The organism is Rhodococcus sp. ACS1, assembly GCF_002300155.1.
GTDB classification, from domain to species: Bacteria; Actinomycetota; Actinomycetes; order Mycobacteriales; family Mycobacteriaceae; genus Rhodococcus_F; species Rhodococcus_F koreensis.
The window spans coordinates 690,415-804,241 of record NZ_NSDZ01000001.1 but is presented as its reverse complement, the minus strand read 5'-3'; the positions used below and the strand labels follow the sequence as shown (position 1 = coordinate 804,241).

At 67.9% G+C, this 113,827-nt stretch carries 115 protein-coding genes and 1 pseudogene (2 of these 116 running past the window's edge); 75 read left to right on the top strand and 41 right to left on the bottom strand.

From position 1 onward, the window contains the following. From CJ179_RS03810 to CJ179_RS03795, 4 genes are all read left to right on the top strand, one after another. Positions 1–951, top strand: partial view of a transposase gene (locus CJ179_RS03810; RefSeq protein WP_257015303.1) — the 3' portion only. 927 nt of this gene lie to the left of the window's left edge; only the last 951 of its 1,878 coding nucleotides appear in the window; the start codon falls outside the window, past its left edge; it ends in the stop codon at positions 949–951. A gap of 8 nt (positions 952–959) precedes the next feature. After that, positions 960–1,151: a hypothetical protein gene (locus tag CJ179_RS03805; protein ID WP_072937899.1), complete on the top strand. Its 192-nt coding sequence runs from the start codon at positions 960–962 to the stop codon at positions 1,149–1,151. A gap of 448 nt (positions 1,152–1,599) precedes the next feature. Beyond that, positions 1,600–1,848 (top strand): hypothetical protein, encoded by a 249-nt coding sequence (locus CJ179_RS03800; RefSeq protein ID WP_244163579.1) that lies wholly within the window; start codon positions 1,600–1,602, stop codon positions 1,846–1,848. A 253-nt stretch (positions 1,849–2,101) separates the two neighbouring features. Further along, positions 2,102–3,442 (top strand): alpha/beta fold hydrolase, encoded by a 1,341-nt coding sequence (locus tag CJ179_RS03795; protein ID WP_244163578.1) that lies wholly within the window; start codon positions 2,102–2,104, stop codon positions 3,440–3,442. Positions 3,443–3,464: 22 nt separating this feature from the next. Here CJ179_RS03795 and CJ179_RS03790 read toward each other — a convergent pair whose 3' ends face one another. Both CJ179_RS03790 and CJ179_RS03785 read right to left on the bottom strand, forming a co-directional pair. Continuing rightward, entirely contained in the window at positions 3,465–3,917 is a 453-nt protein-coding gene (locus CJ179_RS03790) for a histidine phosphatase family protein (protein WP_095860722.1), read from the bottom strand. A gap of 114 nt (positions 3,918–4,031) precedes the next feature. Then, on the bottom strand, positions 4,032–4,355 hold the full coding sequence (locus CJ179_RS03785; RefSeq protein ID WP_241031558.1) for an ANTAR domain-containing protein: 324 nt from the start codon (positions 4,353–4,355) through the stop codon (positions 4,032–4,034). A 180-nt stretch (positions 4,356–4,535) separates the two neighbouring features. Between CJ179_RS03785 and CJ179_RS03780 the strand changes: the two genes are divergently transcribed. The 3 genes from CJ179_RS03780 to CJ179_RS03765 all read left to right on the top strand — a co-directional run bounded on the left by CJ179_RS03780 (position 4,536) and on the right by CJ179_RS03765 (position 7,302). Beyond that, entirely contained in the window at positions 4,536–5,048 is a 513-nt protein-coding gene (locus tag CJ179_RS03780) for a DUF6328 family protein (protein ID WP_072937902.1), read from the top strand. A 743-nt stretch (positions 5,049–5,791) separates the two neighbouring features. Further along, on the top strand, positions 5,792–6,493 hold the full coding sequence (locus tag CJ179_RS03770; protein ID WP_095861050.1) for an MspA family porin: 702 nt from the start codon (positions 5,792–5,794) through the stop codon (positions 6,491–6,493). Between the two features lie 158 nt (positions 6,494–6,651). After that, positions 6,652–7,302 (top strand): CPBP family intramembrane glutamic endopeptidase, encoded by a 651-nt coding sequence (locus CJ179_RS03765; protein ID WP_095860720.1) that lies wholly within the window; start codon positions 6,652–6,654, stop codon positions 7,300–7,302. A 42-nt stretch (positions 7,303–7,344) separates the two neighbouring features. On the opposite strand, the gene CJ179_RS03760 is transcribed toward CJ179_RS03765, so the two are convergent. Then, positions 7,345–7,785, bottom strand: coding sequence for a nuclear transport factor 2 family protein (locus CJ179_RS03760; protein WP_095860719.1), 441 nt, complete (start codon positions 7,783–7,785; stop codon positions 7,345–7,347). A gap of 105 nt (positions 7,786–7,890) precedes the next feature. On the opposite strand from CJ179_RS03760, the gene CJ179_RS03755 reads away from it, so the two are divergent. Continuing rightward, the gene (locus CJ179_RS03755) at positions 7,891–8,856 is read left to right on the top strand and encodes an NAD(P)-dependent alcohol dehydrogenase (protein ID WP_095861049.1); all 966 of its coding nucleotides are present in this window, start codon (positions 7,891–7,893) and stop codon (positions 8,854–8,856) included. 203 nt (positions 8,857–9,059) lie between these two features. Here CJ179_RS03755 and CJ179_RS03750 read toward each other — a convergent pair whose 3' ends face one another. Beyond that, positions 9,060–9,824 (bottom strand): 2-phosphosulfolactate phosphatase, encoded by a 765-nt coding sequence (locus CJ179_RS03750; protein WP_072937910.1) that lies wholly within the window; start codon positions 9,822–9,824, stop codon positions 9,060–9,062. Further along, positions 9,821–10,759 carry a LysR family transcriptional regulator gene (locus CJ179_RS03745; protein ID WP_072937912.1) on the bottom strand — a complete coding sequence of 313 codons (939 nt, stop codon included), beginning with the start codon at positions 10,757–10,759 and terminating at the stop codon, positions 9,821–9,823. Before CJ179_RS03745 ends, CJ179_RS03750 begins: the two co-directional genes overlap by 4 nt. Before the next feature lie 71 nt (positions 10,760–10,830). Here CJ179_RS03745 and CJ179_RS03740 point away from each other — a divergent pair, with 71 nt between their 5' ends. The 3 genes from CJ179_RS03740 to CJ179_RS03735 all read left to right on the top strand — a co-directional run bounded on the left by CJ179_RS03740 (position 10,831) and on the right by CJ179_RS03735 (position 13,093). Next, entirely contained in the window at positions 10,831–12,051 is a 1,221-nt protein-coding gene (locus CJ179_RS03740) for an MFS transporter (RefSeq protein ID WP_257015289.1), read from the top strand. Positions 12,052–12,131: 80 nt separating this feature from the next. Next, entirely contained in the window at positions 12,132–12,284 is a 153-nt protein-coding gene (locus CJ179_RS51275) for a hypothetical protein (protein WP_179377523.1), read from the top strand. A gap of 185 nt (positions 12,285–12,469) precedes the next feature. Next, complete coding sequence (locus CJ179_RS03735; RefSeq protein WP_095860717.1) at positions 12,470–13,093, top strand: maleylpyruvate isomerase family mycothiol-dependent enzyme; 624 nt, start codon at positions 12,470–12,472, stop codon at positions 13,091–13,093. Positions 13,094–13,136: 43 nt separating this feature from the next. On the opposite strand, the gene CJ179_RS03730 is transcribed toward CJ179_RS03735, so the two are convergent. Next, positions 13,137–14,492, bottom strand: a complete 1,356-nt coding sequence (locus CJ179_RS03730; protein WP_095860716.1) for an MCE family protein — start codon at positions 14,490–14,492, stop codon at positions 13,137–13,139. A gap of 309 nt (positions 14,493–14,801) precedes the next feature. Here CJ179_RS03730 and CJ179_RS03725 point away from each other — a divergent pair, with 309 nt between their 5' ends. Continuing rightward, positions 14,802–17,015, top strand: coding sequence for a serine/threonine-protein kinase (locus CJ179_RS03725; protein WP_095860715.1), 2,214 nt, complete (start codon positions 14,802–14,804; stop codon positions 17,013–17,015). Between the two features lie 84 nt (positions 17,016–17,099). After that, positions 17,100–17,306 carry a hypothetical protein gene (locus CJ179_RS03720; RefSeq protein ID WP_072938005.1) on the top strand — a complete coding sequence of 69 codons (207 nt, stop codon included), beginning with the start codon at positions 17,100–17,102 and terminating at the stop codon, positions 17,304–17,306. A gap of 279 nt (positions 17,307–17,585) precedes the next feature. Here CJ179_RS03720 and CJ179_RS52580 read toward each other — a convergent pair. Together CJ179_RS52580 and CJ179_RS03710 are read right to left on the bottom strand one after the other, a co-directional pair. Further along, positions 17,586–18,053: pseudogene (locus tag CJ179_RS52580) on the bottom strand (class I SAM-dependent methyltransferase); the annotation flags it as partial. Positions 18,054–18,139: 86 nt separating this feature from the next. Beyond that, positions 18,140–18,553 (bottom strand): cupin domain-containing protein, encoded by a 414-nt coding sequence (locus CJ179_RS03710; RefSeq protein ID WP_095860714.1) that lies wholly within the window; start codon positions 18,551–18,553, stop codon positions 18,140–18,142. Between the two features lie 320 nt (positions 18,554–18,873). Here CJ179_RS03710 and CJ179_RS03705 point away from each other — a divergent pair, with 320 nt between their 5' ends. Continuing rightward, positions 18,874–19,770, top strand: a complete 897-nt coding sequence (locus CJ179_RS03705; protein ID WP_095861048.1) for an alpha/beta fold hydrolase — start codon at positions 18,874–18,876, stop codon at positions 19,768–19,770. Between the two features lie 219 nt (positions 19,771–19,989). On the opposite strand, the gene CJ179_RS03700 is transcribed toward CJ179_RS03705, so the two are convergent. The 3 genes from CJ179_RS03700 to CJ179_RS03695 all read right to left on the bottom strand — a co-directional run bounded on the left by CJ179_RS03700 (position 19,990) and on the right by CJ179_RS03695 (position 22,704). After that, positions 19,990–21,333: an NAD-dependent succinate-semialdehyde dehydrogenase gene (locus CJ179_RS03700; RefSeq protein ID WP_095860713.1), complete on the bottom strand. Its 1,344-nt coding sequence runs from the start codon at positions 21,331–21,333 to the stop codon at positions 19,990–19,992. 184 nt (positions 21,334–21,517) lie between these two features. Then, the gene (locus CJ179_RS52575; RefSeq protein WP_179377521.1) at positions 21,518–21,838 is read right to left on the bottom strand and encodes a hypothetical protein; all 321 of its coding nucleotides are present in this window, start codon (positions 21,836–21,838) and stop codon (positions 21,518–21,520) included. An 11-nt stretch (positions 21,839–21,849) separates the two neighbouring features. After that, complete coding sequence (locus CJ179_RS03695) at positions 21,850–22,704, bottom strand: hypothetical protein (protein ID WP_179377520.1); 855 nt, start codon at positions 22,702–22,704, stop codon at positions 21,850–21,852. A gap of 294 nt (positions 22,705–22,998) precedes the next feature. Between CJ179_RS03695 and CJ179_RS03690 the strand changes: the two genes are divergently transcribed. From CJ179_RS03690 to CJ179_RS03680, 3 genes are all read left to right on the top strand, one after another. Beyond that, a complete protein-coding gene (locus tag CJ179_RS03690) occupies positions 22,999–24,900 on the top strand; it encodes a potassium transporter Kup (protein WP_179377533.1) in 1,902 nt (633 codons plus the stop codon). A 153-nt stretch (positions 24,901–25,053) separates the two neighbouring features. Then, positions 25,054–25,959, top strand: coding sequence for a 4-hydroxy-tetrahydrodipicolinate synthase (dapA, locus tag CJ179_RS03685; RefSeq protein ID WP_072937929.1), 906 nt, complete (start codon positions 25,054–25,056; stop codon positions 25,957–25,959). Positions 25,960–26,288: 329 nt separating this feature from the next. Then, positions 26,289–26,567, top strand: a complete 279-nt coding sequence (locus CJ179_RS03680) for a hypothetical protein (protein ID WP_072938009.1) — start codon at positions 26,289–26,291, stop codon at positions 26,565–26,567. 259 nt (positions 26,568–26,826) lie between these two features. Here CJ179_RS03680 and CJ179_RS03675 read toward each other — a convergent pair whose 3' ends face one another. Continuing rightward, the gene (locus CJ179_RS03675) at positions 26,827–28,995 is read right to left on the bottom strand and encodes an RNA degradosome polyphosphate kinase (RefSeq protein ID WP_373560131.1); all 2,169 of its coding nucleotides are present in this window, start codon (positions 28,993–28,995) and stop codon (positions 26,827–26,829) included. A gap of 346 nt (positions 28,996–29,341) precedes the next feature. Here CJ179_RS03675 and CJ179_RS51265 point away from each other — a divergent pair, with 346 nt between their 5' ends. Next, positions 29,342–29,527: a hypothetical protein gene (locus CJ179_RS51265; RefSeq protein WP_179377519.1), complete on the top strand. Its 186-nt coding sequence runs from the start codon at positions 29,342–29,344 to the stop codon at positions 29,525–29,527. A 778-nt stretch (positions 29,528–30,305) separates the two neighbouring features. Here the strand turns inward: CJ179_RS51265 and CJ179_RS03665 are convergent. The 6 genes from CJ179_RS03665 to CJ179_RS03640 all read right to left on the bottom strand — a co-directional run bounded on the left by CJ179_RS03665 (position 30,306) and on the right by CJ179_RS03640 (position 34,616). Continuing rightward, positions 30,306–30,674 (bottom strand): Lsr2 family protein, encoded by a 369-nt coding sequence (locus tag CJ179_RS03665; protein ID WP_072937937.1) that lies wholly within the window; start codon positions 30,672–30,674, stop codon positions 30,306–30,308. A gap of 537 nt (positions 30,675–31,211) precedes the next feature. After that, positions 31,212–32,624, bottom strand: coding sequence for a wax ester/triacylglycerol synthase family O-acyltransferase (locus CJ179_RS03655; RefSeq protein WP_072937939.1), 1,413 nt, complete (start codon positions 32,622–32,624; stop codon positions 31,212–31,214). A 478-nt stretch (positions 32,625–33,102) separates the two neighbouring features. Next, positions 33,103–33,297, bottom strand: a complete 195-nt coding sequence (locus tag CJ179_RS52110) for a hypothetical protein (protein WP_208613703.1) — start codon at positions 33,295–33,297, stop codon at positions 33,103–33,105. Beyond that, positions 33,261–33,509: a hypothetical protein gene (locus CJ179_RS52105; RefSeq protein WP_208613702.1), complete on the bottom strand. Its 249-nt coding sequence runs from the start codon at positions 33,507–33,509 to the stop codon at positions 33,261–33,263. The genes CJ179_RS52110 and CJ179_RS52105 overlap by 37 nt, the downstream gene beginning before the upstream one ends. Before the next feature lie 97 nt (positions 33,510–33,606). After that, positions 33,607–33,804, bottom strand: coding sequence for an FAD-dependent monooxygenase (locus tag CJ179_RS03645; RefSeq protein ID WP_095860710.1), 198 nt, complete (start codon positions 33,802–33,804; stop codon positions 33,607–33,609). Further along, entirely contained in the window at positions 33,801–34,616 is an 816-nt protein-coding gene (locus CJ179_RS03640) for an NAD(P)/FAD-dependent oxidoreductase (protein WP_095860709.1), read from the bottom strand. The genes CJ179_RS03645 and CJ179_RS03640 overlap by 4 nt, the downstream gene beginning before the upstream one ends. Before the next feature lie 109 nt (positions 34,617–34,725). On the opposite strand from CJ179_RS03640, the gene CJ179_RS03635 reads away from it, so the two are divergent. From CJ179_RS03635 to CJ179_RS03615, 5 genes are read left to right on the top strand one after another with little or no spacing between them, the layout of a single operon-like run. Next, complete coding sequence (locus CJ179_RS03635) at positions 34,726–35,385, top strand: TetR/AcrR family transcriptional regulator (RefSeq protein WP_095860708.1); 660 nt, start codon at positions 34,726–34,728, stop codon at positions 35,383–35,385. A gap of 29 nt (positions 35,386–35,414) precedes the next feature. Continuing rightward, positions 35,415–36,605, top strand: coding sequence for a hemerythrin domain-containing protein (locus tag CJ179_RS03630; RefSeq protein WP_095860707.1), 1,191 nt, complete (start codon positions 35,415–35,417; stop codon positions 36,603–36,605). Between the two features lie 57 nt (positions 36,606–36,662). Continuing rightward, positions 36,663–36,959 (top strand): MTH1187 family thiamine-binding protein, encoded by a 297-nt coding sequence (locus CJ179_RS03625; RefSeq protein WP_072937944.1) that lies wholly within the window; start codon positions 36,663–36,665, stop codon positions 36,957–36,959. A 24-nt stretch (positions 36,960–36,983) separates the two neighbouring features. Continuing rightward, positions 36,984–37,130 (top strand): hypothetical protein, encoded by a 147-nt coding sequence (locus CJ179_RS51260; RefSeq protein WP_167372116.1) that lies wholly within the window; start codon positions 36,984–36,986, stop codon positions 37,128–37,130. Between the two features lie 53 nt (positions 37,131–37,183). After that, on the top strand, positions 37,184–37,738 hold the full coding sequence (locus CJ179_RS03615) for a DinB family protein (RefSeq protein ID WP_072937945.1): 555 nt from the start codon (positions 37,184–37,186) through the stop codon (positions 37,736–37,738). Here the strand turns inward: CJ179_RS03615 and CJ179_RS03610 are convergent. Next, complete coding sequence (locus tag CJ179_RS03610; RefSeq protein ID WP_095860706.1) at positions 37,735–38,130, bottom strand: SRPBCC family protein; 396 nt, start codon at positions 38,128–38,130, stop codon at positions 37,735–37,737. The genes CJ179_RS03615 and CJ179_RS03610 overlap by 4 nt on opposite strands. Before the next feature lie 142 nt (positions 38,131–38,272). Between CJ179_RS03610 and CJ179_RS03605 the strand changes: the two genes are divergently transcribed. The 7 genes from CJ179_RS03605 to CJ179_RS03575 all read left to right on the top strand — a co-directional run bounded on the left by CJ179_RS03605 (position 38,273) and on the right by CJ179_RS03575 (position 48,397). Then, complete coding sequence (locus CJ179_RS03605) at positions 38,273–38,944, top strand: HemK2/MTQ2 family protein methyltransferase (RefSeq protein ID WP_072937947.1); 672 nt, start codon at positions 38,273–38,275, stop codon at positions 38,942–38,944. 162 nt (positions 38,945–39,106) lie between these two features. Beyond that, the gene (locus tag CJ179_RS03600) at positions 39,107–42,793 is read left to right on the top strand and encodes a nitrate reductase subunit alpha (protein ID WP_095860705.1); all 3,687 of its coding nucleotides are present in this window, start codon (positions 39,107–39,109) and stop codon (positions 42,791–42,793) included. Next, entirely contained in the window at positions 42,793–44,451 is a 1,659-nt protein-coding gene (gene narH / locus CJ179_RS03595) for a nitrate reductase subunit beta (protein ID WP_095860704.1), read from the top strand. Before CJ179_RS03600 ends, narH begins: the two co-directional genes overlap by 1 nt. Continuing rightward, the gene (narJ, locus tag CJ179_RS03590; protein WP_072937950.1) at positions 44,448–45,101 is read left to right on the top strand and encodes a nitrate reductase molybdenum cofactor assembly chaperone; all 654 of its coding nucleotides are present in this window, start codon (positions 44,448–44,450) and stop codon (positions 45,099–45,101) included. The genes narH and narJ overlap by 4 nt, the downstream gene beginning before the upstream one ends. A 1-nt stretch (position 45,102) precedes the next feature. Continuing rightward, positions 45,103–45,834, top strand: a complete 732-nt coding sequence (narI, locus tag CJ179_RS03585; RefSeq protein ID WP_072937951.1) for a respiratory nitrate reductase subunit gamma — start codon at positions 45,103–45,105, stop codon at positions 45,832–45,834. A gap of 73 nt (positions 45,835–45,907) precedes the next feature. Further along, positions 45,908–47,254 carry a pitrilysin family protein gene (locus CJ179_RS03580; protein WP_072937953.1) on the top strand — a complete coding sequence of 449 codons (1,347 nt, stop codon included), beginning with the start codon at positions 45,908–45,910 and terminating at the stop codon, positions 47,252–47,254. Positions 47,255–47,290: 36 nt separating this feature from the next. Next, positions 47,291–48,397, top strand: a complete 1,107-nt coding sequence (locus tag CJ179_RS03575; RefSeq protein ID WP_095860703.1) for an alcohol dehydrogenase catalytic domain-containing protein — start codon at positions 47,291–47,293, stop codon at positions 48,395–48,397. 15 nt (positions 48,398–48,412) lie between these two features. On the opposite strand, the gene CJ179_RS03570 is transcribed toward CJ179_RS03575, so the two are convergent. Then, complete coding sequence (locus tag CJ179_RS03570; protein WP_095860702.1) at positions 48,413–48,898, bottom strand: MarR family winged helix-turn-helix transcriptional regulator; 486 nt, start codon at positions 48,896–48,898, stop codon at positions 48,413–48,415. A gap of 90 nt (positions 48,899–48,988) precedes the next feature. Between CJ179_RS03570 and CJ179_RS03565 the strand changes: the two genes are divergently transcribed. The 5 genes from CJ179_RS03565 to CJ179_RS03545 all read left to right on the top strand — a co-directional run bounded on the left by CJ179_RS03565 (position 48,989) and on the right by CJ179_RS03545 (position 52,711). After that, entirely contained in the window at positions 48,989–49,606 is a 618-nt protein-coding gene (locus tag CJ179_RS03565) for a TIGR03086 family metal-binding protein (RefSeq protein WP_095860701.1), read from the top strand. A gap of 103 nt (positions 49,607–49,709) precedes the next feature. Next, positions 49,710–50,468: a 4-hydroxy-tetrahydrodipicolinate reductase gene (gene dapB, locus CJ179_RS03560; RefSeq protein WP_095860700.1), complete on the top strand. Its 759-nt coding sequence runs from the start codon at positions 49,710–49,712 to the stop codon at positions 50,466–50,468. Further along, the gene (locus tag CJ179_RS03555) at positions 50,465–50,944 is read left to right on the top strand and encodes a hypothetical protein (RefSeq protein ID WP_072937963.1); all 480 of its coding nucleotides are present in this window, start codon (positions 50,465–50,467) and stop codon (positions 50,942–50,944) included. The genes dapB and CJ179_RS03555 overlap by 4 nt, the downstream gene beginning before the upstream one ends. 29 nt (positions 50,945–50,973) lie before the next feature. Further along, complete coding sequence (locus CJ179_RS03550) at positions 50,974–51,432, top strand: flavodoxin family protein (protein ID WP_072937964.1); 459 nt, start codon at positions 50,974–50,976, stop codon at positions 51,430–51,432. A 46-nt stretch (positions 51,433–51,478) separates the two neighbouring features. After that, entirely contained in the window at positions 51,479–52,711 is a 1,233-nt protein-coding gene (locus tag CJ179_RS03545) for a winged helix-turn-helix domain-containing protein (protein WP_095860699.1), read from the top strand. A 22-nt stretch (positions 52,712–52,733) separates the two neighbouring features. Here CJ179_RS03545 and CJ179_RS03540 read toward each other — a convergent pair whose 3' ends face one another. Then, the gene (locus tag CJ179_RS03540; RefSeq protein WP_015890414.1) at positions 52,734–53,168 is read right to left on the bottom strand and encodes an SRPBCC family protein; all 435 of its coding nucleotides are present in this window, start codon (positions 53,166–53,168) and stop codon (positions 52,734–52,736) included. Positions 53,169–53,270: 102 nt separating this feature from the next. Continuing rightward, positions 53,271–53,747: a toxin-antitoxin system HicB family antitoxin gene (locus CJ179_RS03535; RefSeq protein WP_072937968.1), complete on the bottom strand. Its 477-nt coding sequence runs from the start codon at positions 53,745–53,747 to the stop codon at positions 53,271–53,273. Positions 53,748–53,902: 155 nt separating this feature from the next. On the opposite strand from CJ179_RS03535, the gene thyX reads away from it, so the two are divergent. The 6 genes from thyX to CJ179_RS03505 all read left to right on the top strand — a co-directional run bounded on the left by thyX (position 53,903) and on the right by CJ179_RS03505 (position 62,097). Next, the gene (gene thyX, locus CJ179_RS03530; RefSeq protein ID WP_072937969.1) at positions 53,903–54,655 is read left to right on the top strand and encodes an FAD-dependent thymidylate synthase; all 753 of its coding nucleotides are present in this window, start codon (positions 53,903–53,905) and stop codon (positions 54,653–54,655) included. Between the two features lie 43 nt (positions 54,656–54,698). After that, a complete protein-coding gene (gene dapA, locus CJ179_RS03525) occupies positions 54,699–55,607 on the top strand; it encodes a 4-hydroxy-tetrahydrodipicolinate synthase (RefSeq protein ID WP_015890417.1) in 909 nt (302 codons plus the stop codon). Beyond that, complete coding sequence (locus CJ179_RS03520) at positions 55,604–57,601, top strand: ribonuclease J (RefSeq protein WP_095860698.1); 1,998 nt, start codon at positions 55,604–55,606, stop codon at positions 57,599–57,601. The genes dapA (CJ179_RS03525) and CJ179_RS03520 overlap by 4 nt, the downstream gene beginning before the upstream one ends. A gap of 25 nt (positions 57,602–57,626) precedes the next feature. Beyond that, complete coding sequence (locus CJ179_RS03515; RefSeq protein WP_095860697.1) at positions 57,627–58,250, top strand: TIGR03085 family metal-binding protein; 624 nt, start codon at positions 57,627–57,629, stop codon at positions 58,248–58,250. Between the two features lie 80 nt (positions 58,251–58,330). Further along, complete coding sequence (locus CJ179_RS03510; RefSeq protein WP_095860696.1) at positions 58,331–60,904, top strand: DNA translocase FtsK; 2,574 nt, start codon at positions 58,331–58,333, stop codon at positions 60,902–60,904. A 209-nt stretch (positions 60,905–61,113) separates the two neighbouring features. After that, complete coding sequence (locus tag CJ179_RS03505; protein WP_072942466.1) at positions 61,114–62,097, top strand: TerC family protein; 984 nt, start codon at positions 61,114–61,116, stop codon at positions 62,095–62,097. A gap of 42 nt (positions 62,098–62,139) precedes the next feature. On the opposite strand, the gene CJ179_RS03500 is transcribed toward CJ179_RS03505, so the two are convergent. Continuing rightward, complete coding sequence (locus tag CJ179_RS03500; RefSeq protein WP_072942431.1) at positions 62,140–62,424, bottom strand: YciI family protein; 285 nt, start codon at positions 62,422–62,424, stop codon at positions 62,140–62,142. 73 nt (positions 62,425–62,497) lie between these two features. Continuing rightward, entirely contained in the window at positions 62,498–63,022 is a 525-nt protein-coding gene (locus tag CJ179_RS03495; protein ID WP_072942430.1) for an amino-acid N-acetyltransferase, read from the bottom strand. A gap of 117 nt (positions 63,023–63,139) precedes the next feature. Between CJ179_RS03495 and pgsA the strand changes: the two genes are divergently transcribed. The 13 genes from pgsA (at position 63,140) to recX (ending at position 73,255) form a co-directional block, all read left to right on the top strand. Beyond that, positions 63,140–63,802 (top strand): CDP-diacylglycerol--glycerol-3-phosphate 3-phosphatidyltransferase, encoded by a 663-nt coding sequence (gene pgsA / locus CJ179_RS03490; protein WP_072942429.1) that lies wholly within the window; start codon positions 63,140–63,142, stop codon positions 63,800–63,802. Then, a complete protein-coding gene (locus CJ179_RS03485; RefSeq protein ID WP_072942428.1) occupies positions 63,799–64,299 on the top strand; it encodes a CinA family protein in 501 nt (166 codons plus the stop codon). Before pgsA ends, CJ179_RS03485 begins: the two co-directional genes overlap by 4 nt. 71 nt (positions 64,300–64,370) lie before the next feature. Beyond that, the gene (locus CJ179_RS03480; protein ID WP_072942427.1) at positions 64,371–64,757 is read left to right on the top strand and encodes a helix-turn-helix domain-containing protein; all 387 of its coding nucleotides are present in this window, start codon (positions 64,371–64,373) and stop codon (positions 64,755–64,757) included. A gap of 154 nt (positions 64,758–64,911) precedes the next feature. Then, entirely contained in the window at positions 64,912–65,742 is an 831-nt protein-coding gene (locus CJ179_RS03475; protein ID WP_072942426.1) for a PspA/IM30 family protein, read from the top strand. A gap of 17 nt (positions 65,743–65,759) precedes the next feature. After that, positions 65,760–66,590 (top strand): hypothetical protein, encoded by an 831-nt coding sequence (locus CJ179_RS03470; protein WP_257015278.1) that lies wholly within the window; start codon positions 65,760–65,762, stop codon positions 66,588–66,590. A gap of 187 nt (positions 66,591–66,777) precedes the next feature. Further along, the gene (locus CJ179_RS51255; protein WP_007296377.1) at positions 66,778–66,954 is read left to right on the top strand and encodes a hypothetical protein; all 177 of its coding nucleotides are present in this window, start codon (positions 66,778–66,780) and stop codon (positions 66,952–66,954) included. 16 nt (positions 66,955–66,970) lie between these two features. After that, entirely contained in the window at positions 66,971–67,687 is a 717-nt protein-coding gene (locus CJ179_RS03460; RefSeq protein WP_072942424.1) for a PIG-L deacetylase family protein, read from the top strand. Positions 67,688–67,964: 277 nt separating this feature from the next. Continuing rightward, entirely contained in the window at positions 67,965–68,597 is a 633-nt protein-coding gene (locus CJ179_RS03455) for a TetR/AcrR family transcriptional regulator (RefSeq protein WP_095860694.1), read from the top strand. Next, positions 68,594–70,138 carry a glycerol-3-phosphate dehydrogenase/oxidase gene (locus CJ179_RS03450; RefSeq protein WP_095860693.1) on the top strand — a complete coding sequence of 515 codons (1,545 nt, stop codon included), beginning with the start codon at positions 68,594–68,596 and terminating at the stop codon, positions 70,136–70,138. Before CJ179_RS03455 ends, CJ179_RS03450 begins: the two co-directional genes overlap by 4 nt. A 27-nt stretch (positions 70,139–70,165) precedes the next feature. Then, entirely contained in the window at positions 70,166–71,314 is a 1,149-nt protein-coding gene (locus tag CJ179_RS03445; protein ID WP_072942421.1) for a glycosyltransferase, read from the top strand. Positions 71,315–71,347: 33 nt separating this feature from the next. Continuing rightward, positions 71,348–71,542 (top strand): DUF3046 domain-containing protein, encoded by a 195-nt coding sequence (locus tag CJ179_RS03440; RefSeq protein WP_015890433.1) that lies wholly within the window; start codon positions 71,348–71,350, stop codon positions 71,540–71,542. 144 nt (positions 71,543–71,686) lie between these two features. Continuing rightward, positions 71,687–72,730, top strand: a complete 1,044-nt coding sequence (recA, locus tag CJ179_RS03435) for a recombinase RecA (protein WP_005240749.1) — start codon at positions 71,687–71,689, stop codon at positions 72,728–72,730. Positions 72,731–72,739: 9 nt separating this feature from the next. Beyond that, entirely contained in the window at positions 72,740–73,255 is a 516-nt protein-coding gene (gene recX / locus CJ179_RS03430) for a recombination regulator RecX (RefSeq protein ID WP_072942419.1), read from the top strand. Between the two features lie 115 nt (positions 73,256–73,370). On the opposite strand, the gene CJ179_RS03425 is transcribed toward recX, so the two are convergent. The 4 genes from CJ179_RS03425 to gluA form a co-directional block, all read right to left on the bottom strand. Next, positions 73,371–74,270: an amino acid ABC transporter permease gene (locus CJ179_RS03425; RefSeq protein WP_072942418.1), complete on the bottom strand. Its 900-nt coding sequence runs from the start codon at positions 74,268–74,270 to the stop codon at positions 73,371–73,373. After that, positions 74,267–74,947, bottom strand: coding sequence for an amino acid ABC transporter permease (locus CJ179_RS03420; RefSeq protein ID WP_072942416.1), 681 nt, complete (start codon positions 74,945–74,947; stop codon positions 74,267–74,269). Before CJ179_RS03420 ends, CJ179_RS03425 begins: the two co-directional genes overlap by 4 nt. A 92-nt stretch (positions 74,948–75,039) precedes the next feature. Next, entirely contained in the window at positions 75,040–75,873 is an 834-nt protein-coding gene (locus CJ179_RS03415; protein ID WP_072942415.1) for a glutamate ABC transporter substrate-binding protein, read from the bottom strand. A gap of 81 nt (positions 75,874–75,954) precedes the next feature. After that, positions 75,955–76,683: a glutamate ABC transporter ATP-binding protein GluA gene (gene gluA / locus CJ179_RS03410; protein WP_083395905.1), complete on the bottom strand. Its 729-nt coding sequence runs from the start codon at positions 76,681–76,683 to the stop codon at positions 75,955–75,957. Positions 76,684–76,892: 209 nt separating this feature from the next. Here gluA and miaB point away from each other — a divergent pair, with 209 nt between their 5' ends. Both miaB and CJ179_RS03400 read left to right on the top strand, forming a co-directional pair. Beyond that, positions 76,893–78,410: a tRNA (N6-isopentenyl adenosine(37)-C2)-methylthiotransferase MiaB gene (gene miaB, locus CJ179_RS03405; protein WP_072942411.1), complete on the top strand. Its 1,518-nt coding sequence runs from the start codon at positions 76,893–76,895 to the stop codon at positions 78,408–78,410. Continuing rightward, on the top strand, positions 78,407–79,006 hold the full coding sequence (locus tag CJ179_RS03400; protein WP_095860692.1) for a hypothetical protein: 600 nt from the start codon (positions 78,407–78,409) through the stop codon (positions 79,004–79,006). Before miaB ends, CJ179_RS03400 begins: the two co-directional genes overlap by 4 nt. Before the next feature lie 6 nt (positions 79,007–79,012). Here CJ179_RS03400 and CJ179_RS03395 read toward each other — a convergent pair whose 3' ends face one another. Beyond that, positions 79,013–80,398, bottom strand: coding sequence for a DUF349 domain-containing protein (locus CJ179_RS03395; RefSeq protein WP_072942408.1), 1,386 nt, complete (start codon positions 80,396–80,398; stop codon positions 79,013–79,015). Between the two features lie 203 nt (positions 80,399–80,601). On the opposite strand from CJ179_RS03395, the gene CJ179_RS03390 reads away from it, so the two are divergent. The 7 genes from CJ179_RS03390 to CJ179_RS03360 all read left to right on the top strand — a co-directional run bounded on the left by CJ179_RS03390 (position 80,602) and on the right by CJ179_RS03360 (position 88,080). Next, positions 80,602–81,318 (top strand): class III extradiol dioxygenase subunit B-like domain-containing protein, encoded by a 717-nt coding sequence (locus tag CJ179_RS03390; protein ID WP_095860691.1) that lies wholly within the window; start codon positions 80,602–80,604, stop codon positions 81,316–81,318. After that, entirely contained in the window at positions 81,315–82,244 is a 930-nt protein-coding gene (miaA, locus tag CJ179_RS03385; RefSeq protein ID WP_174705495.1) for a tRNA (adenosine(37)-N6)-dimethylallyltransferase MiaA, read from the top strand. The genes CJ179_RS03390 and miaA overlap by 4 nt, the downstream gene beginning before the upstream one ends. After that, positions 82,241–83,089 carry an RNA methyltransferase gene (locus CJ179_RS03380; protein ID WP_072942402.1) on the top strand — a complete coding sequence of 283 codons (849 nt, stop codon included), beginning with the start codon at positions 82,241–82,243 and terminating at the stop codon, positions 83,087–83,089. The genes miaA and CJ179_RS03380 overlap by 4 nt, the downstream gene beginning before the upstream one ends. 108 nt (positions 83,090–83,197) lie before the next feature. Further along, positions 83,198–84,067 (top strand): diaminopimelate epimerase, encoded by an 870-nt coding sequence (dapF, locus tag CJ179_RS03375; RefSeq protein WP_095861047.1) that lies wholly within the window; start codon positions 83,198–83,200, stop codon positions 84,065–84,067. Between the two features lie 58 nt (positions 84,068–84,125). After that, positions 84,126–85,580 (top strand): GTPase HflX, encoded by a 1,455-nt coding sequence (gene hflX, locus CJ179_RS03370; RefSeq protein WP_072942400.1) that lies wholly within the window; start codon positions 84,126–84,128, stop codon positions 85,578–85,580. Beyond that, complete coding sequence (locus tag CJ179_RS03365) at positions 85,573–86,688, top strand: hypothetical protein (RefSeq protein WP_072942398.1); 1,116 nt, start codon at positions 85,573–85,575, stop codon at positions 86,686–86,688. Before hflX ends, CJ179_RS03365 begins: the two co-directional genes overlap by 8 nt. 69 nt (positions 86,689–86,757) lie before the next feature. Continuing rightward, a complete protein-coding gene (locus CJ179_RS03360) occupies positions 86,758–88,080 on the top strand; it encodes an esterase family protein (RefSeq protein WP_095860690.1) in 1,323 nt (440 codons plus the stop codon). 15 nt (positions 88,081–88,095) lie between these two features. Here the strand turns inward: CJ179_RS03360 and CJ179_RS03355 are convergent, their stop codons facing one another. The 4 genes from CJ179_RS03355 to CJ179_RS03340 are packed head-to-tail and all read right to left on the bottom strand — an operon-like array spanning position 88,096 to position 92,277. Further along, positions 88,096–88,353, bottom strand: coding sequence for an HPr family phosphocarrier protein (locus tag CJ179_RS03355; RefSeq protein WP_005240765.1), 258 nt, complete (start codon positions 88,351–88,353; stop codon positions 88,096–88,098). Positions 88,354–88,410: 57 nt separating this feature from the next. Next, complete coding sequence (locus CJ179_RS03350) at positions 88,411–90,516, bottom strand: fructose-specific PTS transporter subunit EIIC (protein WP_072942395.1); 2,106 nt, start codon at positions 90,514–90,516, stop codon at positions 88,411–88,413. A gap of 16 nt (positions 90,517–90,532) precedes the next feature. Then, a complete protein-coding gene (pfkB, locus tag CJ179_RS03345) occupies positions 90,533–91,513 on the bottom strand; it encodes a 1-phosphofructokinase (RefSeq protein WP_095860689.1) in 981 nt (326 codons plus the stop codon). Next, positions 91,510–92,277, bottom strand: a complete 768-nt coding sequence (locus CJ179_RS03340) for a DeoR/GlpR family DNA-binding transcription regulator (RefSeq protein ID WP_072942464.1) — start codon at positions 92,275–92,277, stop codon at positions 91,510–91,512. The genes pfkB and CJ179_RS03340 overlap by 4 nt, the downstream gene beginning before the upstream one ends. A gap of 197 nt (positions 92,278–92,474) precedes the next feature. Between CJ179_RS03340 and ptsP the strand changes: the two genes are divergently transcribed. Continuing rightward, entirely contained in the window at positions 92,475–94,145 is a 1,671-nt protein-coding gene (ptsP, locus tag CJ179_RS03335) for a phosphoenolpyruvate--protein phosphotransferase (RefSeq protein WP_095860688.1), read from the top strand. Between the two features lie 67 nt (positions 94,146–94,212). On the opposite strand, the gene CJ179_RS03330 is transcribed toward ptsP, so the two are convergent. Next, positions 94,213–95,469 carry an acyl-CoA dehydrogenase family protein gene (locus CJ179_RS03330; RefSeq protein ID WP_095861046.1) on the bottom strand — a complete coding sequence of 419 codons (1,257 nt, stop codon included), beginning with the start codon at positions 95,467–95,469 and terminating at the stop codon, positions 94,213–94,215. 273 nt (positions 95,470–95,742) lie between these two features. Between CJ179_RS03330 and CJ179_RS03325 the strand changes: the two genes are divergently transcribed. Further along, positions 95,743–97,071 carry a uracil-xanthine permease family protein gene (locus CJ179_RS03325; protein WP_241031563.1) on the top strand — a complete coding sequence of 443 codons (1,329 nt, stop codon included), beginning with the start codon at positions 95,743–95,745 and terminating at the stop codon, positions 97,069–97,071. 127 nt (positions 97,072–97,198) lie between these two features. Beyond that, the gene (locus CJ179_RS03320; RefSeq protein WP_095860687.1) at positions 97,199–98,341 is read left to right on the top strand and encodes an acyl-CoA dehydrogenase family protein; all 1,143 of its coding nucleotides are present in this window, start codon (positions 97,199–97,201) and stop codon (positions 98,339–98,341) included. A 116-nt stretch (positions 98,342–98,457) separates the two neighbouring features. On the opposite strand, the gene lexA is transcribed toward CJ179_RS03320, so the two are convergent. After that, a complete protein-coding gene (gene lexA, locus CJ179_RS03315) occupies positions 98,458–99,189 on the bottom strand; it encodes a transcriptional repressor LexA (protein ID WP_072942388.1) in 732 nt (243 codons plus the stop codon). 373 nt (positions 99,190–99,562) lie between these two features. On the opposite strand from lexA, the gene CJ179_RS03310 reads away from it, so the two are divergent. Both CJ179_RS03310 and nrdR read left to right on the top strand, forming a co-directional pair. Continuing rightward, the gene (locus CJ179_RS03310) at positions 99,563–100,060 is read left to right on the top strand and encodes a LysM peptidoglycan-binding domain-containing protein (protein ID WP_095860686.1); all 498 of its coding nucleotides are present in this window, start codon (positions 99,563–99,565) and stop codon (positions 100,058–100,060) included. Between the two features lie 180 nt (positions 100,061–100,240). Next, on the top strand, positions 100,241–100,705 hold the full coding sequence (gene nrdR, locus CJ179_RS03305) for a transcriptional regulator NrdR (RefSeq protein WP_015890458.1): 465 nt from the start codon (positions 100,241–100,243) through the stop codon (positions 100,703–100,705). Positions 100,706–100,743: 38 nt separating this feature from the next. On the opposite strand, the gene hrpA is transcribed toward nrdR, so the two are convergent. Further along, positions 100,744–104,631 (bottom strand): ATP-dependent RNA helicase HrpA, encoded by a 3,888-nt coding sequence (hrpA, locus tag CJ179_RS03300; RefSeq protein WP_072942384.1) that lies wholly within the window; start codon positions 104,629–104,631, stop codon positions 100,744–100,746. A 70-nt stretch (positions 104,632–104,701) separates the two neighbouring features. Between hrpA and CJ179_RS03295 the strand changes: the two genes are divergently transcribed. Continuing rightward, a complete protein-coding gene (locus CJ179_RS03295; protein WP_072942382.1) occupies positions 104,702–105,346 on the top strand; it encodes a Pr6Pr family membrane protein in 645 nt (214 codons plus the stop codon). Positions 105,347–105,443: 97 nt separating this feature from the next. Continuing rightward, positions 105,444–106,523 (top strand): alpha/beta fold hydrolase, encoded by a 1,080-nt coding sequence (locus CJ179_RS03290; protein WP_072942461.1) that lies wholly within the window; start codon positions 105,444–105,446, stop codon positions 106,521–106,523. On the opposite strand, the gene CJ179_RS03285 is transcribed toward CJ179_RS03290, so the two are convergent. Then, positions 106,485–106,868 (bottom strand): VOC family protein, encoded by a 384-nt coding sequence (locus tag CJ179_RS03285; protein WP_072942381.1) that lies wholly within the window; start codon positions 106,866–106,868, stop codon positions 106,485–106,487. The two genes, CJ179_RS03290 and CJ179_RS03285, sit on opposite strands and share 39 nt — an antisense overlap. Before the next feature lie 143 nt (positions 106,869–107,011). On the opposite strand from CJ179_RS03285, the gene CJ179_RS03280 reads away from it, so the two are divergent. Both CJ179_RS03280 and CJ179_RS03275 read left to right on the top strand, forming a co-directional pair. Continuing rightward, complete coding sequence (locus CJ179_RS03280; RefSeq protein WP_095860685.1) at positions 107,012–108,376, top strand: MFS transporter; 1,365 nt, start codon at positions 107,012–107,014, stop codon at positions 108,374–108,376. A gap of 62 nt (positions 108,377–108,438) precedes the next feature. After that, entirely contained in the window at positions 108,439–109,671 is a 1,233-nt protein-coding gene (locus CJ179_RS03275; protein WP_072942378.1) for an aspartate aminotransferase family protein, read from the top strand. Here CJ179_RS03275 and CJ179_RS03270 read toward each other — a convergent pair. Next, positions 109,635–109,937: a hypothetical protein gene (locus CJ179_RS03270; protein WP_095860684.1), complete on the bottom strand. Its 303-nt coding sequence runs from the start codon at positions 109,935–109,937 to the stop codon at positions 109,635–109,637. The genes CJ179_RS03275 and CJ179_RS03270 overlap by 37 nt on opposite strands. A gap of 18 nt (positions 109,938–109,955) precedes the next feature. Between CJ179_RS03270 and CJ179_RS03265 the strand changes: the two genes are divergently transcribed. Continuing rightward, positions 109,956–110,672: a hypothetical protein gene (locus tag CJ179_RS03265; RefSeq protein ID WP_095860683.1), complete on the top strand. Its 717-nt coding sequence runs from the start codon at positions 109,956–109,958 to the stop codon at positions 110,670–110,672. Here CJ179_RS03265 and CJ179_RS03260 read toward each other — a convergent pair. Next, positions 110,658–111,338 carry a PhzF family phenazine biosynthesis protein gene (locus CJ179_RS03260; RefSeq protein WP_072942372.1) on the bottom strand — a complete coding sequence of 227 codons (681 nt, stop codon included), beginning with the start codon at positions 111,336–111,338 and terminating at the stop codon, positions 110,658–110,660. The genes CJ179_RS03265 and CJ179_RS03260 overlap by 15 nt on opposite strands. Positions 111,339–111,426: 88 nt before the next feature. Between CJ179_RS03260 and CJ179_RS03255 the strand changes: the two genes are divergently transcribed. Then, positions 111,427–112,350, top strand: a complete 924-nt coding sequence (locus CJ179_RS03255) for a hydrogen peroxide-inducible genes activator (protein WP_095860682.1) — start codon at positions 111,427–111,429, stop codon at positions 112,348–112,350. 13 nt (positions 112,351–112,363) lie between these two features. Here the strand turns inward: CJ179_RS03255 and CJ179_RS03250 are convergent, their stop codons facing one another. After that, complete coding sequence (locus tag CJ179_RS03250; RefSeq protein WP_095860681.1) at positions 112,364–113,128, bottom strand: LysR family substrate-binding domain-containing protein; 765 nt, start codon at positions 113,126–113,128, stop codon at positions 112,364–112,366. Positions 113,129–113,186: 58 nt separating this feature from the next. On the opposite strand from CJ179_RS03250, the gene CJ179_RS03245 reads away from it, so the two are divergent. After that, a complete protein-coding gene (locus CJ179_RS03245; protein ID WP_072942367.1) occupies positions 113,187–113,591 on the top strand; it encodes a DUF5997 family protein in 405 nt (134 codons plus the stop codon). Between the two features lie 3 nt (positions 113,592–113,594). On the opposite strand, the gene CJ179_RS03240 is transcribed toward CJ179_RS03245, so the two are convergent. After that, positions 113,595–113,827, bottom strand: partial view of an RNA helicase gene (locus CJ179_RS03240; protein WP_095860680.1) — the 3' end only. Its footprint extends 2,272 nt past the window's final position; the window shows 233 of its 2,505 coding nt (coding positions 2,273–2,505); its start codon lies off the right edge, out of view; its stop codon occupies positions 113,595–113,597.

The window sequence follows — 113,827 nt, the reverse complement described above, 5'->3', positions numbered from 1 at the left end:
GTCGATTGGTCCCCGTCCACGCTCGGTGCCGCCGCCATCACCACCGAGAACTCGGACGGGTTGTCCTCGGATTACCGGGGCTTCGCCTACGACGACCGCGGCCTCGGGACCAAACTCGCACGCCTGCAGACCGAGGGGCAGATGCTGCACCGTAAGGCGGCGCGGTTGGAGAAACTGGCTGCCACCGCCCCACCCGAGGTCCGTACCCGGCTGGAGGCGAAGATCGCCGTCCTCGACGCCCACCGCGAGGCGGTGGGCGTCAAGCGGGGAAAGATCAACCGGGAACTCGCGTTTCATTTCGGCCGCCAGGTCACCGAGTACGCCGAGGCGGCGGGCGCGGAGATGATCGCGGTGGAGGATCTGACGACCCTCGAGACCCGCGGGCACGGTCGGGTCAACAACAATCGGGCCGCGCAGTCGGCCCGCCGTAAAGCGGTCGCCGCCCTCGCGCACACCGCCGCCGGTGTCGGTGTCGCGGTGGTCTCGGTGCCGGCCCGGGGATCGTCCGCATTGTGTCCGGGCTGCGACGCACCGCTTGTACGCCCCGGCGGCTATCACACCGCATGGTGTCCCCGCTGCCGGGTCGGCGGCAACCGCGACCACGTTGCCGGCGTGAACCTGGCCAAACGTGCGCTCCTCGGCAGAAACAAAGTCGCCCGCCGGCGTGGGCAGCTGCCCACGATCCGGGTCGCCGAGCACGCACCGGTCCGCAAGTCCCGGGACAAGACCAGCCCGACCCCGAGCAGGCCGCGGCATCGCCGGGTCCGCCACAGCCTGCCCACCACACCACAGCAGGTGGGGGTGACTCCGAAACATCATGTTCCTGCACCTCAAGCGTCGGTGTGGGACACGGTCAAACCCGCACCGCCGCACGGTGATGCGGGTAGCCGTGACACACGTACATCTCCCACGCCCGCCACGCCAGTGGCAGAGAGTATGAGATCTACGTAGACGCTCAGGTGTTTCGGGACCTGCTGCACGAGGAGATCGCGGCGCTCACCGCCCGCATCGAGTCCACCCCGCGATACACCGGTGCCGAAGACTCCGAAGGCATACGTCTGCGCGGGCAACGCGGCGAGGCGTGTCAGTTGTTGGCCCGTCTGACCGCCCGGTACCCCGAGCTGGACGGCCCCGGACCCGCCCGAGGATGATCGCCGCCCCGGATCAGGCGTGACGCTGCGAAGGTGGCTTCGGATATTCTCACGCGATGAAATCGGCGGCGTCACCGTTGCGTTCGTCAGTTTTGTCGGTGACGGCGCTGTGCGTGGCGTTGTGTGTCACAAGTTGTGTCGGCGCTGTTGATCGAGCGGATTTCGATGCTGCGATGCGGACACGTGGTGGGGGTATGACGGGCGCACTCGTCCGTGACGGGTTGGCGGAGCTTGGCACCCGGTACGGCGTTGCAGACGTGGAGGTGACGAGTGTCGATGTGGCGCCGGTCGAGCCGCTGGATGTGACGGTCGGGAACCCTTGCGAAGCCGGATCAGCTCGACCGGTACACCTTTGACGGCGAGTGGTTGAGCGACGCCAGTCCGGTGATGGTCTCCGCTGTGGAGGATCTCGGGTGTGGAGCCCGCGCCGCGGCGGCGACGGAGGGTGATGCCGGCATTGTGGTGGGTGATCGGCGTTGTGGCGGCCGTCGGCATGTTCACGTTGGTTGCGTCGGTGATCTGGCCGGGCCAGGCGGTCTACCTTGCCCCGGTGTTCTGTGAACAGCCGATGGACGAGGGGATGGTCGTGTCGGATACCTATTCCGACGGCGACGGGACTTCCACCAACTTTGCGTTGTATTGCGTCGGGGACCGGGGGAAACGGTCGACGAGGGATGGCTGCGTCCGTTCCTGCTGATCTGGGCGGCGTATCTGGCGGTCGTGGCAATCGTGTTCGCGGTCGGACGCATGTCGCGGGTGCCGCAGCCGGCAGGCCCCGGAGCCGAAATACGGGATCAGGCGGATTAGTCGGTGCCTCGCCGGTGTTGAAACTAGGACGGAACGGCAAACATCGTTCCCGAGGAGCAACGCACCGATGCACTCCTCACGAGGGAGTGCATCCTCAGCGATCCGACCTGGACCGGTGGGTATCGGAGCGGTAAGGAGTGGTCATGACCATGGCACGCTCACCCGTGAGCTGTGATCCGGAAATCTGTCTCGCCAAGCATCTGCCACGCGATGTCACCCGCAGCGCGCTCGGCCACCGGCGGGTCACGATGAACCTCGACATCACCGACCACGGCAAATGGACCGTCCGCATCGACGAAGGCACCGTCACGTACCGACGCGGCGGGGTTGCGCACCCGACAAGCACCGTCCGCACCGACGCGGCCACTCTCGGCGACCTGCTCGCCGGCCGCATCAGCGTGGCCGACGCTTTCCTGTCCGGTGCACTCGAGATCCGCGGCAGCATGACAACGGTCCTCGCGATCGGCGGTACCTTCGCGCCCGACGTCGAATTGCCGACACGGGCACGTGCCCGCGAGACCAGCGCCTACGGGGTGCACACGGGATACCTCGAAGCGGGTGACCCGGACAAACGGCCGGTGGTGCTGCTGCACGGTCTCGGTGCCAACAACTCCTCCATGCTGCCGGTGCTGGCAGACCTGGCATCGGACCATCGGGTGATCTGCCCCGATCTTCCTGGGTTCGGATCCTCGGCGGCCCCGGCCTGGCGTTACACCCCCGAACAGTTGCATCGCTGGTTACGGGCCTTCCTCGATGCGGTCGACGCCCGCGGCGCCGCGCTGATCGGACATTCTCTCGGCGGCCGCGTCGCTCTCGAACTCGCGCTGCGCGACCCGGATGCTGTTACCGGGTTGGTGCTGGTGTGCCCGGCGATGGCCTTCCGTCGCCGGCGCCGACTGACCTCACTGGCCCGGTTGCTTCCGCTGGATGTGGCGCGGCTTCCCCTCGCCGTGCCGCCGCGGCTCCTCCACGCGGGGGCCCGTGCCGGGCTGCGGGCCCTGCTGGCGGATCCGGGCGTGGTGCCGCGGCACTGGTACGAGGCCGCAGCTGACGAATGGGAGCTGTCGTTGCGGCATGCCTCCCGCCGCCGGGCGCTGTGGTCGGCGCTGCTCGGCCTGTATCTCGACGAGCCGTTCGGGGAGACAGGCCTCTGGGACCGGATCGCGGGCCTCGAGGTGCCCGCGCTATTCCTGTGGGGCGACCGCGACACACTCGTTCCGGCCCGATTCGCCCGGCACGTCACGAGCGCCGTTCCCACCGCCAGGTCGGTGACGCTGCACGCCTGCGGGCACGTACCCCAGTTCGAGCGGCCCGAGATCACGCTCCGTCTGATCCGCGAGCAGCTCGCCACCACAGCCCAGCGGGGTGCGGTCAGGCAGCGACAATCGATGAGCGCACGACGCGGCGCGAGGCGATCCCTCCACTCTGCCGGAGCCCGTGGCCGACGTGAGTCGACCCGCTCGAACACTGGGCGCATCGCCTGAGGTCCGAAACCATGACCTGGCTCTACTGCGGTGGCACGGGGTCGATATAGCGCAGTGGGGCATGTGCATTCAGCAGCCAGGCTCCGCCCTTCGCAGTCTGCCCGATGGGGTACATGCGTGTTCCGTCATCGCGCGTGCAAGCGGCCAGCCCGGTGAGGACTTCGCCGTGGGTGCACCACAGGGTGCCGGCGAGTTCGATGGTGTCCAGCGCGGCACACAGGTCGTCGGGAGCCGCATCCGGGGCGAGCAGCGGATGTTCGTGGATGGGCAGGCGGTGGGCAGCGGCCAAGGGGACGAGGGTGTCGAGGCAGCGGGTCGTCGGGCTGCAGTACAGGACGCGCAGCTCGACTCCGGCGAGTGTGCCGACGAGGCCGGTGGCCTGGTCACGTCCCAGGGCGCTGAGGGGCCGGTCGGCGTCGGGCCCGCCCCAGTTCTGCTTTCCTATCGCATGGGCGTGCCGAAGCAGGACGAACATCCCAGGGCCTCCCTCGGCGAGAGCGTGCGTGTGCGGGTCAGCATAGGCGTCGGAGTCGAACGGATCGTGCAGATTCGCGCAGCACGGAACGTGGGTGCGAGAGGGCGTCCGGCATTACCGAGAGGACCCTGGCCGATACGCGAGGCGTGACTCCCACTCGGCCAGTGATGCGGTGGCGTCAGCGTGCCGTTCGGGGGATCCCAGAGGGGGACATGCGTCCATCGCGAGATCTACCAGAGCATGGGCGACGGTCAGCACACTGAGGTGATGACGGTGCGCGACGCGGAGCAATTCTTCGAAGGCATCGGTTTGGCTGCAACGGCGTAGTGCGATCACGATGCCTTCCGCCACCGACAGCGTTTGCCGTCCATCCATCGCATGATCGACGCCGACCCCATCACGTTCGGTGATCGAGTTGGATTCGGGCACAGTCGTCATGGGCATCATCTCCGCGATGTGCCTTCAGTGTACGACCGCGGATCGGGCCTGCGACTCGACTTTGCCCGCCTGCGCATGCCGGCGTTTCCGCCCCAGGTGGGGCTGTAAACCTGCGTATGTCGGAATCGACCATGCCTATCTGCGGGTTCCATCGGCCCGGAAATCGGGTACCAACTGGACATGGACAGCACAGAGGGCCGGCGCGACGCCGCATGGAACCGCCGGGTCCGCGACGAAACCGAGGTCCAGCGACTCGACCGCAATTGGAGCAACCTGCTGCAGGAACTGCGCGTCGTGCAGACGGGTGTCCAACTCTTGACCGGCTTCTTGCTGACCCTGCCGTTCCAACAGCGGTTCGAGGAAGTGTCGGATGCGCAGGAGGTGATCTACCTCGTGACTGTCGCCCTCTCGGTCACCGCGACGATGATGTTGGTCGCGCCGGTCGGCATTCACCGACTGCTGTTCCGTCAGCATGCCTTGCCCACCCTCGTGGCGACCGGACAACGACTTGCGATCGGCGGCATCGCCGTCCTGGGTGTCGCCCTCGTCGGCGTGGTTCTGCTGATCTTCAGCTTCGTGGTCGACATGGCCGCCGGGATCATCGCGGCCGCGGTGGCGCTGTTGATGTTCTTCGGGTCCTGGATTCTGCCGGCGCTGTCGCACCGTCGCTCCATCGACGACGCCGAGCGGTGAGGTGCAGGCCGAACTTATGGTGTCGACACAGCGCGAGCGGGAACACAAGTACGACGTGGACCGAGATTTCACCCCAGCGGGCGCGAGCAGACGCGGCGCGTCTCGCCTGCTGATCTCCCTCCGGATCGGCTGACGGGGTTCGTTCGAGGTCCGCATGATGGCAATCAGAGCGAACGCGGTCAGAATCCGATGGCTTCGCGGATGAGAACGACGGTTCCGCGGCCCGGGACCACTTCGCGTCCGTTGATAAGGATTTTCGAGATAGTGCTGCGGACGCCGTAGGCATGGTGGGCACGGACGTCTTCCTTTGGATAGGAATAGGTTTCGATGCGGTGTAGTGCATATCGCAGTGGGGCGACGTACGGGACCCCGCCGGGCCATGGGTGTTGGGTCGGCACCACGGTGGCGGGGCGGGGTCGAGGTGCCGCATCCTGACGGGTCGAAATCGGTTGCCGCGACACCTTCTCAGCGTAAGCGCGACCGAGATGTGTCCGAGACCAAGTGCCCGGGAAGTCTGGGTGAACGTTCTCGGGAGACCTCGGGTGGTCGACCCCCAGCGACGCGAAGTCGAATCTGCTCCTGCGGCGGGGCCGCTATCAACGGCGAACCTCCTGGTCAGCGGCGACTGATCACACGAAACGCTCGTGAACTTCTGAACAACACAAAGACGTCGCAAGGCCCGAATGGTTACGCTCTGCATGCTTTTTCGTATCGGTTGCAGTACGTACTGAATGGGGATCGGCATGACGAACATCAGCGCAGCTCGACCCGGACGCACACCCTTCACCCGCCTGGCGGCAGTCGCAGGCATCGCCCTACTCGGCATGGTCATCGGTAACGGCACCGCTTCGGCAGGTGTCGACAACTCCAGTTCGGTCATCGACGCGGCCGGCAACCGCATCGAGGTCCTGCAGGGCGACACGCAGTATCAGGTCGTTCCGCCGCTCGACGGCGTACCGACCAGCGTCGAGTTCTTCCACAACGGCTACGCCGGGGTGAACATCAGTGGTCCCGATGCGGCGGAGTTCGAGGGCACGCAGCTCACCGTCGGGTACCAGATCGGCTATCCGGTCGCGTTGGCCGGTGCGACGATCGTCCTCAACTCGCCGGGCCTCGGATTCGCGATCGGGTCGGACACCGGAATCGACCTGGGGCTCGTCCCCGACTTCACCCTGGACCTGAGTGCGGGGACCAGCGCCGAGCTGGCCGGTGACATCATCCCGTCGCAGGAGCTGGACATCGATTTGGAGCCGGGCGGTATCACCACGGTTCCGCTGCTCGAGGGCCAGGAATTCGACGGACCGGAGGCGCTGGTGCGAATGCAGGGCGTTCACGGTTCGATTTCCGGCGCGATCGGCCCGGTGACGATCCGGCCGTATGCGATGGCAGTGACGGAAAATGGGGACACGGTCATGACCTACGGTGTGCCCCAGAAGCTCAACTGAGTGAACTCCGAACGGGTTTCGGTGACGCCGCCGGGTCGCGATCTCGATCGTGATCCGGCGGCGTCGGGTTCCGCCTCGATGAGCGTCTCGCCGACGAGATGAGCAACATTAGATCCGGCGACCACCGGAATCGCCCCAGCCGGCACGATGGTGACCCGGTGACGATCCGGCGGTGTCGACGGGCGTACCTCGCGGGGGAGTACGTGCTGCTGTTCTTCGGGCTGGCGAGCATCTACGCCGTCCTGTTTCGCGGCACCAGCCCGATCCCGTTCCTTCTGGTTCTCGGCCTGGCGGTCGTCGTCTATCTACGTCGGTCGTCCGGCTTTGATCGGGCGTCGCTGTGGCGTCCGGGAACCTTTCGGTCTCAGGCGCGATCGATCGCGGCGCTCTGGTGTCTCGCCGCGGTGTGCCTCAGCGTCACGGTGGCACTCCTGCGCCCTGGTTTACTGTTCGCATTTCCTCGCGAGGACCCGCTGATCTGGGCGCTCGTGATGGTGTTGTACCCCTTGCTCAGTGTGTATCCCCAGGAGCTGATCTTCCGTTGGTTCGTGTTCCACAGGTACGCAACGGTTTTCGGCGAGGGCGCTCGGATGGTCGCTGCGAGTTCCGTGGCATTCGGCTTTGTACACATTGCGTTCGGCAGCTGGATAACGGTCGTGATGACGATCGTCGGCGGGTGGATATTCGCTTCGAGATATCGTCGCACTCGATCGCTGTTCACGGTCTCTGTCGAACACGCGTTGTACGGCATGCTCGTCTTCACGGTGGGTCTCGGCCAATACTTCTATCACGGAGCGGCGGGCGCCTAGCTTTGCCCGGCCGTATCGGTTGCCCCGCTCGCGGGTGGACCGTCAGCGTGGTGGCCAACCCACGGCGTCGAACACCGCGATCGGGTCGAGGTAGTCCCGCCAGTGCGAGATCTCGCCGTCACGGAGTGTGAGCACGGAGATGTACCGGTTGGAGTATCGCTGTCCCGTTCCCACCACGTGGCCCTCGGACGCGTACTCGAGCACCACAATTCCTGTGGTCGGGTCGTGGTGGACGGCCAGGTCGAAGCAGCGGTCGAGAACGATGGTGGTGCCGTAGGGGCGGTAAAGCTCGGCGACCGCGGAACGGCCCTCGACGTGCCGGGGGTACCCGGGAACGGTGATCACGTAGTCGACGGTGATGTCTTCTGCGAGGAGGTCGAAGAAGTGACCGGGCTGGACCAGTCCGTCCACACCTTGTTCGATGATTCGAAAGAACGGTTCGAGCGCGGCGAAGTCCGTAAGGTCGGCAATGGGCGCCTTCACAATGTCACCCTACTTCCACATCCCGTCCGTTCGGCGTCAGATTGAGCGATGATGGGATCAATCGCGGCGACGATCTCGGAGAGCACGCGGGAGGAGGAGCTACCGGTGAAGGCAGTCACGTACTCCGAGTTCGGGCCGCCGGAAGTCCTCAGCGTCCGTGAGGTTGCGCGACCCACACCGAAGCCGGACGAGGTGCTGGTGCGAGTGCACGCGACGACGGTGACGAGGGCCGAGACCCTCATGCGCAGGGGTTCGCCCCGCTGGGGACGTCTCGTCCTCGGCGTCACTCGGCCGCGGAAGAATCGGCGGATTCCCGGGCTCGAATTTGCCGGAGAGATCGAAGCGGCGGGCGCGGACGTGCGCCGATTCGCTGCCGGCGACCAGGTTTTCGGATTCGCCGGATTCCATCTGGGTGCGTGCGCCGAATACGTCTGCTTGCCCGAGTCCGCGTCGCTCGAACGGAAGCCCGCCGGTATCGGCTTCGAAGAGGCGGCCGCCGCAGTCGACGGACCCTCGACGGCACTGTACTTCCTTCGCGACAAGGCACACGTCCGCAGCGGCAGGCACGTTCTGGTCAACGGCGCCTCCGGGAGCATCGGTACCGCAGCGGTGCAACTTGCCAAACACCTCGGCGCCGAGGTCACCGCGGTGTGCAGCCCCCGTAATGCCGATCTGGTCACCGACCTGGGCGCCGACCACGTCGTCGACTACCACACGGAAGACTTCACCGCCCACCACGAGACCTACGACGTCATATTCGACACCGTCACCGCGACCTCCTTCGCGCGATGCCGACGGGCGCTCACCCCGCGCGGCTGTTATGTCCCCACGACCGGCCTGATCAATTGGCCGCTCGGTGCGTGGACTGCGCTGCGCGGCGGGCGCACCGTGCGGCCGGGGATGTCCGTTGAGAAGCAGGGAGCACTTGCCTATGTGAAGGAACTGATCGAATCCGACGGATTCCGCATAGTCGTCGACCGCAATTTCCCGCTGGATCGGATCGTCGACGCGCACCGATACGTCGACCTGGGCCACAAGGTCGGCAACGTGACGGTCACCGTCAACGGTTGACGTGTCCGGTCAGGACGAGTGTCTCGTCGTACCCCAGTGGTCGACCTCGGCCGTCAGCCTCCAGATCGAGGCGGCACCGCTTCGTCACTCCATCTTCGGCGGAACGCGGAATGTTGCCCATTCCCGTCTGGTCATCACTTGTACAACCGCTGTTTACCGAGACGGATTCGATCCCCGCCGAGACGAGGCAGTCGCTCCGGCGGTCAACCGACTGCGCGTCCTCGGAAGACCCGGCTCTCGAGGACGGGGACGGCGGTGCTCCGGTCGACTTCGGCGGCGATGGCGACGTCCTCCGGGTATCCCGATGCGCGCAATTCTCGTCCTGACGCGGACTCCGCGAGGGACTGCGGGAGGGTGTCCGCGACGGCGCGCCAGGCGGTGATGGCCATCAGGGCTTCCGGCGACACCTCGGCGTCCCAGCCGGTCGCGGTCAGTGCGCACATCACGGCGCCGGCACCCCACAGGTCTTCGATCGCCGGCCGGAGTTCGCCGCCCGGCCACTTCTCACCGGCGGCGATCACCGACACCACCGACCTCGGTGTGTAGTGCCGGGCGATCCAGCCGGCGACCGCGGTCGCATTCCGTAGCGAGGCTCCGACGCACACCCCGGATCCGGCGCCGAGTTCGAAGCAGATGCTCGATCCGTTCGGTGAGGGGAGGACCAGGCGGCGCGGCGCGGTGGTGCATCGAATCGTGTTCGGCGACAAGCTGATCTGACCGTGCGCCACGCGGCTGCGCCTGACGGCGAGAACCGCGTCCGCCTCACTGGCGTAGCGTTCGGCGGACTCGTCGTTCCATCGGTACGGCAGCACGTCGATGCCGGCATCGACCGCCACGGTCAGGGTGGTGGTGAACGAGAGGACGTCCACCACGACCGCGACGTCGGCGACGGCCCCGACGGCTTTCGCCCCCGGTAGGCCCCAGTCGAACCGCAGTCCGTACTCCAGTTGGAGATGTTCGCGATTCACGGCGACTCCCTCGGATTCGGTTGCTCGTCGTGACGGTTCCCCGTCGAGGTGAGCGCGACGAGGGCGGTGAGCACCGTGGTGACCGCGGCTCGCGGGGCGCCGGGCAGCAGCGCTGCGCCGATGTCTCGGGTCGCCCGGGGATCGTCGAGGCGTATCTGCGCGCAGCCGGGTGGGGGAATGTCGGCGGCAGGCATGATGCCGACGCCCAAGCCGGATGCCACCAGGCCGGACACGGTCCGCAGGTCCTCGCCTTCGAACGCGATCGTGGGGAGGGCGCCGGCTCGCGCGAACAGGTCGTCGACGGATCCGCGGAGGCCGTAGCCCGGCTTGAGCGTGATGATCGGTTCGGATGCGAGGTCGCGGATCGTCGTCGATGTCGAGGCGGCCTGCGGGTGCTCGGCGGGCACCAGGACGACGAGTGGCTGTTCGAACAGCGGCGTGACCGTCAGTCCGTCCGGCGGAGGGTTGAGACGAGAGACGAGAGCGATATCGGCCTCCCCGTTGACGAGGGTGTTCAGGCACGTGCGCCGCGCGCCCTGGCTGAGGACGAACCGGATCGCCGGATCCTCCGTGCGGACGATCCGAATCAACTCGGGCACGAGGTGCTCGCCGAGCGACGTCTGAAAAGCGATGCGAACGGTTGCTCGCGTTCTTCGGTCCTGGGACCGGACGGCGTCGAGGCCGTCCACCACCGCTTCGAGTGCGCGTTGCGCGTACGGCACCAGTGTCCGGCCTGCATCCGTCAACCGGACGCCACGCCCGTCCGGTTCCAGGAGTGGTGTGCCGAGTTGCTTCTCCAGGCGGCGGACTATCCGGCTGACCGTGGGCTGGGGCATTCCGAGCATCGCGGCGGCAACGGTCACGTGTTCGACCTCGCCGAGGGCGACGAGGACGGGAAGGTGCGGCAGCAGGGCCTTGACTGCCTCGCTATTCATGACTCAACTGTATGAGTTCTGCGCCCAACATGTATTGGATTCATCGGTCGTGTCGCTTTAACGTCGACGACATGTCCGCCACGCATTTCACCGAGAAGGACACCCGCGAGCCGGTCGCCTCGCCGGACCTGCCGACGGAGGCGAATCGGGACCGCCGGCTCTCGGCGGCCCTGTGGTGTGCGGGCCTGGCGACCTTCGCGTTGATGTATGCGCCGCAAGGGCTCCTGACCCAAATCGGGCACGACGCCGCCGTCAGTGCCGCACAGGCGTCGCTCCTGGTCTCGGCGGCCACCCTCGGGCTGGCGTTGTCGGTGCTGCCGTGGGCCCGGTTCTCGGATCGAGTCGGACGTCCCACCGCGATGCGGTATGCGGCGGCAATCGCCGGGCTGCTCGCCGTGGCCGTCCCCTGGCTACCCACGTTCGAGGCCCTGGTGGCGGGACGATTCGTCCAGGGTGTGGCACTCGGAGGACTACCCGCACTGGCGATGACGCTGCTGCACGAGGTCGCGGTCCCGGCGCGGACGGCCGTGCTGGCCGGTTCCTACGTTGCCGCAACATCTTTGGGTGGTCTGGGTGGCCGGCTTCTGGTCGTCCCGGTGGCGGATCACCTCGGGTGGCGTCCCGCGCTCGCGATTCTCGGAGTGGGCCTGGCCATTCTGATGGCCGTCCTGATCGTGCTGTTACCAGCCGGGCAGGGGCAGCGCTCCACCGTCCCGTCCAGTGGCAGTCTCGCCGTTCACCTGCGGGATGTCCGGCTGCTGGCACTGTTCGGCATCGGTGCGCTGCTCGTCGGCGGCATGGTGGCGGTCTTCAACTACCTTCCGTTCCGCCTCGAGGCGGCCCCCTACCATCTGGCGCCGACGGTGGTGTCGCTCATCTTTCTCGCATATCTGGCGGGCACTGCGGGCTCCCGCGCCGCGGGCTGGCTGGTCGGCAGGCTCGGCCACCGAACCGTGCTCGTGCTGGCCTGCACGTTCATGGCAGGTGGGACGGTGCTCAGCCTCGACGGGTCGCTGATTCTGATCCTCCTCGGTCTGGCCGCGGTGACCGCCGGACTGTTCGTCGGCCACGCCGTCGCGTCCGGCATGGTCGGCGCGCACGCGACAACGGGCCGTGCACAGGCGACGGCACTGTACAACGTCTCCTACTACGCCGGATCCAGCCTGTTCGGCTGGGTCGGAGGTATCGCCTGGGCGAGCGGACACTGGGCCGGCGTGGCCGTGCTGGTCCTCGTCTTGACGATGCTGGCCCTCGTACTCGCCGTTCTCCCGAAGACGAACCCGCCGCGGTGAATCTCTCCGGTGGGCCGGGGCTACTGTCCGTGGGCAGACCTGTTGTAATGGGGGACAAGAGACAAGGGGGAGGGCGCTTGATGACTGACGTATTCCTACTCGGTGCCGTGCTGTCCGGCGGCATCGGTTTCTTGGGTTTGGCGGTCGCACTGTTCGGGGGAGCGGAACCGAACCCTCTGTGCGCGAGTACGTTCGACGGCCGTACCGAAGTCTGTGACGATTTCCGGTCCTGACCGGAAACGTGAACGTCGGTCGGCCAACCGATTCTCGTACGTCGATCGGCAGGTGGATAGCGCGTCTGTTCGGAGAATTCGACCTATAGGCGGTCCAGTCGCGATCTTTGCGACTGGACCGATGATTTTCTGCGGATCCGGGAGTCCTACTCGTCAGACGATGTGGCCGACCGAAGGAGAGAAACGTGGAAGATGTCTGGTCGATGGTGCACGCGGAGCGTGCCGCGCTGATCGACGACCTCGGGAACCTCGACGACGAGCGGTGGGACGAGCCGTCGCTCTGCGGGGAGTGGACCGTCCACGACGTGGTCGCTCACCTGGTCGACACCGCTTGGACGACGCGCCTCGGTTTCGTGATCGGGCTCGCCCGGGCGCGGTTCGACTTCGACCGCCAGAACGCTCACGGCGTGGAACGCGAACGTGGGGCCTCTCCGCAGGAGACGCTGGAGCGGCTTCGCCGGGTGGCGTCGCGCACGTCGACGCCCCCGGCGCCCCTCGACAGCCGGCTCGTCGAGGAGGTCGTCCACGGTGAGGACATCCGTCGACCGCTGGGCCTCACCCGCTCCTACCCGGCGGACGCCGTCGTCAGATCGCTGCGCCTGCAGACGCGCACCGCGGCGTCGTTCGGCGGCGCCAAGGAACTGGTTGCCCGTGTTCGGCTGACGGCCGCGGACGCCGACGTATCGATCGGCGACGGTCCGGAGGTGAGCGGCACCGCCCTGTCCCTTCTTCTGGCCGTCTCCGGCAGGAGGGTGGCGCTGGACGACCTCGACGGACCGGGAGTCGGCACGCTGGCGATGGCGATCTGAGATCGTCCTGCAGGGGTGCGGCGTCAGCGGCCCTGGTACGTCGTCATTCGAAGGTCACCTCGGTTCCCCTCATGGTCGGCGCGCCGACGTGTGTCGTCCAGCTCGGCACGTCCTCCGGTGCCATGCCCCCGGCCTGGCCGTAGACGACGTCGAGGGTGTCCTGTTCCATCTTCGAGCCCGCGTAGCTCGCGGGCGTGACCTGGGCTCCGTACCCGGGGACCTGGTCGGGGACGCCGGCGGGCGCGGGGAAGTACCCGATGGTCGACGGTCCGGGGTTCCGCGACGGGACCTGGTAGGAGCCGTCGTTGAACGATCCGCCGGGGTATTGCGGGAAGTGCGCACCCGGTGCGGTGACGTTGTCGTAGCAAGCCGGTCCGCGGTTGTCGAGCAGGCGCGGCTCGTCCTGGTTGGGCACGTAGCGGCCCTTCGGGTTGACGAACTGCACAGTGCCTCGGCCGCCGGGATACGGATCGTCGAGCGCGAGCAACTCGAGGGCGATCGGCGCCGCCCTCACGAAGGCCGCCAGGGTGCAGCCGAAGCTCGGTGAGTAGCGGCCGAGGAGTTGCAGCGCTTCCCGCGAATCGGCGGCGATCGTCACGATGCTCCGGGCGTTCGCTTGCACGAGGTCCGCGGTGGACGCACTCGTTCCGGTGAGCGACACGAGCAGGGTGGAGATCTCACCTTGCTTCTCCACCAGAGTGTTTCCGGTGGTCCGCAGATTGTCGAGGGCGTTGACCAGATCGGGCGCCGCCTCGGAATACGTCTGCGAGAAGTCCGCCAGCCCGCGCAGATCCTCCTCGATGGCGGGAAGTTCGGTGTTCAGCCCACCGAAGATCTCCTCGAGCCGGTCGAGCGTCAGGCCGAGTTCGGCGCCGCGGCCGCTGAGTCCCTGGGACAGCGCGCCGAGCGTGTTCGCCAGGTCCTGCGGCGGAATCGCTTGCAGGAGCGGCAGCAGGCCGTCCAGAACTTCGCCGACCTCGACGGCGTTGCCGCTCTTGTCCTGACGCAGCGTGTCACCGGCCTGGATCGGCGGAGCCGTGTCGCCCTCCGGAACGATCAGCGACACATAGCGTTCACCGAACAGTGTCTTGGGCAGCAGCCGCGCCGTCGCGTTGGACGGGATCAGCGGTGCCTTGTCCGGCTGGATCGCGAGAGCGAGCGTGACCTCGCCCTCCTCAGAGGTCGCCGAGCGCACCTCGCCGACGATGAGGCCACGGACCTTCACGTCCGCGTCGGGTGCCAATGCGCTTCCGGTGCTGTCGGTGACGAGGTCGATCTCGACGACCGTGGTGAACGTCTTGTCGAACAGTGCGAAGGAGGCTGCCAGGAACAGCGCGAGGACGAGGAAGAACGCCAGCCCCAGTACCCGTCGGCCCACGACAGACGCCGTGTCGTTCATTCGACCACCCTCATGATCGCGGTCGGTGGTAGCCGCCGAGACCGCGTCGGCATGCGCCAACCTCCCGGTCCATCCTGCCTCGCGCTGGGTGGGGTTGGTGCCGCATCGGCGCAGGTGCCGACAAATTCTCGGCCAGGCTCCGCCACGACTGTGCGGTCACCGCCGTTTTGCCGCCCGTGCGCTCGCATCGGAGCGATACCCTTGAGCGGGGAGATTCGGCGGAAGGACACAATGTGGGGCAACAACGACCCGTCGCGGCACCGCGCGTAGCCGCCGTGTGATCGCCCGGGGCTGCACTCCGAGTTACCGATGTACGAGCCGACCGACCTGGTCGAATCCGCAGAACGAACCCGCACAGCGCTTGCCACCGTCGTGGCACGGTTTTCGGACGCGTGGGGGTCCGGGTTCCCGCCTGACCTGTCCGGATTCCTACCCCGCGAATCGGCAGAACGACGTTCGACACTGATCGAACTGATCAAGATCGACCTCGAATACCGCTGGCTTCGCTACGACTTTCCCAAACGACTGACCGAGTACCGAGCGGAGTTCCCGGAACTGCAGGACGGACCGTTTCCAGCCGAGTTGGTCTATGAGGAATTTCACGCCCGGCGCCGCAGTACGCCCGAAGCCGATGCGGAGACGATGGCCGTCGAGGCTGCCACCTTGGCGGGCGGCCGCGGGGCCGAGGAGTTCACGGATGACTACTGCAGCACGATGATCGCGCGACCGCGGGCACAGGTTGTTCTCGGCAACATCGACGTCGGCGACCGCGTCGACGACTTCGACCTGCTGATGAGGATCGGGTCCGGCGCCTTCGCCCAGGTGTATCTTGCGCGGCAGCAATCGATGCAGCGGCTCGTCGCGGTCAAGATTTCCCACAACCATGGCATCGAGCCGCAGACCCTCGCGCAGTTGGATCACGACTACATCGTGCGCATCTACGACCAGCGACTGATCGCCGACGGCGAGCTGAAGTTGCTCTACATGCAGTATCTACCGGGGGGAACGCTGCTCGACGTGGTGCATCTACTGCGCTCGACACCCGCGGAACACCGGAGTGGGCAATTGCTGCTCGATGCCGTGGACGGCGTCCTTGCCGCCAAGGGTGAGGTGCGGCCCACCGAATCCGCTGTTCGAACACGGATCGCCTCCTTGACGTGGCCGGAGACCGTCGCCTGGCTGGGCTGCCGCCTCGCGGACGCGCTTCAGCACGCGTCCGAGCGAGGGGTGCTGCATCGGGACATCAAACCGGCGAACGTGTTGCTGAGTGCCGAGGGGATTCCGAAGCTGGCCGACTTCAACGTCAGCTCCAGCCAACGCATCAAGGGCACCAGCCCGCTGGCGTACTTCGGCGGCTCGCTGGCCTACATGTCGCCCGAACAGCTCGAAGCCTGCCACCCGGGCTCACCGACCACCGCCGCCGACCTCGACACCCGAAGCGACATGTTCGCGCTCGCTGTCATGCTGTGGGAGTTGCTCACCGGACGCCGACCGTTCGCGGACGAAACGACGGCCGGTGAGTCGGAGACGTCGCTGGCTCGCATGCTCGAACTGCGGCGCAGGCCCGTGGACGCGCAGTTTCTGTCGGAGCTTCCGCCGGATTGCCCCATGGCCCTGCGCCGGGTCCTCCTGAAATGCCTGTCGCCCGACCGCGACGACCGTTACCCGAGCGGTTCGGAATTGGCCCAGCAGTTCGACTTGTGCCTCGAGAAGAGGTCCCGGGACCTGGTCTATCCGCCTCCGAACAGTTGGCGCGCACGACTGTCGCGATGGCCCACCCCCATCCTGTGGTCGTCCTCGCTGGTCGGCATCGGCCTGGCGACGATCTACCTGGCGGTGCATCTGCAGGAATTGCTCAACGAGCGGCTGTCCGATGCCACGTACTCGAAGCTCTACACGAGCACCGTCGTCTTCAACCTCATCGCCTGGCCGCTGGCCGTCCTCATCTATGCCTACATGTCCCGCGATCTGCTCGCGGTTCCCCGCGGCCTGCGTAGGGGCAGACGGTACGGCGAGGCCGTCCTCGCACGGGTGCGGTCGCGAACTCTGTTCTGGGGCGATCTGTGTGCGCTGAACACTTTCGTGTTCGCCGTCTGCGCATCCGTGGCGGGGGTGATGTTTCTTCGCTGGTTCACCGAGCTTCCGTCGCGGCTGCTGGTTCATGCGGCGACGACTGTCCTGGTGGCAGGCACCATCTCCGTTGCGTACACATTCTTTCTGTCGACGTTCTATGTCGTCCGCTGCGTCTATCCCATCTATCTGCGACACGGCCTCACGACGGCACACGACGCCGACGTTCTCGACGGGCTGCGTCGAAGAACGACGGTCTATCTGGCGGTGACGGCGTCGGTGCCGCTCGTCGGTGTATTGGCCGGATTCAGCACCCTCGAACCCGCGGAGCTGCCACTGGTGCGCGATTCGGTCCTGGGGTTGTGCGCGGCCTCCGGGCTCGTGTTCGTCGCCGTGTACTGGTTGTACAGGAAGCTTGATGCAGACGTGCGCGCACTCGAGCGGGTGGTCTGACGCAACGGAGAATCTCTGATGCGGGCCACTTTCGACGGGTGCGATCCGGTCCGCATGGGCGCAGACTGGAGCCAGGAGGTCATCATGCGTCTGTTAAAGGGCCTGCTCGATGTGGTGCTGGGAATCGTCACGGCCGTGGTCGGCACGGTGCTGGGGATCGTCGCGGCCGTCGTGTGGCTCGTCGGCGGGATACTGTGCGTGACGATCCTCCTGATTCCTCTTGGCCTGCCCGTCATGAGGCTCGCCCGCCGCCTGTTCACCCTCGCCGGAAAGCTGATGCATCTTCCCTGACAGCGTCTCCCTGGCCGGCATGGGCTGGTGGTCGCCGCTGCGCAGGGCGAAGAAGATGAACGGGGCTTCACGGCTGAGCTGCTCGAAGAGTTCGGGGGAGCGATCGCGCACAGCGGTACCGGGGCGCGGCTCCGAGACGCGTTCGACGGTGAATCCTGCCGCGGTGAAGGCGTCGAACATTACGTGCAACGGCCGGTGCCAGAACCTCATGAGGAAGGTTTCGCCGGACTTCACCCATTCCTCGGTGAACTCGAACGTTTCGAGGTAGTCGCCCTGCCCGGACGGCCTGAAGTCCACGAACGGGTGATGCGTCGAGATGACGACGCGCCCGCCCGGCGCGAGAACCCGTCGAAACTCGGTCAACGGTCCCGACCAGTCGTGGAGGTAGTGCATCACCAGCGACGCAACGACGACGTCGAAGGTCGATGACCGGATGGGCAACTGCTGCCCGAGATCTGCCCGGATCAACGGGACGTCGGGTCCCAGGCGGTTTCGGGCGATCGCGAGCAGGTTCGTGCTGACATCGACGCCGGTGACCGCAGCGCCCGCGGAGACGAGCGCCTGCGACAGCACACCGCTGCCGCAGCCCGCATCCAGCACCCTCCGCCCAGCGACGTCGCCGACCAGCGCCAGCGTCGTGGGTCGCTCGTACAACGCGTTGTACACGTTGTCCTCGATGTCGGCGTCGTACGCCGACGCGTACTTGTCGTAGTCGTTGAATGTGGCCACGATCCGATCATGTCGCATCGGAGTCACCGCCGGGTCGTGGCGCGGCGTAGCCGAACTCGTCACTGGTGGCAGGACTGCCGCGTCGGTCGTGTCGGTCGAATTGTTCAGGAGCGGCGGGTGCGTGGTGCGCGGTACTGCTCGTCGGTGACTTCCTCGAGCCAGGTCGTCTCCGGCGCGCCGGATCCGTCGCCTTCCCAGATCGCGAGGTGTTCCATGAACCGGTCGTCGGCGGCGCCGTGCCAGTGCTCCTCACCGGCAGGGCAGGTCACGGTCTCGCCCGGGTGGGCTGCGAAGACGACACCGTCGCGGGTGCCGACCAGTGCGACACCGGAGACGACGTGCAGGGTTTGCCCGAGGACATGGTGATGCCAGAACGTGCGGGCGCCGGGGGAGAAGCGGACCATGTTCGTCCGCGCCCGCGAGGGTTCCTTGCCTGCGTAGATGACGTCGTACCAGACGTCGCCGGTGAATTGTCGGGCCGGTCCCTTGCCCGTGGCGACGGGGACGCTGAACTCCATGAGGTACTCCTCGGTTGTGGATATCGAAGCCGAGCTCGCGGGAGGCCTCGGCGTGCGCGGTGATCTGACGGGATGCACCCGGCAGGTTCTCGTTCCAACCAGTAAAGGTGGGCGAGCGCGCTCGCGGGAGTGCCTGCTTTTCCAGGTAACCGCAGTACCCCCCCTCGGTCCTGAGGTCCTGAGGCCCTGCGGCTCGCCCGCCGTGGCCACCGCAATACAGCTATGGCGGCAGGCAACGCTCGCACCGGGTGAATTAGTGTTCACCCCGTGGTGCACCATGGAGGAGAATGCTCGACTCGACGATGTTGGTGAGGAACCCCATGGATCCCGTAGTCCCACAATCCGAATTCGCCGGTGATGGCGTCACGCTTGTCGCCGACCGGTGGGACCCGCCGACACCGGGTGACGGATCAGGCGCCGACAGAAAGGGCTTGGTCCTGTTGCTGCACGGCGGCGGGCAGACGCGGCATTCCTGGCGAAACACCGGTCGCAGCCTCGCGGCGGACGGCTGGTCCGCAATTGCGCTGGATGCGCGTGGGCATGGAGACAGTCAGTGGGCGCCGGACGGGGACTACGGCATCGATGCGTTGGTCGCCGACTTGACCTCGGTCATCAATGAGCTGGGGGAGAAGCCAGTTCTCGTCGGTGCCTCGATGGGCGGTATGACGTCGTTGATCGGGCAGGGTGAGAATCCCGATCTCGCTCGCGGCCTGGTCTTGGTCGATATCGCACCGAAGGTCGAAACGAGCGGTACCGCGGAGATCATGGCCTTCATGCGCAGTGGCCTCGAGGGTTTCGCGAGCCTCGACGAGGCTGCGGCGGCGATCGCGGCGTATACCCCGAACCGTGTCCGCAAGCCCAACCCGCAGGGTCTGCGTAAGAACCTTCGGCTGCGTGATGGCCGTTGGTACTGGCATTGGGATCCGGAGTTCCTGCGCGTCGGCGACGAACCCACTCGTCAGTCCGACTCGATCGTGCGATACGAACGCGCTCGGGACGCCGCGGCCGCGATCACCGTTCCCACGATGCTCGTTCGTGGCAAGCAATCGAATGTGGTCAGTGAGGAGGGCGCGAAAGAGTTGCTCGAGCTGATCCCGACCGCGAAACTGATCGACGTCACCGGTGCGGGTCACATGGTCGCCGGCGACGACAACGATGTCTTCAGTGGCGGGCTGAAGGAATTTCTCGACGAAGACGTTGTCGCGGCCCGTCGCTGAAGACGTCGAGCCCCTCGAACGTAACCGGCCATGACCTCAGGGGCCGTCTTGCGCCGGTCACGCCGCACCATTCGGCGATGAACAGGGCCATCGTCTTGGTGACCTTCTTCTTCAACGAATCCAGGTTCGTTACTCCGGATGTCGGGCGGGTTCCCGCACACCGCGAGAACCCGCCGATACCCACACCGACCAGAGGCGTCGAAAGTCGGGATCGATGGTTCAGCTGACGCGGATGAGTTTCTTGTTCACGAATTCGTCGATCCCGTATTTGCCGAGTTCACGACCGAAACCGGAGCGTTTGACGCCGCCGAACGGCAGCTCGACTCCCTCGGCGCCAACGGCATTGACGAACACCATGCCCGCGTCCAGCGAGTCGGCGACGCGGGACGCCTGATCGGGGTCGGTGGTGAAGACATACGAGCCGAGACCGAACGGGGTGTCGTTGGCCAGTTCGACGGCCTCGGCCTCGGAGCCAGCCTTGTACACGGTTGCAACCGGCCCGAACAGTTCCTCCCGGTAGGTTCGCGAATCCGGTGACACGTTCGTCAGCACGGCGGGTGGGAAGAAGGCTCCCTGCCGTTCACCCTCGGACACAATGGTGGCTCCCTCGGCGATCGCTTGCTGCACCTGCTCGGCCAGTCGGTCGGCGGCGGCCACCGACGACAGTGGCGCGAGCCCATCGGCAGTGGCGAGAACCTCAGAAGTGAATCTGCCGACGAAGTCGTCGTACAGGTCCTCGGCGATGATGAATCGCTTCGCTGCGTTGCAGGCCTGCCCGGTGTTTTCGAAGCGACCTTCCACCGCTGCCTTCACGGTGGCGTCGAGGTCATCGGAACTGAGCACGATGAACGGATCGGAACCGCCGAGCTCCAGCACCACCTTCTTGAGGTTGCGTCCCGCGATCTCGGCGACCGCCGCACCCGCACGCTCGGACCCGGTCAGCGACACGCCCTGGACCCGCGGGTCGGCGATCGCGTCGGCGATCTGCTCGTTGGTGGCGTAGACGTTGACGTAGGCGCCCTCCGGGTATCCGGCGTCGCTGAAGATCTGGTGCAGCGCCGCCGCCGATTCCGGACACTGCGGTGCGTGTTTGAGCACGATCGTGTTGCCCAGTGCCAGATTCGGACCCGCGAACCGGGCCACCTGGTAGTAGGGGTAGTTCCACGGCATGATGCCGATCAGCACACCGATCGAGCGTCGACGGATCAGCGCGGTACCCGAGCCCTCGACCAGGTCGATGGGCTCGTCGGCGAGGAACTTCTCGGCGTTGTCGGCGTAGTACTGGTAGATCGCGGCGCTGAAGTCCACCTCCCCCAGCGACTGCTCGAGTGGCTTGCCCATCTCCCGCTGGATGATCTTGGCCAGTTCGTCGCGGCGTTCGGTGTGTAACTCGGCGACTCTCGTGAGCAGTCCGGCGCGCTCGAGAATCGTCGAGCGCCGCGACCACTCACGGTGTGCCTTCTCCGCAGCGGACAGCGCCGCCTGCATCTCCTCGTCGGTGGCGGTCGGGTATTCGCGCACCGTCTTCCCGGTGGCCGGGTCCACTACTGCGTACAGGCTCATGTCGCGTCTCCTCGGAAGGGTCGGGTACCCCAGTATTGCGCGTGATGGGGTGCTGCGGTTGGTAGTCACGGCCAATACCCGATCACGGCCCTGTCGAATGCCTGAACCTCCCGACGAGATCCGGAGCCTGCAGGCACGGGAGGCATCCGACTGACCGGGCCGCTTGCCCTCGACATCACCGGGACTATCCGGTTGTGAGCTCGTGCATGCGGCCGTGGGCGACGGAGACGGCAGCGGCCGAGCCGACCAGATCGCTGCCGTCGCGACTGACCAATGCCACCACGTCTCCAGGCCTGACATCCTGTGCCAGAACCACTCCGGAACAGCCCGGTGCCCCGATCATGCTGCCGCACCGCATGATCGAGAACTCTTCCGCCGGTCCGGAAGGGTGGCGATTCGCGACGGCCGCCGCGACCAGCGCACCGGTCGTCACGGCTACGACCGAGCCGGCGCCACTGTCCAGGACGACAACCGGGCCGCCGGGCGTGCGCTCGACGTGGTGCACCCGGCACACATTCACCGCAGCTCGCGCAGTGACCGATCGTCCGGCATCCACCGAAAGACGTGGCCGCGGAAAGCGGTTCCGGATACACGCGTCCTCGACGGCATCGGCGATGGCATCGGCGAGATCGGATGAGCCGACGATGTCGGTGGCGCCGCCCGCGATACCGAGGTGCAATTCGGTACACAGAACGCGGTGCTCTCGATACCATCACACATCACCGCCACCGCGGTCAGGACCTGCTCGCGGATGTCGCCGACAGTCGGCACGCAGTCGCAGCGTATGCCGACGAGATCGAGACCGGGCGCGGCGACCACCCGCCGGATGGTCGCCCCCGCACAGCAGGTGTCCCGGACACCGACGATCGTCTTCTGCCGCCCCGACTCGGGCCCGGGCGCGGCGACCGTGTCGATCCGCACCCCGGCGCCGACGACGATGCGACCGACTCCTCCCGGCCAAGGCGGCACTTCCGAGTGGGAGCGCGAATCGGCGGCATCGACCACAAGCACGATACTGTCCGGGTCGAGCCCACCCTGCCGCGCGAGCGCCACGTCGCGGCGAGAGTGCACCACCACCGTCAGGCGTCGCTCCGCGACCGACCGTGCCACGCCGCAGGGCAACAGAGGTGCCGTGCGGTAGAGCATCTCGGCATCGCGCAGCCCGTGCACGAACGTCTTACCACCGCCGCCCACACCCTCTTCGTCGAGCACATACGTCGGCACGCCGAACCGGTCCGCGATCTCGTCCAGGCCAACCCCGCCGACCGTGATGCGCCCATGGTGACAGTGCGTCGTCACCGGCCACACCAGTGGATCCAGTCGCGGGGTGGTCGTTCCACGAAGCGAAGGAAGGATGTCGAGAAGCGTCACTGTGGACTCCTACGCACGGTGGGCGAACGCGGTCGTTCGCCCTACCGGAACCAGTGTCAGACCTTCCCGATCGACCGGGGGTCTCGTTGACGCGATGCTGACGGCCCGGTGAGAACCACTAACGCTGCCCTGACATCGGGACGCCGGGGCTGTGCACACGCCGTGAACCGTTTGTCGGGCCCCGCGACGCTGTTACTGCCACAAACGGGCCGAGACGGAGGACCATGGGGTGCGGACCGAACCGAGGAGCCCGCCGTGCCCACAGAGTCCGAAGCTCCGCCGCCGATTCGCGCAGTGGGCGGCCGCGACACCGTTCGAGCGGCCGTTGTCGTCGGCGCACTCGGCGTCGTCTTCGGAGACATCGGCACCAGCCCGATCTACACCATCCAGACCGTGTTCAACCCGGACGACCCGCATCCCGTGCCGATCAGCACGAACAACGTCTACGGCGTCGTGTCGCTGATCTTCTGGTCGGTGATGATCGTCGTCACGCTGACCTACGTCACGCTGGTGATGCGCGCCGACAACGATGGCGAGGGCGGAGTCATGGCGCTGATCACGCTGCTGCTGCGCTGGGGTGGAACGCAGAGGCGCCGGGTTGCCGCGCTGCTGGCCGGCCTCGGGATCTTCGGTGCCGCTCTGTTCTTCGGCGACAGCATGATCACCCCCGCGATCTCGGTGCTGTCCGCGGTGGAAGGGGTCAAGGTCGTCGAGCCGAAATTGGAAGAGTTGATCGTGCCGATCACTGCGGTCATCATCGTGCTGCTCTTCTCGGTCCAGCGCCGAGGCACGGCCACGGTCGGCCGGTACTTCGGGCCGGTGATGATCCTCTGGTTCGCCTCCATCGGCGCCTGCGGCGTGGGAGGGATCGCCCAGCACCCGGAAATCCTCAAAGCGTTGTCACCGACCTATGCGTTGAGCTTCATGATCGGCCATTTCGAGATCGCCTTCTTCGCGTTGGCCGCGGTGGTGCTGGCGGTCACCGGCGCGGAGGCGCTGTACGCGGACATGGGTCACTTCGGACGACGGGCGATTACCCGCGGCTGGTTGCTGCTCGTGCTGCCGGCGTGCGTCCTGAGCTACTTCGGGCAAGGTGCGCTGGTTCTCGGCGACGAGACCGCGGTGCACAGCCCCTTTTTCCTGCTCCCTCCCGAATGGGCGCGGGTGCCGATGGTGCTGCTGGCTACCGCGGCCACGGTGATCGCCTCCCAGGCGGTGATCACCGGCGCCTACTCGGTCGCCGCGCAGGCCGCCCAGCTCGGCTATCTGCCGAGATTACGCGTGGCGCACACCTCGGAGGCGACGATCGGCCAGATCTATGTTCCGTGGATCAACTGGGTGCTGATGGTGTCGGTGCTGACGCTGGTATTCGCCTTCCGCAGCTCGGCAGCGCTGGCGTACGCGTTCGGCATGGCGGTGACCGGGACCATCACGATCACCACGCTGCTGTTCTTCTACATCGCGCGCACCAGGTGGCGTACTCCGCTGTGGCTGGTCGTGCCCGGTGCTGGGCTGTTGCTGCTGGTCGATGTGCTGTTCCTGGCGGCCAATCTGACCAAACTGGTGCACGGGGCGTGGCTTCCGCTGCTGATCGGCATCACGGCGTTCACCGTGATGACCACGTGGCAGCGTGGTCGGGTGATCGTCACCCGTGCGAGGGAGCACGCGGAGGGGCCGCTGCGCCAGTTCATCGACGAGTTGCACGACCACCGGCCGCCGTTGCAGCGGGTCCCCGGCACTGCGGTGTTCCTCAACCGCGGCAAACAGACTGCGCCATTGGCGATGCGAGCGAATGTCGAACACAATCACGTGCTGCACCAACACGTGGTGATCATGTCGATCGGCACGCTGCCGGTGCCCCGCGTACCGGAGACCGAGCGGACGGAGGTCGACACTCTCGGTTATGCCGAGGACGGGATCCTCCACATGACCGCGAACTTCGGGTACATGGAAACCCCCAACGTCCCGGCCGCATTGCGCCTGCTCGACCCCACGCAAACCGAGGGGCCGATCGCGATCGAGGACGCGTCCTACTTCCTGTCGAAGATCGAACTGAAGAAAGGTTCGGCACCGACGATGGCGCCGTGGCGCAAGCATCTGTTCATCGCGACGTCGTACATCACAGCCGACGCCGCCGAGTACTTCGGTCTCCCGGGTGACCGGACCGTGACGGTAGGTTCCCGGATCGAGGTATGACGGCGCGGCAGCGTCGCGCGGGGCTTCGTCGTCGCGATCCGATCGTGCGTGCGGGGCAGGTGTCGTCGGCCGCGCGACCCTGGTCGGTTGCCAGTCAGTGAATAACCGGTTCCGTCAACGCTGTCGCCGGTTGAGGGCGCATACACTGGGGCAATGACACTCCCGTCAGCGCCTGTCGCCCCGTTCGGGCGCGTACTCACCGCGATGGCTACAGCATTCACCGTCGATGGCGAGATCGATGAGGAGGCGACTGCTCGGATCGCCCGACACTTGGTCGACCACGGACACGATGGACTCGTCGTCTCCGGGACAACCGGTGAGGCCGCCACGACTACCACTGTCGAAGATGGTCGGATACTGCGAGCGGTCAAGGACGCGGTAGGCGACCGCGCCAAGATCATTGCCGGGGTGGGCACAAACGACACCCGCCACACGCTGGAATTGGCGCGCCAGGCTGTCAAGCAGGGTGCCGACGGGCTGCTGCTGGTAACGCCGTACTACAACAAGCCGAGTCAAGGCGGGATACTGCAACATTTTCGCTACGTAGTGGATGCCGTCGATGCCCCTGTCATGCTCTACGACATCCCGAGCCGGGCCGGCACCAAGCTGGCACCCTCGACATTCGAGGCGATGGCGGACTGGCCGTCCGTGGTCGCGGTGAAAGATGCAGCTGGAGACCCCACACAAGCGATCATGCTGCGCGAATTGGGCTACGCGGTGTACTCGGGAGACGACAGCCTCACCCTGGGTTTCCTCGCGTACGGGGCATGCGGGGTCGTCTCTGTTCTCGGTCACGTGGCGGGCGACGAGATCCGCGCCATGATCGAGGCCTTCTTCTCGGGGGACGTCGAAACCGCGCGGGCGATCAATGCCCGCCTGCAGCCGGCTCTGCGTGCGGTAATGGGTGTCCCCAATTACGGTGCGACGACGGTCAAAGGGGCGCTGCAGTTGCTCGCTGTCCTGCAGAACAGAACCGTGAGGTCCCCGCTACTTGCTCTCGACGACGGCGAGTATGAAGCGCTTCGGACGGGGCTGTTGGCTTCAGAGTTGCTGCGCTGACCAGGCCTGAGTGTGTACTCAGATCTGTCGACACGACCTTCCCGCCGCACGTGCTGCTTCTATGCGGCACTGCCGCCGACCACGGCGTGGGTTGATTCTGAGGTTGGAGACAGGGGTTATAGGCCCTCGACCGCCAGAATGTGGAACATGGTGTGTTGTCCGCCCGCCGCCGATCGTGCACCAGCACCCCGCCCGTGGCAACCGGCGTGGAAGAGTCAAAATGACTGTACGCGTGAGTAACAGCTGCATGCGCACTTCGCAGACCGGGTCGCCCGGAGACGTTTGCGTGCATATGCTCTGACGAGGTTCGCTGAACGAAGAGGTGCATGATGGGCGACACAGGCGACGACGGGCCGGGGCCCGACCCCGAATTGACGGTCGGCACTCGGGTACTTGTCCGCAGAAAGTCCGAGGCCGACGTCACCGGCGAGATCGTCGAGGACTACGCGGCCCTGACCGAGTCGGGCGGCACCGGGCACGAGTGGGCGCCGGCGCATCGGTGGGCGATCGCCCTCGACGACGGACGCCTGGTCTTCGCCGACACCGACGAGGTGACCGTCGATCCCAGCCCTCACCGGGATGGGACCCACCGGCGCCGAGAGCACTGAGGGGTAGTCGGCAGGCGGCGAAAAGCAGGGCGAGGGCGGATCGAAATCTGGAGCGTTCACCATGGTGAACACACGCTTCGGCGACGGAACCACGGCGACTGTTCGCCTACCTGTGGCACGTCGCGGAGAAACGACAGCGGCGGTCGTGCGTCAGCCGGCGCCCGCAGCGGACCAGCGCATCTCCCTCAGTGCCGGTGACCAACTGCTGGCGATCACGCGGCGGCGGGTGGACCGGTGAGCCACCGGTGCCGTCCCATGGTCAGGACCCGCTGCCGGCTCGAGTTCGCATGAGGGCCTCCTGATGTTCGCGGACGTCCTCGCCGTGCGCGGGGGACGCCACCCAGCTGCCGTCGAGGTGCAGCACCCAGCACCGGGTCTTCGGATCCAGCGCCGAATCGAAGAGGTCGCCCAACTGCGCGGTGAGCCGGGGATCTTTCACCTGAACCCCGGCCTCCACCCTACGGTCGAGGTTGCGGTGCATCATGTCTGCGCTGGCGATCCAGAACTCGCCCGCCCCACGGAAGTGCAGGATTCGCGAATGTTCGAGAAAGCGCCCGAGGATCGACCGGACGTGGATGTTCTCGCTCAGTCCTGGCACCCCGGGTTTCAGCGTGCAAATGCCGCGGACGACGATCTGCACGGGCACACCGGCCTGCGATGCGCGATAGAGCGAGTCGATCACGTCCTCATCGACCAAGGCGTTGGCCTTCAAGCGAATACCCGCGTCCTCGCCGCGAAGTGCGCGCGCCACTTCGCCGTCGATCCGTTCGATGATGCCCCGCCGTATGCCGTAGGGCGCGACGAGGAGGTTGCGATACTGGGTTTTCCGTGAGTAGCCGGTGAGCGAGTTGAACAGGTCGGTGAGGTCGGCGCCGATCTCCGGTGCCGCGGTGAGCAGACCGATGTCTTCGTACAGCCGGGCGGTCTTGGGGTGGTAGTTGCCGGTGCCGATGTGGCAGTAACGGCGGATGGTGGACCCCTCGCGGCGGACGACGAGGCAGGTCTTGCAGTGGGTCTTGAGCCCGACCAGTCCGTACGCCACGTGTACGCCGGCTTTTTCGAGTTTGCGGGCCCATTTGATGTTCGCCTGCTCGTCGAATCGCGCCTTGATCTCGACCAGTGCGACAACCTGTTTGCCGGCCTCGGCGGCGGTGATCAGGGCGTCGACGATGGGGGAGTCGCCGGAAGTGCGGTAGAGCGTCTGCTTGATGGCCAGAACCTGGGGGTCGGCCGCGGCCTGTTCGATGAAGCGTTGCACGCTGGTGGAGAACGAGTCGTACGGGTGGTGCACGAGGACGTCGCCGTCGCGGAGGGTGGAGAAGACGCTCTTGGGTGTTTCCCGCTCGCCGAACGCCGGATGCGTTGCCGGCACGAACGGTGCGTCCTTGAGTGCGGGCCGGTCGACGGCGTACACCTGCCAGAGGCACGACAGATCCAGCAGTCCGGGCACCTGGATGACGTCGCCGGGGTCGACGTCGAGTTCGCGCAGCAGGAGGTCGAGCATGTGTTCGGTCATGTCGTCGGCGACCTCGAGCCGGACGGGGGATCCGAAGCGGCGGCGGGCCAATTCCCGCTCGAGGGCCTGCAGAAGATCTTCGTCGCGGTCTTCCTCGACCTCGAAATCGGCGTTGCGGGTAATGCGGAACGCGTGGTGTTCGACGATCTCCATGCCCGGGAACAGCATGTCGAGGTGGGCGGAGATCAGATCTTCCAGGGGCAGGAACGCGTCGATGGAGGACGGTGTCTCGTCGCGGCGGACGCGGACGAACCTGCCCACGTTGTCCGGAACCTTGACCCGCGCAAAGTGTTCGCCACCGGTGAGTGCGTCTTTCACTGTCACCGCGAGGTTGAGGCTCAGGCCGCTGATGTAGGGGAACGGGTGGGCGGGGTCGACGGCGAGCGGGGTGAGGACGGGGAAGATCTGGTCCTGGAAGTGCACCGACAGGCGGTCGCGGTCGTTGTTGTCAAGATCGGACCAACCGACGATCGAAATGCCTTCTCCGGCTAACTCCGGGAGCACCGAGTCGAGGAATACCCGTGCGTGTTTGTCCGAGATCTCCTGGGTGAGTTTGGCGATCAGCGAGAGTTGCTCGCGAGGGGAGAGGCCGTCGGCTGACCGCACGGACAGGCCGGTCTCGTCGCGGCGCTTGAGTCCCGCGACCCGGACCATGAAGAACTCGTCCAGGTTGGAGGCGAAGATGGCGAGGAATTTGGCGCGCTCGAGCAGCGGCAGCGACGTGTCCTCGGCGAGTGCAAGTACTCGTGAATTGAAATCGAGCCAACTGAGTTCACGGTTGAGGTAACGATTTTCGGGGAGCCCGTCGGCGAGCGCACTCGGAACCGTGCTGGTCGCGGCAGGTGGCGCCCCGGGAATGGTCGGCGGGGGCGCGAGGACGCGACCGTCGCGCGAACCGTCCTCCACGTGCACGTCGGTGTTCGGATGGACTGCTTCGCCGTTGCTCACCCCACGATCATCCCTCGAGAATTCGGCTCTGGACAGTCGACGGCGGCGTCCACGCCGGTGCCGCAATGTCTGCCATGCCGCTGCCTCGAGCGCACGATCGCCGCGGTATACGGCAATCGGGCCCGCACTGTTCGTCCAAGCCGTTCGAAGAAGAGCTTGAGCAGGTCAATATCGGGGAGTGTGGCGGCGAGCTGGGGCAGAAGTCATGTCGACCTCACCGTCGCGAAACGCACTGGTTGCTCCAGGCCGCAATGATGGTAATTCGCTCCCCGTACCGTCAAGTACATCAACTGGACGAGGCACCGCACTCATGACGAATCAGGAATCCCGCAACCCACGCCCCGATCGCATCCCGATGTCGGCGAGGTCTGAGTCGGGGCCGAGGCGGTTGACCAAATATCTGCCCTCGACCGACGTCGCAGTGGTCGTCGAGGTCCTCACCGCCGAACGGCAACTTCCATGTCTCGCCGCCGAAGACGATCCCCGCACACCGTGACGGGCCCGCCGATGCGCGGAGGATCCCAGCGGCCCCGCACCTCCGCGGTCGGCGGCAACGTTCCGACCACCGAATCGACGCCGCGGCATCGGCATGGTGCGGTTGGGCGGCGTGACGTGATGGGTCCGCGAAGAGTGCTGGGGACGGTGCCGGTGGTCCGGGTTGTGACGGCGTTGGCGGGAGGGGTTTGCCTGGCGATGGGTGGGGTGTCAGGTGTCGCGTTCGTGCTCGGGACCGGTGTGATGACCGCGCCGGCGAAGGTTGTGGTCGCGGTGACCACCGCCGGGTTTCTCGTCTCGGGCGTGGTGCTGGTTGCTCGTGCTCGTTCTCGTCGACCCGAATGATGCGCGACAGAGGACTATTCGGTCAGCGCCGTCGCCTTCGGGTATCCCACGGACGCAGACGGCGTTCATGGCTGACGTATGACTTCGCAACGGGTTGCCCTGCCGAATAGTGGACAACGCGAAACCCCCGGCTGCCCCGGTCGATCGCCGTCTTCTATCGACGCCGTCGACCGGGTGGCGCCGTGACTTCTGATATTCAGCCGCATCCGATTGGGCGTCTCATGTCGGGGTTGGCGTGATCGTGTGCGCGCTGGAGCAACACCGCCGATTAGCACAATGATGGCTTTTTCTGTGTTCTCCAGAATGGGTGAGATTCTGACGAGGGGGTGAATGTGTTCGGCAAATTAGTGCGCGGCTCCCGCCGACGCTCCATGTGCGAATTCCGCTCGCTCCTCAGCCCTCCCATTCCAGCAACGGCGCTCTCGTGGCGGTCGTCAATGAGCAGCGTCGTACGCTTCTGTGATCTCGATGGGAATGCGCCCTCGGCCCCCGATGTCATAGCCCTGTTTCTGTGCCCATTCCCGCACTGCCCTCACCTGGTCACGGTCCCGCCGCACAGGTTTCTGCGTGACGCCACCACCCGACGTCAGTGTGCCCGCGGATCGACTCGTGCGACCACCCACCTTTGTGGCGTGATCGATGTAGTGGTCGAGTTTGTTGTGGAACTCCTTCGCATTCTTCGCCGACAAGTCGATCTGGTAGTCGATTCCATTCACGGAGAAGGCGATTGTCTCTCCCTTTCCCTCCGCTATGGAAGTTCCGTCGATATCGTCAACGTGTTCGACAACTATTTGGCGCGCCATTCCAACTCCTCAGTCGCTTTTGCAAACCCACTCTACGTCCAGTGCACAATGCGCGCCTCGGTCGACACAAGGACATTCTTGGCAGAAAAAGACCTCATGCCCGAGACAGGTCAGCAGTCGAATCCATAGCCGAAGTGTTCGCGGTCGAGGGACGGCGATACTCGATGCCCGCAGGTCGGCTGCGGGCAGCGAAAGGGTCCTGTCGAATGGGAACGGTCACCAGCGTTCGATTGTTTCCCGGCCGCCGACCACCCGGGACGAGCTGTCCTTCCCCCGAAATGGCCTCGCAGCGTGAACGAAGGCTGTCGGCCGGCCGTTCGTGACTGTCGAGGTTTGGGGGAGATGATGGAGGTGGTGGGTGTCAGCCGTTGGCGTGGAAGGGGACGCCGTGTCCGCGGCGGCGCGGGGTGGGGCGGCGGAGGATCGCGTGGACGGCGGCGGTCCCGCCGAGTAGCAGTATGAGCAGTGCCTTGTGGATGTTGATGGAATTCCTTCTACTGGGCGGACGCCGGTGTTGTGTCGGTGGCGCCGGTGGAGTCATAGGCCGACGACGCGTTCGAGGGCTCCGAGTTCGGTGTCGAGGTGGTCGAGCATCGGGTGCAGGTTCGGGACGGTGCGCCTGCAGCCGGTCAACCCGAACACGAGTTGGTCGTCGCTGCTGGTGCAGGTGATGTTCAGGGCTTGTCCGGTGACCGGGATCGACAGGGGGTAGAGGGAGTCGAGGTGGGCGCCGTTCCAGTACAGCGGGGTGTCGGGTCCGGCGACGTTGGAGATCACCAGGTTGAACGGCGGCCGCTGTGGTCCTCGGCGGCCGAGGAGCATTTCGATACCGAGGGGGGCGGCGCCGACGGCGCTCATCGCCAGCACTTGGGCGGGGCTCATCGCGCGGAGGGCGTGTTTGCCTTCGCGCATGCAGGTGCGCACGGTGTCGAGGCGGTGGGCGGGGTCCGGTAGGTGGGTGGCGAGGTTGCACATCAGGACCCCGATCCGGTTCCCGTTTGCGGATTCCGTATCGGTGTTGGGGCGCAGGGACACCGGGACCATGGCGATCAGCGGTTCGGCGGGCAGCGCACCGAGATCGTGCAGGTAGCCGCGCAGTGCCCCTGCGGACATCGCGAGGATGATGTCGTTGACGGTGGCGTCGGCGTGCTTGGCGAGCAGCCGTATCCGTTCGAGTGGCCAGGTGCGGGCGGCGAAGTGGCGGGCGCCCCCGATCGCGACGTTGAACATGGTGTGCGGTGCCTGCGTCGACAGGGGGCCGCCTTTGGCGCGTAGGGCGCGTTCCACGGTGCCGGCCAGCACCGGTGCCAGGCCGGCGACCTCGCTCGACGCGTTGCGGGCGCCGCGCAGGACCTGGCCCGGAAGGTCACGCAGGTTCGGCGGCGTCGATGATCCAGGTTCTGGCGGGGCTGCGTCGGTCGCGGTCGCGGGTGCGGCGGGTTGCCAGGGGGCGGGCATGCCAGTGCGGGTGGGGTCCTCGCTCATGCTGCGGCGCAACAGGTTCATCGCGGATGCGCCGTCGGCGAGGGCGTGGTGGATCTTGGTGTATACCGCGTAGCGGCCGTCGGCGAGGCCTTCGATCAGGTGCATCTCCCACAGTGGGCGGGTGCGGTCGAGTGAGGTCCCGTGCAGTCGGGCCACCAGGGTCATCAGTTCGGGCATGCCACCCGGTTGGGGGAGGGCGTTGCGGTGCACGTGGTAATCGACGTCGACGTCGGTCGCGGTGTCCCAACCCCACTGTCCCAGGGTGGTTACCGATCGTCGGGCCTGCTTGCGGAAGAGCGGTGCCACCTCGTCGGAGGTTGCAGCCGTCTCGAACATCGCTCCGATGTCGGCTGCGTCGGTGCCGTCCGGTGGAGTGAATACTGCCAGGCCGCCGACGTGCATCGGATGTTCCCGCGACTCGCCGAGGAGGAACAGTGAATCGGTCGGCGACATCGGCAGCAGCATGTCGGGTGTCCCTTCCGGCCCCGCTCGCACACCCGCACTGCCACTGCGGGGTTCCCGGGAACCTTGTATTCAGCTCTAGGTAATCGAGTCGTAAGATAACGGTCAGGTGTGGTTCATGTCACAATCTGGCATCTCCCATTCAGTTGTACAGGACGCGCGGACATCCGCGCGAGGCCGAAAGTCCCGGATAGGACAAGTCGGGCAAGCGATCAGGTCGGCCAGACGGGGCGGGCGGACTCGGCGCCTGGTGGTAGTGGTCTCGAGGCGCACATTTATCCGACCGCTCTGACGAGATCCTCGACGATATTTGGATCGCTGCAGACACCCGCGCCGATATCATTCCGCCGGGTCGGCAACAGTGAAAACCGTTGGAAAGTAGGTTATTCGATCGAGGAAGGCCGGCAGTGAGATTGTTCGGTGTCAGGTGCGACTCTCCGGATCCGTAGACCGAGGCGATGTAGCGAAGTCGGCGGGAGAGTCAACACGCCCCGACGTATTCCTCCCTGCGATGCAGCATGGCCACTGCCATTGCGGGGAGCATCAGCACGTGGCCGGCGAGCATCAGACCGTCGCCCGAGAGCAGATCGAGCCACAGCAGTGGGAACAGCACGACGAACGTGAGGTACATCGCCAGCCCTATTTCGGCGATCGCGGCCACGAATGGCGCCGCCATGCCATCCATGCGGCCATTCCCGCGGTCATCGAGGTAGCCATCAGCAACGCGTGCACTTCGATTCGTGCATCGTCGCCGACGAGCGCCGACAGGGGCGCGAATACTGCCATCCCCGCCAGCATCGCGAGCAGCATCTGCAGGTAGTGGACCACGAACGTGCGGTGGGTCAGGGCGGCGCGCCGGGTGGGGCGTTCCGAATCGACGGTGCTCACGGCCTTGTCCTTGCACTGTGGGATCAGGGTGCGGTGGCGGCGAAGTGCCGCCTGTACTGGTCGGGCGCGACGCCGAGGCGTCGCAGGAATGCCGGCTTCAGTTCTGCGGCCGGCGGGCGGGCGCGCTGCGGGCCTCGTCGGCGACGGTGCGGCGTCGGCTTATCGCGGAGGAGTACTTCGATGCGGGGGTGCGCGGGTCGAGGACGGCTGCGGTGGTGAGGGCGTCGTCGATGGCGAGGGAGGCGCCCTGGCCCGCTGCCGGTGACATGCCGTGGGCGGCGTCACCGATGATCATGGCCCGTTGATCACCCAGGAAGGTAGGTCGGGTACGCGATCGGCGTTGCAGGCGAAGATCGTCGGGGTCGCCTCGAGATGGGGCGGACGCCGGGGACCGGGGCGGGGAATGCGGCGGTCAGCTCGCGCGTCCAATCCTGCGAGGTGTGCGGGCCGACGCCGGCCGGGGGGGAGCGCCGGGCGGGTCAGCCGGGCGAACCAGAAGGTCCCCGTGCCGCCACCGTCGAGAATGCCGAAGGTGTGTTCTGCGTGGCGGAAGAACGACAGCAGCCCGGGTTCGGGGTCGGTGTGGCCGGGGATGCCGGTGTGGTGGCCGTAGAGCACGACCTGGTCGTCGTAGACCGGTCCGGTCGGGCCGACGATGATCTCTCCGCGCACGATCGAGGGCATTCCGTCGCACCCGACGAGCACGTCCGAGTCGACAACCCGGCCGTCGGCCGTGTGCAGTCGCGCACCGTCGGGGGAGGTGTCCACCGCGGTGGCGGTCGCGCCGTGGACGATGGTGGCGCCGAGTTTTCGGCACCGCCGATGCAGTGCGCCGATGAGGTCGCGACGCCAGAAGTGGTGGTGGCCGATCCCGTCGACAGGTGTCAGGGGTGCGCGTCGACTCCGGCCGTCGGTGGTCATCGAGATCGTGTGGACCGGGAGCCCCGTGGCGCGGAGTGTGACGCCGACGCCGAGGGTGTCGAGGTCGGCGAGTGCCTGACCGGACATCGTCAGGTAGGCGCCGTCCTCGCCCGCGGAGTCCGGTTCCCGCCGCTCGTACACGGTCGCCGGCACCACCCGGTCGGTCGCGGTTCTCGGACCGGCCACAGTGTGCCTGGAAGGGGCGCTCCTCGACCGTGTTCGGGTACGGACGGGCGCGTCGCCCAAATGACTTGAACAGGGTTGTATTGAAAACTCATGCGTTCTAAGATTGGGTATGGCAACGGTCGAGCACGACTCGGCGGTGCCGGGCGGATCCGGGACCCGCCGGTACCGATCTCCGCTACGCCGCATGCAGGCGGCGAAGACGCGGGCGGTCGTGCTCGAGGCCGCCACCCGGTTGTTCGCCGAGCGCGGCTGGGTCGCGACAGGAGTGCGGGATGTCGCGCGGGCCGCGGAGGTTTCCGTCGAAACCGTCTACGCGACATTCGGATCCAAGGCCGACCTGTTGAAGTCGGCACTGGAGGTTGCCATCGTCGGAGACGACGCTGAGGTGCCGTTGGCCGACCGGCCCGTCTACACGGCGATCCGAACGGGGCGCACGACCAGTGACCGCATCGAGTCGGGTGCGCGCATGATCGCCACGATCAACGAGCGCATCTACCGCCTGGCCGTCGCAATCCGCCAGGGTGCGACGACGGATGCCACGCTCGCAGCGGTGGCCGCCGACCTGGAAGGGCAGCGCAGGCGCTCGGTCGCCGACGTCGCAGACCTGATCGTGGGTCGTCACGCCGATCCCGGTCAGGTCGACGAACTGTGGGTCCAGGCCCACGACCAGGTCTACGCCCTGCTCGTGGACGAATGCGGTTGGAGCCGTGTCCGTTACGAGTCATGGTTGATCGACCGCATCGAAGAAATCCTCGACCGCCCGGTGTGACACACCGGCGCCTTTGTCTGGAGTAGGTCATGACTACCGACACTCGGCATTCTGCCGACACTCGCATCATGCGCATCGTCCACAACGCGCTGCGCCGCGATATCGCTCGCGCCGCGGAGGCGCTGCACATGGCACCTCCGCCCGCGCAGACCCAACGGGTCGCCCTCGCCGATCATCTCGTGTGGATGATGCATTTCCTGCACCTGCACCACAGCGGCGAGGACCGTGGGCTGTGGCCGCTGGTCCGCGAGTTGAACCCGGACGCCGGGCCGCTGCTCGACGTGATGGACGCCGATCATGCGCGAATCGTCCCCGAGATGGAGCGGGTCGCCGCCGCGGCAACCGAATATCGTGCGCATCCGGCTGCCCGAGAGGAACTTTCGCGTTCCCTCGCCGCTCTCGGGCAGGTTCTGCTGCCGCATCTGCAGCGGGAGGAGGACGAGATGATGCCGGTCGTCGCCCGAACCCTGACCCGTGGTCAGTGGGACGACGTGGAGCAGGAGGTGTTCATTGCCTCGAAGACCAAGCGGGAGCTGGGGATCGAAGCTCACTGGCTTGTCGACGGTGTCGATCGGGAGGACTACGACGTCACCGTTCGCAAGGTCGGTCCCGCCACCCGGTTCATGCTGCTCCATGCGTTCAAACGACCGTATCGGCGGGCGTGCGCCGCCCGGTGGGGCGCCGACCTCGACGTGAGTCCGCGGCACCACCGGCCGGCCCTTACCGAGGGCTCGGCAGAATTGTGGATCGACGTCCCGGCCCGGCCGCTGTACGACGTGGTCGCCGACGTCACCCGCATCACCGAACGCAGCCCCGAGTGCCGCAGCTGCGCGTGGCTACCGGGACGGTCGCCGGGGGCCGTGGGCGCCCGATTCCGGGGACACAACCGCGCACATCACATGCGGTGGTCCCGCGTCTGCGAGGTGACCGCCGCCGATCCGGGCAGGAAATTCGCATTCCACACGGTGTCGGATCGGCGCAACCCGCTGTACCACGACTCGACCACCTGGTCGTACACGTTCAGGGCGGACGGCGACGGGACCCGGGTGACGCACTCCTATCGGATCGACGTACTGCCGTACCGCCCGCTGCTCTCGCTCTACTCACACCTCCAGCCGCAGCACCGCGACATGCGGCCGCAGATGCGGCAGAACCTGGAGGCGTTGCGGCGGCAGGCGCACGCCGACACGGCTACCCGGTCGCTGCCCCGAACGGCCTAGCGGGAGCGGACGAGGTGATTCAATGGTGGTCATCGATCCCCACGGCAAGGAGAACGCATGCTGGTGGCATTCAGCGTCAGCCCGATGGGCGGGGACTCCGACAGTGTCGGTGCCGCGGTCGCCGCGGCCGTGCGTGTTGTCCGCGAATCCGGGCTGCCCAACGAGACCACGTCGATGTTCACCACCGTCGAGGGTGAGTGGGACGAGGTGATGGCAGTCGTGAAGCGCGCGACGGACGTTCTGCTGGAACAGTTTCCGCGGGTCAGTCTGGTGCTGAAGGCGGATATCCGGCCGGCGCGCAGCGGTCAGCTTCGGGCGAAGGTCGAGACCGTGGAGCGTTACCTGGCCGAGTGACCGTTCTCGCCGGAGTATTGGTGGGTGAGTTCCGTGCCGATCCGGGCGAGTTCGGTGCGGACCAAGAAGGCGGACACCAGGGAGCGGCGGATCGAACGGACGGTCACGCTGGCCGCAATGAATCTGCGGGCCAACCATCCGGGTGTCCGGATCCGGGACGCTGCGCGGTAGCACGTCACGAGATATTCCGACGTCCGGTTGGCGACCGGGAGAGGGGAGCACGAATGGACTGGCCGCACGAACTTGCCGATCAGCTCAGCTGGCACTGGGACCATCAATTGCGCCCACGGCTGGCGGGGCTGACCGATGAGGAGTACGTCTGGGAGCCTGCCCCGGACTGCTGGAGTGTGAGACCGAGAGGCCGCTCGCAGGCTCCCGTTCAGGCCGGCAGCGGCGAGTTCACCATCGACTTCGCCTTTCCCGCGCCGGACCCGCCGCCGATCACGACCATCGCCTGGCGGCTCGGGCACATCATCGTCGGCGTCTTCGGCATGCGGATCGGAAATCACTTCGGCGGCCCGCCCATGGACTATGAGACGTTCGACTACGCCGGCACCGCCGCGCGGGCGCTCATCCAACTCGACGAGCAGTACGACGCCTGGTGCGAAGGCGTGCGGGGTCTCGGAACCAGCGGCCTCGCCGAGCCGTGTGGGCCCAGCGAAGGACCGTTCGCGGACTACCCGATGGCGGCGCTGGTGTTGCACATCAATCGCGAGGTCATCCACCACGGTGCCGAAGTGGCGCTGCTGCGCGATCTGTACCTGCGACGACCGGCCTAGCGTTCGCCCGCGACGCGGGCGAGCCGGCGGACGAGGGTCCGCACGACCGGGCCGTAGGTGATGCCGAGCATCGCATCGAGTGGCCCGGGCGCGGACATCGTCATCGTGATCCGCGAACCGGTGCCGCGGGGCTCGACGAGGTGATCGAGCGTCATCGGTCCCACCCGCCAGGTCCAGGAGCGGCCGGGTGTCGTGGCCGAGATGGATACGGGAACCGGCACGATCCAGAGCAATCGGGCCGCGCCGCACCGGCCGGCGTCGACCTCGGGGGAACCGAGACCCCACGCGCCGCGCACGTGCGGCGCCCACTCGGGCCAGCGCGAGGGCCGAGCGACGAGCGCCCACACGGTCCCCACCGGGGCGTCGGAATCGGCTGAGAAGGAATGTGGCACGGAGGAGGAGTACCCGTTTTCGGCCCCGGCCGACGGCGAAGGGGGGTGGACGTGAACAACGGGTGAATTGGGCCGTGTCGAGTTGCGTGTAACTCGCGGTACTGGCCACGCTTGTAGGGAACGGCGAGGGAGGGAGCCGATCATGCTCGTTCGTCTACCCGGGGTGTATCGCCCCCAGCGCGACACGTGGCTGCTCGCCGAGGTGCTGGCCGCCCGAGAACTCGGGCCGGGCACCCGTGTACTCGATCTCTGCTGCGGCACAGGCGTGTTGAGTGTCCAGGCGTGTGCGGCGGGGGCCGGCTGGGTGACCGCGGTCGACGTGTCCCGCCGCGCCGCGATCAGTACGTGGCTCAATGCCACACTGAACCGGCGGACGATCCGTGTGGTGCGGGGCGATCTGGTGGACGCCGTCCGGACCCTTCGCTTCGACGTGGTGGTGGCCAACCCGCCGTACGCGCCGGCGACCGACGACGGCAGGCCGGGCCGGGTCCTCGCGCGGGCTTGGGACGGGGGCGTCGACGGGCGCGCCGTGCTGGACCGGATCTGCAGCGAAACCCCGGACCTCCTCGCTCCCGGTGGCACCCTGCTCCTCGTCCAGTCGACGCTCAACGGAGTGGACAAGACGCGGGCGATGCTCGAGGAACGGGGACTGCGGGTGGACGTGGTGACGTCGGAGGACGTGCCGTTCGGTCCCGCGCTCGCGTCCCGCACGAGGATGCTGGAGGCGCGGGACATGATCCGGCCGGGCCAGCGCACCGAGCGCATCGCGGTGCTGGCGGCGACCGACCTGCGGTCCGGCGATACGCGGCACTGACCCGGCGAGCGCGTCGACCCGATTCCGGTGTTTGTCCGATTCGCCACGATCCCGCGGCAACTGCGGTTCCATGGACGGGTGCGTTCAGGACTTCGTGAGGTATCGAATTCGACGCGGACCCCGAGTCCGGCGTCGGCCCACTCGACCTGAAGGAGAGCAGACGTGGTCATCCCGCACACCGGTGGTCCCGCGGAGGAAGCCCTGCTCAGGGGAGGGCGGTTCTTCACCCCGGGTGTGTTCTCGGACGACCTGCGCACCGTCACCCGGGAAGGCGGGCGGCAGGGCGACGTCTTCTACCGGGACCGCTGGAGCCACGACAAGGTGGTGCGGTCCACCCACGGGGTGAACTGCACCGGATCGTGTTCGTGGAAGATCTACGTCAAGGACGGGATCATCACGTGGGAGACCCAGGAAACCGACTACCCGTCGGTGGGTCCGGACCGCCCCGAGTACGAACCCCGCGGCTGCCCGCGCGGTGCGGCGTTCTCCTGGTACACGTACTCGCCGACACGCGTGCGGTATCCCTACGCGCGCGGTGTTCTCGTCGAAATGTACCGGGAGGCGCGTGAGCGTCTCGGTGATCCGGTGGACGCGTGGGCCGACATCCAGGCCGACCCCGCGCGTCGCCGGAAGTATCAGCAGGCCAGGGGCAAGGGCGGACTCGTTCGGGTCACCTGGGCCGAGGCCACCGAGATGATCGCCGCCGCGCACGTGCACACGATCAGGGAATACGGCCCCGACCGGATCGCCGGGTTCTCGCCGATTCCCGCGATGTCGATGGTGTCGTTCGCCGCGGGATCGCGGTTCGTCGAACTCCTCGGTGGCGTCATGACCTCGTTCTACGATTGGTACGCCGATCTTCCGGTCGCGTCGCCGCAGGTGTTCGGGGATCAGACCGACGTTCCCGAGTCCGGAGACTGGTGGGACGCGGCGTATCTGATGATGTGGGGGTCCAACGTCCCGGTCACCCGGACGCCGGACGCCCACTGGATGGCCGAGGTGCGGTATCGCGGCACGAAAGTCGTGTCGATCAGCCCCGATTACGCCGACAACACGAAATTCGCCGACGAGTGGATGCCGTGCGCGGCGGGCACGGACGGCGCGATGGCGATGGCGATGGGACACGTGATCCTGTCGGAGTTCTTCGTGACGCGGCGCGAACCGTTCTTCGTCGACTACGTGCGGCAGTACACGGACCTGCCGTTCCTGATCGCGCTCGAGGAACGCGACGGCCGCCTCGTTCCGGGAAAGAATCTCACCGCCGCGGATCTCGGGGACACGAGCGAGAATGCCGCGTTCAAACCCGTCCTGGTGGACGGCGCGACGGGCGAGGTGGTGGTGCCGCACGGCTCCCTCGGATTCCGCTACGGCGACGAGGGCGTGGGGAAATGGAATCTGGACCTCGGTGATGTCGTTCCCGCGCTGACGGTCGCCGCGCCCGACGGCGAGGGCGAGACCGCCGCCGTGCACCTGCCGCGGTTCGACACCCGAGACGGCCACGGCGAGACGCTGGTGCGCGGTGTGCCGGTCCGCCGGGTCGGCGACCTCCGGGTGTGCACTGTCTACGACCTCCTGCTCGCCCAGTACGGCGTTGCTCGGCCCGGGCTTCCCGGCGAGTGGCCCGGCGGCTTCGACGACGCGGCCGTCCCGTACACACCGGCGTGGCAGGAACCGATCACCGGGGTCGCGGCGGCGCAGGTGATCCGGATCGCCCGCGAGTTCGCGACCAACGCCGTCGACTCGGGCGGGCGTTCGATGATCATCATGGGCGCCGGGATCTGCCAGTGGTTCCACGGCGACGCGACGTACCGGGCGGTGCTGAGCCTGCTGTTGCTCACCGGGTCGATGGGCCGCAACGGCGGCGGGTGGGCCCACTACGTCGGGCAGGAGAAGTGTCGTCCCGTCACGGGATGGGCGACGGTCGCGATGGGCACCGACTGGAGTCGCCCGCCGCGCCAGATGGCGGGCACGTCGTATTGGTACGTCCACACCGACCAGTGGCGGTACGACGGGTACCGCGCCGACGCCCTCGCGAGCCCCACCGGCCGGGGAAACTTCCGGGGCAGGCACACGATGGACGTGATGACGTCGGCCGTCTCGATGGGGTGGACGCCGTTCTACCCGCAGTTCGACCGCTCCAGCCTCGACCTGGCGGACGAGGCCGAGGCCGAGGGGCGTGACGTCGTGGAGCACGTCACGAGCCGATTGGCTTCGGGGGAGCTGAAATTCGCGCTCACCGACCCGGACGATCCGCGGAACTGGCCGCGCGTGCTGAGTGTGTGGCGCGCGAACCTGCTCGGTTCGTCGAGCAAGGGCAACGAGTACTTTCTCCGGCATCTCCTGGGCACGACGTCGAATCTGCAGGCGGAGCCCACCCCCGAGAACCTTCGTCCGAACGACGTCACCTGGCGCGACGACATCCCGGAGGGCAAACTCGACCTGCTGATGTCGATCGACTTCCGGATGACGTCCACCACGTTGCTGTCGGACGTCGTCCTCCCCGCCGCGACCTGGTACGAGAAGTCCGACCTGTCCAGCACCGACATGCACCCGTACCTGCATGCCTTCACCGCGGCGATCGACCCGCCGTGGGAAACCCGTTCCGATTTCGACGCTTTCGGTGCGGTGGCGCAGGCGTTCAGCGTGCTGGCGCGGCGGCACCTCGGTGTGCGCCGCGACGTCGTGATGGGCACGTTGCAGCACGACACCCCGGGAGCGATGGCATACCGGGGCGGCACCGAACAGGATTGGCGCGCACACGGTCAGACGCCCGTCCCGGGCAAGACGATGGGGCCGCTGGTGGTGGTCGAACGGGACTATCCCGCCGTCGCCGAGAAGTGGGCGGCGCTGGGGCCGCTCGTCGAGTCGGCGGGGCTCACCACCAAAGGCGTCACCACGCATCCGGACCGGGAGGTACGAGAACTCGCCGCCGAGCACGGCGTCCTCGACTCCGGCGTCGCCGCGGGTCGTCCGGCGCTCGACACCGCAGAGAAGATGGCCGAGACCATCCTCGCGTTGTCGGGGACGTCGAACGGCAGACTCGCCGTCCAGGGATTCCGCGAACTGGAGAAGCGGACGGGCACGCCGCTCGCGCACCTCGCCGAGGGGAGCGAGGAGCGCCGGATCACGTTCGCCGACACCCAGGCCCGGCCTGTTCCGGTGATCACCAGCCCCGAATGGTCGGGCAGCGAGACCGGCGGCCGCCGGTACGCACCGTTCACAGTGAATATCGAGGAACTGAAGCCATTTCACACGCTGACCGGGCGCATGCACTTCTTCCTCGACCACGACTGGATCGAGGAACTGGGGGAGCAATTGCCCATCTACCGCCCGCCGCTCGACATGGCCCGGTTGTTCGGCGAACCCGCCGTCGGCGATCGGCAGGGCGGGATCGGGCTGAGCGTGCGCTATCTGACCCCGCACTCGAAGTGGTCGATCCACTCCGAGTACCAGGACAACCTGTTCATGCTGTCGCTGTCCCGGGGTGGGCCCACCATGTGGATGAGCCCGAACGACGCCGCGAAGATCGAGGTGCGCGACAACGACTGGGTGGAGGCGGTCAACCGCAACGGCGTGGTGGTGTGCCGGGCGATCGTCTCGCATCGGATGCCGGACGGTGTCGTCTACGTGTACCACGCGCAGGAACGCACCATCGACGTGCCGCTCACCGAGACCACCGGAAAGCGTGGGGGCATCCACAACTCGCTGACCAGGCTGCTGATCAAACCATCCCACCTGGCCGGTGGCTACGCCCAGACGTCGTTCGCATTCAATTACCTCGGGCCCACCGGAAACCAACGCGACGAGGTGACGGTGGTGCGTCGTCGCTCGCAGGAGGTGACGTACTGATGCGTGTCATGGCTCAGCTCGCGATGGTGATGAATCTCGACAAGTGCATCGGCTGCCACACCTGTTCGGTGACGTGCAAGCAGGCGTGGACCAATCGCTCGGGCACCGAGTACGTGTGGTTCAACAACGTGGAAACCCGCCCCGGTCAAGGCTATCCGCGCACGTACGAGGACCAGGAGAAGTGGCGCGGCGGATGGGTACGGGACGGCAATGGGCGGCTGCGCCTGCGGGACGGCGGCCGGTGGAAGAAGATCTCGCGGATCTTCTCGAACCCGAAGATGCCGTCCATCGACGACTACTACGAACCCTGGACCTACGACTACGAGAACCTCACCCAGGCCCCGCTCGGCGAGCACATGCCCGTCGCGGCGCCGCGCAGCCTGATCAGCGGTCGGCCGATGAAGGTGGAGTGGTCGGCGAACTGGGACGACGACCTCGCGGGTTCACCCGAGATCCTCCCGGACGATCCGGTCCTGAAGAAGGTGAGCGACAAGGTCAAGCTCGAACTCGAAGAGACGTTCATGTTCTACCTGCCGCGGATCTGCGAGCACTGCCTCAACCCGTCGTGCGTCGCCTCCTGCCCGTCGGGGGCGATGTACAAGCGGTCCGAGGACGGCATCGTGCTCGTCGACCAGGACAAGTGCCGCGGATGGCGGATGTGCGTGTCCGGATGCCCGTACAAGAAGGTGTATTTCAACCACAAGACCGGCAAGGCCGAGAAGTGCACGTTCTGCTATCCGCGCGTCGAGGTGGGACTGCCGACGGTGTGCGCGGAGACGTGCGTCGGCCGGCTGCGCTACATCGGCCTGCTGTTCTACGACGTCGACAAGGTCCTCGCCGCGGCCTCGGTGGAGAACGACACGGACCTGTACGAGGCGCAACTCGATCTCCTGCTCGACCCTCGCGACCCCGCGGTCGTGGAGGGCGCCCGGGCGGAAGGGATCTCGGACGAGTGGATCGAGGCGGCCCAGAACTCGCCCGTGCACGCCCTGATCAAGGACTGCCGGGTTGCGCTGCCGCTGCATCCGGAATTCCGGACGATGCCGATGGTCTGGTACGTGCCGCCCCTCTCGCCCGTCGTCGATGCCGTCAGCCGCGACGGTCACGACGGGGAGGACGTCGGCAACCTGTTCGGTGCGCTCGAATCGTTGCGGATCCCGGTCGAGTACCTCGCGGGGCTGTTCACCGCCGGCGACACCGAAGTGGTGGGCGGCGTCCTGCGGCGTCTCGCGGCCATGCGGTCGTACATGCGTGACATCAACCTCGGTCGCGAACCGCAGGCCCATATCCCGGAGGCGGTGGGGATGACGGAGGAAGAGATCTACCAGATGTACCGGTTGCTGGCACTCGCGAAATACGAAGAGCGGTACGTGATCCCCACGGCCTACGCCGCCGACGGACACCGCCTCGAGGAGACGGCGACGGAATGTGCACTCGACTTCGAGGGCGGCCCCGGCATGCACGGGTCCGGTCCCTTCGGCGAAGCCAGCGGCGGCCCGGTACCCGTGGCGGTCGAGACGTTCCACGCGCTGCGCGAGCGGCAGACCACCGACGAGATGTCCGCCAACGCGAGCCATCCGTCCCGGGTGAACCTGCTGAACTGGGACGGCAAAGGCGCCCCGGCCGGAATGTTTCCCGAGCGGAGTGATCGGCGGTGACCCCTCTGTTGCGGCGTCGGCGCGACCGCGTCCGGGACCGGCTCGTGTGGCACGCGGCGGCACTGCTGCTCGCGTATCCGGACGACGGCCGAGACGAGCGTCTCCACGTCGTCGCCGACATCCTCGGGCACCTGCCGCCCGATTCGGGGCGGCTCCTCGCGGAGGCGCATCGCTTCCTGTGCGAGACGGACCCGTACGTGGCGGCGGCGCAGTACGTCGAGACGTTCGATCTCCGCCGCCGCACGACGCTGTATCTGACGTACTGGACGGCGGGCGACACCCGCAACCGCGGCCGCGAGATCCTGGCCTTCGCCGACACCTACCGCCGCGCCGGCGTCGAACCGCCGAAGGACGAATCGGCCGATCACCTGACGGTGGTGCTCGAGTTCGCCGCGCTCGTCGACGCCGCCGCGGGTGCGGGACTCCTGTCGGCGCACCGGGTTCCACTCGACATGCTGCACGCGGCGCTCGGCGAGACGGGCTCGCCGTACGCCGCCGTCGTCGCGGGCGTGTGCGGAACCCTGCCGCCCGCCTCCGACCGGGACGTGGTGCGGGCGCGGCAACTCGCCGCGGCCGGGCCGCCCGCCGAGGCCGTCGGGCTCGAGCCCTTCACCCTGACCGTTCCACCGCGCCGAGAAGGAGCGACCTGACATGTCCGCCGGTGAACTCTTCTGGGACATCGTGCCGTACGTCACGCTGGCGATCTTCGTGGTCGGCACGTGGTGGCGGTACCGCTATGACAAATTCGGCTGGACCACCCGCTCGTCGCAGCTCTACGAGAGCCGATTGCTGCGGATCGGCAGCCCGCTGTTCCACTTCGGCATCCTCGTCGTGATCGCCGGACACGTGATCGGCCTGGTCGTCCCGCAGTCGTGGACCGATGCGATCGGGATGAGCGAGCACGCCTATCACGTCCAGGCCCTCGTGCTCGGTGCGATCGCGGGTGTCGCGACCCTGGCCGGTGCGCTCGTTCTGGTGTATCGCCGCCGTACCCGGGGTCCAGTGTTCACGGCGACCACCTGGAACGACAAGCTGATGTACGCGGTGCTGCTCGCCGCGATCGTCGCCGGGCTGGCGACCACCCTGCTCGGATCCGGCGTCGTCGGCGAGGAGAGCAACTACCGCGAGACGGTGTCGCCGTGGTTCCGGTCGATCTGGATTCTGCAGCCCCGCGGCGATCTGATGGCGCAGGCGGCGCCGGCCTTCCACATCCACGTCGCGATTGCTCTGGTGTTGTTCGCCCTCTGGCCGTTCACCCGGCTCGTGCACGCCTTCAGCGCTCCCGTGGGCTATCTGTTCCGCCCCTACATCGTGTACCGGAGCCGCGACGTCGCCCGGAACGGCGAGCTCATCGGCTCGCAACCCCGTCGTCGAGGCTGGTGACCCGCTGTCGGGGGCCGCGTGTAAAGTTTGCCGTTCGACGACGCCCAGCTTTCGAGGACCGCTGAACCACTACATGGCCAAGATCGATCGCAGCCGCACTGCCGCACTCACCCAAGCGCCGACCCTGCACGAGCCGGATGCCGGCGTCCGGCGCACCGTGCTCCCCGGCGGGCTCCGGGTGGTCACCGAATACGTTCCCGGTGTCCGATCCGCGTCCGTGGGCGTCTGGGTGGGTGTCGGATCACGTGACGAGCAACCCACCGTCGCCGGTGCCGCGCACTTCCTCGAGCACCTGCTGTTCAAGGCCACGCCGTCGCGCAGCGCTCTCGACATCGCGCAGGTGATGGACGGCGTCGGCGGCGAGCTCAACGCCTTCACGTCCAAGGAGCACACCTGCTTCTACGCGCACGTGCTCGACGACGACCTGCCGCTCGCCATCGACCTCGTCAGTGACGTCGTCCTGCGCGGCCGCTGCCGGTCCTCCGACGTCGACGTCGAACGCCAGGTGGTCCTCGAAGAGATCTCGATGCGCGACGACGACCCGGAGGACCTCCTCGGCGACGCGTTCCTGACCGCTCTGTACGGCGACCATCCCGTCGGCAGGCCGGTGATCGGCAGTGTCGAATCCATCGAATCGATGACCCGCACCCAACTCCACTCGTTCCACGTGCGGCGCTACACGCCGCCGCGCATGGTGGTCGCCGTCGCCGGCAACGTGGAGCACGAACACACGGTCGAGCTGGTGCGGCGCGCGTTCGCCGGGCACCTCGAATCGGCGTCCGAACCAGCTCCCCGACGCGCAGGCACCCTGCGCCTGCGCACGGAGCCGGCGCTCAGCCTGACCAACCGGGACAGCGAACAGGTCCACCTCTCGCTCGGGGTGCGCGCGTTCGGGCGGCACGAGGCCCACCGCTGGGCGCTGTCGGTCCTCAACGCCGCCGTCGGCGGCGGGCTCAGTTCCCGGCTCTTCCAGGAAGTGCGGGAGATCCGCGGCCTGGCATATTCCGTGTACTCGGGCATCGACACGTTCTCCGACACGGGCGCGTTCTCGATCTACGCCGGGTGCCAGCCCGAGAACCTCGGCGAGGTCACCACGGTGATCCGTGAGGTGCTGTCGAACGTGGCGGCCGAGGGCATCACCGACGCCGAGTGCGCCCGCGCCAAGGGTTCGCTGCGGGGCGGACTGGTTCTGGGACTGGAGGATTCGGGCTCCCGGATGCACCGCATCGGTCGCAGTGAGCTCAACTACGGCAATCACCGCAGCATCACCGAAACCCTGAGCAAGATCGACGCGGTCACCACCGACGAGGTCCGCGACGTCGCGAGGGTCCTGCTGCAGCGCCCGTTCGCCGCCGCCGTCGTCGGACCGTATCGTCGCAAGCGCGACCTGCCGGCCTCGGTGCGCGGCATCGTCCGGTAACGAGGATTCGCCGAAGACCGACAGGAGCAGCCTGAGATGAAGATCCGTGGAGCGGTACTCGAGGAGATCGGGAGAACGCGCCCGTTCGCCGAGTCGGCGCCGATCTCGATCTCCGAACTCGACCTCGACGAACCCGGTGCGGGCGAGATCCTGGTCCGGATCGAGGCGGCGGGTCTGTGCCACTCCGACCTGTCCGTCGTCGACGGCAACCGGGTGCGCCCGGTCCCGATGCTGCTCGGGCACGAGGCAGCGGGGCGGATCATGCAACTCGGCGCCGGCGTCGACGACGTCACGGTCGGACAGCGCGTGGTCATGACGTTCCTCCCGCGCTGCGGAGAGTGTGCCGGCTGCGCCACCGGCGGTCGCATGCCGTGCGGGCCCGGCACCAGCGCCAACAATGACGGAACCCTACTCGACGGGGGAGCGCGACTGCACCGCGGCGGCGCCACCGTGCACCACCACCTCGGGGTGTCCGGATTCGCGACGCACGCGGTCGTCAACCGGCGCTCGGTCGTTCCCGTCGGCGACGACGTCCCCGCCGACGTGGCGGCCGTGCTCGGATGCGCCGTCCTCACCGGCGGCGGCGCCGTCCTCAACGCGGGCGACCCGCAACCCGGCCAGGCCGTGATGGTCGTCGGGCTCGGCGGGGTGGGAATGGCCGCGATCCTGACGGCCGTGTCCCGGGGTGCCGGCGAGGTCATCGGCGTCGACGCCGTGCCCGCGAAACTGCAGACCGCCCGCGAACTCGGAGCGACCGCGGTCTACACCCCGGCGGAACTCGAAGAAGCCGGCGTCCGGGCGCCCATCGTCATCGAGGCCGCCGGGAACGCCCGCGCGTTCGAATCGGCTGTTCGCGCAACCTCTCCCGGGGGCAAGGCGATCACCGTCGGACTGCCGTCCCCGGACGCGCGGTCGTCGATCTCCCCGCTCACCCTGGTGGCCGAGGCCCGCACGATCATCGGCAGCTACCTCGGCTCGGCGGTGCCGTCCCGGGACATCCCGATCTACGAGGACCTCTGGCGCTCCGGGAAGCTTCCCGTCGAGAAGCTCATCTCCTCCCGCATCACGCTCGACGACATCAACCGCGGCATGGACGAACTCGCCGACGGCAGGGCGATCCGGCAGATCATCGTGTTCGACTGATTCGCGCGGATTGCGTCAGTCGGAGTCGCCCGGGTGCCCCGTGACGTCTTCGGCGGACAGTGCCGACAAGGCGATCAGGCCGGCCAGAAAACCGGCCCGGTCTCGTTCCGGCAACCGGGCGAGGAGCCGCTCCTCGCCCCGCCGGATCGCCGCCTGTGCCGAATCGCGCACCCGATGCCCGTCCGGGGTCAGCGACAGCAGCCGGGCCCGGCGGTCCGCGGGATCCCGCTGCCGGTCGATCAGGCCGCGGTCCTGCAGTTCGTCGAGCACGCCGATGATCCGGGTCTTGTCGGCGCCGATCGCCTCCGCGAGCGCGGCCTGAGTGCGCAGCGGGTGCTCGTCGAGTGCGAGGAGTACGATGTAGCCCCACATGGTCAGCCCGTGCTCGGCGAGCACGGGAAGTTCCGCCGCCACCAGTGAGCGGTTCAGGGTGGTCGTCATCGCGGCGAGGTCGGGGCGGGTGCGCTCGTGCTGTCCGTTCTTCGGGTCGAGGCTCGGCATACCGCAGAAAATACACCTTGACCGATCATCTACTCGAGTAGATGATAAGCGATAGCTTACTAATCCGATTCGAAGGGCGAGGTACCGACGATGGATGTCGACGAGATCCGGCGCTGGGATGCCCGCGCCGTGGAGACGAGTGTGGAGATCGTGTCGCACGTGACGAGTCGCGACCTGCAGCGCGCGACACCGTGCGCGCAGTGGACCCTCGGCGAACTGCTGGCCCACATGACCGTGCAGCACCTGGGGTTCGCCGCGGCGGCCGCGGGCGACGGGCCCGACCTGTCGCGCTGGCGGCCGCAGGCGTCGTCGAACCCGGTTGCCGACTATCGCGCAGCGGCGGACACCGTCGTCGAGGCCTTCGCCCGCGACGGTGTCGGGGAGCGGCAGTTCTGGCTACCGGAGATCAGCACCGAGTTCCCGTTCCCCGCCGCCACCGCCGTCGGGTTCCACTTCCTCGACTACGCCGTCCATTCGTGGGACGTTGCGCGAGCACTCGAACTCGACTTCGCACCCGAAACCGGCATGGTAGCCGCGGTTCTCCCCATCGCCCGTCGCGTGCCGGACGGTGCGGACCGGCTGCGCGAGGGCGCCGCGTTCGCCCCGGGATTGACCGCCGGCGCCGACTCTGCGGATTTCGGCGCGGTGCTGTCGCTGCTCGGCCGATCACCGCACTGGCACCCGGAATACGAGCCCCGCCGCGTGTGAGGACGAGACGCAGGTCTCCCACCCCGCCCCTGCGCAGCGGTCGGCACCCGGCGATTGCGTAGGCTTTCGGGCGAATCGTTGTGACTGGACGGAGCGTGGAGAAGTGAGCGCAGCAGCACCCATCAGGGTCGGGGTTCTCGGGGCCAAGGGCAAGGTCGGACGGGCGATCTGCGAGGCGGTGGAGCAGGCACCGGACCTCGAACTCGTCGCGGAGGTCGATCACGGCGACCGGCTCGAGTCGTTCGGCGAGGCCGGCACGCAGGTCGTCGTCGACTTCACCCACCCCGACGTGGTGATGGACAACCTGAAGTTCCTCGTCTCCAACGGCATTCATGCCGTGGTGGGCACCACCGGGTTCGACGACACGAGACTCGACACGGTGCGGTCGTGGCTGATCGAGCGCCCCGACGTCGGGGTCCTGATTGCCCCCAACTTCGCAATCGGCGCCGTCCTCTCCATGCGCTTCGCCGAAGCGGCAGCACGATTCTTCGATTCCGTCGAGGTCATCGAGTTGCACCATTCCAACAAGGCGGATGCGCCGTCCGGCACCGCCTACCGGACCGCCGCCCTCATCTCCGAGGCACGCCGCAAGGCCGGCGTGGGACCGAGCCCCGACGCGACGACCACCGAACTGGACGGTGCGCGCGGCGCCGACGTGGACGGCGTGCGGGTCCATTCCGTGCGGCTCGCAGGTCTGGTCGCCCATCAGGAGATCATCCTCGGCACGCAGGGCGAGACGCTGACCATCCGCCACGATTCGATCGACCGCAACTCCTTCGCCCCCGGCGTCCTGCTCGGTGTGCGAGAGATCGGCAACCGCCCCGGTCTCACCGTCGGTATCGACCCCCTTCTCGACCTGTGAAGGACGGCTCGACCAAGACCGTCGTCACGATCGGACTGCTGGTCGCAGCGCTGGCGTTCTACTTCGTCCTTCTCGGCCGGCGTGGGATCGAGCTGATCCAGGACGGCGGAGCAGCCGCGATCGGCCTGGGGATCGGCGTCCTGATCCTGCCGTTCCTGGGCGCCTGGATCGTCTACGCCACGCTGCGTGCCGGATTCCAGCACCAGCATCTGTCCCGCCGCATCGCCGACGAGAGACTCGAACTGGATGTCAGCGATCTGCCGAAGCGCCCCTCGGGCCGCATCGACCGGGACGCCGCCGACGCACTGTTCCAGCAGGTCAAGTCCGAATGGGAAGCAGACCCGGACAACTGGCGGAACTCCTACCGGCTCGCGCGCGCCTACGACTACGCCGGCGACCGCGGCCGGGCCAGGGAGACGATGAAACGGGCTGTGGAACTCGAACGTGTCGAACGGGAAGGCGAGCCCGGCCGGTAGTAGACGGACCCGGTCGTACGCTGACGACTGTGAAGTCACTACTCGTCGTCCACCACACGCCGTCGCCGGTGACCCGTGAGTGCCTCGAAGCCGTACTGAAAGGCGCGCGGGACCCCGACATCGACGGCGTCGAGGTGAAGTCGATCCCCGCACTCGGCGCGACCGTCCCCGACGTCCTCGCGGCCGACGGGTTCCTGTTCGGGACCTCCGCCAACTTCGGCTACATGTCCGGTGCGCTGAAGCACTTCTTCGACACCGTCTACTACCCGTGCCTCGACGCGGTCGCCGGGCGCCCCTACGGACTCTGGGTGCACGGCAACAACGACACCGCCGGGGCCGTGAAGTCGGTGCAGAAGATCGTGACCGGGCTGGCGCTCACCCAGGTCGCCGAGATCCTGGAACTGACCGGATCTGTCGACGCGAGTGCGCGGGAGCGGTTGTACGAACTCGGCGCGACGGTGGCGGTCACGCTGGCGGAGGACGCCTGACGACGTCGCCGTCGACCGTGTCGGTGGCCGATGGCAAGCTTCGGTCATGCGTGAGATGACCGCCGCCGCGGCCCGGAGAACGGCGCTCTGGGCGCAGGGTTTCGCCGACCGGAAGCCGGCCGGTACACCGACGCGCAGGCACGTCCGTTCGGTTCTCGACCGCGTGCGGTTGTTCCAGATCGACTCCGTGTCGGTGGCCGTGCGCGCCCACTACGTCCCGCTGTTCAGCCGTCTCGGGGTGTACGACCGCGGTCTGGTCGACTCGGCGGCGTGGTCGCACTCCGCCCGCGCACCCCGGATGCTGGCGGAGTACTGGGCGCACGAGGCGGCGTTCATCCCGGTCGAGGACTGGCCGCTGCTGCGCTGGCGGATGCACCGGTACCGGCACGGACGCTGGTCCGGCGAATCCCGCGTACTCGACCGCAATCCCACGCTCGCCGCCGACGTGCTCGACGTGATCGGCGCCGTCGGTGCGTGCAGCGCGGGCGACGTGGAGAAACACCTCGAGGTCGACCGGCCCGACCGCCAGGGTCCGTGGTGGGATCGCAGCGACACCAAAGTGGTGTGCGAGCAGCTGTTCGCGTCCGGTGCGCTGGCGGTCGACAAGCGCGTCGCCTTCACCCGTCACTACGACCTCACCGAACGGGTGCTGCCGGAAGCGGTCCTCGCCGAGAACGTTTCGGAGGAGGACGCCGTCCGTGGCCTGGTGCAGCGGTCCGCGCGGGCCCTCGGGGTGGCCACCGAACCCGATCTGCGCGACTACTACCGGCTGTCGCCGGCGCAGACCGCCGCGGCCGTCGAGGACCTCGTCGAGGACGGTGTGCTCGAACGGGTCGGCGTCCGGGGCTGGGAGGCATCGGCATTCGTCCACCGCGACGTCCGGGTTCCCCGGAAGGTGGAGGGGGCGGCGCTGCTCTGCCCGTTCGATCCGCTGGTTTTCTGCCGGCCCCGTACCGAGCGGGTATTCGACTTCCGGTACCGCCTCGAGATCTACACCCCCGCGCACAAACGTGTCCACGGGTACTACGTCTTCCCGTTCCTGCTGAACGGTGAACTGGTGGCGAGGGTCGATCTCAAGGCCGACCGCGCGTCGGGGACGCTCGAAGTGCGATCCGTGTTCGTCGAACCCGACCGGAGTCCGGGGCACGTGGTGGAGGCGCTGGTTCCGGAATTGCGAAGAATGGCAACGTGGTTGGGCCTGGACGACGTCCGAGTGGACGATCGCGGCAACCTCGGTGCCCTCCTCGCGGCCGAGGCGTCGCGGCCGCGAGGAGAGTGAAGAACTGGAGGCTCTCGACTGCCTACAGGCTCTCGACGAACTTCGTCAGGCCCTTGCTCGCGGTCTCGAGCGCCGTCTTCTGCGCCTTCTTCACGAGGAACCCCGGCAGCGGAATCTTCGGGTCGACCGTCAATTCGAACGTCACCTTGGTGCCGGCGCCGGACTCGGTGAGGACGTACGACCCGTCCTGGGCGTTCTGCTGGCCGCTCTCGACGAGGTGCCACGACACCGTGTTGTCGCCCTCGAACGTGTAGTCGACGACCTGCTCGTCGCTGATCCCGAGGATGGAGACGCTCATCCGGACTCGGTGGGGGCGGCCGTCGTCGTGTGTGCTCTCGATGGTGACCGACTTGTGGGCCGAGGACCACTCGGGCAGGCGATCCACCGCAGCGATCGCGGCCATCACCGTGGCCGGATCGGCCTTGATCTCGAATTCCTTGACGCCGGAAACGGCCATGTTCTTCGCTCCTTCGAGCCCGTGGCGACTCTCACCGTGTGGCTGATGCGACGTAATTACATCACCGCCGCCGACGGGCGCGTGGAGTGAGTGCACCGGCGCTCAGAAATCGCCTCTCCCGTTCCGGCGCATCTGGTCCTTGAGCGCGCCCTGGACCGCTTGCGACACCCAGGAATTGAGCGACACCCCGTTCTGGGAGGCGGCCTCCTCGGCCTTCGACTTGATCTGATCCATCAGGCGGAGGGTGACGCGGCTGATGTCACCGGTGACGTCATCGAACGCGGCACCGATGTCCTCGGCGGTGGCGGTGCGTTCCCTGTCCGGCCCGGGCTGGGCGGGAGTCCGGTGCACGTCGACCGCCACCTCGCTGCCGTCCAGGCGCACGCCGACGGTGCGATTGCCGAGTTCGGAAGACACCTCTCCCGCAAAGTCGGTGAGCGCCGACAGGAGGAGCAGGCGCGCGGCGGGTTCGACTGCGGCGGCGAGCGCCGCAGCGGTCGCCCGCGTCTGCTCGTCGCCGAGTGCGGCTGCTGCGTTCAGGTCGTCTCGCAGCCGGGAGACATAGATGCCGAGGTCCATGACGCCAGCATGACGTCAACCGTGACGCCAGTCAAGCAGTCGTGACCTCAGCTTGGTGATGTCACCCTCGGACAGTGTCAGGCCGATGCTGCGACTAGGGTCGATGCATTCAGGAGGGACTCCCGACCAGGGAGTTCGGTAGGAGGATCAGCGCAGTGCCGCAGACCGTGCCGCTCAGGGTGCAACTCGTCGCGAAGACGGAGTTCTTTCCACCGGCGGACATCCCGTGGGAGACCGACGCCGACGGCGGCGAAGCGCTGGCGGAATTCGCGGGCCGGGCGTGCTACCAGAGCTGGTCCAAACCCAACCCCCGCACCGCCACCAACGCCGGATACCTGCGTCATCTGCTCGAGGTCGGGCACGAGTCGGTCCTCGAACACGGCACCGTCAGCTTCTACATCACCGGCATCTCCCGGTCCTGCACCCACGAGTTGATCCGGCACCGCCACTTCTCCTACTCGCAGCTGTCGCAGCGCTTCGTGCGGGAGAACGAGGGGAACGTCGTCGTCCCGCCCGCGATCGCCGGCGACCCCGAACTCGAGGAGCTGTTCGCGAAGGCCACCGACGCCAGCAGGGCGGCGTACGGCGAACTCCTCGAGGCCCTCGAATCGAAACTGGCCGACACCTCCAACGTGCCGCTGCGCAACAAGCAGGCGAGGCAGGCCGCGAGGGCCGTCTTGCCCAACGCGACGGAGACCCGCGTGGTGGTCACCGGCAACTACCGCGCCTGGCGGCACTTCGTCTCGATGCGGGCCACCGAGCACGCCGACGTGGAGATTCGCCGTGTCGCGGTCGAGTGCCTGAGGCAGCTGCAGGCGGCCGCACCGAATGTCTTCGGCGACTTCGAGGTACTGGACTGGGGCGACGGCACCGAGGTGGCGCGGAGCACGTTTTCCGCCGACGCGTGACTGGTGTGCAAAAGTACCTGGGTCACCGGGTAGCCTTCTGACCATGACCTACGGTGATTCCGCTTCTCCAGTCGAGCGTCCGTTCGGCACCGTGTCCACAGCGATGGTGACGCCGTTCACCTCGGACGGAAAGCTGGACGTCGACGCCGGTGTCCGCCTCGCGGCGTACCTCGTCGACAACGGGTGCGACTCCCTCGTGCTCGCCGGCACGACCGGTGAGTCGCCGACGACCACCGAAAACGAGAAGCTCGAGCTGCTCCGGGCGGTCATCGACGCGGTGGGCAACCGCGCGAAGATCATCGCCGGCGCGGGCAGCAACGACACCGCGCACAGCGTCGAACTCGCCCGTGACGCCGCCCGCGCCGGCGCGCAGGGCCTCCTCGTCGTCACCCCCTACTACTCGCGTCCGCCGCAGGCCGGACTGTTCGCGCACTTCACCGCTGTCGCCAACGCCACCGACCTTCCGGTCATGCTCTACGACATTCCACCCCGCTCCGTGGTCCCCATCGAGACGGAGACCATCCGGCGCCTCGCCGAGCACCCGCGCATCGTCGCGGTCAAGGACGCCAAGGGCGACCTCAACGCGGGCGCCGAGCTGATCGGCACCACCGACCTCCAGTTCTACTCGGGTGACGATCCGCTCAACCTGCCGTGGCTGTCGGTGGGCGCGACGGGATTCGTCAGCGTCATCGGGCACCTCGTGCCCGGCCGGCTGCGTGAACTGCACACCGCCTTCGCGGCGGGGGACATCGCCCGCGCCCGCGCCATCAACCTCAGCCTCATCCCGGTCATCCGCTCGGTGGCGCGTCTCGGCGGCGTGAGCGCGTCGAAGGCGGGTCTGCGCCTGATCGGCCTCGACGTCGGTGAACCCCGGTTGCCGCAGGTGGCGCCCACGCACGATCAGATCGATCTCCTGGCCGCCGATCTGCACGCAGCGGGGGTGCTCGCGTGACCCGACCGCCTCGTCGTCGCAGCGCCAGCCGCCAGGCAGGCCCCCCTTCCCCCACAGCGAGCGAGCCGACGACGCCGGCCCCTGCCGCCGAGCCGGCGACGCCGGCCCCCGCCGCCGAGCCGGCGAAGTCGGCGCCCGTCGTCGCCGACGAGCCGAGTGCCCCGAAGTCGGAGCAGGCCAAGTCCGCGCCCGTGAAGGCTTCCTCCACGAAGGGGGGCGCCGCCAACAAGTCGTCGTCGCGCTCCGGACGGCGCGCCGGCAACAAGCGTCAGGACTCGCGGCCGGCCGCGGTCGATCCGACGGCCCGGCTCGGCGCCCCGCCGAAGGCCCCGTTCAAGGGGCTGCGGGTGGTGGCTCTCGGCGGCATCGGCGAGATCGGTCGCAACATGACCGTCTTCGAGCACCAGGGCAAACTGCTCATCGTCGACTGCGGTGTGCTGTTCCCGGAAGACCAGCAGCCTGGTGTCGACCTGATCCTCCCGGACTTCCGGCACATCGAGGACCGCATGGACGACGTCGAGGCCGTCGTCCTCACGCACGGCCACGAGGACCACATCGGCGCCATCCCGTTCCTGCTGCGCCTGCGTCCGGATCTGCCGGTCGTCGGTTCGCGGTTCACGCTCGCGCTCGTCGCGGCCAAGTGCCGTGAGCACCGCCAGCGTCCCAACCTCGTCGAGGTCGTCGAGGGTCAGCGCACCGAACACGGCCCATTCGAGTGCGAGTACTTCGCCGTCAACCACTCGATCCCCGACGCCATTGCCGTCGCGATCCGGACCGACGCCGGCGTCGTGCTGCACACCGGCGACATCAAGCTCGACCAGTTGCCGCTCGACGGCAGGCTCACCGACCTCGCCGGCTTCTCCCGTCTCGGCGACGAGGGCGTCGACCTGTTCCTCGTCGACTCCACCAACGCCGAGGTGCCGGGATTCGTCACCCCCGAACGTGAGATCGGGGGAGTGCTCGACAACGTCATCGGCAAGGCCCGGCAGCGTGTGATCGTGGCCTCCTTCGCCAGCCACGTGCACCGCATCCAGCAGGTCGTCGACGTCGCGCACCGGTACAACCGGCGGGTCGCGTTCGTGGGCCGGTCGATGGTCCGCAACATGCAGATCGCGCAGGATCTCGGCTACCTGAGCGTCCCGGACGGTCTGGTCGTCGACATCGACACCGCGGCCAACCTGCCCGACGACCGGCTCGTCCTCATCTCCACCGGCTCGCAGGGCGAACCGCTGTCGGCGTTGTCGCGGATGGCCCGCGGCGAGCACCGGCAGATCAACATCCGGGCCAACGACCTCGTCGTGCTGGCCTCGTCGCTGATCCCCGGCAACGAGAACTCCGTGTTCGCCGTCGTCAACGGCCTCGCCAAGCGCGGAGCCACCGTCGTCACCCAGCAGAGCGCGAAGGTGCACGTCTCCGGTCACGCCTCGGCGGGTGAGCTCCTGTACCTGTACAACGCGGTCCGGCCCACCAACGCGATGCCGGTCCACGGCGAATGGCGCCACCTGCGGGCCAACGCCGCCCTCGCGAAGGCGACCGGTGTGCCGGAGGAGCGGATCGTGCTCGCCGAGGACGGTGTGGTGGTCGACATGGTCGACGGTCTCGCCGAGATCGTCGGGCAGGTTCCCGTCGGGCACGTCTACGTCGACGGACTGTCCGTCGGCGACGTCGGCGACTCCACACTGTCGGACCGGTTGGTCCTCGGTGAGGGCGGGTTCATCGCCATCAACGTCGTCATCGACGACCACACGGGCCGCGCGGTCAGCACCCCCGAGGTGTCCGGACGCGGATTCTCCGACGACCCGACGGCCCTCAAGGACGCGGCGCAGTTGGTCGAGGCGGAGCTGCTGCGCCTGGCCACCGAAGGCATCAACGACGCTCACCGCATCGCCCAGGCGATCCGGCGTGTCGTCGGCAGATGGGTGGCCGACAAGTACCGTCGCCGGCCGATGATCGTTCCGACCGTCATCGCGGTGCCGTCGGCGGAGGGCAAGTAGTTCTCCGACAGGTAGATTCGGTCGGGTGACCTTTGCCCGAGATGAACGCCTCGCCCTCGTCGACTCGATGGCCGAATTCGGTCCCGACGCCCCGACCCTCTGCGGGACGTGGACCAACCGGGACCTGGCCGCCCACCTGATCGTGCGCGAACGACGCCTCGACGCTGCCCCGGGCATCGTCGTGGGCCTGCTCGCCGGGTACACCGAACGCGTCCAGAACGAGACGGCGACGCGTCCGTGGAGCCGGCTGCTGGACGAGGTCCGGTCGGGTCCGCCGATGTGGTCGCCGATGTACTGGGTGGACGCGCAGGTGAACCTGGGGGAGATGTTCGTCCACCACGAGGACGTGCGCCGCGCCCACGACGGGTGGGAGCCGCGCGTGCTGACCGCCGACCGTCAGGACGCGCTGTGGGGTCTGGCGCGCAAGGTCGGCAAGCTCGGCTACCGGCACGCCCCGGTGACGGTGGTACTCGAGCGGCCGTCCGGGGAGCAGGCCACCGTCCGCACGGCCGGCGCCGGCCGGGTGATCCTGCGAGGGGAACCGTCGGAACTCGCCCTGCACGCGTTCGGCCGGAATCAGGTGCGGATCGAGACCGAGGGCGAGGCCGCCGACATCGAGGCCGTGACCTCCCTCGACCGAGGGTTCTGAGGCCATTTCGACGCAGCTCTGGCCGTGTTACGGGTGTTGCGGATGGTCCGGAAGGTGCCGTAGCGACTAATCTGAGAGCCATGGCAGGTAAGGCGAGCGCCCGCGGTTCGAGCACGACGTCCAAGCCGAAGTCCCGCACGACCCGGACGGTCAGCACTCCGCGTAAGTCCACGTCGCCGCGCGGCGGCGCCCGGAGGCCCGCCGCGAAGAAGGCGTCCGCATCCGGTCCCCTGAAGTCGGTGGGCCGGGGAATCGGCGGCGGCTGGTCGCTCGTGGCGAAGGGCGTCGGAGCCACCACCCGCACCGTCGGCAGGGCGGCCGAGATCGAGCAGGGACACCGGCGCGACGGCATCGCCCTCGGACTGATTGCGATCAGCGTCGTGGTCGCCGGCGGAATCTGGTTCTCCGCCGGCGGTCCGGTGGGCGAGTGGATCGAGACCGGAGTCCGCGCCGTGTTCGGCGGGGCGTCCGCTGTCCTGCCGCTGATCGGTGTCGCCGTCGCGGTGATCCTGATGCGGACCGAACCGAAACCCGAGATCCGGCCCCGGCTGGTGCTGGGGTCGCTGCTGGTCGGTCTGCCGGTTCTCGGCCTGTGGCACATCGCGACGGGGTCGCCCGCCGACGCCGACGGCAGGGCACGCGGCGCCGGCTTCGTCGGGTACGCGGCGGGCGGTCCCCTGACCGACGGTCTCACCGTGTGGCTGGCCGCGCCGCTGCTGCTGATGGCGGCACTGTTCGGTGTCCTGCTCCTGACCGGGACCACGGTCCGCGAGGTGCCCGGCAAGCTGCAGTCGTACTTCGGAACATCGTTCGGCCGCGATCACTACGGCGACTACGACAGCGAGTACTACGAGGACGGCGAATACGACCCCACCCTCTTCGATGCCGACGGCTACCCCGTCGACGACTACAAGACCGGGGTCCGGGGTGCCCCGGCCGACAACTATCCCACCGACGAGTACGACGTCAGCGACACCGCGAAGACGGAGGTGCTCGGGCTGTGGGAGACCGAACCCGCCACGGAACCCGTGCCCGCTCCGGCACCGGCCCCGAAACGGCCGCGCGCCAAGGCCAAGCCCGTCGTCGCCCCGAAGCCGGAATCCGAACCGGAACCGCTACCCGACGTCGACAAGTTCGTCACCGACCGGGTGGTCGAGGGCGACTACACACTGCCACCGACGTCCCTGCTCATCGAGGGCGATGCGCCGAAGAAGCGCAGTTCGGCCAACGACGCGATGATCGAGGCCATCACCGAGGTCCTCGAACAGTTCAAGATCGACGCCGCCGTCACCGGATTCACCCGCGGCCCGACCGTCACCCGCTACGAGGTGGAACTCGGCCCGGGTGTGAAGGTCGAGAAGATTACCGCGCTCGCCCGCAACATCGCGTACGCCGTCGCCACCGACAACGTGCGCCTGCTCGCGCCGATCCCGGGCAAGTCCGCGGTCGGTATCGAGGTCCCCAACTCCGACCGTGAGATGGTGCGCCTCGCCGACGTGCTCACCGCCCCAAGCACCCGCAAGGACCACCACCCGCTGGTGATCGGTCTCGGCAAGGACATCGAGGGCGACTTCGTCAGTGCCAACCTCGCGAAGATGCCGCACCTGCTCGTGGCCGGTTCCACCGGTTCCGGTAAGTCCAGCTTCGTGAACTCGATGCTGGTGTCGCTGCTGTCCCGCGCGACACCCGACGAGGTCCGGATGATCCTCATCGACCCCAAGATGGTGGAGTTGACGCCGTACGAAGGCATTCCGCACCTCATCACGCCCATCATCACCCAGCCGAAGAAGGCGGCGGCCGCGCTGGCCTGGCTGGTGGAGGAGATGGAGCAGCGCTACCAGGACATGCAGGCCAACCGGGTGCGCCACATCGACGACTTCAACGCCAAGGTGAAGTCGGGAGAGATCACCGCGCCGCTCGGTAGCGAACGGGTCTACCGGCCGTATCCGTACATCCTCGCCATCGTCGACGAACTCGCGGACCTCATGATGACCGCGCCGCGCGACGTCGAGGACGCGATCGTGCGGATCACCCAGAAGGCGCGCGCCGCCGGTATCCACCTCGTGCTCGCCACACAGCGGCCGTCGGTGGACGTCGTGACGGGTCTGATCAAGACCAACGTGCCGTCACGGCTCGCCTTCGCGACGTCCTCCCTGACCGACTCACGGGTCATCCTGGACCAGCCCGGCGCCGAGAAGCTGATCGGTATGGGTGACGGGCTGTTCCTGCCGATGGGCGCAGGCAAGCCGACACGCCTGCAGGGCGCGTTCATCACCGACGAGGAGATCTCCGCGGTCGTCGATTTCAGCAAGAACCAGGCGGAGCCGGAGTACACCGACGGCGTCACCGCCGCCAAGGTCGGGGAGAAGAAGGACGTCGATCCCGACATCGGCGACGACATGGACGTGCTGTTGCAGGCGGTGGAACTCGTCGTCTCCAGCCAGTTCGGCTCCACGTCGATGCTGCAGCGGAAACTGCGTGTCGGTTTCGCAAAGGCAGGCCGCCTGATGGACCTGATGGAGACCAGGGGAGTGGTGGGCCCCAGCGAGGGTTCGAAAGCCCGCGAGGTGCTCATCAAGCCCGACGAACTCGACGGTCTGCTGTGGTCGATCCGCGGCGGCGACCCGGACGAGGCCCCGTCCGACCAGGAGTAGCCCGCGTGCGCGTGTCCGAAATGGGCGATTCTCGCGCAGTGTGGTTGAATGGTCACCGAATTGGAGGGGAGTATCCCCACCTCTGTGACAGCATCGTCAACACGATCGGCACCATTGCCGATCCGGGGCTGTCAGTCGCTCGGACAGAAGGTTCCGGCGCGGCGGGAGAGACCTCCGGTACCCGCTAGGTCTACCGGAGGTCTGTGTTCATGCATGTGTCACCGCTGGTCTGGGTCATCACCTGTGTGGTGATTCTCGGACTGTTCGTCTTCGACTTCTTCGCTCACGTACGCACCCCGCACGCTCCCACGTTCCGTGAGTCGGCGTTCTGGTCGTCGGTCTACATCGGCGTCGCGATCCTGTTCGGCCTGATCGTGATGTGGCTGTGGGGAAGCCAGTACGGCGGCGAATATTTCGCCGGATACGTCACCGAGAAGGCGTTGTCGGTCGACAACCTCTTCGTGTTCGTCATCATCATGGGAACGTTCGCGGTGCCACGGGAGTACCAGCAGAAGGTGCTGCTGATCGGCATCGTGATGGCGCTGGTGATGCGCGGAATCTTCATCGGCGTCGGCGCCGCGGCGATCAACGCCTACAGCTGGGTGTTCTACCTGTTCGGCGCGTTCCTCATCTACACCGCGTACACACTGGTGCGTGATCACGGGCACGAGAAGGAGGTAGAGGAGGAACGCGACAGCAAGATCGTCGCCATCGCGAAGAAGATCCTCCCCACCACGGACACCTACGACGGCGACAAGCTCGTCACACGGATCAACGGCAAGCGCGTCGTGACGCCGCTGCTGCTCGCGCTGGTCGCCATCGGATTCACCGACGTGCTGTTCGCGCTCGACTCGATCCCCGCGATCTACGGGCTCACCCAGGAGCCGTACCTGGTGTTCACGGCCAACGCGTTCGCGCTGATGGGTCTGCGTCAGCTGTACTTCCTGATCGGCGGCCTGCTGGATCGCCTGGTGTATCTGTCGTACGGCCTGTCGATCATCCTGGCGTTCATCGGCGTCAAGCTGGTTCTGCACGCTCTGCACGAGAACACGCTGGGCTTCATCAACGGTGGGGAGCACGTGGCCGTCCCGGAGGTGTCGACGGTGTTCTCGCTCGCCGTCATCATCGGTGTGCTGGCAGTGACGACCGTCGCCAGCCTCCTCAAGACGCGGAACGCGACGCCGGCGAAGTAACTCCGCCGGGCGTCGTGCTCGAGGGGTCCGGTGCTCGGCGGTTCAGGAGCTGAATTCGCCGAGTACCGGAACCCATTCGACGATCCGGGTGGCCGTCACCAGGCCGTTGCGGGCGAACGGGTCGTGGGTGAAAAGCTGTTCCACGGTCGCCGCGTCGGCGGCGTCGACGATGATGAACGCGCCGCTACCGTCCGCGAACGGGCCGGACGACACCACCGTCTTCTGCTCGGCCAGTTCGCCGAGCCACTCCCGGTGGGCGGGGCGATGCTCGTCGCGTCCGGCGACGGTATCGGCCGAATACGTGTACTCCACTACGAACAGGGACATGTTCTCGCTCTCTCGGGACGGGTTCATCGAACAAAAATGGGATCAGGGCCCATCTGTCTCACGCACTGGGATTTCAGAGAGTGAGAAGCATTCGGGTGTTGCCGAGGGTGTTCGGCTTGACGTAGCTCAGGTCGAGGAACTCGGCGACACCGGTGTCGTACGAACGGCACATCTCCGCGTACACCTCGGCGGTCACGGGTGTGCCGTCGATCTCCACGAATCCGTGCTTGCCGAAGAAGTCGACCTCGAACGTGAGAACGAACAGGCGCTCGAGTTCGAGTTCCCGCGCGACCTCGATCAATTTGGCCACCACGTGATGGCCCGCACCCTGGCCCTTGGCCGACGGATCGACTGCGATCGTGCGCACCTCGCCCAGGTCCGCCCACAGGACGTGCATTGCGCCACAACCGATCACGTTGCCGCCGCGCTCGGCCACCCAGAACTCCTGAACGGATTCGTACAGGGTCACGAGGTTCTTCTCGAGCAGGATCTTGCCGGAGTAGATGTCGATCAGACGCTTGATCTCGGGAACGTCGGAGGTTCGTGCTCGCCGCACGATCAGCTGATTGTCGGCGGTGTCCGGCGTCCGAGAAGTCATGTCGTGAACATTAGCCAACGGCCGTACCGATATTCTTAGGCACGTGCCGGTACGACCTACGAATCCCTCCCACTCCCCGCCGCGTCCCGGGGTGCAGTTCGACGCTGCGGTGCTCCGATGAGCGCGCAGCGCGAGGATTGGACGGCCGCCGACAACCCGGCGGTCCCGGATCCGTCGGTCGAGCCCGCGAGTGAGACGGCCGTACCACTGCTGAACATCGCGAACATCCTGACAATCCTCCGGATCCTGCTGGTCCCCGTCTTCCTGGTCGTGCTGTTCGTCGGCGACGGACACTCGACGACGTGGCGCCTGATCGCCACCGGCGTGTTCGCGGTCGCCGCCATCACCGACCGGATCGACGGTCAACTGGCCCGCAAGTACGGCCTCGTCACCGATTTCGGCAAGCTCGCAGACCCCATCGCGGACAAAGCGCTGATCGGTGCCGCCCTCGTGGGTCTGTCGATTCTCGGCGACCTGCCCTGGTGGGTGACCGCGGTGATCGCGGTGCGGGAACTGGGCATCACGCTGCTCCGGTTCGCGGTCTTGCGGCACGCGGTCATTCCCGCGGGCAGGGGCGGCAAGCTCAAGACTCTCGTCCAGACGATCGCGATCGGGTTCTACCTGCTGCCGCTGCCGGACGGATTCGACGTCCTCGGATGGGTCCTGATGGGGGCGGCCGTGCTGCTGACAGTGGTGACCGGGCTGGACTACGTCGTGCAGGCCGTCCGGCTGCGAGCCGGGGTGCACAAGGTCGAGGCGAACGCGAGCACCGGGGCGTGACCGACCCGTTGGTGGACGGCACGCGGGCCGCCGACCTGGTTGCCGTGCTCACCGCCCGCGGCGAGACCGTCGCCACCGCGGAATCGCTCACCGCGGGACTGCTCACCGCCACCATCGCCGGCGTGCCCGGCGCGAGCAACGTGCTGCGCGGCGGACTCGTCGTCTACGCCACCGACCTGAAGGCAACTCTCGCCGGTGTCGATCCGGCCCGGCTGGCGGAGGACGGGCCGGTGGCGGCGTCCACGGCACAGGCGCTCGCGGACGGTGCCCGCGCCCGCTGCGGCGCCGACTGGGGCGTCGGTCTGACCGGCGTCGCCGGCCCCGACACGCAGGACGGACATCCCGTGGGCACGGTGTTCCTGAGCATTTCCGGGGCGGCCGGAACGTCGGTCCTCGAGCTCGGATTGACCGGCGGCCGGTGGCAGATCCGTAAATCTGCGGTTTCCGCCGCCGTGTCGGGACTCCTCGATCGTGTGCAGGAAACGTCCGCAGGCTAAGGTCGGGAACCAATCGGTCCTGTTCGTGCGTTGAGATAGGCGAGACAGGTGACGGATGAAGGAGGAGCGAGATGGCGCTGCTATTGCGTGAGGCAATCGGTGACAGTCTTCGGCGTACGCGCGTTTCGCAGAGCCGGACCCTGCGTGAGGTCTCCAACAGTGCTCGTGTGAGCCTCGGGTACTTGTCCGAGGTCGAACGAGGGCGCAAGGAAGCCTCGAGTGAGCTCCTGGCGGCGATCTGCGACGCGCTGGACGTCCCACTGTCCGACGTGCTCGTCGACGTCAGCGAATCGCTGTCCGACGGGTCTTCGGCCAAGCGTGCGGACACCGAGCGGCACGCGGTCGAATCCGCGCCCGCAGAGGCCCCCGCCGCGAGCGCACGACCGGGTTCGACGACCATCGCCCGCGACACCCGGGTGGTCATCCCTGCACCCGCGCAGGCGCTGGCTGCCGCATAGCAACACCCGTGCCGAACCGATAGATTTCAGTCAACCGCCGATCTCGTCGGCGGGTGAGCCAGGTAGTCGGGGCGCAGCCCTTGTTCCGGTGCGTGACGGTCGCGTATCGGGTCGCGCATCGCGCGGCGCAACAGATGGAGGCAGGATCAAACCCATGGCTAATCCTTTCGTCAAGGGATGGAAGTACCTGATGGCGCTCTTCAATTCCAAGATCGATGAGAAGGCTGACCCCAAGGTTCAGATTCAGCAGGCGATCGAGGATGCGCAGCGTCAGCACCAGGCCCTGTCGCAGCAGGCCGCGTCTGTCATCGGCAACCAGCGCCAGCTCGAGATGAAGCTCAGCCGCCAGCTCGACGAGGTGGAGAAGCTCAACGCCAACGCCCGTCAGGCCGTCAACCTGGCCGACCAGGCGCAGGCCGCCGGCGACACCGAGAAGGCCATCCAGTACACCAATGCCGCCGAGGCGTTCGCCGCACAGCTCGTCACCGCCGAGCAGGGCGTCGAAGACCTGAAGGCACTGCACGACCAGTCTCTGCAGGCAGCTGCCCAGGCGAAGAAGGCCGTGGAGCAGAACGCGATGGCTCTGCAGGCCAAGGTCGCGGAACGCACCAAGCTGCTCAGCCAGCTGGAGCAGGCCAAGATGCAGGAACGGGTCAGCGAGTCGCTGCGCTCGATGGACAGCACCCTCTCCGCTCCCGGCAACACGCCCAGCCTCGATGCCGTGCGCGACAAGATCGAGCGGCGCTACGCCGATGCCCTCGGTTCTGCGGAGCTGGCACAGAACTCGGTGTCGGGCCGCATGATGGAAGTGCAGCAGGCGAGCATCCAGATGGCCGGACACAGCCGCCTCGAGCAGATCCGGGCCTCCATGAAGGGCGATGCACTGCCCTCCGGCGGTGCGGCCGGCGCGCCGGCGACGCCCGCCGCCAACCCGAGCCTCGACAAGCAGCCGCCGGCAGCAGGCCAGACCGGCACGGCGCAGTAACCGAATCGCCTGTGAGCATGAGTTCCACCCGACGTGGCCGACCTGGACGTTCAGTCCGGTCGGCCACTGTCGTGTCCGGGCTCGCCGGGATCCAGGGCGCACTGCGCGAGGTCGGTGAGTCCGTCGCGGACGCGGCGCAGCGGTGGCGCGACCCTCGTGAACGTCTCCTGCGGAAGAAGCGGCGGGCCCGGCGTCGTGCGAAGCGCTACGGCATCGTGTCCGGAACGTCGGCCACCGGCGCCGCCGGTCTCGCTCTGATGGCTGCGCCGGAGTGGTCGATGCTGATGGCCGGTGGGGGCGCGGTCGTGTTCGCGGTCCCCGCGGTGCTGGCCGTCAGCCGGTACCGCAAGCTCGACGCCGTGACTTTGCCGCCGGGTCTGCCTGCCCGCCGGGTGCTTCCGGCGCCGTCCTCGGTCGCCCGGGAGCCGATGGAGCGACTCGTGCACAGCGAACGAGCACTGCACGGCATCCTCGGCGTGCTGTCCCGGTCCGGGACCATCAGCGGCGAGGACATCGAGGACACCCATGCCACGGCCCGCTCCGCGGCAGCCGCGTTGCAGGCGGTGGCCCTCGACATCACGTCCATGGAGGACGCCGCCCGGGGGAGCCGGGCCGCAGCGGCGCCGCTCCACCGGGCGATCGCCTCGGCTGCCGCGCAACTCGGCGTCGGCGTCGAACAGTTCGAAGAACTGGTGGCCGCTGCCGCCGAGGTCGCCGTGCCCGGAACGGCGAGTGCCGTCGGCGAACTCGCCTACGAACGCGCGGAACTCGTGTCGGCGACCGAGAAACTCGCCGGCCTCGCGGCGGCCCTCGGCGAGATCGACGACATCGTTCGCCGCTACCGCTGACCTCGTCGGTCGACACACGGCCCCTCGGGACCTCGTGTGGGGGAGAACCCTGATCTTTCCCTGATCTTTACGTTGACCTGGTGATTTACCCGAGCCGGCGTGCCAGGCTGGTGTGCGTACCCGATAAATGGGGTCGACCGGACGTCGGGCGCAGAAATCGATCGGGGAGACGTGAGTGGAGGAAACCATGTTCTGGAAGATTGTTCTGGCTGTCGCGGCGATCTGGATCGCCCTCGCAGTGGTCGGTGCCCTCGTCAAGGGCCTGTTCTGGATTCTCGTCGTCAGCGCCGTCGTATTCGGTGTGTACCTGTTGATCAAGGCGATGTCGGGATCCGGCGAGAAATCGGACATCACGCGTAGCTGACGGGCATGCTCTACCCATGGAACCGGTACCGGAGGGCTGGCATCGTGGGCTCGTCGTGGTCGCGCACCCCGACGACATCGAATACGGCGCAGCTGCGGCTGTGGCGCGCTGGACCGGGCAGGGCAAGGACATTCGATACGTGCTCGCCACCAGCGGAGAGGCAGGGATCGCGGGCCTGCACCCGACGGAGTCGGGCCCGCTGCGGGAGGCGGAGGAGCGGCGCTCCGCGGCCGTGGTGGGGGTGACCGACGTCGAGTTTCTCGGTTATCCCGACGGCACCCTCGTCGAGAGTCTCGCACTCCGCCGCGACCTCGCCACGGCGATCCGTCGTCATCGTCCAGATCTCGTGGTGACGGCGAACTTTGGGGACACCTGGGGGCCGGGCCAGCCGAACAGTGCGGACCACCGCGCTCTCGGGCGAGCCGTCCTCGACGCCACCGCGGACGCCGCGAACGAATGGATCTTCCCCGAACTGGGGGAGTCGGGGTTGCCGCCGTGGCGCGGAGTCCGGTGGGTGGCGGTCCACACGATGACCCCCACCCACGCCGTGGATGTCACCCACACGGTGGATCGGGCGGTGCTCTCTCTGGCTGAGCACGTCCACTACCTGGAGGCGCTCAGCGACGTGCCGGTGGGGCAGCAGGCGCGGGCTCAGGTCGAGATGGTGACCGGGCCGCAACCGGGATTCGACGCCGAACGCGCGGTGGGGTTCGAGCTCTACTACTTCGGCTGAGTTCGTGAAGCGCTCGCGATCGTGGTCATGCGTGGGTCATGCCGAGTGTGAGTCCGACCTGGACGGAACAGTATGATTTACCGAATTTCGTAGGAGTCACGCCGTGCCGTCATCCGACGTGCGCACCAATCCTGTCGTCACACCTTCCCGCACTGCTCACGCAGCCCGAATCTCCGACCACGGACGGCTCGAGGCGCCCGCCGTCGGCCGTACGCGAGGTGATTCGAATGCCGGTGAGGTGCCGGCGGGGGATTCATGCGTTACGGTGTTACATACAATGTCTATTCGTAATCCACCGTCGCGTGACGACACCTCAGCGAGCGTCGAAGACTCCATTCTCGACGCCGCACGCTCGTGCATCCTCGATTTCGGACTGCGCCGTACCACCCTGGCGGAGGTCGCGCGGAGGGCCGGGGTCAGCAGGCCGACCGTCTACCGGCGCTGGTCGGACACCAGGGCAGTGGTCGCCGACCTCATGACCCGCGAGATCGCTGCCGTGATGCCCGAATTCTCCACCGAGGAATCGGTTCACCGCCAACTGGTCGACGCCGTGGTCCACGTGTCCACCGAGGTGCGTGGCCATCCGCTGTTCGTGAAGATCCTGCGCTCGGATCAGGAACTGTTCACCACCTACATCCTCGAGCGGCTGGGGACCAGCCAGCGGGCGATCATCGACCAGGTCTCGGTCGCGGTGTCGGCGGGGCAGCGCCAGGGCTCGATCCGCGCGGGGGACAGTCGTCAGATCGCCACCATGGTGCTGCTGATCGCACAGTCCGCGGTCCAGTCGGCCGTGATGGTCGCCGAGGAACTTCCCGGAGACGCCCTGACCGAACAACTCCGGCACGCCGTCGGCGCCTATCTGGCACCCGCAGCAGCCGACACCCACCCGACAGATCGAGGAGACCGGTGACCCACCCCAGCACGCCGCCCGTGAGCCGCTCGTCGGCGCTGAACACCGCACGACGGACACGCGAGCTCGACCAGCTGTCGGACGGCGCGCGCGTCGACGTCCTGGTGATCGGCGGCGGAGTGACCGGCGTCGGTGTCGCGCTCGACGCGGCATCACGCGGCCTCGACGTCGTGCTCGTGGAGAAGCGGGACCTCGCGTTCGGGACCAGCCGGTGGAGTTCGAAACTCGCCCACGGTGGGCTGCGGTACCTGGCGTCGGGCAATGTCGGCATCGCCCGCGAGAGTGCGGTCGAACGCGGAATCCTGATGACCCGCACCGCGCCCCACCTCGTCCGGGCGCTGCCACAGCTCGTCCCCGTCCTCGATTCCACGACGCTGTTCGGAAAGTCCCTCGTCCGCACGGGATTCCTGGCCGGTGACCTGCTCCGTGCGAGTGCTCGCACGCCGTCGACGGTCCTGCCGCGATCGCGGACGGTCCGGGCGGACCGGGTCGTCGAACTGGCCCCCGCTGTGCGCCGGGACGGACTTCGGGGCGGCCTGATGGCCTTCGACGGCCAGCTCGTCGACGACGCCAGGCTCGTGGTGTCCCTCGCGCGCACCGCGGCGCTCCACGGCGCGAAGGTGCTCACCCGGATGGGCGCCTACGACGTGACCGGGACATCCGCGACCCTGCGCGACGAACTGACCGGCTCGGAACTGTCGATCACCGCGCGCGCCGTGGTCAACGCCGCAGGCGTGTGGTCGGGTGAGATCGATCCGTCGATCACGCTCCGGCCCAGTCGCGGAACACATCTGGTCCTGCCGGCGGAACGGCTCGGGAACCCGACCGCGGCGCTCACGGTTCCGGTCCCCGGTGAGACCAATCGTTTCGTCTTCGCGCTGCCCGCACAGCTCGGCCGCGTGTACCTCGGCCTGACCGACGAGGCGGCGCCGGGACCCGTCCCCGACGTTCCGGAAGCGTCGGAGCAGGAGATCGACTTCCTGCTCGACACGGTCAACACCGCACTCGAAGTGCCGTTGCGGCGTTCGGACGTCCTCGGCACGTTCGCCGGACTGCGACCGCTGCTCGACACCGGCGACGGATCGACCGCCGACCTCTCGCGCAACCACGCCGTCCTCCGCTCGGACACCGGTCTGGTCAGTGTGGTGGGCGGCAAGCTGACCACGTACCGGAAGATGGCGGAGGACGCCGTCGACGCCGCGGTGGCAGCGGCGGGACTGGACGCGCTCCCGTGCCGGACCCGCGCCCTCCCGCTCGTCGGCGCCGCGACTCCCGAAGCGCTGCGCCAGGTTTCGGCCCCGCCGGCGCTGCTCGCCCGCTACGGAACGGAGGCGGCACTGATCGCCGCCGCCGACCCCGAACTGCTGACCCCGATCGCCGAGGGCGTGGACGTGAGTCGAGCCGAGTTCGAGTTCGCCGTGACCCACGAGGGAGCACTCGACGTCGACGACCTCCTCGACCGGCGCACCCGGATCGGCCTCGTCCCCGCCGACCGTGCACGGTCTCTCGCCGCCGCGGAAGCCGTGTTCGAGAAACGGTGACGGCGACGGTGTGACACCCTGTGCTTCGTGCGAGTCGCCGTGGTCGCCGGGCCTGATCCCGGACATGCCTTTCCCGCTCTGGCGTTGTGCCTCGCCCTCATCGAGGCCGGGGACGAACCGGTCCTGTTCACCGGCACCCGGTGGGTCGAGCCCGCGCGGGCGGCCGGTGTGCCCGCCGAGTTGCTGAAAGGTCTCGCGCCCCGCCCGACGGACGACGACCTCGATGCGGGCGCGCGCATCCACGCCCGCGCCGCGCACATCTCCACCGAGTTGCTCCCCGACCTGCGCGCGATGGGACCCGACCTCGTGGTCTCGGACATCCTCACCGCAGGTGGCGGCATGGCGGCGGAGCGGCTGGGGATCCCCTGGGTCGAGTTGTCCCCGCACCCGCTGTACGCGGCGTCCCGGGGATTGCCGCCCATCGGAAGCGGGTTGGCTCCGGGGGTGGGAATCCGGGGCCGGGCCCGCGACACGCTCATGCGGGCGGCGACGGCGCGGTCGATCCGGCAGGGCGAGCGGCAGCGTTCCGAAGCCCGCGTCGGCGTCGGGTTGCCGGCGAAGGATCCGGGACCGGTGCGCCGGCTGATCGCGACGCTCCCCGCGCTCGAGGTGCCGAGACCGGACTGGCCCGCGGAGGCGCACGTGGTCGGGCCACTGCTGTGGGAACCGACGAACGAGGTGCTCGAGCCGCCGGACGGTACCGATCCGCTGGTCATGGTGGCTCCGTCGACCGCGTTCACCGGTGCCGAGGGCATGCTCGAGACGACGCTCGCCGGTCTCGACGGGGCCGGCGTCCGCGTGATCGCGTCGATACTGGACGGATCGCCGGCCGCGGTTCCGCCCTGGGTACGTGCGGGTCTCGGCCGTCAGGACGCGATGCTCCGCGAGGCCGCCGCCGTCGTCTGCGGCGGTGGTCACGGGATGCTGGCGAAGGCCCTGCTCGCAGGGGTCCCGGCGGTGGTGGTCCCCGGGGGCGGCGATCAGTGGGAACTCGCGAATCGCGCCGCGCGGCAGGGGAGTGCCGTCGTGGTGCGTCCCCCGAGCGCCGAGGCGCTCCGTTCGGCGGTCGAACAGGTGCTCTCGCACGGCGCGCACGCGGAGGCCGCGCAGCGGGCCGCGTGGAGCGTCGCGGACGTGGCGGATCCGGTGGAGGTGTGCCGCGACGCGCTGCGGTGAGAGCCTCGCCCGGGGTTCGGCTAGCGTGGAAGCGTGCGACTGACTGAATTTCACGAACTCGTCCGCGAAGAGTTCGGGCAGATGCGCGGCGACGCACTACTCGTCGACCACGTGCTGCTCAGTCTCGGGGGCAAGACCGCCGCCGAGGCCATCGAGGACGGCCGGGAACCCCGCGAGGTGTGGCGTGAACTCTGCGCCGAGTTCGACGTTCCACCGCAGCGCCGGTAGAAATCCGGCGTGTCGAACGGGCCGGTCGCACCAATCGAACACACGTTCCCCTATGCTGGAGATGTTCGGTGGTCACGGTTCTTGTCGGTACCTGGATCTAACCTGACCGCAGATCACTGATGAGACTCGAGAATGGGGACGACGATGGCACCACAGGCACACGATCGAGACAAGGCGCTCGACCTCGCGCTGGCGCAGATCGACAAGAACTTCGGCAAGGGCTCGGTGATGCGCCTGGGCGAAGGTGTCCGTCAGCCGATCGCCGTCATCCCGACCGGCTCCATCGCGCTGGACGTCGCCCTCGGCATCGGCGGGCTGCCCCGCGGCCGTGTCGTCGAGATCTACGGCCCGGAGTCCTCGGGTAAGACCACCGTCGCTCTGCACGCGGTCGCCAACGCCCAGGCGGCCGGCGGCATCGCCGCGTTCATCGACGCCGAACACGCGCTCGACCCCGACTACGCCCAGAAACTCGGCGTCGACACCGACGCGCTGCTGGTGTCGCAGCCCGATACCGGCGAGCAGGCGCTGGAGATCGCAGACATGCTGATCCGCTCCGGCGCCCTCGACATCCTCGTGGTCGACTCCGTGGCCGCTCTGGTCCCGCGCGCCGAGATCGAGGGCGAGATGGGCGACAGTCACGTGGGTCTGCAGGCCCGTCTGATGAGCCAGGCGCTCCGTAAGATGACCGGTGCGCTCAGCAACTCCGGCACCACCGCGATCTTCATCAACCAGCTGCGCGAGAAGATCGGCGTCATGTTCGGTTCCCCCGAAACCACCACCGGTGGTAAGGCATTGAAGTTCTACTCGTCGGTGCGCCTCGACGTGCGGCGGATCGAGACCCTGAAGGACGGCACCGACGCGGTGGGTAACCGTACCCGCGTCAAGGTGGTCAAGAACAAGGTCGCGCCGCCGTTCAAGCAGGCCGAGTTCGACATCCTCTACGGCCTGGGAATCAGCAAGGAAGGCTCGCTGATCGACATGGGTGTCGAACACGGGTTCATTCGCAAGTCGGGCTCCTGGTACACCTACGAAGGCGACCAGCTGGGACAGGGCAAGGAGAACGCCCGCAAGTTCCTGTTGGAGAACACCGACATCCGGGACGAGATCGAGAAGAAGATCAAGGAAAAGCTCGGAATCGGCGCCGACGTCACTGCCGCTACGGACGACGCCGCCCCGGTCGAATTCTAAGGCGCCGCCGTGCGTCCGACGGGCGAGGGTGGAACGGAGACGCAGGCCAAGGATTTGTGCCTGCGTCTCCTGACGGACCGTGCCCGGAGTCGAGCGGAGTTGTCCGACCGTCTGGCGAAGAAGGGGTACTCGGCCGACATCGCCGAGCGCGTACTGGATCGACTCACCGAGGTCGGGCTCGTCAACGACGCCGACTTCGCCCAGCAGTGGGTGCATTCGCGGCACACGTACGCCGGTAAGGGAAAACGTGCGCTCGCACTGGAACTGCGCCGCAAGGGCATCGGTCAGGAAGACGCCACCGAGGCGCTCGCTCAGATCGACAGCGAAGACGAACGAGCGCGAGCCACCGAACTGGTCGCGAAGAAACTGCGCACCGTGTCAACGGACGACCGTGACCGGGCGGTCCGCCGGCTGGTGTCCATGCTGGCGCGTCGCGGGTTCCCCCAGGGCATGGCGTTCGAGGTCGTCAAGGAGCAACTCGATCGTGCCGGCGCGGAAACCGACGGCCTGTTCGACGAGACCTGAATCGGACTCAGCCTGACCATGATCATGACCTGACCACGATGAACGACACTGCGGTCGGACGGGAACCGAGTTCCCATCCGACCGCAGTGTCGTTCGTGTCAGAAGCAGTGCCGGGTCACAACCGCTTGTCGGTGATGTCCATACCCGGAACCGACACCGCCGGAAGCTCGGGAGCAGCACCCTGGGGACCTCCGCCCTTCCGGGCGGCCCGCAGCCGCTTCTCCACCCTGGTCGCCACCACGGTGAGCGTGTAGTTGAGGATGATCATGATGATCGCCACCACGATCAGCGCGGGCAGGTAGTTGCCGTAGAACGCGCCGAGTTGCTGGCCGGACCGCACCACTTCGACGTAGCCGATGAGGTAACCGAGCGCGGAGTCCTTCAGGGCGACCACCATCTGCGAGATGATCGCGGGGAGCATCGCCGTGACGGCCTGCGGAAGCAGGATGGTCCGCATGACCTGGCCCTTGCGCATGCCCAGCGCCTTGGCGGCCTCGCTCTGTCCCCGGGGGAGCGAATTGATGCCGGCCCTGACGATTTCGGCGATCACCGAGCCGTTGTACAGCGTGAGGCCCACGATGACCGCGGCAAGCGCAAGATATTTCGACTTGAACACCTCGTACTCGGCGAACAGCTGGTACGAGAAGATCATCAGGATCAGCACCGGGATGGCGCGGAATAGTTCGACGATCCCGCCCGCCACCCATCGCACCGGTCGGTGGTCCGACAAGCGTCCGATGCCGAGGATCGCGCCGAGGATCAACGCGAACACGATCGACACGGCCGCCGCGACGAGGGTGCCGCGGATACCGGGAATGAGATATGTGGTCCACGAGGTCGATTCGGTGAACGGTTCCCATTTCGCCGCGGTCAGCTGGCCCTTGTCGTCGAGCGCGGCGTAGACGAGGTAGCCGATTCCCAGCAGTGCGAGGGCGACGGCGACGGAGATCAGGCGGTAGAGGTTCTTCGCCTTCGGGCCCGGCGCGTCGTAGAGGACGGTGGCGGAATTGCTCATCGTGCAACCTCGAATCGCTTGCTCAGGTATCCGAAGAGAAGCCCCATCGGCAGGGTCAGGATCACGAATCCGAGCGCGAAGATGCCACCGACGACGAAGATGGCGGCCTCGTTCTCGATCATTTCCTTCATCAGGAGCGATGCCTCCGCCACACCGATCACCGAGGCGATCGTCGTGTTCTTCGTCAGGGCGATCAGCACGCTGCCGAGGGGTGCGGTGACCGCGCGGAATGCCTGCGGCAGCACGATGAGCCGCAGATTCTGGGAGAACGTGAGACCGAGTGACCGGCCCGCCTCCGCCTGGCCGACGTGCACGGTGTTGATACCGGACCGCAGCGACTCGCAGACGAAGGCCGCCGTGTAGATGCTGAGGCCGAGCACGGCGAGCCGGAAGTTGTTCTGCTCGAAGAACGTCGGCGACTGCTCGGGGGCGAGCTTGACGCCCATCGTCTGGAAGAGCCCGAACGAGCAGAAGATGATGATGAGGGTCAGGGGAGTGTTGCGGAAGATCGTCACGTATGCCGCGCCGACGCCGCGCGCGACCGGGATCGGTGACACCCGCATCGCCGCGAGGATGGTGCCGAGTATCAGAGCACCGACAGCCGAGAACGCGGTCAGCTGCACCGTCGTCCAGAACGCGTCGATCAGCTGATCGCTGTATTTGCTCAATAGGTCCACTTACCGTCTCCCCAGGTCACCGGTGGTTGGTGTCGAACCGGGCCGGACGACTCCACGAAAGGGGAGTCGTCCGACCCGGATGAGTGAGTTGCTCAGTACCGATCGACGGTCGGCGGTGCGGGGATCGGGTAGCCCGACGCGCCGACGGTCTCGTTGAACGCACGCGCCCACGAACCGTCCGCGATCATCGCCTCGATGGCGTCGTTGATCTTGGCCCGGGTCTCGTCGTCACCCTTGGCCAGGCCGACGCCGTAGCGCTCCTCGGTGAACGGCGCGCCGACCACCTTCAGCTCGCCCGGATACTGCGCCGCGTAGCCGGCGAGGATGATGTCGTCGGTGGTGACGGCGTCGACTGCGCCGTTCCGCAGCGCCTCGACGCAGGCGGAGTACGTGTCGAACTCCTGCAGTTGCACGTCCTTCGCGTACTGGTCCTTCACCTTCTGCGCCGGGGTGGACCCGGTGACGGAGCACAGCTTCTTGCCGCCGTTGAGCGACTCGGGGCCGGTGATGTCGGTGTTGTCGGACTTCACCAGGAGCGACTGTCCGGCGATGAAGTACGGCCCGGCGAAGTCGACCTTCTCCTTGCGGGCGTCGGTGATCGAGTAGGTGGCGACGATGTAGTCGACCTCACCGTTCTGGATCAGCGTCTCGCGCTGAGCCGACGGGGACTCCTTGAACACGATGTTCTCGGGCGCGACACCCAGCTTGCCCGCGATGTACTCGGCCACCTCGACGTCGAAACCGCTGAAGGAACCATCGGGGTTGCGCAGTCCGAGGCCGGGCTGGTCGTACTTGATTCCGACCGTGAGCTTGCCCTCCGACGCGCTCTGGGAGGCGCTCTTCTCTTCACCTCCGCCACAGGCCGATGCGACGACGGCGAGCGCCATGACGCCGATTCCCACACGAATCGAGCGGTTGATCCTCATCGAGTTCCTCCAATTGAAATGACGGGTGTTGCCTGTGGAGCACGGTCGACCGAGAGGGCACCGCGGCGGCGCCCTCTCCGATCAGTGGCTGAGAATCTTGCCGAGAAAGTCCTTCGCGCGCTCGGATTTGGGAGCGGTGAAGAACGTGGCGGGCTCGGAGTCCTCCACGATCTGGCCGTCGGCCATGAAGAGAACACGGTCGCCGGCCTTGCGGGCGAAGCCCATCTCGTGGGTCACCACGAGCATGGTCATGCCTTCCTTGGCGAGCGAGGTCATGACGTCGAGGACTTCGTTGACCATTTCCGGGTCGAGCGCGGACGTCGGCTCGTCGAACAGCATGACCTTGGGGTTCATGGCGAGTGCGCGGGCGATCGCGACACGCTGCTGCTGACCGCCCGACAACTGCGCCGGGTACTTGTCCGCCTGGTTGGCGATGCCGACCCGCTCGAGAAGCTCGTAGGCCTTCTTCTTCGCGTCGGCGCTGCTCTTCTTCCGCACCTTGACCGGTGCCAGCATCACGTTCTCGAGGATCGTCTTGTGGGCGAACAGGTTGAACGACTGGAACACCATCCCCACGTCGGCGCGCAGCGCGGCCAGGGCCTTGCCCTCGGCCGGCAGCACCTTCCCGTCCACGGCGATCTCACCGGAGTCGATGGGCTCGAGGCGGTTGATGGTCCGGCACAGCGTCGACTTCCCGGACCCGGACGGTCCCAGGACGATCACGACCTGCCCCCGAGGAACTTCGAGGTCGATCTCCTGGAGGACGTGGAGGGCGCCGAAGTGTTTGTTCACCGATTTCATCGAGATCATGGACGGGGCCGCGCCCGTGGAGGGCGTCGGCGTCGCGTCGTCGGCTTGCGTCATAGTCGAGACCCTATGTGCTGGGAGCGGGAGCACCGGTCATTTGCTCCGAGAATCCTCGGGATGTCACGGAAACTTTACTGTCCGGCGTCGGTCGTGTGTCCTGACGCACACCGGCCGCGACGAGGCGATTTGGCGCGGGCCGTACCCTGGCATACGTGGACACGATCGACCAGACCCCTCACCGCAGCTATGAGGTGCGCACGTACGGCTGCCAGATGAACGTGCACGACTCCGAGCGGCTGTCGGGGCTCCTCGAGGACGCCGGCTACACGAAGGCGGCCACCGGGCAGTCGCCCGACCTCGTCGTCTTCAACACCTGCGCGGTGCGGGAGAACGCCGACAACAAGTTGTACGGCAACCTGAGCCATCTGGCGCCGGCGAAGGAACAGAACCCCGACATGCAGATCGCGGTCGGCGGGTGCCTGGCGCAGAAGGACCGCGACGTCGTCGTGAAGAAGGCGCCGTGGGTGGACGTCGTGTTCGGCACCCACAACATCGGTTCGCTCCCGGCGCTGCTGGACCGGGCGCGCCACAATCAGCGGGCCGAGGTCGAGATCCTCGACGCGCTCGAGGCGTTTCCGTCGACGCTGCCCGCCAAGCGGGAGTCGGCGTACGCCGGCTGGGTGTCCATCTCGGTGGGATGCAACAACACGTGCACGTTCTGCATCGTCCCCGCCCTGCGCGGCAAGGAAGTCGACCGGCGGCCCGGCGACATCCTGGCCGAGGTGCAGGCCCTGGTGAACGAGGGCGTCGTCGAGGTCACGCTGCTCGGGCAGAACGTCAACGCATACGGCGTCTCCTTCGCCGACCCCGACCAGCCCCGCGACCGCGGCGCCTTCGCCGCGCTGCTGCGCGCGTGCGGCGAGATCGACGGGCTCGAGCGCGTCCGCTTCACGTCCCCGCACCCGGCCGAGTTCACCGACGACGTCATCGAGGCGATGGCCGAGACCCCCAACGTGTGCCCGCAGCTGCACATGCCGCTGCAGTCCGGTTCGGACCGCGTCCTGAAGGCGATGCGCCGCTCCTACCGGAAGTCGCGGTTCCTGGGGATCATCGAGAAGGTCCGCACCGCGATGCCGCACGCGGCGATCACCACCGACATCATCGTGGGCTTCCCCGGTGAGACCGAGGAAGACTTCCAGGACACGCTCGACGTCGTCCGGCAGGCGCGCTTCACCAGCGCGTTCACCTTCCAGTACTCCAAGCGTCCCGGCACCCCGGCAGCGGACATGGACGACCAGCTGCCCAAGGCCGTCGTGCAGGAACGGTACGAACGTCTCATCGCGTTGCAGGAACAGATCACGCTCGAGGAGAACCAGAAGCTCGTCGGCGCCGAGGTGGAACTGCTCGTCGCCGCCGGGGAGGGCCGCAAGAACGCGGAGACCGCACGGATGAGCGGGCGCGCCCGCGACGGGCGGCTCGTCCACTTCCGGCCGGAGGGAAACCTCGACGGAAACGTCCGGCCCGGCGACGTCGTCACCATCGTGATCAGCGCCGCCGCTCCGCACCACCTCGTCGCGGACACCCCGGTCCTGACCCACCGCCGCACCCGCGCAGGCGACTCCTTCGAGAAGGGCGTCACCCCGAAGACCCCGCCGATCGGCGTGGGACTCGGACTGCCGCAGATCGGGGTGCCCGCACCACTACCCGCTCAGATGGGATGCAACGCATGACCCCGCAGTTCGACGACCAGCGCCACGACGACCCGAGTGACGCGAACGAGCCGATCGAGAGCTACCTGAAGGATTTCGACGCCGCCGAGAAGAAGGTGGCCGGTGAGATCGACCCCGGGGCGCGTGCGCTCGTCGTCGCGGTCGCGGTGGTCGTGCTCCTCGGCTCGCTGACGTTGCCGCATTCCGGCATCGCCAACGGCTGGGAGGTGCTGGTGTACGGGGACGACGCCCGCGCGGAGACGATCGCGCTGCCGTCGCGGCTGTTCGTGTGGTTCGAGGTGGTGTTCGGGGTCATCGTGTCGATGCTGGCGCTCGTCACCCGTCGCTGGGCGCTCGCGTGGGTGGCCCTCGCCGGAACCGCCGTGTCCATCGTGTTCGGCATGCTCGCCATCTGGTCGCGGCAGACCCCGGCGCCGGGCGTCGAAGCGGCCGGACCGGGCATCGGCCTGATCATCGGCTGGCTCACCGTCATCGTGCTCACGTTCCACTGGCTGAAGGTGGTCTGGAGCCGGACCGCGCTGCAGCTGGCCGCGGAAGAGGAACGCCGCGCCGCTGCCGCCGAAGCGGAGCGACGCGGCGACTGGGACGTCGGCTGATCGTGCCTACTGGCCGCTGACGGCGCCCTCTGCCGCCTCGGCCCATTCGCGCCACTGCTTGGCCTGGGCGAGGGCGCTCTCGGCGTCCTTCGTCTTGCCCGCCGCAGAGGCCTTGGCGGCCTGCTCCTCGAACTGCGTGACCCGCTCCCGGAACTGCGCGGCCCGGGCGAGCGCCTCCGGGTCGGTGCGGCGCCATTCCTCGTCGGCGGCGTCGCGGACCCGCTTCTCGATGGCCCGCAGCTTGCCCTCGAGGTCGTGCATCCGCTCGCGGGGCACCTTCCCGATGGCGTCCCACTTCTCCTGCAGGTCGCGGAGGGCGGCCCTCGCCCCGTCGATGTCCTTGGACGGATCGATGTGGCCGGCGTTCTTCAGCAACTCCTCCTTGGCGACCGCGTTCTCCTCGAACTCGGCGTCGCGTTCGGAGGACGCGGCGTTGCGGGCGGCGAAGAACACGTCCTGAGCGCCCTTGAACCGCCTCCACAGGTTGTCGTCGGCTTCCCGCGGCGCGCGTCCGGCGGCCTTCCACTCGGCGAGCAGATCGCGGAAGGCTCCGGCCGTGGGACCCCAGTCGGTGGAGTCGGACAGTGCCTCCGCCCGCTCGACGAGTTCTTCCTTCTTGGTCTTGGCGGCGGCGCGCTCACGGTCGAGTTCGGCGAAATGCGCGCCGCGGCGCCGGTTGAACGCCTCCCGCGCCTTGGAATACCGCTTCCACAGGGCGTCGTCGACCTTCCGGTCGATCCCGCGGATCGTCTTCCACTCGTCCAGGATCTCGCGCAACCGGTCGCCGGCGGCCTTCCACTGCGTGGACTCGGCACCGATCTGTTCCGCCTCGGCGGCCAGTTCTTCCTTGCGTTCGGTGTGCGCCTGCCGCGACAGTTCCTTCTCGTGCTTGGCGTGGGCGGCCGCCTCGTCGGATCCGGCGATGATCACGTCGAGTCGCGCGGAGAGCGAGTCGACGTCACCGATCACCGCGGCGGTCGGGAGCGACTCGGCGAGCGCGGTCGCGGCGGCCTTCGTCTTCTTCGCGTCGCCCGCACCGGAATTGAGCCGGGCCTCGAGGAGGGCCACTTCGGTGGCGAGATCGTCGAAGCGCCGACCGAAATGCGCCAGGCCTTCCGCCGCGTCTCCGGCCTGCCACGACCCGATCTGCCGTTCACCGTCCGCGGTCTTCACCCAGGCGGTGCCGTCGTCGTCGACGCGGCCGAACTCGCTCGGATCACTGTGGGCGGGGGCGGCGACGGCGGGGGCGGAGAGGGCATGCGTCGGTGTGGGGTGGGGCTTGGGTGCACCCGGTTTCGCGGCCGCGCCCGGCTTCGGGACGCTGGGCTTCGGTGTGTCGTGCTGCTGAGCGGCAGGCTCCACGGCGGGCTTCGCGTCGCTGCTGTCGGTCATCGGTTCCTCATCTCTGCCGCGCGTCACGGCTGCCTGAACGCAATACTGGCTCCATACGACCCGGGACGGGTGCTGGCTCCATTCAACCCGGTACGGGCCCTGTGGACTATTGAATCAGGTCGGACGGTCCGTGTTGGTACCGATTGACGGCAGTGCCCGAATCGGATGTCGGGTCCGTGCCCGCGGTCGACTAGCGTGACTGTGTGTTCACCGCCGCCATCCTCGTGCCGTCCCCACCGCTGCTGGTACCCGAACTGACCGGGGCGGCCGCTGCGGAGACGGCGCCGCTGCGGGACGCGGTCCAGGCGGCCGCGAAGGCATTGTCCGCGATCGCCACCGAATGGGTGGCGATCGGCGCGGCGCCCACCGCGGTGGAGGTGCCGGCCGACGCTCAGGGCACCTACCGCGGCTACGGCGTCGACGTGCGGGTCACACTGCGGCCCGGTCCCGCCGGCGAACCCGACCCGGACCTGCCGCTCGCGGCGCTGACGGCCGGGTGGATCCGGGGAGCGTGCGCGCCGGACGCCGTCGTCGACGCGCGGATCCTCGCCGCCGACCTGTCGCCGCAGCAGTGCGCCGCGTACGGCGCAGAATTGCGCGCGTTTCTGGACCGGGACCCCGAGCCGCGCGGGCTGGTGATCGTCGCGGACGGGGCGAACACCCTCACCGCGAAGGCACCGGGCGCGTTCGACCCCCGCGCGGAAGGCGTGCAGGCCCGTGTCGACGCGGCCCTCGACACCGGCGACCGGGAGGCGCTGCTCGCCCTCGACCCCGCCGAATGCGCCGCCCTCGGCATCGGCGGGCGCGTCCCGTGGCAGGTCCTCGCCGGCGTGTTCGACGCTGCGCCCGCCTCCTGCCGGACGCTGTACAGCGCGGCGCCCTACGGAGTGGGCTACCACGTGGGGGAGTGGCGTCCGTGACCTCACCCGTGCCGATCGCCGTCGTCGGACCGACCGCCACCGGAAAGTCGGATCTCGCGCTGGACCTGGCGGAACGCCTCGGCGGCGAAATCGTCAACATCGACGCCATGCAGCTGTACCGGGGCATGGACATCGGCACCGCCAAACTCGCCCCGGCCGAACGCCGCGGAATTCCGCATCACCAACTCGACGTGCTCGACGTGACGCAGACGGCCACCGTCGCGAACTATCAGCAGGCCGCGGTCCGCGACGTGGAGGCGATCGCCGCCCGCGGCGCCGTGCCGGTCATCGTCGGCGGATCGATGATGTATGTGCAGTCGCTGCTCGACGAGTGGAGCTTCCCCGCCACCGACGCGTCGGTACGGGCGCGGTGGGAAGCCGTCCTCGCCGAGAAGGGCGTCGCGGCCGTCCACGCCGAGCTGAGCCGGGTGGATCCCGACGCCGCCGCGTCGATCCTCCCCACCGACGGCAGGCGCCTGGTCCGGGCCCTCGAAGTCGTCGAGATCACGGGCAGGCCGTTCGCGGCGTCCGCCCCGCGCATCGGCGAACCGCGCTGGGGCACACACATCGTCGGCGTCGACCGCGACACCGCCGCACTCGACGACCGGATCCGGCTCCGCACCCGGCTGATGTTCGAACAGGGACTCGTCGACGAGGTGCGCGGGCTGATCGACGTGGGACTGCGGGAGGGCGTCACCGCGCCCCGGGCCATCGGCTACGCACAGGTCCTCGCCTGGCTCGACGGCGAATACGACCTGGCCGAGGCGGAGGAACGCACGTTCATCGGCACCCGGCGCTACGTGCGCAGGCAACGGTCCTGGTTCCGCCGCGACCCCCGCATCCACTGGGTCGACGGAAACACCCCCGACCTCGCGGACGCCACGATCCGCACCCTCGACGAGACGCGAACACTGGGAGAACGATGAGCCGAACACCGTCCGCACGGCACCGTCCGGCCTCGTCCGTGCTGGTGACCACCCGCAACGCCCGCTTCCAGCAATGGCAGTCGTACCTCACCAACCGTGCCAAACGGACGAAGGCGGGACGCTTCCTGATCCAGGGTGTGCGCCCCCTCAACCTCGCCCTGGAACACGACTGGCCGATCGAATCGCTGCTGCACCGCATCGACGGCCCACCGCTGTCCGACTGGGCGCGGGAACTACTCGCGACCCGATCCGTCGAACAGATCGGTGTCAGCGCCGAACTGATGGCCGAACTCGGCGAGAAGACCGACACCGCGCCGGAACTGATCGCGGTCGCGAAGACCCGCGCCCCGCGACTGAAGGACCTGCGGCTGCAGTCCGTCCCCCTGATCGTCGTATTCGACCGGCCCACCTCGCCCGGAAATCTGGGCACCCTCGTCCGCTCCGCCAACGCGTTCGGCGCCGACGCGGTCGTCGTGGTCGGCCACGGCGCCGACCCGTTCGACCCCCGGAGCGTCCGCGCCTCCACCGGATCGCTCTTCGCGATGCCCGTCGTCACCGTGTCCTCCGTCGACGAGATCCTCGCGTTCCGCGACGCCCGGCGAGCGTCCGGAACCGAACTGCACATCGTCGGGACGGACGAGACCGGTTCCGTCACCATCGACGCCCACGACTTCGGTGGCGGCACCGTGCTCGTGATCGGCAACGAGACCCGCGGGATGAGCGCCGCGTGGCGAGGCGCCTGCGACACGGTCGTCAACATCCCGATCGGGGGCGCGGCCAGTTCCCTCGGTGCTCCCTCCGCCGGCGCCGTCGCCCTCTACGAAATCGCCCGGCAGCGCAGATGAACCGCTCCGCGGCAGCGCAGATGAACCGCTCCGCGGCAGCGCAGATGAACCGCTCCGCGGCAGCGCAGATGAACTGCACTCCCTCGGCGGTTGGTTAGAGTGGTGCGCATGGATTTCAGCAAGGGACACGGCACCGAGAACGACTTCGTGGTCCTCCCGGATCCCGACGTCCGCATCGATCTGTCCGCCCCGCGTGTGACGGCGCTGTGCGATCGCAGGCGTGGACTCGGCGCCGACGGAATCCTGCGCGTCGCCAAGGCCGGTGCGCTGGCCGCTGCCGGCGTGCTCGCCGAACTCCCGGACGGCACGTCCGAGGACGACTGGTTCATGGACTACCGCAACGCCGACGGGTCCATCGCGGAAATGTGCGGCAACGGTGTCCGCGTCTTCGCCCACTACCTCCGGTCGACCGGCCTCGAGACGCGCGACGAGTTCGTGGTCGGCAGCCGGGCCGGCGGCAAACCGGTGATCGTGCACTCGGCCGACGGCTCCGTCGGCGAGGTCACCGTCGACATGGGGGTGGTGCGGGATCTGGGAACGAGCGCCGCGACCATCGACGGCAAAGTGTTCAACGGCATCGGCATCGACGTCGGCAATCCGCACCTGGCGTGTGTCGACGCGCATCTCACGGCGGCCTCCCTGTCGGCCCTCGACCTGACGGCCGCACCCGGCTTCGATCCCGGTTTCTTCCCGCACGGCGTCAACGTGGAGATCCTCACCCGCATCGATTCCGGCGCCGTGGACATGCGGGTGCACGAGCGCGGGGTCGGCGAGACCCGGTCGTGCGGCACCGGCACGGTGGCCGCGGCCACCGCCGCGCTGCGCTTCGACGGCGCCGATTCCGGTGAGGTGAATGTCCGCATTCCCGGAGGTCAGGTCACGGTCGCGCTGTCCAGGGGCCGGGCGACGTTGCGCGGACCGTCCGTCCTGGTGGCGTCCGGGAACCTCGACGACAACTGGTGGAACGGCCTTGCCTGATCGCCCTGCGCGAAATGCACGTGCACGCCCTCGACATTCCGTGGGATCATGAGGGTGTATGACGAAAACACATCGCACAGAAGAATCGCCGATCTCCGACTCCACTGAGTTCGCCTACGACGACGGGCGCCCTTCGGTCGGCGAGATGCAACTCGAGGACCGCAGCGCGCTGCGCCGGGTTGCCGGGCTCTCCACCGAGCTCACAGACGTCACCGAAGTCGAATACCGGCAGTTGCGCCTCGAACGCGTGGTGCTCGTCGGTGTCTGGACCCAGGGAACCGCGGCGCAGGCCGAATCCAGCATGGCCGAGCTCGCCGCACTGGCCGAGACCGCCGGATCGGAAGTCCTCGAGGGCCTCGTCCAGCGGCGGGACAAACCCGACGCGGCCACCTACATCGGTTCCGGCAAGGCCGAGGAACTCCGCGAGGTCGTCCTCTCGACCGGCGCCGACACCGTCATCTGCGACGGTGAACTCACCCCCGCGCAGCTCACCGCGCTGGAGAAGGTCGTCAAGGTCAAGGTCATCGACCGGACCGCCCTCATCCTCGACATCTTCGCCCAGCACGCCACGTCCAGGGAGGGCAAGGCGCAGGTGGCGCTGGCCCAGATGGAATACATGCTGCCCCGACTGCGCGGCTGGGGTGAATCGATGTCCCGGCAGGCGGGTGGTCGCGCCGGAAGCAACGGCGGCGTGGGTCTGCGTGGTCCCGGTGAGACCAAGATCGAGACGGACCGCCGTCGTATCCGTGAGCGGATGGCCAAGCTGCGTCGCGAGATCAAGGGCATGAAGGCCGCCCGCGACACCAAACGCACCAGGCGACTGCGCAGCGAGACCCCGTCCATCGCGATCGTCGGCTACACGAACGCCGGCAAGTCGAGCCTGCTCAACGCGTTGACCGGGTCCGGGGTGCTGGTGCAGAACGCGCTGTTCGCCACCCTCGATCCCACCACCCGCCGGGCGGCGCTGGACGACGGCCGCGAATACGTCCTCACCGACACCGTCGGGTTCGTGCGGCATCTGCCGACGCAGCTGATCGAGGCGTTCCGCTCGACGCTCGAGGAAGTGACGGACGCGGATCTGCTGCTGCACGTCGTCGACGGTTCCGATCCGCTGCCCACGGATCAGATCAAGGCCGTCCACGAGGTGATCACCGAGGTGATCCGGGAGAACGACGCCGCGGCACCGCCCGAGCTCATCGTGGTGAACAAGATCGACGCCGCCGACCCGGTCACCTTGACCCAGCTGCGTGGCCTGCTGCCCGGTGCGTCGTTCGTCTCCGCCCGGACCGGGGAGGGCATCGCCGAGTTGCGTGCACATCTGAGCGACGTCCTGGTCCGCCCGGAGATCGAGGTCAGCGTTCTCCTCCCGTACAACCGGGGCGATCTGATGGCCCGGATCCACTCGGACGGTCAGATCCTCGACTCCTCCCACGAGGAGGACGGCACACGCGTCCACGCGCGGGTGCCCGAAGCGCTGGCGTCGGCACTGGTCGAGTACAGCGGCAGTGCCTGATCGCTCACGGTGGTCCGCCCGCGTGGCGGTCGCCGTGCTCGCGACGTGCGCACCGCTCGCCGCGGCGGGAACCGGATTCGCCGAGCCGTTCTTCCGCGACCAGACCGCCGTCGACGCGTCGGAGTTCGGTCCGCTGTGCACTCCCGACGATTCCGCGGTCGGCACCCCGGACGAGGCCTCGCTCGAGGAGCTGTCGGGGCTCGTGTCGGCCGGCGGGCTGCTCTACGCGGTCGGCGACAGCGGGTCCGACCGCGCGGTCGCGGTGATGGACGGGAACTGCGCCGTACAGCGCTGGCTTCCGCTGCCGGTCGATCCGTACGACGTCGAGGACATGGCCTCCGGCTCCGACGGCCGGCTGTGGCTGGCCGACACCGGCGACAACGGACGCCGGCGCGAGACGGTGGCGTTGATCGCGATGGACCGTGATACGGGCGCGGGAGAACTGCATCGGCTGACGTATCCGGACGGCCCCCACGATGCCGAGACCGTCCTCGTCCAGCGCGACGGCACCCCGCTGATCGTCACGAAGGAAGTGTTCGGGGCGGGCAACGTGTACCGGCCCGTCGGGGGTGTCGCCGTGGGCGATCTCGCGAGCCCCGGCCCGACCCCGCTGGAGAAGGTCGGAACGCTGGACGTCTCGGCGACGAACGGCGTCGACGACGCGACCACCGGCAGCGGCACCACGGCCCCGGCCGTGCATTCGACGATGTTCACCGGCGGGGCCGTGTCCGCCGACGGGACCGTCGCCGCCGTGCGCAGCTACTCCGATGTGTTCCTGTTCTCCGCCCCGGACGGCGACCTGGCGGCGGCGTTCGCGGCCGGACCCGCCGTGCGCGCCCACGTGCCGGAGCAGCCGCAGGGGGAGTCGGTCGCGTTCACAGAGAACGGCGACCTGTTGATCGCCTCCGAGGCCCGGGAGGGACCCGTTCCACCGATTCGGGTGCTGCCCGGGGCGGTGTCGAGGGTGCAGGATCAGGCCCGTGCCCAGGCCGTTTCGGACGAGGCGTCGACGCAGTCGCCGGGAACGGCGTGGGGGATCGGCGTCGCCGGCGGCGTGGTCGTGCTCGCCGTGGTCGCCGGCTCTCTCGTCCGCCGTCGTGCCCGATAGGTCTGATTTGCGAGAAATGTTGCGAGCCTGATTCTTTCGGTGGGTGACGCGGTGTGAATACTGTGCGCTGTGCAGGCCCACGAGTTGTTGTCGCGTATCGCCCACCTGTCGCTCGAGCACGGTCGCGCCCGGGCCGCGTCGACGGCGGCCGTGATGGTGGGCCTCGTCGTGTTGCTCGCAGTGACTCGTTCCGCCAGACGTCCGGTCGTCGGCGCAGCGGCGGTCGCGGTGCCCGTGACCGCCGTGATCGGAGGCGCCGTGTGGGCGGCGTACCGTCCGCTGCCCAACCAGATACCCCTCACCGGGTACATCTGGATCTGGCTCGCCGTCGGAATCCTCGTCTTCGCCGCGGCGCTCCTGCTCCGGAAACCCGGAGTCCGGCGGGCCGGGGTGATCGCTGTCGCGGCTGCCGCAGCCGCGGCCGCGGCGGTGGGCCAGGTCAACGCGGAGGTCGGCGTCTTCCCGACCGTCGGCTCGCTGGTGGGGCACCGTCCACCGACGAGCGTGCAGCCGGTGTCGTTCGGTGACGTCCCCGGGTTCGAGGACGCGGTGCAGTCGGGGACCCCGCTGGACTCGGCGTGGACACGTCCGGTGCGCACACCCGGCTCCGGTGTGGTGACGGAAGTGGAGATCCCGGGCACCGAATCCGGATTCGCGGCCCGGCCGGCCGTGCTGTACCTGCCGCCGGCGTACCTGACGTCGCCCCGGGCGGTGCTCCCCGTCCTGGTGATGATCGCGGGACAGCCGGGGCGGCCCCAGGACTGGTTCAGCAGCGGACGACTGGGATCCACCGTGGACGCGTATGCCGCACGGCACGACGGACTCGCACCGGTCGTCGTGGTGATCGACGCGCTGGGCTCGCAGGACGCGAATCCGCTGTGCCTCGATTCGGCGCTCGGCAACGCCGCCACCTACGTGGCCCGCGACGTGCCCGCCTGGATCGAGACGTCCCTGCAGGTGTCGCACGATCCGGCACAGTGGGCGATCGGCGGATTCTCCTACGGCGGGACCTGCTCGATCCAGCTGGCGGTGAACTATCCGCGGATCTTCCCGACCTTCCTCGATTTCCTCGGTCAGGACGAGCCCTCGCTCGGCGATCACGCGGGGACGGTCGCGGCGACATTCGGCGGCGACGAGCACGCGTTCGCGGCGGTCAATCCGGCTGACGTGCTGAAGACACGACAGTTCCCGGAGTTGACCGGGGTGTTCGTGGCCGGGGCCGCCGACGACGAATACCGCCCGCAGCAGCAGCGGATGTTCGCTGCCGCGCGGGCGGCCGGTCTGAACGTGCGGTACTACGAGCTTCCCGGTGGCCACGAGGGCGCCACCTGGAGTGCGGCACTCGAACGCGAGATGGACTGGACCGGCCGTCAGCTGGGGCTCACCAGCTGACGGGCCGGGTACCGGTCAAGCGTCGAGATCGGCCGCCACGAGCTGCGCGACCTTCTCGACGGCGTCGGCGTCGTCGCTGGTCACGGTGACGTCGGTGCCCTTGGTGGCGCCGAGCGTCATGATGAGCAGTGCGGAACCGGCGTCCACGGGTTCACTGTCCGCCACGGCCAGCGTGACGGGCACACCGGCGGCGGCAACCGCTTCGGCGATGACGGCGGCGGGACGGGCGTGCAGGCCGATGGACGAACCGACGGCGACTGTGGTGCTGGGCATGGACTCTCTCCTCTGTCGGTGGGGTTGGTGCGGGTCGAGCGGGGCGATCTGTTTCTCTTACGCTGCGACTGTCGCAACGTCGGGGTCGAGTTCGGCGTCGGACGCGCCGGGCTTGATGAATTCCTTCGCACCGACGACGCACAGGGCGGCGACGACGACACCGGCGGCCAGCGACACCAGGAACCACAGCAGGTTGCCGATGGCGAAGAAGACGAAGATTCCGCCGTGCGGTGCGCTGAGGGTGACGTCGAACGCCATGATCAGGGCGCCGGTGACGGCGCCGCCGGCCATCATCGAGGGGATGACGCGCAGCGGGTCGGCGGCGGCGAACGGAATGGCGCCTTCCGAGATGAACGCCGAGCCGAGGAGCCAGGCCGCCTTGCCGTTCTCCCGTTCCGCCTCGCTGAACAGGCTGGGACGCAGGACGGTCGATGCGAGGGCCATCGCCAGCGGCGGGACCATGCCCGCAGCCATCACGGCCGCCATGATCCGCAGCGAGGCGGGGTCGTTGACGTTGAGGCCGGCCACCGCGAACGCGTATGCGGCCTTGTTGACCGGGCCTCCGAGGTCGAAGCACATCATCAGTCCGAGGATGATGCCGAGGAAGATGACGGAGCTGCCGGACAGTCCGTTGAGCCAGTCCGTCAGGCCGTTCGTGATCGCGGCGAGCGGTCGGCCGAGGACCAGGAACATGAGTGCGCCGACGATCAGCGTCGCGAACAGCGGGATGATCACCACGGGCATCAGGCCGCGCAACCACTGGGGCACCGGGATCCGGCTGATCCACAGCGCGACGATACCGGCGATCAGACCGCCGACGAGGCCTCCGATGAATCCGCCGCCGACGAAGACCGCCACCGCACCCGCGGTGAAGCCCGGCGCCAGGCCGGGCCGGTCGGCGATCGCGAAGGCGATGTAACCGGCCAGCGCGGGGACGAGGAAGCTGAACGCCAGCGAACCCAGCTGGAACAGCACGGCGCCCAGGTACGTCGTCAGGCCACCGTCGGGGAGTTGGCCGAGGGAGTTGTTGAGGACGATGTCCTCCGCGGGACCGGAGATCTCGTAGCCGCCGAGCAGGAACCCGAGGGCGATCAGCAGACCACCCGCGGCGACGAACGGGATCATGTAACTGACACCGGTGAGCAGCACCTGACGCAGGTGGGTGCCCCAGCCGACCGACCCGGCCGGCTCGTCCGCGGCACTGCCCGCGCTCCCCGCGTCCACGGTCGCCGCGGACGGGTTCATGCCCGCGCGCAGCGCCTCGGTGATCATGGTGTCGGGTTCGTTGATCGCGCGCTTGACGCCCGACGCCACCACCGGCTTGCCTGCGAAGCGCTCCTTGCCCTTCACCCCGACGTCGGTGGCGAAGATGACGGCGGACGCGCCCGCGATCACTCCGGGTGCCAGCGGTGTACTTCCGCTCGAACCCTGCGTCTCCACGTGAACGACGACGCCCGCGCGTTCGCCGGCGGCGACGAGCGAGTCGGCCGCCATGTACGTGTGGGCGATGCCGGTCGGGCAGGCCGTGACCGCGACGATGTGCTTCGGCCCCGCCTCGGGCTCCGGTTCCTTCTCCGGGGCGACCGGTTCGGGCGTCGTTGCCGGAGCCGGGGCAGCAGCCGCGGCCGCAGCGGCGGCGGGTGCTGCAGTGGCCGTCGCGGCAGCAGGTGCGGCGGCGGGCGCGGGGGCCAGGACGTCGTTGACCAGGGTGACGATCTCGGCGGGGGTCTTCGCATCACGCAGGGCGCCGACGAAGGCCGGGCGTACCAGCGCCCGGGCGAGCGAGGACAGCAGCTTCATGTGCTCCGCGCCCGCACCCTCGGGTGCGGCGATGAGGAACACCAGATCGGCGGGTCCGTCGGGGGCGCCGAAGTCGACCTTCGGGGCGAGCCGGGCGAATCCGAGAGACGCCGCCACGACGGCCTCCGAGCGGCAGTGCGGGATCGCGATCCCGCCGGGAAGTCCTGTCGCCGATTGTGATTCACGCGCCAGCGCGGCATCGCGGAGAGCGTCCGCTTCGGTGGCGCGACCGGCGTCCGCGAGACGCTGGGAGAGCGCGGAGATCACGTCCTCCTTGGAGGCTCCGAGGTCGGTGTCCAGGGAGATCAGATCTTCGCTGATGATCTGCGGCCCCGAATCGCGGTCGGGTGTCGAGTGAGACATGGTGTTTCCTTCTGGTTCAGGCCGGATCGGGGGCGGGGGAGCTGAGGGCGGTGACGGTGACGGCGTCGATGTCGACGTGTTCGGGGGTCGGCAGGGTGGTGCCCGGGAGGGCGGCCGCCGCGCTGCCGTAGGCAACGGCGGATCGGAGGCAGTCCGCGGGCGACGCGCCGGAGATCTGCGCTGCCAGGTAGCCCGCCAGCGAGGAGTCGCCGGCGCCGACGGTGCTGCGGGCGACGATCGGTGGTGGCGTGGCCCACCAGGCGCCGGCCTCCGTCACGAGAACGGCGCCCGCGGCGCCGAGCGTGGCGAGGACGGCTTCGACCCCACGGTCCACGAGTTGCCTGCCCGCGTGGGCGGTGGCCGTCGGGTCTCCCAGCAGCGCGGACTCCTCGAGCAGGTGCCCGTCGGCGCCGGTGAGTTGCGCGAGTTCCTCGCTGTTCGGTTTCACGAGGTCGGGGCAGGCCGCCGGGAACCGGTCCGCGAGTGCGAGCAGCGGGGCGTCCGAGGTGTCGACGGCGACCCGGCAGGAGGCCGAACGCAGCGCCTCGACGAGCGTGGCGTACCAGTCGGTGGGGATGCCCGGGGGTAGGGAACCGGACAGCACCACCCATTCGGCCCGGGACCCGCGTTCGATGATCTCCGACTGCAGATCGGCGAGGGATCCGGCCGACATCGTGACACCGGGTTCGTTGATCTTGGTGGTGGTGCCGTCGGGTTCGGTGATGGTGATGTTCGTGCGTGCCGAACCGGACGTCGCCACGGTCACGTGCTCGATCCCGTGCTCGGACAGGGCGGTGAGCAGGGGGTCGCCCGCGTTGCCGGGCAGCACCGCAACCGCGTCGACACCGGCGGACGTGAGCGCGCGGGCGACGTTGACGCCCTTGCCTCCGGGGTCGCTGTGGGTCGCGGCTGCGCGTAGGACGGTTCCCCGTTCGAGGCGCCCGAGCAGGTTGACGGTGCGGTCGATGCTCGGATTGGCGGTCAGCGTGACGATCATGCGATCACCACCTCGATTCCCTGGTCGTGGAAGTGGGCTCGGTCTGCGGGCGTGATGTCGGCGTCGGTGACGAGGATGTCGACGCTGTGGATGGGGGCGAAGCTCACGAGGTGCTCACGGCCGACCTTCGACGAGTCGGCGACCACGACGACGTGATTGGCGCAGCGGACCATCGCACGCTTCACGGCGGCCTCCTCGGTGTCCGGTGTGGACAGGCCGTGGCCGACGCTGAGCGCATTGGTGCCGATGAACGCGACGTCGACGCGGAGGACGTCGAGGATGCGCAGCGCCTCCTCGCCGACGGCGGCCTGCGTGATCCCGCGGACCCGGCCGCCGAGCATGTGGAGGGTCACCGAGTTGAGTCCGGCGAGCCGGGCCGCGATCGGCACCGAGTTGGTGATCACGGTGAGGTCCAGATCGGACGGCAGTTCCGGGATGATGCGCCCGGTGGTGGTTCCCGCGTCGAACAGCACGCTGCCACCGGACGGCGGTAGGTAGGCGGCGGCGCGCTTGGCGATCCGATCCTTCTGCTCGGCGCGGGTGTGATCGCGCTCCGTCATGCCGGGTTCGGTGACGGTGAGGGAACCGGCAGGGACCGCGCCGCCGTGCACGCGACGGATGTGGCCGAGGCGTTCGAGCAGCGCGAGGTCGCGGCGCACGGTCTCGGTGGTGACGCCGAAGGTGTCGGAGAGGTCGGCGACCGACATGCGCCCCCGCTGCGAGATCAGCGTGGTGACCGCTTGCTGGCGTTCTTCCGGATACACCGTGACCCCGTTCCTGTTCTCGTCGATGAAGTGTTCGGTGACGAGATCCGTTATGGTCTGCATCACACGAAATGTTGTGTCATGTTGTTTTACGCCCGAGTGTGTTGACATGTCAAGAGTTGAGAGTAATCTCCGTCACATAGTCGATTCGCATTTCCGATTGTGTGACGACAGAACGAGCCGGCCAGGAGGACCCGATGACCGAAGACCGTGAAATCGTGCGAGGTACGCCGGTGGTACCGGGCATTGCCTACGCGCCGGTGATCTGGCCGGCCCCGCGGCCGGAGGTCGCACCCGGATCCGCCCGGATCGACGAGGCGTCGCGCGACGCGGAGAAGGTCCGCTTCGAGGAAGCGGCCGCCGTGGTGTCGCAGCGACTCCGCGACCGCGCGGCGAGCGTCTCCGGCGCCGCGGCAGAGGTGCTGCAGGCGAACGCGGCGATGGCCGCAGACCGCGGCTGGCTCGGTGCGGCGCAGAAGCTGATCGCCGGCGGAACCCCGGCCGGGGAGGCGGCAGCGGAGGCCACCGAGCAGTTCGTCACCCTGTTCACCAAGATGGGTGGGCTGATGGCCGAACGCGTGACCGACCTGCGCGACATCCGCGACCGCGTCGTCTCCGAACTCCTCGGCCTGCCCGAGCCGGGCATCCCCGTGCCCACGACCCCGTCGATCCTCTGCGCCCAGGACCTCGCGCCCGCCGACACCGCCGGTCTCGATCCCGAGCTGATCGTCGGACTCGTGACCGTTCTCGGCGGCCCGACGAGCCACACCGCGATCATCTCGCGGCAGCTGGGCATCCCGTGTGTCGTCGCGGTGCGTGATCTCGAATCCGTCGTCTCGGGCACCCCCGTCCTCCTCGACGGCTCGGTGGGCGAACTCGTGATGGAACCGGACCCCGTCGAGGCCCGCGCCGCCGTGGAGCACGGGCGCGCCGAACGGCTCCGCATCCAGTCCTGGGAAGGGCCGGGCCGCACCAGCGACGGGCACGCCGTCTCGATTCTGGCCAACGTGCAGGACGGGGCCGGGGCGCGGTCGGCGTCCGGGACCGCCGCCGAGGGCGTCGGACTGTTCCGCACCGAGTTGTGCTTCCTGGACCGCGATTCCGAGCCCGGCGTCGACGAGCAAGCCGAGATCTACGGCGAGGTGCTCGACGCGTTCGCGGGCCGGAAAGTGGTGATCCGGACCCTCGACGCGGGATCGGACAAGCCGCTGCGCTTCGCCAACCACGCCGACGAGGCGAACCCCGCGCTGGGGGTCCGCGGCATCCGCATCGCCGAACAGAACCCGGGCATCCTCAGCAGGCAACTCGACGCCGTCGCCGCCGCGGCGAAGCAGACGCAGTCGCAGCCGTGGGTGATGGCGCCGATGATTTCGACTCCCGCCGAGGCTGAATCGTTCGCGGCCGAGGTCCGCGCCCGCGGTCTCGTGCCCGGGGTCATGGTCGAGGTGCCTGCCGCGGCGCTACTAGCTGACCGCCTCCTGCGTCACGTCGACTTCCTGTCCATCGGCACGAACGACCTCGCGCAGTACACGATGGCCGCCGACCGGATGTCGTCCGATCTGGCGTCGCTCACCGACCCCTGGCAGCCGGCCGTTCTCGCGCTCGTCGCGCGCACGGCCGAGGCCGGCGTCGCGGCGGGCAAGCCGGTCGGCGTCTGCGGCGAGGCCGCCGCCGACCCGCTGCTCGCCTGCGTCCTGATCGGACTCGGTGTCACGTCGCTGTCCTGCGCGGGCGCCGCCGTGTCCGGTGTGGGGGCGAAGGTGGGATCGGTCACGCTGGACGACTGCCGCCGGGCCGCCGAGGACGTGCTCGCCACGAGCGATCCCGCGGAGGCGCGGGCCGCGGCGGTACGAGTGTTGGGCGCGTAGTCGACCGCCGGATTCCGGCCACTCACCGCCCGATGGGCTCGAGGAATTCCGTCCTCGAGCCCAGCTCTCAGGTCGTCACTGTGTCGAGTGAGTCGTAGTCCGGTGACGCGAGCAGGCTGTGGAGCTGGCGCCGGCGAACTCCCATATTTCCGCCGTCGAACAGCGGCAGCACGATCGCGTCTTGCAGGAGCCCTGCGAGAGGCAGGTTGTGGTTGTAACTGTCGATACCGACGACGCGCATGAGGTCGGTGATGACCTTCACCGCGGTCTCGGAGCCGTAGATCTTCGCCTGCACAGCCAGTTCGAGGGCACTGGGCAGTTCGTGGTCGAGCGCATTGCAGGCCTTCCAGCTCAGGTACCGGGCGGTCTCGATCGCGATCTTCGCGTCGGCGAGCGCATACCCGACCGCCTGATGTTCGATTATCGGCACCCGGCCGGCGCGCCGCTCACGCTTGGCGAACGCGAGGGTGAAGTCGAAGGCTGAACGCATGAGTCCCACGCCGAAGATTCCGACGAGGGCAGCGGTGCCGGCGAAACTCGCCTCGACCAAGGCCTTGCCGCCGCCGACCTCGCCGAGGACGTTCTCGCGCGGAACCCGAACATTTTCGAAGTGGAAGCGCGGGGTGAGATGCCCTCGGTGGCCCATCGTCTCGAAGTTCTCGTCGGATACGAAGCCATGGTCGGGTGTAGGCACGAGAAGGACGGACAGCGAGTGGTCGGCGGCCGCTCGGGTCTGGGGATTTGGATCGGTGCGGCACACCACCGTGAGAATGTCCGCGCCCTTCGAGTCCCAGCCGGTTGCGCTGCTGATCCATTGCTTCGCGCCGTTGATCACCCACTGATCGCCGTCGAGTACCGCGGTGGTGCGGGTCCCTTCAGCCGGCACAGGTTCGTCGAAGTTGGCGATCCCGCCCGGCTCGCTGTGGCAGAAGGCGGCGAGCGGGGCGCCGGTGCCGGACAGGAAGGGGCGCAATGTCTGCTGGACTTGGTCGGGGCTGCCGGCGTTGAGGACGGGGAGCAGCCCGAGTAGTGAGGCGAACAGCGTCAGCGACACGTTCGCATCGACTGCGTAGAACTCCTCGGCGATCAACGCCAGGTCGACCATCCCGTTACCCTCTCCGCCCGCGGGCGCGGGGATGACCTTGCGAAGCCACCCCTGTGCGACAACGTCTTCGTAGGCAGGGCGGGTGGCGAGGAATCTCTCTTCGGCCGTGGGCAGATGGCGAATCGTCTTGCCGACGTCTGCCAATGCCTTACCGGCGAAATCGCGGGCCGAGAGTTGGAGCTCACGCTGCTGTGAGGTCAACGTGAAGTCAATGGCCATGATGTTCGTCTCCTGTGGGTCGAGTACGCAGCAGCGCGGCATCGCGCAGTATCGCTGGGATCCGGCGGGCGGCCACTCGAATCGGCCACCGCTGTGTGAGCGACGTCACTCATCATGCGTCGATCGGAACGTCGGTGTCTTGTCGGTTTACGCACGACTGTTGCCGTGGAGCGAACGAGTAGGCAATCGAGCGCGCGGGGTGAATGTCGCCGAATCGGTGGATCCGGTCCCGGCGGCGCGAAACTCCCAGATCGTGCCTACTATTGGCGAACTGTGACGAAAAGAGAAACAGACGCCCCCGACGGTCCGGTCGGCGGCTCTGACGGCCCGTCCGCTACCACGCGCGCGTTCGGGTGGACGCTGCACGGCGACGGCAGGCGGATCAGCGAGGGCGAGGTGGTCGCTCCCGGCGAGCGCCTCACCTGGCCGCGCACAGTCGGAATCGGGATGCAGCACGTCATCGCGATGTTCGGCGCCACCCTCCTGGTGCCGACGATCACCGGGTTCCCGGTCACCACGACCCTGCTGTTCTCGGGTATCGGGACGGCCCTGTTCCTGCTCATCACACGCGGACGCATCCCCAGCTACCTGGGGTCGTCGTTCGCATTCATCGCGCCGCTGACGGCGTCGCAGAGTTCCGGTCCCGCAGCGCAACTCGGCGGTGTCGCGGCCGCAGGTCTGCTGCTGCTCGTCATCGGTGTCGCGGTGAAACTGGCCGGGTCGCGGGTCATCGACGCGGTGATGCCGCCGGTCGTCACCGGCGCCGTGGTGGCGCTGATCGGGCTCAATCTCGCACCCACCGCGGTGGATTCGTTCGAGTCACAACCACTGATCGCCGGGGTCACCCTGCTCGCGATCCTGCTCGTGACCGTCCTCGGCCCGGGGTTGCTGGGCCGCCTCGGCATCCTCGTCGGCGTCGTCGTCGGCTGGGTGTTCGCCGCCGTGATCGGCGGTCTCGCGGAGGAGCGGGTGACGGCACTGCGGGACGCGGCCTGGTTCGGTGTGCCCGAACTGCGGGGACCGACGTTCGAATGGTCCGTGATCGCGCTGACCCTGCCGGTGGTGATCGTCCTGATCGCCGAGAACGTCGGCCACGTCAAGGCGGTGTCGGCCATGACGGGTCGGTCCCTCGACGACGTCGCCGGCAATGCGCTCGTCGCGGACGGACTGGCCACCACCCTCGCCGGGTTCGGTGGCGGGTCCGGCACCACCACCTACGCCGAGAACATCGGCGTGATGGCCGCGACGCGGGTGTACTCCACCGCTGCCTACTGGGTCGCGGCCGCCACGGCCGTGGTTCTCGCGTTCTCACCGAAGTTCGGAGCCCTCGTGTTCACCGTGCCTAACGGTGTCATCGGCGGCGCCACTCTCGTGCTGTACGGACTGATCGGCGTCCTCGGTGTGCGCATCTGGATGGACGCCGAGGTCGACTTCACCGACCCCGTGAATCTCACTGTGGTCGCCGCCGCGCTCGTCGCCGGCATCGGCGACCTGACTTTGACGATCGGATCGGTGGAACTCGGCGGCATTGCGTGGGGTTCGGTGGGCATCCTCGTCGCCTACCCGGTGATGCGCTGGCTCGCGGGGTTCCGCAAGCGCTGACACCGGTGACCGGATGGGTCACGAATCCCGATCACCTGGGTCATTCACCCCGTACTTCCCCGCCTCTACCGTCGAACCAGACGTATCTCGAACGAGACGTAACAGACAGTTGATACGAGGAGTCGGCGTGGAGCGCACCCTGTTCGAACCGGAGCACGAACTGTTCCGGGAGTCGTACCGCAAGTTTCTCGCACAGCACGCCGAGCCGAACCACGCCAAGTGGGAAGAGCAGAACATCGTCGACCGCAGCCTGTGGGTGGAGGCCGGAAAGCAGGGCTTCCTCGGCATGGCCGTGCCGGAGGAATTCGGCGGCGGCGGCGTGCGCGACTTCCGGTACAACGCGATCATCACCGAGGAGACGACACGTGGCGGGTACAGCGGCATCGGCTTCACCCTGCACAACGACGTCGTCGCACCGTACCTGCTCGAACTGAGCAACGACGAGCAGAAGCGGCGGTGGCTGCCCGGCTTCGCGTCGGGTGAGCTGATCACGGCGATCGCGATGACCGAACCGGGGACCGGCAGCGACCTGCAGGGCATCAAGACGCGCGCCGTACGCGACGGCAACGACTGGGTTCTCAACGGTTCCAAGACCTTCATCACCAACGGCATCAACGCCGACCTCGTGATCGTCGTCGCATGTACCGATCCCGGCAAGGGAGCGCAGGGATTCAGCCTCCTGGTGGTCGAACGGGACATGCCGGGCTTCGAACGCGGCCGCAACCTCGACAAGATCGGGATGAAGGCACAGGACACCGCGGAGTTGAGCTTCACCGACGTACGCGTCCCCGCCACCAACCTCCTCGGTGAGGAAGGCATGGGCTTCCTCTACCTGATGAAGAACCTCCCGCAGGAGCGGTTGTCGATCGCCGTGGTGGCCGCCGCCGCAATGGAATCGGCGCTGGACATGACGATCCAGTACTGCCGCGACCGGAAGGCCTTCGGAAAGTCGATCGGCAGCTTCCAGAACACGCGCTTCGTACTCGCCGAACTCGCCACGGAGGCGACGGCCGTCCGGGTCCTCGTCGACAAGTTCATCGAACTGCTCAACGACGAGAAGCTGTCGGTGCAGGAAGCGGCGATGGCCAAGTGGTGGACCACCGAGGCGCAGGTCCGGCTGATCGACCGGTGTCTGCAGCTGCACGGCGGCTACGGGTACATGAAGGAGTATCCGATCGCGAAGGCGTACATGGATTCTCGTGTCCAGACCATCTATGGCGGGACCACCGAGATCATGAAGGAAATCATCGGTCGCGGACTCAATCTCTGACGAGGCACGACCTGCGTATCTGCAACGAACTCCGGCCTCCGGCCGTACCGGGGTGGATGCGAGTGGGCCCCACGGCGATCGCCGTGGGGCCCACTCGTGTCTGCCGCCGGCAGTGACTAGATCTTGCGCATGACGGTGACGACCTTGCCCAGAATGGCCGCATCGTTGCCGGGGATCGGATCGAACAGCGGGTTGTGCGGCATCAGCCACACCTCGTTGTCGGTGCGTTTGAACGTCTTGACGGTGGCTTCGCCGTCGATCATCGCTGCCACGATGTCCCCGTTGTCCGCCACGTTCTGCTGCCGGACCACCACCCAGTCGCCGTCGCAGATCGCGGCGTCGATCATCGATTCGCCGACGACCTTGAGCAGGAACAGCGAACCCTGGCCCACGAGTTCACGGGGGAGCGGGAAGACGTCTTCGACGGCTTCCTCGGCGAGAATCGGGCCACCGGCGGCGATCCGGCCGAGGACCGGAACGAACGTGGGCTCCGGCAGGGGTGTGCCGTCGGTACCGGACTTGACCGCTGCCAACTCGACAGTGGTCCCGGCGTTCGCGGCGACGCCCGCCGCGACCTCGTCGAGACCGCGCACGTCGACGGCGCGCGGACGGTTCGGATCCCGGCGGAGGAAACCCTTCCGCTCCAGCGTCCGCAGCTGATGGGCGACGGACGACGTGGAGGTGAGCCCCACGGCGTCGCCGATCTCGCGGATGCTCGGCGGGTAACCGCGCTCGTTGACGGACGTGCGGATCACCTCGAGGACGCGGCGCTGCCGGTCGGTCAACCCGGCGGCGGAGCCACCGCTCACACGTGGAGTCGAACCGTCGGTCGAGCTGTCGTCCTTCATGGCGAGGTGCCTCCGTCTGTGTGTCGATCTTCTCGGTATATGGGTCGCATGTGACTGCTGTGCCGCGTGACACGAATCTATCCCGCTTTCCCCGGAGTTTCAAACATCTGTTCGACATGTGTCGCGAGAAGTAGAGACTTTGTCGGAGGGTCGTGGTAGAAATCGAACATGTGTTCTTTCGAACGCGTGATCGAACACCGGTCCGGATCCGGTACCCACCGGTTCGGCAGCGGGTACGGCAACGGTTCTCGACCTCAGTTTTCGACAGCAGTTCTCGACAGCAGTTCTCGACATCAAGAGTTCGACATCAAGAGTCCGGCATCAAGAGCCCGGCATCAATAGTCCGACACGGATACGAGCAGCGGAGGTACCGATGAGCAACGCAGTTCTCCATCGGCAGGCAGTGCTGAACCGGCAGGCACTCGAGCGGGGTGTCGTCCGTTCCGGCGCCGCACGGTCGTACCGCACCGAACCGCGTCGCCGGCGCACCGACGGGGAGTTGCGACGTCCGTCGTCCGGCGCCGTCGCGTACCGGCCCACCCACATCGGCGTCTCCCGCGCCGACCACGAACGCGGGGCGAACGACGTCGGCTGGCGGACGGTGCTCGCCGGTGTCGTGATCACCGCCGGTGTGTTGTGCGGGCTCGCCGGGGTGGCGCAGCTGGCCACCGGCGGCAGTGTGAGCAATTCGGCGGCCACGGAGGTCGTGCAGGTGCAGCAGGGCGAGAGCCTGGCCGCGGTCGCTGCGCGGATCGCGCCGGAAATGCCGGTAGCACAGGTGGTCGAGCGGATCATGGAGCTCAATGCCATGTCCAATTCGGCGTTGCATCCGGGCCAGAGTCTGATCGTCCCGTCTTCCGCGACCCGGTGACGGGGGTGGCTCTGCATGACTGTCCCGCCGGGCGGCCGAGTAGTCTCGGAGGCTGTCAGTCCCACCACCGCGTGTGGTCGCGTCGAGATCGTGCATCCGCTGCGTGAATCCGTTTTCGTCGGTTCGCCATCGGGGGAGGCGAACAGTTGCGGCCACGACGGCTACGACGAAGGAATCGCCATGCACTGCCCGTTCTGCCGGCACCCCGATTCACGTGTGGTCGATTCGCGCGAAGCCGACGAGGGACAGGCCATCCGCCGCCGCCGTTCGTGCCCGGAGTGTGGTCGACGGTTCACCACCGTCGAGACCGCCGTCCTGTCGGTGGTCAAGCGCAGTGGGGTCACCGAACCGTTCAGCAGGGAGAAGGTGGTGCGGGGTGTCCGCCGTGCCTGCCAGGGCCGGCAGGTCGACAACGACGCACTGAATCTCCTTGCCCAGCAGGTCGAGGACGCGGTCCGCGCATCGGGTTCCGCGGAGATCCCGAGCAACGAGGTGGGCCTCGCCATCCTCGGTCCCCTTCGTGACCTCGACGAGGTTGCGTATCTGCGGTTCGCGTCCGTGTACCGGTCGTTCAGCTCAGCAGAGGACTTCGCGCGCGAAATCAAAGAGCTACGCGAACACCGCGAATCCCGCGACGACGCCTGAGCCTGCGCGTCCGCGCATTTCTTGCATTGCCCTGCGCGTCAGCGCACCTTCTGCATGGCGCTCAGTACCCGCTTCTCGGAGACCGGGACCGGGGTTCCGAGTGTTTGAGCGAACAGGCTGACGCGCAGTTCCTCGATCATCCAGTGAATCGCGTCGACCTCGGGTGAGTGCTGCCGCTCTTCCGGCAGGCCGGCGAGCATCCGTTCGTATCCGGCGTACACCCGGTCGAGGGCATCCATCCCCTTCTGGTCGCGCGGTGCGCTCCCGGGCAGGGCTTCCAGTCGTGCGACCGCGGCAGCGAGGTAGCGGGGCAGTTCGCGGAGGCGGGTGGCGCCGATGTCGGCGACGAATCCGGGAAACAGCAGCGACTGCCGCTGTTCCCGCACATCGTCGGCGGCCTCGCCGGTGGCGCGTTCCAGCACGACGGCGAGCCGGTGGTCCGCTTCGAGCACCGGCGACACGAGTCGCACGAGTACCGCCACGTTCCGGGCCATCTCCGCGCGTGCCTTCGCGACGAGGGCGTCGAATTCCTGCGGCGTGCGCACCGGGGTGCCGTGTGCGGCGATCAACTGATTCGCGGCTGCGGTGCGGCAGTCGTCGATCAGGGCGTCGAGGCTGCCGTCGGGGTTCTGCCCGAGCGCCAGCCGCTGCGCGTTGCCCAGACCGGATGTCACCGTCTTCGCCTGGGTGGGAACGGCGGCCAGCAGCAGCCGTCGCGTTCCGTCGCGCATCGCGGCTCGCTGGGCGGCGGCGGTGCTGAGGACGCGGACGGCGACACCGTCACCCTCCGGGACCAGCGCGGGGTAGCCGGTGACCTTCTGACCGCCGAGTTCGCGTGTGACGGTGGCCTCGAGGGAACCGAGGGTCGCGGGGGTCCACGTGAGTGCGGGGGGCCGCTCCGAGTTCGACGCCGCCTTCGCCACTTCCACCTGGACACGGGGTGCGAGCGACTTGCGCAGCGACACGAGGTCCTTGTTCCGCCCGAGGACGGCACCCTTCTCGTCCACGGCGACGAACGTCATGCGCAGGTGGTCGGGGAGGGCGGTGACGTCGAAATCCTTGGGGTCGATGCGGCAGGCACCGAGCCGTGACAGTTCTCGTGCCATCGCCGTGGTGAGCGGTTCGGAGCGCGGTTTCACCGCGGCCAGTGCGGCGGCAGCGAAGTCCGGTGCCGGAACCACCTGTCGGCGAAGGGTCTTCGGGAGCGTCTTGATCAGTGCGGTGACCAGTTCGACACGCATGCCGGGGACCAGCCAGTCGAAGCCGACGGCGCGCAGCCCCGCGAGCAGGGCGATCGGGATGCGGGCGGTGACGCCGTCGTCTTCGTTGCCGGGTTCGAACTGGTAGGTGAGCGGGACCTGCATGTCGCCCTGACGCCAGGCGTCGGGGTATTCGCCGCCGAGTACCGCGGCCGAATCGGCGTTGACGACCGTCGACTGGGTGAACGTGAGCAGGTCCGGATTCTTGCGGCGGGCGACTTTCCACCAGGAGTCGAAATGCCGGGCGGAGACCGCCTCCGGGCCGACGCGCTGGTCGTAGAAGTCGTAGAGCGTGTCGTCGTCGACGAGGATGTCGCGCCTGCGGGCGCGGTGCTCGAGTTCCTCGACGTCTTCCAGGAGTGCGCGGTTGGCGTGGAAGAACTTGTGCTGGGTCTGCCATTCGCCCTGCACCAGGGCATGGCGGATGAACAGGTCCCGGGACGTCTCGGGGTCGATGGTGCTGTAGGTGACCGCACGGCCGGCGACGAGGGGGATCCCGTACAGCGTCACGCGTTCGTAGGCCATGGCGGCGCCGCGTTTCGACGACCAGTGCGGTTCGGAGTAGGTGCGTTTCACGAGGTGCGGCGCCAGCTTCTCGGCCCATTCGGGTTCGATCCTGGCCGACATCCGCGCCCACAGCCGGGACGTCTCGACCAGTTCGGCGGCCATCACCCATCGCGGTGGCTTCTTGAACAGGCTCGAGCCGGGGAAGACCGCGAATCGGCTTCCGCGTGCCCCGAGGAAGTCCCGTTTGTCACCCTCGCGCAGCCCGATGTGTGACAGCAGACCGGCGAGGAGCGACTGGTGGATGGCCGCCTCGCCTGCCGGGGTGCCGGTGGTCTCCCAGCCGAGTCCCCGGGTGATCTGGCGGAGTTGACCGTGCAGGTCCTGCCATTCGCGGATGCGCAGCCAGTGCAGGAACTCGTTTCGGCACATCTTGCGGAACTGGTTGGACGACAACTCGTTCCGCTGCTCGCGCAGGTACTTCCACAGTTCGAGGAAGGCGAGGAAGTCGGAATTCTCCACGGCGAACCGGGCGTGCTTCTCGTCGGCCGCCTGCTGGAACTCGGCGGGACGTTCGCGCACGTCCTGGATGGAGAGTGCTGCGACGATGACGAGCACCTCGGACAGGCAGCCGTTGCGGTGCGCCTCGACGAGCATCCGGGCCATGCGCGGATCGACGGGGATCTGCGCGAGTTCCCGTCCGACCGGGGTGAGGACGGGCTGCTCGTTCTGGGCTTTCCGTTCGATCGCGCCGAGTTCCTCGAGCAGGCCGATGCCGTCGCGGACGGCCCGCGGGTCCGGCGGCTGCACGAACGGGAACGCGGCGACGTCGCCGAGTCCGAGCGCCGTCATCTGCAGGATGACGGACGCGAGGTTGGTGCGCAGGATCTCCGGCTCGGTGAACGCGGGCCTCGACTCGAAGTCCTCCTCGGAGTAGAGGCGGATGCAGATGCCTTCGGCGACACGGCCGCAACGACCGGAACGCTGGCGGGCGGAGGCCTGCGAGATAGGTTCGATCGGCAGGCGTTGCACCTTGGTGCGCACCGAGTAGCGGGAGATGCGGGCGGTGCCTGGGTCGACGACGTACCGGATGCCGGGCACGGTGAGCGACGTTTCGGCGACGTTCGTCGACAGCACGACCCGCCGCCCGGTGTGGGGGGTGAACACCTTGTGCTGCTCCGCTGCCGACAGTCGCGCGTACAGAGGCACGATCTCGGTGCCGCGCAGTCTGCGGTCGCGGAGGGCGTCGGCGGTGTCGCGGATCTCCCGTTCGCCGGAGAGGAAGACGAGGATGTCGCCGTCGCCCTCGCCGGAGAGCTCTTCGACGGCCTCGCACACCGCGTCGACGGGGTCGCGGTCGAATGTCTGCTCGCCGACTTCCACCGTGAGCGGGCGGTACCGCATCTCGACGGGGAACGTGCGCCCGGACACCTCGACGATCGGCGCGGGCACGCCGTCGGCGGCGAAGTGTTCCGCGAAGCGTTCCGGGTCGATCGTCGCCGACGTGATGATCACTTTCAGATCGGGCCTGCGGGGGAGGAGCTGGCGCAGGTATCCGAGGATGAAGTCGATGTTGAGGCTGCGTTCGTGCGCCTCGTCGATGATGAGGGTGTCGTACCGGCGAAGCATCCGGTCGCGCTGGATCTCGGCGAGCAGGATTCCGTCGGTCATCAGCTTCACCAGCGTGCCGTCCGACACCTGGTCGGTGAATCGCACGGTGTAGCCGACGGTCTCACCGAGTTCGCTGTGGAGTTCCTCGGCGATGCGCTCGGCGACCGTCCGCGCCGCCAGACGGCGGGGCTGGGTGTGTCCGATGAGACCGCGGACGCCGCGGCCGAGTTCGAGGCAGATCTTCGGGATCTGCGTCGTCTTGCCGGATCCCGTCTCACCGGCCACGATGACGACCTGATTCTCGGCGATCGCCTTCGCGATGTCGTCGCGGCGCCGGCTCACCGGCAGTGCGTCGGGGTACTCGATGGCGGGGACGCTGTCGAGTCTTCGGGTAACGCGGCCGCGCGCGGCGTCGATCTCGTCGGACAGGGAGGCGAGGGCGTCGGGCGTGCGGGCACGGTCGAGTCGCCGGCGGAGCCGGTGTTCGTCGCGCAGAGTGAGTTCGCCGAGGCTGTTCTTCAGTTCCTGCCGGCTGGGTGCTGTGGTGGACATGCTGGACCCCAGCCTAGCCAACCCGGTGGATCGCCCTGTGCCGCGCCCGCCCGTGTGCGAATATCGGCGGATGGACGCCGCCGTCGTCACGGAGCTGCGAGGTCAGGGGATCGTTCGGGTTCTGCGGGCGGGGTTCGCCGCCTACGGGCTGGTCGCGTTGCTGTGGATTCCGCTCCGCAACGTCGGCAGCGACGACTTCTCGACGGCCGACTACCTCAGCTATTTCACCATCGAGAGCAACATCCTCGCTGTCGTCGTCCTGCTGATCGGCGCGATCCGGGATCCGCAGTCGCGGCGCTGGCAGCTGTTCCGCGGTGCGACGACGCTGTACATGGTCATCACCGGAATCGTGTATGCGGTGCTGCTGGCGAACATCGACGTCATGCTGCAGGACGGCTGGATCAACACGGCCCTGCACCGGCTGCTGCCGCTCGTCCTGCTGCTCGACTGGGTGCTCGCCCCGTCCCGGGTGCGGATCTCCGACGCCCAGAGCCTCGGCTGGCTGATCTTCCCGGCCGTGTACGGCGCGTACTCCCTGATCCGCGGCCCGATCGTCGACTGGTACCCGTATCCGTTCCTGGACCCCCGGAACCAGGGGTACGTCCAGCTGGCCGTCACCGCGGTCGTGTTGCTGCTGGCCATGGCGTTGATGGCGCTCGCCGTGAACGCGGTGGGCCGTCTCGGTGCGCGCCGCCGGTACGGCGAGGACCGGTAGCGGCGAAGCCTCGCGCAGCCGATTCGCGGGCCGCGCTATCCTCCACACGACAGGCGTCCACGCGATCATCCGTGACTTCGGCAACGGCTGGGAGACTATGTTCGACGAGTTCGCAGGGGAGACCTTCGACCTGCTCACCCGCGACCGCGGCAGTGTCGTCGCCGCCGACGACGGGGTCCCCCTCGCGGTGCGCGAGGTGGGTCCAGCGTTCGCCCCGCTGACCGTGGTGTTCGTCCATGGGTTCTGCAACCGGATGACCGGCTGGCACTTCCAGCGGGTTCAGCTCGAGGAGACGTGGGGCTCGACGATCCGCATGGTGTTCTTCGATCTGCGCGGCCACGGCAACTCCGGGGTGCCGCGGCGGGACACGTGCACGATCCCGCATCTCGCGCAGGACGTCGACGCCGTGATCCGGGCGCTGGTGCCGGAGGGGCCGATCGTGCTGGTCGGCCACTCGATGGGCGGCATGGCCGTCCTCTCGTACGTCGGCCGGAATCCCGATCTGATCGGATCTCGCATCGTCGGGGTGGGGCTGATCGCCACCGCGGCGGAGAAGCTGGGTGACGTGGGGCTCGCGCGCACCCTCAACACGCCCGTCGTCGCCGGTTTCAGCACCGCGGCCCGTCACCTGCCCCGGGTGGTCCAGAGCGGTCGCGGCGCGAGCAAGCGGGTGCTGGCGCCGATCCTGAGGTCGGCGTCGTTCGGTGACCGCAGCATCAGCCCGGCGATCATGTGGCACTCCGAGCAGATGATCAACGACACCTCGCTCAAGACGCTCGTCGACTTCCTGCCGTCGTTCAAGAACCACGACGAGACGGCGGCGGTGCCGTTGCTGGCACCGATCGAGACGCTCGTCGTGTGCGGCGACCGCGACCTGCTGACCCCGTTCCGGTATTCGAAGGCCATCGCCGGGCATCTGCCGGACGCGGAACTGGTGAAGGTGCCCGGTGCGGGACACATGGTGCAGCTGGAGCGGGCGCAGCTGGTCACGGACGCGATCGATCGTCTCCTGATCCGTTCCGTCGAAACCCTGCCCACACCGAGTGCCTGGAGCGAGTGGGTGCGGGTGGCCACGGACTACGTGGACCACGTGCGGCACTGGCTCGCCCACGGCGGGCCTGCCGCCTGGTGGCGGGGGCTACGCGGTCGTCCCGTCGTCGGCCCCACGTTCCGGTAACACGCAGAATTCGTTGCCCTCCGGGTCGGCGAGGACCACCCAGGGAACGTTCGGGTCGTCGCTCAGGCGGTGGGCGCCGAGGGAGAGCAGCCGCCGCACCTCGTCGTCGCGGGATCCGGACGACGGTGCGATGTCGAGGTGCAGGCGGTTCTTCCCGGACTTCCGGTCGTCGACGGGCTGGAAGAGCAGTGACGTCGACCCCGGTGCGCTCGCTTCGACGTACTCGCGGCCGTATGCGTCCATCCACCGGCGGGTCGACGGGTAGCCCAGGGCCTCGCACCAGAATCGTGCCAGTGATTCCGAGTCCCGGCAGTCGACGGTAATGGCGATGATTCGGCTGGTCATGGGTTGCGGTTACCCGCGCATCGGCGACTGATCACCGTCCCGGGCGGGTACTCGGTGTCCGTGTAAACAGCAAAGCGACGACAACACGTGCCACTCGGGACACAATGAGTGAACGCGAAAACCGGCCCGAGGAGGCGGGATCTATGGCATCTGCGAATTCTTCAGACGAGCAGGAAGCCCTCCCACCAGGGGTTCTCCGACGCGCGATCGCAGCGTCGGCGATGGGAAACGCCACCGAATGGTTCGACTACGGTGTGTACGCGTTCACGGTGTCGTACATCTCGGCCGCGTTCTTCCCCGGCGACACCGGTTCCGCCACCCTCTACGCGCTGCTCGTGTTCGCGGTGTCGTTCGTGGTGCGACCGCTCGGCGGTCTCGTGTGGGGTCCGCTGGGTGACCGGCTCGGCCGCCGCCAGGTCCTCGCTCTGACGATCATCCTGATGGCGGGTGCGACGTTCTGCGTCGGCCTCGTGCCGAGCTACGACGTCATCGGTTTCTGGGCGCCGCTGCTGCTGGTGCTGCTGCGCATGATCCAGGGCTTCTCGACCGGCGGCGAATACGGCGGCGCGGCAACGTTCATGGCCGAGTACTCGCCGGACCGCAAGCGCGGCTTCTGCGGAAGTTTCCTCGAGTTCGGCACCCTCGGCGGGTACGCGCTCGGCGCGATCGTGGTTCTGGCGGTGGAGTTGTTCTCCAGCGATCCGTTCATGTCCACCTGGGGCTGGCGTATCCCGTTCCTGATCGCCGGGCCGATGGGCCTGATCGGCCTCTACCTGCGGACCAAGCTCGAGGAGACACCCGTCTTCCGGGAACTGGACGCGGAAGGCGCGGTGGAGTCGGGGACGACCCACGAGTTCAAGGACCTGATCACCGAGTACTGGAAGCCGTTGCTGCTGCTCGGCGGACTCGTCATCGCGTTGAACGTCACCAACTACACCCTGCTGAGCTACATGCCGACCTATCTGGAAACGCAGATCGGCCTGTCGTCCACCGCATCGCTGACGTTGTTCATCGTGGGGCAACTCGTGATGATGGCCGTCATTCCGTTCGCGGGCGGGTTGTCGGACCGGGTGGGCCGAAAACCGTTATGGTACGGCTCACTCGTGGGATTGATCGTGTTCGCCGTCCCGATGTATCTGCTGATGCGTCAGGGTTTCGGATGGGCGATCCTGGCGTTCGCGGTTCTCGGGTTGCTGTACGTGCTGCAGCTGTCCACGATCTCGGCGACGTTCCCGGCGATGTTCCCGACACACGTGCGGTTTGCGGGTTTCGCCATCGCGTACAACGTGTCGACGTCGTTGTTCGGTGGCACTGCCCCGGCGGTCAACGAACTGCTCATCGAATGGACGGGCAACTCGCTGATGCCGGCGTTCTACATGATGGCCGCGTGCGGGATCGGTCTCGTCGCGCTGTACTTCGTGGCCGAGACGGCCGGCGCGTCCATCCGCGGTCGTGGGATACCGGGTGTCGACACGGAAGCGCACCCCACCGCACTCGTGCAGAAGTGACGCGGCCGGATCCGAGCCGGGGCGCCGTGGCATAGTCGCCTGGGGTGGGGTTTCACGAAGGGATGAGCATGGCGTCGGCACTGTGGCACGGATTCGCGGATATGGGCGCGGTGGAACAGAAGGGCGCCTTCGTGGTGTCTCGCGGCGAGGGCGCGTACATCTGGGACAACCGTGGCAACCGCTACCTCGATGCGACTGCGGGTCTGTGGTTCACCAACGTCGGGCACGGGCGTGCGGAGATCGCGGACGCCGTCGCGGAGCAGTTGCGGACGATGGCGCACTTCTCGAACTTCGGTGACTTCGTTCCCGAGACCACCGCGACCCTGGCCGATCGGCTCGCCACCATCGCGCCGGTGCCGGGCAGCAAGATCTTCCTCACCTCGGGTGGCTCGGATTCGGTGGACACGGCGGCCAAACTCGCCCGCCGCTACTGGCACGAAATGGGCAAGCCGGCCAAGACGATCGTGGTCGGCCGTCAGAAGGCCTACCACGGGATGCACGTCGCGGGCACTGCGCTGGCGGGTATTCCCGTCAACCGCGAGGGCTACGGCGAGCTGATGGCCGACGCCGCGACAGTCGCCTGGAACGACGCCAAGAGCCTGCTCGAGCTGATCGAGAAGGTGGGTGCCGACACGATCGCCGCGTTCTTCTGCGAACCCGTCATCGGCGCGGGCGGCGTGTACCTGCCGCCGGAGGGGTACCTCGCGGAGGTCCGCGACATCTGCCGCGAGCACGACATCCTGTTCGTGGTCGACGAAGTGGTGACGGGATTCGGCCGCATCGGCGGCGAGTGGTTCGCGTCGACGCGATTCGATCTGCAGCCCGACATGATGACGACGGCGAAGGGTCTCACGTCCGGGTACGTCCCGATGGGTGCGGTGTTCATCGCCCCGCGGGTGGCCGAGCCGTTCTTCGCCGGCGGGGTGTGGTGGCGGCACGGCTACACCTACGGTGGGCACGCGGGTGCCGCCGCGGCCGCACTCGCCAACCTCGACATCATCGAGCGCGAAAACCTGCTGGCGGAGTCGAAGCGGCTCGAGTCCTCGTTGCACGAGCACCTCGCGCCCCTCGCCGACCACCCGCGGGTCGAGGAAGTGCGCAGCGGTCTCGGTGCGGTCGCGGCCGTGCAGTTGGCCGATCCGGCGGAGGCACTCCCGTTCGTGAACACGTTGCGTGAGTTCGGCATCTCGGGCCGCGCCGCCGGTCAGGGCGCCATGCAGATCTCGCCGTCGTTCGTGATGACGGACGATCAGGTCGCTCAGCTCGCGGACGGGTTCCGCCGGGCGCTGGGCTGATCTTGGCCGGCGCCCCGCCTGCGGAGGCGGTGCAGGGCGCCGGTGACCCGGTCCCGCCACGTCGGCGACGCCAGCGCGATCTCCTGCTGCCCATCGTGCGCGGCGTACGCGCGGGTGTAGCGCTCGTGCAGACGGGCCCGCACCTCGTCGGGCGTGTACGCCTTGCGGTGCCGATCCGCGCGGACCACGACGACCCCGGTCGCGGCGACGCCCACCACACCGGCGAGTCCGAGAAGTTTCCACCATTGCCTGCCATGCAGTCGCATCCTTCTAGGCTAGGGCCCATGGACGCGCCACGGCACACGGACGCACGACGACACCGTTCCACCATCGACCTCGACACCGCGGTCGAGGTCACCCGCACCGGCGACATCTGGATCTTCCGCGGAGAGTCCCCGGCCGACAGGGCCATCCAGACGCTGACGAACAGTCCGGTCAACCACGTCGGCATGTCGGTGGTGCTCGAGGACCTTCCGCCGCTGATGTGGCACGCCGAGCTCGGGCATTCGTTGCAGGACATGTGGACGGGCCGCTTCCAGCGTGGTGTGCAACTCCACGACCTGCGCGCCGCGGTCCAGGTGTGGGGTGCGCGGTACGGGCAGCGGGGATGGCTGCGTCAGCTCGCCGAACCCGCGACGCCGCAGCAGGAGGACGCGTTGATGCGGGCGATCGCGCGGCTCGACGGAACGCCGTTCCCGTCCACCGCGAGACTCGCGTCGCGGTGGTTCGGCGGGCGCCTGCCCGGGTCGCGCCGTCGCCGGGAGCAGTCGGCGAGCCTCGAAAGCGCCTATTGCGCCGAGGTGGTCGCGCAGACGTACGAGGAGATGGGTCTGATCAGCGGTCGCAGGCGCACCAACTGGTACGACCCCGGCAAGTTCTGGAGCGGCGACCGGCTTCCGCTCGCTCCCGGTGTGACGCTGGGCCGGGAGATCGAGGTCAGCCTGAGCGAGGCCGACCTCGCCGCGGGGCGGGGAAGGCGGCCGACGTCAGAGGGTGCGTGACTTCTCGGGGTGTACCCGTCCGCCGACCTCGATCCAGCCGGCGGGGTCGTACGTTGTGCGCAGTTCGGACCCTTTGCCCTGGGTGATCAGGAGGGCGTGCCGCAGGTGCGCGGTGATCCGGACGGCGGCGGCTCCGGTGGCCTCGTCCTCGGTGATGCCCATGTCGGGGGCGAACATTCGCGACCGGATCGAATGCTCGACCTTGTCGGTCCACGCCCACAGGTAGTGGTGCCCGGCCCCGAACTTCTTCGGGTCGGCGGCCTGGACCTCGCGGACGCTGTCCATGGGGTACAGCGAGAACTCCGGCGCCCACTCGGGCCGGGCCCGCACCCAGGTGATCGCGCCGGAACGCCGGGTGGTGACGGGGCCCGCAGGGACGTCGAGTGTGGTGACCGCGGCACCGCGCTCGTGCAACCACCAGGACAGTCCGACGGTGGGATGTCCGGCGAAGGGCAGTTCGGTGGTGGGGGTGAAGATCTGGGCGCGCGCGTGCTCGTCGTCGGGCCCGGGGATGTCGACGAAGATCGTCTCGCTGTATCCGAGTGTGCGAGCGACGGACTGCCGGTCCTCGGGCGGGACGGCCGAGGAGTCGACGATGCCGAGCGGATTGCCGTGGCGTCCTTTGTCGTCGGTGAACACCCGGACGACGTCTACGTGGATGGGCATTGACGCACCCTATCGCTCCGGGCGTTCCTGCATTGTGCAGGAACCCGTCCAAAAGGCAGAGGCGATGGAAAGCATTAGGCTGATAGGCATGGCCGATCAGAGTTATCAACCCACACTGTCGCAGCTGCGTGCGTTCGTGGCAGTCGCGGAGTACCGCCATTTCGGCACGGCGGCAGCACGATTGAGTGTGAGCCAGCCCACACTGTCGCAGTCGCTGGCCGCCCTGGAGAACGGGCTGGGTGTGCAGCTCATCGAGCGCAGCACGCGGCGCGTCCTCGTCACCGCGGCGGGGGAGCGGCTCCTCGGTCAGGCCAAGGTGATTCTCGAGGCCGCGGACGGTTTCGTCGCGACGGCCGCGGGTGTCGGCGACCGGTTGGCCGGGCCCCTGCGGATCGGGCTCATTCCCACCGTCGCCCCCTACGTGCTGCCGGCCCTGCTGCCGGCGCTGCGCGAGGAGATGCCTGCACTGGAGCCGCAGGTCATCGAGGACCAGACTGGGCGACTTCTCGAGGCGCTGCGTGTGGGTTCACTCGACGTCGCGGTGCTGGCCCTGCCGAGCGGTGTCAGCGGTCTCGTCGACATCCCCTTGTACACAGAAGATTTCGTGATGGTCGTCCCGAAGGGGCACCCGCTGGCCGGTCGCACCGACATCTCGCCGCCGATGCTGGACGAGCTTCCTCTCCTGCTGCTCGACGAGGGGCACTGCCTGCGCGACCAGACCCTCGATCTGTGCCGTTCGGTGGATGCGCATCCGGTGGCGGGCGACACCCGCGCCACGTCGCTGTCGACGGTGGTGCAGTGCGTCGCCGGCGGACTCGGCGTGACCCTGGTGCCGGAATCCGCCGTCCAGGTGGAGACCGGACGGGGTCCGCTCGCGACGGCCCGCTTCGCCGCTCCCGCGCCCGGTCGCACGATCGGCCTCGTGTTCCGGTCGTCCAGTGCCCGCGCGGACGACTACGGGCAACTCGCGCGCCTGTTCACGAAGACGGCGCCGGTGGGCACCCCCGCCTGACGGCCGGGGAGTGTCAGGACCGCCGACGCGGTTTGCCCTTCTTGCCACCTTTGGGCTTGCCGCCCTTGGCTCCGGTGCCGGAGCGCGGCGTCCGCGTCCCCGTGGCCGGTTTCTGTCGTGCGGCCGCCGCGGCGGGACGCTTCTTCTTCGGCTCGGCCGCCGCCGGGCTGCGACCCCGGGAGCTGTTGACGGTGCGACCCCGGACGATGCCGATGAACTCCTCCACCAGTTCGGTGGTCTCGTCCTCGGGCCACGACAACGCGATCCGCGACTCCGGGCCGTCCGACACCGTCCGGTAGACGAGGTCCTTGCGGTGGTGGAGCCGGGCGAGCGACTGCGGGACGACGAGCAGCCCGACCCCCGCGGCGACCAGTTCGATCGCGTCGGCCGTCGTGGCCGGACGGTCCGCGGCAGGCAGTCCCGGCAGCCGGTCCCACACGAGGACGTCGTCGAGGGGGTGCTGGATGATCTCGTCGGCCAGATCCGCGATCGACACCTCGTCCACCGCCGCCACGACGTGGTCCTTCGGTGCCACGACCACCGGGATCTCGGTGTACAGCGGGATGGCGCTGAGACCGGTCCGGTCGATCGGCAGCCGCACCAGGCCCACGTCCGCACTCCGGCCACGCAACTGATCGGGTGCGTCCGAGGCGGACACGGGGACGAGGGTGAGGGGGACGTCGGGCAGCCGTTCGGCCCAGATCCGTACCCACTTGGTGGGGGTCACGCCCGGGACATACGCGAGCCGGAAGGGAGGGGATGCATCCGCGTCTGTCACTCCGTCAGGCTACCGGGCGTGGTCAACGGCACCGCACACGCTCGTTACTCTTGACACCATGACGTCGCACAAGAGCCCTCAGACTATGAAGCCCGCCACCGCGGCGAAGAAGCTGGGTGTGTACCTCGAGGCCACCCCCGCGGAGTTCCAGGAGGGTGTCGTCTCCCGCGACGAGCTCGGCGCACTGCAGAGCGATCCGCCGGAGTGGCTGCTCGAGCTGCGCCGCAACGGCCCGCACCCGCGTCCGGTGGTCGCGGCGAAGCTGGGGGTGTCCATCGCGGGCCTCGCGCGCGGCGGCATCACCGAGGCGCTCACCACCGAGCAGATCGACGCCCTCATGGCGGATCGCCCCGAATGGCTGCAGCAGGAGCGCGCCACCCAGGCCGAGGTCCGCAAGGAGACCGTCCGCATCAAGGAGAAGAACGCGGCACGGCGTGATCAGCCCCGCCGGCCGCGTTCGTGACCGCTATCCCTCGACGATGCTGAGCTCGTCGAAGATCACTTCACCGGCCGCGTCGGACTCGGGGAGGTCCACGACCGCCGTCAGCGCCCACCCGTGATCACCCTGCGGGTCCTCGAGGACCTGCCGGACCCGCCACAGCTCGTGCGCGGTCTCCACTTGGAACAGCTGGGGGCCGCGCGCCGAGGGTCCGGTGCCGAGCGAGTCGTATTCGTCAAAGTACGGCTGGAGCTGGTCCT

Coding starts and splice junctions, on each gene's coding strand:
- CJ179_RS03800 (WP_244163579.1), top strand. CDS start 1,600: ATGCCGGCATTGTGGTGGGTGATCGGCGTTGTGGCGGCCGTCGGCATG.
- CJ179_RS03795 (WP_244163578.1), top strand. CDS start 2,102: ATGACCATGGCACGCTCACCCGTGAGCTGTGATCCGGAAATCTGTCTC.
- CJ179_RS03790 (WP_095860722.1), bottom strand. CDS start 3,917: ATGTTCGTCCTGCTTCGGCACGCCCATGCGATAGGAAAGCAGAACTGG.
- CJ179_RS03785 (WP_241031558.1), bottom strand. CDS start 4,355: ATGACGACTGTGCCCGAATCCAACTCGATCACCGAACGTGATGGGGTC.
- CJ179_RS03780 (WP_072937902.1), top strand. CDS start 4,536: ATGGACAGCACAGAGGGCCGGCGCGACGCCGCATGGAACCGCCGGGTC.
- CJ179_RS03770 (WP_095861050.1), top strand. CDS start 5,792: ATGACGAACATCAGCGCAGCTCGACCCGGACGCACACCCTTCACCCGC.
- CJ179_RS03745 (WP_072937912.1), bottom strand. CDS start 10,759: ATGAATAGCGAGGCAGTCAAGGCCCTGCTGCCGCACCTTCCCGTCCTC.
- CJ179_RS03740 (WP_257015289.1), top strand. CDS start 10,831: ATGTCCGCCACGCATTTCACCGAGAAGGACACCCGCGAGCCGGTCGCC.
- CJ179_RS51275 (WP_179377523.1), top strand. CDS start 12,132: ATGACTGACGTATTCCTACTCGGTGCCGTGCTGTCCGGCGGCATCGGT.
- CJ179_RS03730 (WP_095860716.1), bottom strand. CDS start 14,492: ATGAACGACACGGCGTCTGTCGTGGGCCGACGGGTACTGGGGCTGGCG.
- CJ179_RS03725 (WP_095860715.1), top strand. CDS start 14,802: ATGTACGAGCCGACCGACCTGGTCGAATCCGCAGAACGAACCCGCACA.
- CJ179_RS03720 (WP_072938005.1), top strand. CDS start 17,100: ATGCGTCTGTTAAAGGGCCTGCTCGATGTGGTGCTGGGAATCGTCACG.
- CJ179_RS03710 (WP_095860714.1), bottom strand. CDS start 18,553: ATGGAGTTCAGCGTCCCCGTCGCCACGGGCAAGGGACCGGCCCGACAA.
- CJ179_RS03705 (WP_095861048.1), top strand. CDS start 18,874: ATGGATCCCGTAGTCCCACAATCCGAATTCGCCGGTGATGGCGTCACG.
- CJ179_RS03700 (WP_095860713.1), bottom strand. CDS start 21,333: ATGAGCCTGTACGCAGTAGTGGACCCGGCCACCGGGAAGACGGTGCGC.
- dapA (WP_072937929.1), top strand. CDS start 25,054: ATGACACTCCCGTCAGCGCCTGTCGCCCCGTTCGGGCGCGTACTCACC.
- CJ179_RS03680 (WP_072938009.1), top strand. CDS start 26,289: ATGGGCGACACAGGCGACGACGGGCCGGGGCCCGACCCCGAATTGACG.
- CJ179_RS51265 (WP_179377519.1), top strand. CDS start 29,342: ATGACGAATCAGGAATCCCGCAACCCACGCCCCGATCGCATCCCGATG.
- CJ179_RS03665 (WP_072937937.1), bottom strand. CDS start 30,674: ATGGCGCGCCAAATAGTTGTCGAACACGTTGACGATATCGACGGAACT.
- CJ179_RS03655 (WP_072937939.1), bottom strand. CDS start 32,624: ATGCTGCTGCCGATGTCGCCGACCGATTCACTGTTCCTCCTCGGCGAG.
- CJ179_RS52110 (WP_208613703.1), bottom strand. CDS start 33,297: ATGGCGGCGCCATTCGTGGCCGCGATCGCCGAAATAGGGCTGGCGATG.
- CJ179_RS03645 (WP_095860710.1), bottom strand. CDS start 33,804: ATGATCATCGGTGACGCCGCCCACGGCATGTCACCGGCAGCGGGCCAG.
- CJ179_RS03635 (WP_095860708.1), top strand. CDS start 34,726: ATGGCAACGGTCGAGCACGACTCGGCGGTGCCGGGCGGATCCGGGACC.
- CJ179_RS03630 (WP_095860707.1), top strand. CDS start 35,415: ATGACTACCGACACTCGGCATTCTGCCGACACTCGCATCATGCGCATC.
- CJ179_RS03625 (WP_072937944.1), top strand. CDS start 36,663: ATGCTGGTGGCATTCAGCGTCAGCCCGATGGGCGGGGACTCCGACAGT.
- CJ179_RS03615 (WP_072937945.1), top strand. CDS start 37,184: ATGGACTGGCCGCACGAACTTGCCGATCAGCTCAGCTGGCACTGGGAC.
- CJ179_RS03605 (WP_072937947.1), top strand. CDS start 38,273: ATGCTCGTTCGTCTACCCGGGGTGTATCGCCCCCAGCGCGACACGTGG.
- narH (WP_095860704.1), top strand. CDS start 42,793: ATGCGTGTCATGGCTCAGCTCGCGATGGTGATGAATCTCGACAAGTGC.
- narI (WP_072937951.1), top strand. CDS start 45,103: ATGTCCGCCGGTGAACTCTTCTGGGACATCGTGCCGTACGTCACGCTG.
- CJ179_RS03580 (WP_072937953.1), top strand. CDS start 45,908: ATGGCCAAGATCGATCGCAGCCGCACTGCCGCACTCACCCAAGCGCCG.
- CJ179_RS03575 (WP_095860703.1), top strand. CDS start 47,291: ATGAAGATCCGTGGAGCGGTACTCGAGGAGATCGGGAGAACGCGCCCG.
- CJ179_RS03570 (WP_095860702.1), bottom strand. CDS start 48,898: ATGCCGAGCCTCGACCCGAAGAACGGACAGCACGAGCGCACCCGCCCC.
- CJ179_RS03565 (WP_095860701.1), top strand. CDS start 48,989: ATGGATGTCGACGAGATCCGGCGCTGGGATGCCCGCGCCGTGGAGACG.
- CJ179_RS03545 (WP_095860699.1), top strand. CDS start 51,479: ATGCGTGAGATGACCGCCGCCGCGGCCCGGAGAACGGCGCTCTGGGCG.
- CJ179_RS03540 (WP_015890414.1), bottom strand. CDS start 53,168: ATGGCCGTTTCCGGCGTCAAGGAATTCGAGATCAAGGCCGATCCGGCC.
- CJ179_RS03535 (WP_072937968.1), bottom strand. CDS start 53,747: ATGGACCTCGGCATCTATGTCTCCCGGCTGCGAGACGACCTGAACGCA.
- dapA (WP_015890417.1), top strand. CDS start 54,699: ATGACCTACGGTGATTCCGCTTCTCCAGTCGAGCGTCCGTTCGGCACC.
- CJ179_RS03510 (WP_095860696.1), top strand. CDS start 58,331: ATGGCAGGTAAGGCGAGCGCCCGCGGTTCGAGCACGACGTCCAAGCCG.
- CJ179_RS03505 (WP_072942466.1), top strand. CDS start 61,114: ATGCATGTGTCACCGCTGGTCTGGGTCATCACCTGTGTGGTGATTCTC.
- CJ179_RS03500 (WP_072942431.1), bottom strand. CDS start 62,424: ATGTCCCTGTTCGTAGTGGAGTACACGTATTCGGCCGATACCGTCGCC.
- CJ179_RS03495 (WP_072942430.1), bottom strand. CDS start 63,022: ATGACTTCTCGGACGCCGGACACCGCCGACAATCAGCTGATCGTGCGG.
- pgsA (WP_072942429.1), top strand. CDS start 63,140: ATGAGCGCGCAGCGCGAGGATTGGACGGCCGCCGACAACCCGGCGGTC.
- CJ179_RS03480 (WP_072942427.1), top strand. CDS start 64,371: ATGGCGCTGCTATTGCGTGAGGCAATCGGTGACAGTCTTCGGCGTACG.
- CJ179_RS03475 (WP_072942426.1), top strand. CDS start 64,912: ATGGCTAATCCTTTCGTCAAGGGATGGAAGTACCTGATGGCGCTCTTC.
- CJ179_RS03470 (WP_257015278.1), top strand. CDS start 65,760: ATGAGTTCCACCCGACGTGGCCGACCTGGACGTTCAGTCCGGTCGGCC.
- CJ179_RS51255 (WP_007296377.1), top strand. CDS start 66,778: ATGTTCTGGAAGATTGTTCTGGCTGTCGCGGCGATCTGGATCGCCCTC.
- CJ179_RS03460 (WP_072942424.1), top strand. CDS start 66,971: ATGGAACCGGTACCGGAGGGCTGGCATCGTGGGCTCGTCGTGGTCGCG.
- CJ179_RS03455 (WP_095860694.1), top strand. CDS start 67,965: ATGTCTATTCGTAATCCACCGTCGCGTGACGACACCTCAGCGAGCGTC.
- recA (WP_005240749.1), top strand. CDS start 71,687: ATGGCACCACAGGCACACGATCGAGACAAGGCGCTCGACCTCGCGCTG.
- CJ179_RS03425 (WP_072942418.1), bottom strand. CDS start 74,270: ATGAGCAATTCCGCCACCGTCCTCTACGACGCGCCGGGCCCGAAGGCG.
- CJ179_RS03415 (WP_072942415.1), bottom strand. CDS start 75,873: ATGAGGATCAACCGCTCGATTCGTGTGGGAATCGGCGTCATGGCGCTC.
- gluA (WP_083395905.1), bottom strand. CDS start 76,683: ATGATCTCGATGAAATCGGTGAACAAACACTTCGGCGCCCTCCACGTC.
- CJ179_RS03400 (WP_095860692.1), top strand. CDS start 78,407: ATGACCCCGCAGTTCGACGACCAGCGCCACGACGACCCGAGTGACGCG.
- CJ179_RS03395 (WP_072942408.1), bottom strand. CDS start 80,398: ATGACCGACAGCAGCGACGCGAAGCCCGCCGTGGAGCCTGCCGCTCAG.
- CJ179_RS03380 (WP_072942402.1), top strand. CDS start 82,241: ATGAGCCGAACACCGTCCGCACGGCACCGTCCGGCCTCGTCCGTGCTG.
- dapF (WP_095861047.1), top strand. CDS start 83,198: ATGGATTTCAGCAAGGGACACGGCACCGAGAACGACTTCGTGGTCCTC.
- hflX (WP_072942400.1), top strand. CDS start 84,126: ATGACGAAAACACATCGCACAGAAGAATCGCCGATCTCCGACTCCACT.
- CJ179_RS03355 (WP_005240765.1), bottom strand. CDS start 88,353: ATGCCCAGCACCACAGTCGCCGTCGGTTCGTCCATCGGCCTGCACGCC.
- CJ179_RS03350 (WP_072942395.1), bottom strand. CDS start 90,516: ATGTCTCACTCGACACCCGACCGCGATTCGGGGCCGCAGATCATCAGC.
- pfkB (WP_095860689.1), bottom strand. CDS start 91,513: ATGATCGTCACGCTGACCGCCAATCCGAGCATCGACCGCACCGTCAAC.
- ptsP (WP_095860688.1), top strand. CDS start 92,475: ATGACCGAAGACCGTGAAATCGTGCGAGGTACGCCGGTGGTACCGGGC.
- CJ179_RS03330 (WP_095861046.1), bottom strand. CDS start 95,469: ATGGCCATTGACTTCACGTTGACCTCACAGCAGCGTGAGCTCCAACTC.
- lexA (WP_072942388.1), bottom strand. CDS start 99,189: ATGAAGGACGACAGCTCGACCGACGGTTCGACTCCACGTGTGAGCGGT.
- CJ179_RS03310 (WP_095860686.1), top strand. CDS start 99,563: ATGAGCAACGCAGTTCTCCATCGGCAGGCAGTGCTGAACCGGCAGGCA.
- nrdR (WP_015890458.1), top strand. CDS start 100,241: ATGCACTGCCCGTTCTGCCGGCACCCCGATTCACGTGTGGTCGATTCG.
- hrpA (WP_072942384.1), bottom strand. CDS start 104,631: ATGTCCACCACAGCACCCAGCCGGCAGGAACTGAAGAACAGCCTCGGC.
- CJ179_RS03295 (WP_072942382.1), top strand. CDS start 104,702: ATGGACGCCGCCGTCGTCACGGAGCTGCGAGGTCAGGGGATCGTTCGG.
- CJ179_RS03290 (WP_072942461.1), top strand. CDS start 105,444: ATGTTCGACGAGTTCGCAGGGGAGACCTTCGACCTGCTCACCCGCGAC.
- CJ179_RS03285 (WP_072942381.1), bottom strand. CDS start 106,868: ATGACCAGCCGAATCATCGCCATTACCGTCGACTGCCGGGACTCGGAA.
- CJ179_RS03280 (WP_095860685.1), top strand. CDS start 107,012: ATGGCATCTGCGAATTCTTCAGACGAGCAGGAAGCCCTCCCACCAGGG.
- CJ179_RS03275 (WP_072942378.1), top strand. CDS start 108,439: ATGAGCATGGCGTCGGCACTGTGGCACGGATTCGCGGATATGGGCGCG.
- CJ179_RS03270 (WP_095860684.1), bottom strand. CDS start 109,937: ATGCGACTGCATGGCAGGCAATGGTGGAAACTTCTCGGACTCGCCGGT.
- CJ179_RS03265 (WP_095860683.1), top strand. CDS start 109,956: ATGGACGCGCCACGGCACACGGACGCACGACGACACCGTTCCACCATC.
- CJ179_RS03260 (WP_072942372.1), bottom strand. CDS start 111,338: ATGCCCATCCACGTAGACGTCGTCCGGGTGTTCACCGACGACAAAGGA.
- CJ179_RS03255 (WP_095860682.1), top strand. CDS start 111,427: ATGGCCGATCAGAGTTATCAACCCACACTGTCGCAGCTGCGTGCGTTC.
- CJ179_RS03245 (WP_072942367.1), top strand. CDS start 113,187: ATGACGTCGCACAAGAGCCCTCAGACTATGAAGCCCGCCACCGCGGCG.